At 50.3% G+C, this 115343-nt stretch carries 110 protein-coding genes, 1 tRNA gene, 1 pseudogene and 1 CRISPR repeat array (2 of these 113 running past the window's edge); of the genes and pseudogenes, 14 read left to right on the top strand and 98 right to left on the bottom strand.

From position 1 onward, the window contains the following. The 9 genes from feoB to NE473_RS03565 all read right to left on the bottom strand — a co-directional run. Position 1, bottom strand: partial view of a ferrous iron transport protein B gene (feoB, locus tag NE473_RS03605; RefSeq protein ID WP_055650036.1) — a 1-nt sliver only. Its footprint begins 2156 nt before the window's first position; only 1 of the gene's 2157 nt is visible here; only part of the start codon is in view: it crosses the left edge, with 1 base visible at position 1; its stop codon lies beyond the left edge, outside the window. Between the two features lie 76 nt (positions 2-77). Next, complete coding sequence (locus NE473_RS03600; protein WP_022032276.1) at positions 78-299, bottom strand: FeoA family protein; 222 nt, start codon at positions 297-299, stop codon at positions 78-80. A gap of 15 nt (positions 300-314) precedes the next feature. Continuing rightward, positions 315-527 carry a FeoA family protein gene (locus tag NE473_RS03595; RefSeq protein WP_055650035.1) on the bottom strand — a complete coding sequence of 71 codons (213 nt, stop codon included), beginning with the start codon at positions 525-527 and terminating at the stop codon, positions 315-317. 292 nt (positions 528-819) lie between these two features. Beyond that, positions 820-1473 (bottom strand): potassium channel family protein, encoded by a 654-nt coding sequence (locus NE473_RS03590; RefSeq protein WP_006776557.1) that lies wholly within the window; start codon positions 1471-1473, stop codon positions 820-822. A gap of 99 nt (positions 1474-1572) precedes the next feature. Next, positions 1573-2928 (bottom strand): TrkH family potassium uptake protein, encoded by a 1356-nt coding sequence (locus NE473_RS03585; protein ID WP_006776558.1) that lies wholly within the window; start codon positions 2926-2928, stop codon positions 1573-1575. A 1-nt stretch (position 2929) separates the two neighbouring features. Beyond that, positions 2930-3823 carry a metal ABC transporter permease gene (locus NE473_RS03580; protein ID WP_055650034.1) on the bottom strand — a complete coding sequence of 298 codons (894 nt, stop codon included), beginning with the start codon at positions 3821-3823 and terminating at the stop codon, positions 2930-2932. Beyond that, positions 3823-4530 (bottom strand): metal ABC transporter ATP-binding protein, encoded by a 708-nt coding sequence (locus NE473_RS03575; protein WP_055650033.1) that lies wholly within the window; start codon positions 4528-4530, stop codon positions 3823-3825. The genes NE473_RS03580 and NE473_RS03575 overlap by 1 nt, the downstream gene beginning before the upstream one ends. Then, complete coding sequence (locus NE473_RS03570) at positions 4531-5586, bottom strand: metal ABC transporter substrate-binding protein (protein WP_055650032.1); 1056 nt, start codon at positions 5584-5586, stop codon at positions 4531-4533. A gap of 38 nt (positions 5587-5624) precedes the next feature. Next, positions 5625-6563, bottom strand: coding sequence for a helix-turn-helix transcriptional regulator (locus tag NE473_RS03565; protein ID WP_055650031.1), 939 nt, complete (start codon positions 6561-6563; stop codon positions 5625-5627). A gap of 171 nt (positions 6564-6734) precedes the next feature. Between NE473_RS03565 and NE473_RS03560 the strand changes: the two genes are divergently transcribed. After that, positions 6735-8267: an alpha-amylase family glycosyl hydrolase gene (locus NE473_RS03560; RefSeq protein WP_055650030.1), complete on the top strand. Its 1533-nt coding sequence runs from the start codon at positions 6735-6737 to the stop codon at positions 8265-8267. A 90-nt stretch (positions 8268-8357) separates the two neighbouring features. On the opposite strand, the gene NE473_RS03555 is transcribed toward NE473_RS03560, so the two are convergent. The 6 genes from NE473_RS03555 to NE473_RS03530 form a co-directional block, all read right to left on the bottom strand. Further along, positions 8358-8789, bottom strand: a complete 432-nt coding sequence (locus tag NE473_RS03555; RefSeq protein ID WP_006774084.1) for a flavodoxin — start codon at positions 8787-8789, stop codon at positions 8358-8360. A 3-nt stretch (positions 8790-8792) separates the two neighbouring features. Beyond that, positions 8793-9392 carry a DUF3793 family protein gene (locus tag NE473_RS03550; RefSeq protein ID WP_055650029.1) on the bottom strand — a complete coding sequence of 200 codons (600 nt, stop codon included), beginning with the start codon at positions 9390-9392 and terminating at the stop codon, positions 8793-8795. Positions 9393-9529: 137 nt separating this feature from the next. Then, a complete protein-coding gene (locus tag NE473_RS03545; RefSeq protein ID WP_022032283.1) occupies positions 9530-10561 on the bottom strand; it encodes an LCP family protein in 1032 nt (343 codons plus the stop codon). Positions 10562-10937: 376 nt separating this feature from the next. Then, a complete protein-coding gene (locus NE473_RS03540; RefSeq protein ID WP_055650028.1) occupies positions 10938-11591 on the bottom strand; it encodes an HAD family hydrolase in 654 nt (217 codons plus the stop codon). Next, entirely contained in the window at positions 11569-12561 is a 993-nt protein-coding gene (locus NE473_RS03535; RefSeq protein ID WP_055650027.1) for a Gfo/Idh/MocA family protein, read from the bottom strand. The genes NE473_RS03540 and NE473_RS03535 overlap by 23 nt, the downstream gene beginning before the upstream one ends. Before the next feature lie 100 nt (positions 12562-12661). Next, the gene (locus NE473_RS03530; protein ID WP_055650026.1) at positions 12662-13531 is read right to left on the bottom strand and encodes an aminoglycoside 6-adenylyltransferase; all 870 of its coding nucleotides are present in this window, start codon (positions 13529-13531) and stop codon (positions 12662-12664) included. 136 nt (positions 13532-13667) lie between these two features. On the opposite strand from NE473_RS03530, the gene NE473_RS03525 reads away from it, so the two are divergent. Further along, on the top strand, positions 13668-14426 hold the full coding sequence (locus tag NE473_RS03525; RefSeq protein WP_055650025.1) for a DUF305 domain-containing protein: 759 nt from the start codon (positions 13668-13670) through the stop codon (positions 14424-14426). Positions 14427-14527: 101 nt separating this feature from the next. Here NE473_RS03525 and NE473_RS03520 read toward each other — a convergent pair whose 3' ends face one another. The 8 genes from NE473_RS03520 to NE473_RS03485 form a co-directional block, all read right to left on the bottom strand. Continuing rightward, complete coding sequence (locus NE473_RS03520) at positions 14528-15355, bottom strand: nucleotidyltransferase domain-containing protein (RefSeq protein ID WP_155521587.1); 828 nt, start codon at positions 15353-15355, stop codon at positions 14528-14530. 13 nt (positions 15356-15368) lie between these two features. Beyond that, a complete protein-coding gene (locus NE473_RS03515) occupies positions 15369-16511 on the bottom strand; it encodes a metallophosphoesterase (protein ID WP_055650024.1) in 1143 nt (380 codons plus the stop codon). A 223-nt stretch (positions 16512-16734) separates the two neighbouring features. Further along, positions 16735-18690, bottom strand: a complete 1956-nt coding sequence (locus tag NE473_RS03510) for a PTS fructose transporter subunit IIABC (RefSeq protein WP_055650023.1) — start codon at positions 18688-18690, stop codon at positions 16735-16737. A gap of 1 nt (position 18691) precedes the next feature. After that, complete coding sequence (gene pfkB / locus NE473_RS03505; protein WP_055650022.1) at positions 18692-19609, bottom strand: 1-phosphofructokinase; 918 nt, start codon at positions 19607-19609, stop codon at positions 18692-18694. A gap of 508 nt (positions 19610-20117) precedes the next feature. Beyond that, positions 20118-20975 carry a MurR/RpiR family transcriptional regulator gene (locus NE473_RS03500; RefSeq protein ID WP_022033516.1) on the bottom strand — a complete coding sequence of 286 codons (858 nt, stop codon included), beginning with the start codon at positions 20973-20975 and terminating at the stop codon, positions 20118-20120. An 84-nt stretch (positions 20976-21059) separates the two neighbouring features. Beyond that, a complete protein-coding gene (locus tag NE473_RS03495; protein WP_155560767.1) occupies positions 21060-22610 on the bottom strand; it encodes a metallophosphoesterase in 1551 nt (516 codons plus the stop codon). A gap of 28 nt (positions 22611-22638) precedes the next feature. After that, a complete protein-coding gene (locus NE473_RS03490; protein WP_006774069.1) occupies positions 22639-22899 on the bottom strand; it encodes a thioredoxin family protein in 261 nt (86 codons plus the stop codon). A gap of 330 nt (positions 22900-23229) precedes the next feature. After that, on the bottom strand, positions 23230-24399 hold the full coding sequence (locus NE473_RS03485; RefSeq protein ID WP_055650020.1) for an SAM-dependent methyltransferase: 1170 nt from the start codon (positions 24397-24399) through the stop codon (positions 23230-23232). A gap of 247 nt (positions 24400-24646) precedes the next feature. On the opposite strand from NE473_RS03485, the gene NE473_RS03480 reads away from it, so the two are divergent. From NE473_RS03480 to NE473_RS03465, 4 genes are all read left to right on the top strand, one after another. Next, positions 24647-25501, top strand: a complete 855-nt coding sequence (locus tag NE473_RS03480; RefSeq protein WP_022033519.1) for an AraC family transcriptional regulator — start codon at positions 24647-24649, stop codon at positions 25499-25501. Between the two features lie 3 nt (positions 25502-25504). Further along, on the top strand, positions 25505-26440 hold the full coding sequence (locus NE473_RS03475; RefSeq protein ID WP_006774064.1) for a DMT family transporter: 936 nt from the start codon (positions 25505-25507) through the stop codon (positions 26438-26440). A gap of 61 nt (positions 26441-26501) precedes the next feature. Continuing rightward, complete coding sequence (locus NE473_RS03470; RefSeq protein WP_055650019.1) at positions 26502-27065, top strand: hypothetical protein; 564 nt, start codon at positions 26502-26504, stop codon at positions 27063-27065. Between the two features lie 141 nt (positions 27066-27206). Further along, on the top strand, positions 27207-27437 hold the full coding sequence (locus NE473_RS03465) for an acyl carrier protein (RefSeq protein WP_022033521.1): 231 nt from the start codon (positions 27207-27209) through the stop codon (positions 27435-27437). A gap of 140 nt (positions 27438-27577) precedes the next feature. Here NE473_RS03465 and NE473_RS03460 read toward each other — a convergent pair whose 3' ends face one another. Both NE473_RS03460 and NE473_RS03455 read right to left on the bottom strand, forming a co-directional pair. Next, complete coding sequence (locus NE473_RS03460) at positions 27578-28147, bottom strand: TetR/AcrR family transcriptional regulator (RefSeq protein WP_006774061.1); 570 nt, start codon at positions 28145-28147, stop codon at positions 27578-27580. After that, positions 28144-28740: a 4'-phosphopantetheinyl transferase family protein gene (locus tag NE473_RS03455; protein ID WP_055650018.1), complete on the bottom strand. Its 597-nt coding sequence runs from the start codon at positions 28738-28740 to the stop codon at positions 28144-28146. Before NE473_RS03455 ends, NE473_RS03460 begins: the two co-directional genes overlap by 4 nt. 378 nt (positions 28741-29118) lie before the next feature. Here NE473_RS03455 and NE473_RS03450 point away from each other — a divergent pair, with 378 nt between their 5' ends. Then, positions 29119-29646 (top strand): hypothetical protein, encoded by a 528-nt coding sequence (locus NE473_RS03450; protein WP_070102785.1) that lies wholly within the window; start codon positions 29119-29121, stop codon positions 29644-29646. 132 nt (positions 29647-29778) lie between these two features. Here NE473_RS03450 and eno read toward each other — a convergent pair whose 3' ends face one another. The 35 genes from eno to lgt all read right to left on the bottom strand — a co-directional run bounded on the left by eno (position 29779) and on the right by lgt (position 68830). After that, positions 29779-31074: a phosphopyruvate hydratase gene (gene eno, locus NE473_RS03445; RefSeq protein WP_006774057.1), complete on the bottom strand. Its 1296-nt coding sequence runs from the start codon at positions 31072-31074 to the stop codon at positions 29779-29781. 30 nt (positions 31075-31104) lie between these two features. Continuing rightward, complete coding sequence (locus NE473_RS03440; protein WP_022033526.1) at positions 31105-32796, bottom strand: FAD-dependent oxidoreductase; 1692 nt, start codon at positions 32794-32796, stop codon at positions 31105-31107. Position 32797: 1 nt separating this feature from the next. Continuing rightward, positions 32798-33361, bottom strand: coding sequence for an alkyl hydroperoxide reductase subunit C (ahpC, locus tag NE473_RS03435; RefSeq protein WP_022033527.1), 564 nt, complete (start codon positions 33359-33361; stop codon positions 32798-32800). 216 nt (positions 33362-33577) lie between these two features. Next, a complete protein-coding gene (locus NE473_RS03430) occupies positions 33578-34444 on the bottom strand; it encodes a DMT family transporter (protein WP_006774053.1) in 867 nt (288 codons plus the stop codon). Positions 34445-34456: 12 nt separating this feature from the next. Next, complete coding sequence (locus tag NE473_RS03425; protein ID WP_022033528.1) at positions 34457-34708, bottom strand: RDAC family protein; 252 nt, start codon at positions 34706-34708, stop codon at positions 34457-34459. 87 nt (positions 34709-34795) lie between these two features. Then, entirely contained in the window at positions 34796-35890 is a 1095-nt protein-coding gene (trpS, locus tag NE473_RS03420; protein ID WP_006774051.1) for a tryptophan--tRNA ligase, read from the bottom strand. A 91-nt stretch (positions 35891-35981) separates the two neighbouring features. Next, positions 35982-36725: a response regulator transcription factor gene (locus tag NE473_RS03415; RefSeq protein WP_256265163.1), complete on the bottom strand. Its 744-nt coding sequence runs from the start codon at positions 36723-36725 to the stop codon at positions 35982-35984. Then, the gene (locus NE473_RS03410; protein ID WP_256265162.1) at positions 36700-38433 is read right to left on the bottom strand and encodes a sensor histidine kinase; all 1734 of its coding nucleotides are present in this window, start codon (positions 38431-38433) and stop codon (positions 36700-36702) included. Before NE473_RS03410 ends, NE473_RS03415 begins: the two co-directional genes overlap by 26 nt. A gap of 67 nt (positions 38434-38500) precedes the next feature. Then, complete coding sequence (locus NE473_RS03405; RefSeq protein ID WP_055650016.1) at positions 38501-40444, bottom strand: DUF4838 domain-containing protein; 1944 nt, start codon at positions 40442-40444, stop codon at positions 38501-38503. Positions 40445-40448: 4 nt separating this feature from the next. Then, the gene (locus tag NE473_RS03400) at positions 40449-41267 is read right to left on the bottom strand and encodes a carbohydrate ABC transporter permease (RefSeq protein WP_055650015.1); all 819 of its coding nucleotides are present in this window, start codon (positions 41265-41267) and stop codon (positions 40449-40451) included. Further along, positions 41264-42145, bottom strand: coding sequence for a carbohydrate ABC transporter permease (locus NE473_RS03395; protein ID WP_006774045.1), 882 nt, complete (start codon positions 42143-42145; stop codon positions 41264-41266). Before NE473_RS03395 ends, NE473_RS03400 begins: the two co-directional genes overlap by 4 nt. Before the next feature lie 62 nt (positions 42146-42207). Beyond that, positions 42208-43602 carry an ABC transporter substrate-binding protein gene (locus NE473_RS03390; RefSeq protein ID WP_055650014.1) on the bottom strand — a complete coding sequence of 465 codons (1395 nt, stop codon included), beginning with the start codon at positions 43600-43602 and terminating at the stop codon, positions 42208-42210. Between the two features lie 226 nt (positions 43603-43828). Continuing rightward, entirely contained in the window at positions 43829-44266 is a 438-nt protein-coding gene (locus tag NE473_RS03385; RefSeq protein ID WP_070102784.1) for a hypothetical protein, read from the bottom strand. Positions 44267-44378: 112 nt separating this feature from the next. Continuing rightward, the gene (locus tag NE473_RS03380) at positions 44379-45056 is read right to left on the bottom strand and encodes an alpha/beta fold hydrolase (protein ID WP_055650012.1); all 678 of its coding nucleotides are present in this window, start codon (positions 45054-45056) and stop codon (positions 44379-44381) included. Positions 45057-45297: 241 nt separating this feature from the next. Then, a CRISPR array of direct repeats spans positions 45298-45734; the repeat unit is 33 nt; unit sequence ATTTCAATCCACTCCACTATCGCTAGCAGAGAC. A gap of 347 nt (positions 45735-46081) precedes the next feature. Beyond that, the gene (locus tag NE473_RS33060; protein ID WP_455437339.1) at positions 46082-46186 is read right to left on the bottom strand and encodes an AAA family ATPase; all 105 of its coding nucleotides are present in this window, start codon (positions 46184-46186) and stop codon (positions 46082-46084) included. A 448-nt stretch (positions 46187-46634) separates the two neighbouring features. Further along, entirely contained in the window at positions 46635-49064 is a 2430-nt protein-coding gene (locus tag NE473_RS03375) for a homocysteine S-methyltransferase family protein (RefSeq protein ID WP_256265161.1), read from the bottom strand. A 5-nt stretch (positions 49065-49069) separates the two neighbouring features. Next, positions 49070-49714 (bottom strand): vitamin B12 dependent-methionine synthase activation domain-containing protein, encoded by a 645-nt coding sequence (locus tag NE473_RS03370; protein WP_055650010.1) that lies wholly within the window; start codon positions 49712-49714, stop codon positions 49070-49072. 53 nt (positions 49715-49767) lie between these two features. Next, complete coding sequence (gene metF / locus NE473_RS03365) at positions 49768-50628, bottom strand: methylenetetrahydrofolate reductase [NAD(P)H] (protein WP_055650009.1); 861 nt, start codon at positions 50626-50628, stop codon at positions 49768-49770. 34 nt (positions 50629-50662) lie between these two features. Beyond that, positions 50663-51535, bottom strand: coding sequence for a protease modulator HflC (gene hflC / locus NE473_RS03360; protein ID WP_022033209.1), 873 nt, complete (start codon positions 51533-51535; stop codon positions 50663-50665). Further along, positions 51532-52533: an FtsH protease activity modulator HflK gene (hflK, locus tag NE473_RS03355; protein ID WP_022033210.1), complete on the bottom strand. Its 1002-nt coding sequence runs from the start codon at positions 52531-52533 to the stop codon at positions 51532-51534. Before hflK ends, hflC begins: the two co-directional genes overlap by 4 nt. A gap of 370 nt (positions 52534-52903) precedes the next feature. Continuing rightward, positions 52904-54103, bottom strand: a complete 1200-nt coding sequence (locus NE473_RS03350) for a hypothetical protein (protein ID WP_055650008.1) — start codon at positions 54101-54103, stop codon at positions 52904-52906. Positions 54104-54150: 47 nt separating this feature from the next. Beyond that, on the bottom strand, positions 54151-54492 hold the full coding sequence (locus NE473_RS03345; protein WP_006775872.1) for a hypothetical protein: 342 nt from the start codon (positions 54490-54492) through the stop codon (positions 54151-54153). A gap of 85 nt (positions 54493-54577) precedes the next feature. After that, entirely contained in the window at positions 54578-55867 is a 1290-nt protein-coding gene (gene ftsZ / locus NE473_RS03340) for a cell division protein FtsZ (protein WP_006775871.1), read from the bottom strand. A gap of 119 nt (positions 55868-55986) precedes the next feature. After that, positions 55987-56715, bottom strand: coding sequence for a cell division protein FtsQ/DivIB (locus tag NE473_RS03335; RefSeq protein WP_055650007.1), 729 nt, complete (start codon positions 56713-56715; stop codon positions 55987-55989). Then, complete coding sequence (murA, locus tag NE473_RS03330; protein WP_055650006.1) at positions 56712-57962, bottom strand: UDP-N-acetylglucosamine 1-carboxyvinyltransferase; 1251 nt, start codon at positions 57960-57962, stop codon at positions 56712-56714. Before murA ends, NE473_RS03335 begins: the two co-directional genes overlap by 4 nt. Before the next feature lie 91 nt (positions 57963-58053). Beyond that, a complete protein-coding gene (locus NE473_RS03325) occupies positions 58054-59205 on the bottom strand; it encodes an FtsW/RodA/SpoVE family cell cycle protein (protein WP_006775867.1) in 1152 nt (383 codons plus the stop codon). 46 nt (positions 59206-59251) lie between these two features. Next, complete coding sequence (gene murD / locus NE473_RS03320) at positions 59252-60598, bottom strand: UDP-N-acetylmuramoyl-L-alanine--D-glutamate ligase (RefSeq protein ID WP_022033215.1); 1347 nt, start codon at positions 60596-60598, stop codon at positions 59252-59254. A 16-nt stretch (positions 60599-60614) separates the two neighbouring features. Continuing rightward, the gene (gene mraY / locus NE473_RS03315; RefSeq protein ID WP_022033216.1) at positions 60615-61583 is read right to left on the bottom strand and encodes a phospho-N-acetylmuramoyl-pentapeptide-transferase; all 969 of its coding nucleotides are present in this window, start codon (positions 61581-61583) and stop codon (positions 60615-60617) included. 111 nt (positions 61584-61694) lie between these two features. Then, positions 61695-63452, bottom strand: coding sequence for a peptidoglycan D,D-transpeptidase FtsI family protein (locus tag NE473_RS03310; RefSeq protein ID WP_055650092.1), 1758 nt, complete (start codon positions 63450-63452; stop codon positions 61695-61697). Positions 63453-63501: 49 nt separating this feature from the next. Continuing rightward, a complete protein-coding gene (locus tag NE473_RS03305; protein WP_055650005.1) occupies positions 63502-65757 on the bottom strand; it encodes a peptidoglycan D,D-transpeptidase FtsI family protein in 2256 nt (751 codons plus the stop codon). Continuing rightward, positions 65735-66220 carry a septum formation initiator family protein gene (locus tag NE473_RS03300; protein ID WP_006775860.1) on the bottom strand — a complete coding sequence of 162 codons (486 nt, stop codon included), beginning with the start codon at positions 66218-66220 and terminating at the stop codon, positions 65735-65737. Before NE473_RS03300 ends, NE473_RS03305 begins: the two co-directional genes overlap by 23 nt. Before the next feature lie 17 nt (positions 66221-66237). Then, positions 66238-67176, bottom strand: a complete 939-nt coding sequence (rsmH, locus tag NE473_RS03295; protein WP_022033219.1) for a 16S rRNA (cytosine(1402)-N(4))-methyltransferase RsmH — start codon at positions 67174-67176, stop codon at positions 66238-66240. Beyond that, positions 67173-67598 (bottom strand): division/cell wall cluster transcriptional repressor MraZ, encoded by a 426-nt coding sequence (mraZ, locus tag NE473_RS03290; protein WP_002603390.1) that lies wholly within the window; start codon positions 67596-67598, stop codon positions 67173-67175. Before mraZ ends, rsmH begins: the two co-directional genes overlap by 4 nt. A gap of 199 nt (positions 67599-67797) precedes the next feature. After that, complete coding sequence (locus tag NE473_RS03285) at positions 67798-67950, bottom strand: aspartyl-phosphate phosphatase Spo0E family protein (RefSeq protein ID WP_006775856.1); 153 nt, start codon at positions 67948-67950, stop codon at positions 67798-67800. Position 67951: 1 nt separating this feature from the next. After that, entirely contained in the window at positions 67952-68830 is an 879-nt protein-coding gene (lgt, locus tag NE473_RS03280) for a prolipoprotein diacylglyceryl transferase (RefSeq protein WP_006775855.1), read from the bottom strand. Between the two features lie 263 nt (positions 68831-69093). Here lgt and ychF point away from each other — a divergent pair, with 263 nt between their 5' ends. Beyond that, positions 69094-70191 carry a redox-regulated ATPase YchF gene (gene ychF, locus NE473_RS03275; RefSeq protein WP_006773707.1) on the top strand — a complete coding sequence of 366 codons (1098 nt, stop codon included), beginning with the start codon at positions 69094-69096 and terminating at the stop codon, positions 70189-70191. A gap of 122 nt (positions 70192-70313) precedes the next feature. Here the strand turns inward: ychF and NE473_RS03270 are convergent, their stop codons facing one another. The 17 genes from NE473_RS03270 to NE473_RS03190 form a co-directional block, all read right to left on the bottom strand. Further along, positions 70314-71801: a glutamate synthase subunit beta gene (locus NE473_RS03270; protein ID WP_055650004.1), complete on the bottom strand. Its 1488-nt coding sequence runs from the start codon at positions 71799-71801 to the stop codon at positions 70314-70316. Between the two features lie 11 nt (positions 71802-71812). Continuing rightward, positions 71813-76372 (bottom strand): glutamate synthase large subunit, encoded by a 4560-nt coding sequence (gene gltB, locus NE473_RS03265; RefSeq protein ID WP_055650003.1) that lies wholly within the window; start codon positions 76370-76372, stop codon positions 71813-71815. 442 nt (positions 76373-76814) lie between these two features. Beyond that, positions 76815-77354 carry an AAA family ATPase gene (locus NE473_RS03260; protein ID WP_055650002.1) on the bottom strand — a complete coding sequence of 180 codons (540 nt, stop codon included), beginning with the start codon at positions 77352-77354 and terminating at the stop codon, positions 76815-76817. 149 nt (positions 77355-77503) lie between these two features. After that, on the bottom strand, positions 77504-77770 hold the full coding sequence (locus NE473_RS03255) for an HPr family phosphocarrier protein (RefSeq protein ID WP_002603381.1): 267 nt from the start codon (positions 77768-77770) through the stop codon (positions 77504-77506). Between the two features lie 85 nt (positions 77771-77855). Next, positions 77856-78473 (bottom strand): epoxyqueuosine reductase QueH, encoded by a 618-nt coding sequence (locus NE473_RS03250; protein ID WP_055650001.1) that lies wholly within the window; start codon positions 78471-78473, stop codon positions 77856-77858. Positions 78474-78640: 167 nt separating this feature from the next. Continuing rightward, on the bottom strand, positions 78641-79786 hold the full coding sequence (gene rpoD, locus NE473_RS03245) for an RNA polymerase sigma factor RpoD (protein ID WP_006777301.1): 1146 nt from the start codon (positions 79784-79786) through the stop codon (positions 78641-78643). Between the two features lie 106 nt (positions 79787-79892). Next, positions 79893-80795, bottom strand: a complete 903-nt coding sequence (locus NE473_RS03240; protein ID WP_022033224.1) for a diacylglycerol/lipid kinase family protein — start codon at positions 80793-80795, stop codon at positions 79893-79895. 101 nt (positions 80796-80896) lie between these two features. Next, positions 80897-81991, bottom strand: coding sequence for an A/G-specific adenine glycosylase (gene mutY / locus NE473_RS03235; protein ID WP_055650000.1), 1095 nt, complete (start codon positions 81989-81991; stop codon positions 80897-80899). Between the two features lie 2 nt (positions 81992-81993). Then, complete coding sequence (locus tag NE473_RS03230) at positions 81994-82971, bottom strand: biotin--[acetyl-CoA-carboxylase] ligase (RefSeq protein WP_039892881.1); 978 nt, start codon at positions 82969-82971, stop codon at positions 81994-81996. Between the two features lie 5 nt (positions 82972-82976). Continuing rightward, a complete protein-coding gene (locus NE473_RS03225) occupies positions 82977-83285 on the bottom strand; it encodes a DUF6637 family protein (RefSeq protein WP_022033226.1) in 309 nt (102 codons plus the stop codon). A gap of 3 nt (positions 83286-83288) precedes the next feature. Further along, positions 83289-84224, bottom strand: a complete 936-nt coding sequence (gene argF, locus NE473_RS03220) for an ornithine carbamoyltransferase (RefSeq protein ID WP_022033227.1) — start codon at positions 84222-84224, stop codon at positions 83289-83291. Positions 84225-84351: 127 nt separating this feature from the next. Beyond that, the gene (locus tag NE473_RS03215) at positions 84352-85506 is read right to left on the bottom strand and encodes a patatin-like phospholipase family protein (RefSeq protein WP_055649999.1); all 1155 of its coding nucleotides are present in this window, start codon (positions 85504-85506) and stop codon (positions 84352-84354) included. 91 nt (positions 85507-85597) lie between these two features. After that, a complete protein-coding gene (locus NE473_RS03210) occupies positions 85598-86527 on the bottom strand; it encodes an SPFH domain-containing protein (RefSeq protein ID WP_022033228.1) in 930 nt (309 codons plus the stop codon). Position 86528: 1 nt separating this feature from the next. Then, on the bottom strand, positions 86529-86969 hold the full coding sequence (locus tag NE473_RS03205; RefSeq protein WP_055650091.1) for an NfeD family protein: 441 nt from the start codon (positions 86967-86969) through the stop codon (positions 86529-86531). A gap of 142 nt (positions 86970-87111) precedes the next feature. Continuing rightward, on the bottom strand, positions 87112-87891 hold the full coding sequence (locus tag NE473_RS03200) for a TrmH family RNA methyltransferase (protein ID WP_006776071.1): 780 nt from the start codon (positions 87889-87891) through the stop codon (positions 87112-87114). Then, complete coding sequence (locus NE473_RS03195) at positions 87888-89801, bottom strand: NAD(+) synthase (protein ID WP_055649998.1); 1914 nt, start codon at positions 89799-89801, stop codon at positions 87888-87890. The genes NE473_RS03200 and NE473_RS03195 overlap by 4 nt, the downstream gene beginning before the upstream one ends. Before the next feature lie 5 nt (positions 89802-89806). Further along, the gene (locus NE473_RS03190) at positions 89807-91159 is read right to left on the bottom strand and encodes an MATE family efflux transporter (RefSeq protein ID WP_242866116.1); all 1353 of its coding nucleotides are present in this window, start codon (positions 91157-91159) and stop codon (positions 89807-89809) included. Between the two features lie 168 nt (positions 91160-91327). Between NE473_RS03190 and NE473_RS03185 the strand changes: the two genes are divergently transcribed. The 4 genes and pseudogenes from NE473_RS03185 (at position 91328) to NE473_RS03170 (ending at position 94576) form a co-directional block, all read left to right on the top strand. Further along, complete coding sequence (locus tag NE473_RS03185; RefSeq protein WP_022033232.1) at positions 91328-91498, top strand: DUF1540 domain-containing protein; 171 nt, start codon at positions 91328-91330, stop codon at positions 91496-91498. Between the two features lie 518 nt (positions 91499-92016). Beyond that, positions 92017-92274, top strand: a pseudogene (locus NE473_RS03180) (MATE family efflux transporter); the annotation flags it as partial. 48 nt (positions 92275-92322) lie between these two features. Next, positions 92323-93948 (top strand): ABC-F family ATP-binding cassette domain-containing protein, encoded by a 1626-nt coding sequence (locus NE473_RS03175; protein ID WP_055650089.1) that lies wholly within the window; start codon positions 92323-92325, stop codon positions 93946-93948. 1 nt (position 93949) lies between these two features. Further along, on the top strand, positions 93950-94576 hold the full coding sequence (locus NE473_RS03170) for a CatB-related O-acetyltransferase (protein ID WP_055649996.1): 627 nt from the start codon (positions 93950-93952) through the stop codon (positions 94574-94576). A 123-nt stretch (positions 94577-94699) separates the two neighbouring features. Here the strand turns inward: NE473_RS03170 and NE473_RS03165 are convergent, their stop codons facing one another. From NE473_RS03165 to NE473_RS03125, 9 genes are all read right to left on the bottom strand, one after another. Continuing rightward, positions 94700-95884 (bottom strand): ABC transporter substrate-binding protein, encoded by a 1185-nt coding sequence (locus NE473_RS03165; RefSeq protein WP_055650088.1) that lies wholly within the window; start codon positions 95882-95884, stop codon positions 94700-94702. 71 nt (positions 95885-95955) lie between these two features. Beyond that, a complete protein-coding gene (locus tag NE473_RS03160; RefSeq protein ID WP_055649995.1) occupies positions 95956-96717 on the bottom strand; it encodes a Rossmann-like domain-containing protein in 762 nt (253 codons plus the stop codon). Next, on the bottom strand, positions 96718-97500 hold the full coding sequence (locus tag NE473_RS03155) for an ABC transporter ATP-binding protein (RefSeq protein ID WP_055649994.1): 783 nt from the start codon (positions 97498-97500) through the stop codon (positions 96718-96720). It lies immediately after the preceding gene. Positions 97501-97513: 13 nt separating this feature from the next. Further along, on the bottom strand, positions 97514-98527 hold the full coding sequence (locus NE473_RS03150) for a FecCD family ABC transporter permease (RefSeq protein ID WP_172682252.1): 1014 nt from the start codon (positions 98525-98527) through the stop codon (positions 97514-97516). Continuing rightward, positions 98527-99168: a nucleoside-triphosphatase gene (locus NE473_RS03145; protein WP_055649993.1), complete on the bottom strand. Its 642-nt coding sequence runs from the start codon at positions 99166-99168 to the stop codon at positions 98527-98529. Before NE473_RS03145 ends, NE473_RS03150 begins: the two co-directional genes overlap by 1 nt. Continuing rightward, complete coding sequence (locus tag NE473_RS03140) at positions 99165-100190, bottom strand: XdhC family protein (RefSeq protein ID WP_171038676.1); 1026 nt, start codon at positions 100188-100190, stop codon at positions 99165-99167. The genes NE473_RS03145 and NE473_RS03140 overlap by 4 nt, the downstream gene beginning before the upstream one ends. A gap of 5 nt (positions 100191-100195) precedes the next feature. Then, the gene (locus tag NE473_RS03135; protein ID WP_055649992.1) at positions 100196-101128 is read right to left on the bottom strand and encodes an NTP transferase domain-containing protein; all 933 of its coding nucleotides are present in this window, start codon (positions 101126-101128) and stop codon (positions 100196-100198) included. 296 nt (positions 101129-101424) lie between these two features. Next, positions 101425-102774 (bottom strand): magnesium transporter, encoded by a 1350-nt coding sequence (mgtE, locus tag NE473_RS03130; protein WP_022032995.1) that lies wholly within the window; start codon positions 102772-102774, stop codon positions 101425-101427. Positions 102775-103138: 364 nt separating this feature from the next. Next, a complete protein-coding gene (locus NE473_RS03125) occupies positions 103139-105688 on the bottom strand; it encodes a transglycosylase domain-containing protein (protein ID WP_022032996.1) in 2550 nt (849 codons plus the stop codon). A 169-nt stretch (positions 105689-105857) separates the two neighbouring features. Between NE473_RS03125 and NE473_RS03120 the strand changes: the two genes are divergently transcribed. Continuing rightward, positions 105858-105930: transfer RNA gene (locus tag NE473_RS03120), tRNA-Thr, on the top strand. 95 nt (positions 105931-106025) lie between these two features. On the opposite strand, the gene NE473_RS03115 is transcribed toward NE473_RS03120, so the two are convergent. Next, complete coding sequence (locus tag NE473_RS03115; RefSeq protein ID WP_006775685.1) at positions 106026-106373, bottom strand: hypothetical protein; 348 nt, start codon at positions 106371-106373, stop codon at positions 106026-106028. Positions 106374-106507: 134 nt separating this feature from the next. Here NE473_RS03115 and NE473_RS03110 point away from each other — a divergent pair, with 134 nt between their 5' ends. Then, positions 106508-106780: a helix-turn-helix domain-containing protein gene (locus tag NE473_RS03110; RefSeq protein ID WP_006775684.1), complete on the top strand. Its 273-nt coding sequence runs from the start codon at positions 106508-106510 to the stop codon at positions 106778-106780. A gap of 76 nt (positions 106781-106856) precedes the next feature. On the opposite strand, the gene NE473_RS03105 is transcribed toward NE473_RS03110, so the two are convergent. The 11 genes from NE473_RS03105 to cysS all read right to left on the bottom strand — a co-directional run. Continuing rightward, positions 106857-107819 (bottom strand): L-lactate dehydrogenase, encoded by a 963-nt coding sequence (locus NE473_RS03105; protein WP_022032997.1) that lies wholly within the window; start codon positions 107817-107819, stop codon positions 106857-106859. 68 nt (positions 107820-107887) lie between these two features. After that, positions 107888-108955 (bottom strand): type IV pilus twitching motility protein PilT, encoded by a 1068-nt coding sequence (locus tag NE473_RS03100; RefSeq protein ID WP_006775681.1) that lies wholly within the window; start codon positions 108953-108955, stop codon positions 107888-107890. A gap of 48 nt (positions 108956-109003) precedes the next feature. Beyond that, complete coding sequence (locus NE473_RS03095; RefSeq protein ID WP_055650278.1) at positions 109004-109483, bottom strand: hypothetical protein; 480 nt, start codon at positions 109481-109483, stop codon at positions 109004-109006. A gap of 25 nt (positions 109484-109508) precedes the next feature. After that, positions 109509-109973: a hypothetical protein gene (locus tag NE473_RS03090; RefSeq protein WP_006775679.1), complete on the bottom strand. Its 465-nt coding sequence runs from the start codon at positions 109971-109973 to the stop codon at positions 109509-109511. 4 nt (positions 109974-109977) lie between these two features. Continuing rightward, complete coding sequence (locus NE473_RS03085; protein WP_256265160.1) at positions 109978-110457, bottom strand: DUF4860 domain-containing protein; 480 nt, start codon at positions 110455-110457, stop codon at positions 109978-109980. Positions 110458-110472: 15 nt separating this feature from the next. Next, complete coding sequence (locus tag NE473_RS03080; protein WP_006775677.1) at positions 110473-110796, bottom strand: hypothetical protein; 324 nt, start codon at positions 110794-110796, stop codon at positions 110473-110475. An 11-nt stretch (positions 110797-110807) separates the two neighbouring features. Further along, on the bottom strand, positions 110808-111860 hold the full coding sequence (locus NE473_RS03075; protein WP_022032999.1) for a type II secretion system F family protein: 1053 nt from the start codon (positions 111858-111860) through the stop codon (positions 110808-110810). A gap of 27 nt (positions 111861-111887) precedes the next feature. Next, positions 111888-112985: a transglutaminase-like domain-containing protein gene (locus NE473_RS03070; RefSeq protein WP_256265159.1), complete on the bottom strand. Its 1098-nt coding sequence runs from the start codon at positions 112983-112985 to the stop codon at positions 111888-111890. 80 nt (positions 112986-113065) lie between these two features. Next, positions 113066-113818 (bottom strand): 23S rRNA (guanosine(2251)-2'-O)-methyltransferase RlmB, encoded by a 753-nt coding sequence (gene rlmB, locus NE473_RS03065; protein ID WP_006775674.1) that lies wholly within the window; start codon positions 113816-113818, stop codon positions 113066-113068. Continuing rightward, entirely contained in the window at positions 113815-114267 is a 453-nt protein-coding gene (locus NE473_RS03060; protein ID WP_006775673.1) for a Mini-ribonuclease 3, read from the bottom strand. The genes rlmB and NE473_RS03060 overlap by 4 nt, the downstream gene beginning before the upstream one ends. Continuing rightward, positions 114252-115343, bottom strand: partial view of a cysteine--tRNA ligase gene (gene cysS, locus NE473_RS03055; protein ID WP_022033002.1) — the 3' portion only. Its footprint extends 312 nt past the window's final position; 1092 of the gene's 1404 nt are visible here — the last part of the coding sequence; its start codon lies beyond the right edge, outside the window — the gene reads right to left on this strand; its stop codon occupies positions 114252-114254. Before cysS ends, NE473_RS03060 begins: the two co-directional genes overlap by 16 nt.

Below are 115343 nucleotides of genomic sequence, written 5' to 3'. Positions count from 1 at the left end.
TACTCTTGTTCCTCCTTTAGTTAGCCATATCTAACTCTCATTCTTAAAATATAGGGCGTCCGCCCTTCCCTGATCTTTTACTCTACCACAATCAGTTCCGCATCCTGTTTTCTCAAAGAAAGCTCATACCCTCGCACCATTACTTCCACCGGATCCCCGAGCGGCGCAACCTTCCTGACAAATACAGAACAGCCTTTTGTGATTCCCATATCCATAATCCGGCGTTTAACTGCGCCCTCTCCGTTTAACTTCTTCACGGTTACGGTCGTGCCGCATGGAATTTCCTTCAAGGTCTGCATCCTCTTTTCCTCCTACTAAACCATAATTTTTTTTGCCATATCCTGATTCACTGCGATTCTGGAATCCTTTACATTGACGATCATATTGCCGCTGATCGCCGACACTACGGTGACCGCTGCACCTGCTACAAAACCAAGATTCTCCAGAAATCTTTTTGTCTCTTCATTTCCGCCGATCTTCCGTATAATCTGTGCTTCGCCGGTTCTTGCCATGGTTAAAGGCATCATATTCACCACCTCTGCTTATTTTTGAAAACTATTCTCAATTTCATTTTCTTATCAGTAGTTAGTATATGCTAATTCAAATAAAAAATCAAGTACTTTTTTGAAAATAATTCTCAATAAGGGAAATACTGGCATATTTTTCGGGAGGAGATGCGCAGAACAGGAAAAAAATACGGACGGAAGACGCTCATATTCCGTCTTCCGCCCGCATGATTTTGCGTAACTGTCGTATATTCACTTAACCCGGATGGGACCGGTACCGCTGATCATGCCTGATTCTGAATCAACTCCATCCTCACTTCATCTTTTCAAGTATATTATCAATATCCACCTTCTTGCCAATCACCATCAGATGCTCCTGTGCCTGAATTACATAATCGGCCGGAGGCATGAGCTGGGCTTTTCCCTCACGTTTGATCCCCAGGACGCTGATGTGGTAACGGTTGCGGATGTCCGCCTCGCGGATGGTCTTATGGATCCATTCCGGCAGGGGCGGAATCTCGTAGATCGAGTATTCCTGTGTCAGTTCAATGTAGTCGAAGACGTGATTGGCGCTGTAGCGCATCGCCATCTTTTCAGCGATATCACGATCCGGATAGATCACCTCATCCGCGCCGTTTCTTAAGAGGAACTTGGCATGGATATCACGGTTCGCCTTACTGATGACACGGCGGCCGCCCAGCTCCTTTACGAGACTGGTGATCTCCAGACTGCTCTGGAAATTCGTTCCGATGCAGACGAAACAGATATCGAAGTTGGCGATCCCCAGGCTTCGTAAGACCGCCTCGTTGGTACAGTCTCCAATCTTGGCGCTGGTCACGATGGGAAGCAGGTCCTCCAGAACCTCCTCCTTCTGATCCACAACCATGACATCATTGCCCAGAGCGGCAAGATTCTGGCAGAGATGGTGGCCGAACCGCCCCATTCCTATGATTAAAATCGATTTCATATGATATTCTCCTTTGCTTCTGCAGCTTTAGATTCACATTGCATTCTCTCATTGCGTTTTATCCTGCACTGCGCCGCACAGTACCGGCGCTTCGGCCGGTTATCCGATGTTGATCGCCTCCGCAGGCTGCTGGACATGGGGCTTTCTCTTTGACTGGACAAAAGCCAGGGCAAAGGAAAGGCTTCCGATTCTTCCGCAGTACATCAGAAGAATGATGATTAATCGCGATACCGGGTGCAGCGCTCTCGTGATTCCTGTCGTCATTCCCACCGTTCCGATGGCGGAAAACGTCTCAAACAGGATATCGGAAAATCCCAGCGGCTGTATCGCCATAATGGCCAGCGACGCCGTAAGCGCCAACAGCAGATTGATCGTCAGTATGGTTCCGGCGCGCTTGACCGCATCGTTTTCCAGTCTCCGGCCGAAAATATTGATCCCGTACGTCTGCTTGATGTTGGAATGCACGCACAAGAGGAGAACCACCAGAGTCGTCGTCTTGATACCGCCGGCTGTCGATCCCGGGCTTCCTCCGACAAACATCAGAATGATGGTCAGCAGCTTGCTTCCATCCGTCAGCGCCGCCGTATCTGTCGTGTTAAAACCGGCCGTTCTGGCCGTCACTGAGCTGAATAAGGAGGTCAGTATCTTTCCGCTGGTATTCATCCCCACCAGAAGATTATTCCTCTCCATCAGATAAAACAGCAGGCCGCCGCCAAAGACCAGTATGGCAGTGGTTACCAGCACAATCTTAGTCTGAAGCATATATTTTCTGAAATGAAGCTTATTCCGGCTTAAATCATCCCAGACAATGAAACCGATACCGCCGATCACAATCAGAGACATAATCACCAGATTAACCAGCCAGTCGTCATAATAGGCCACAAAAGAACTGTATGGCGCCTGTCCTCCCATCAGGTCGAAGCCGGCGTTGCAGAAAGCCGATATGGAGTGGAAAATGCCGTAAAACAGCCCGCGCAGAAAGCCAAACTGGGGAATGAAGCGGATTGCCAGAAGCACCGCGCCTGTCCCCTCGAAGATACACGTTCCGATGATAATCTTCTTCGCCAGACGCACCACCCCGCCGATCTGCAGGGTATTGACGCTCTCCATCATAAGGCCCCGCTCCTTCAGTCCGATCTTTCGCCGCAGGATAATAGAGATAAAGACGCCCACCGTAATAAAGCCAAGACCGCCAATCTGAATCATGGTCAGAATGACGAGCTGGCCGAATAAGGACCACTGGCTCCAGGTATCCGCCACCACAAGGCCCGTCACACAGGACGCGCTCGTAGCCGTAAACAGACAGTTTAAAAATGGCTCCGACTGCCCGTCCCTGCTGGCAAAGGGGAGCATCAGCAAGAGTGTCCCCGTTATAATGACGCAGAAAAATCCATATGCAATAAACTGTGTCTGGCTCACATGGCGCCTGGCATGGATTAATTTTTTCTCATTCATGTTACTGCTGCTGCCTTTCTGCTTCTGTATTTTTACTTACCCCTGCGGGAGGCTTAAGCTCCTCTTTCTTTCCGCCGGTCCGTAAATGAAGGGCCCACTGAACCACCGTAAAGAGCAGGAATGCCGCCAGATTGACGACAACCACGCTGGCGCCCGCCGGTGTGGAAAGCCGGTAGGACATCACCATACCGATGCAGAAGCACACGACGCCCAGCACTCCGGAGGACAGTACGACTCCGCGGAAGCTCTTAAAGATTCTCATGGAGGTAAGGGCCGGGAAAATAATCAGGCTGGAAATCAGCATCGCTCCCATCATCCTCATTCCAAGGACGATCGTGATCGCCGTCAGAATCGCTATGAGCACATTGTACCACGAGACGTTGACTCCCGTGGCTCTGGCAAAATTCTCATCAAAGGTCACTGCAAAAATCTTATTGTAACAGATCAGAAACAGCCCTAAAACCACAATGCTTAAGACCACGCTGAGTCTGACATCCGTCTTGCTCATGGCCAGAATACTTCCGAACATATAGCTGCTTACATCTGTCGTCATACCGGTTGTCATGGAGGTAACGATAATTCCGATCGCCAGGGCCGCCGCCGATATCATGGCGATAGCCGCGTCGCTCTTGATCTTTCCATGTTCTGTGATTCTTAACAGGAAAAACGCCGCCAGAACCACAACAGGGATCGAGATCTTTAAGGGGGACCATCCGGCCGCCACCGCGATGGAAAGCGCTCCAAACGATACATGGGACAACCCGTCTCCGATCATGGAGTACCGCTTCAGCACAAGGCTTACGCCCAGAAGGGACGCGCAGAGCGAGACGAGTATTCCGCCCACCAGAGCCCTGACGAGGAACGGGTATGAAAGCATCTCTGTCACCATCTCCATCACAACTCACCTCCCAGATACAGGTGGCCGGCGCTGCTCTCCAAATATTCCTTTGTCGTTCCGTAAAAGAGCACTTCCCTCTTTAAATGGAGAATCTTTCCCGCCTGCTTTACCACGTTGGCAATATCGTGGGATACCATTAAGATCGCCACACCTTCTTTTCGATTCAGCTTTCTGATAATCTCATAAAACTCCAGAATCGCCGACGGGTCCAGCCCCGTAATCGGTTCATCCAGGATCAGCAGTCTGTCTGTCGCACACAGAGCCCGGGCAATCAGCGTCCTCTGCTGCTGTCCGCCTGATAAGTCCCGGTAACACTGGCTTCCCAGTTCTGCGATTCCCAGCCGTTCCATATTCTTTTCCGCCAGCTTCTTTTCCTTTCCGGAATAGAAAGGCCTGTTTCCCCGCCTGCTTAAACAGCCGGACAGTACGACCTCGCCGACGGTAGCCGGAAAATCCTTCTGAGCCGCAGTCTGCTGCGGCAAGTAGCCAATCCCGCTTTTTTTCAGTTCATCCGACACGGATATGGTACCCTTTGTCGGCTTTAATAGTCCCAGAAGTCCCTTCATCAGAGTACTCTTTCCGGAACCGTTCTCTCCAACGATGCAGATGTAGTCACCTGGATTCACTTCCATCGTGACATCCACCACGGCATCCTGGTTTTCATATCCGAAATCCGCATGGCTGCATTGTATCAATGAATTCATCTATTCAAGTCCTTTTTTCAAATTAGTCACATTCTGTTCCATCAGCTCTAAGTAGGTCACTCCGCTGTCAAACTCCCGTCTCGTCACGTTATGGCAGGAATGCAGCAGAAGCGGCCTGGCGCCGGTCTCCTCCGCAATGATCTCCGCCACCCGGTGGCTGGTCAGCTCCGGATAATAGATGACCGGAATCTGCTCTGATTTCATCTTATCGATGAGATAGGCAATGGTCCTGGCGCTGGGCTCCGTATCCGTACTGCAGCCGGAAAATGCCGCCCTGTAGCGCAAACCGTACTCATCTGCAAGATAACGGTAAGGGAACTTGTCCCCCACAATAATCATATTCCGCTTTTCATGGGCGATCACATCGCGAAACTCCTGATCCAGCTGCTTAAGCTTTAACAGATAGCTTTCCGCGTTCGCTTCATACTCTGCACGGCTGCCGGGATCGGCGGCTGACAGGGTTTCTTCGATGCCCTTTACCAGCTTCATGGCGTTCACCGGTGAGGTCCAGATATGTTCATCGTACTCAATCTCCTCCCCATGGCCGTCATCGTCAGCCAGATCATGGCTGTACATGTCCTTATGACCGGGTTCGGGTTCGTCTCCATGCCCATGGCCGTGGTCGTGATCATGAGTCTCCTCTTCCATGCCTTCCACGATCTCCTCCTGCACGGTATCCACATAATCCATGCCTGTCATAATAACCATATGGGGTGATTCAACCGCCGAGAGGACCCGCTCCAGCCAGTGCTCCATGGCTCCGCCGTTGCAGATCAGCACATCGGCGTTCTGTATCGTAATCATGTCAGCCGGGGTCGGCTCAAAGGAATGGCTGTCCATGCCGGCCGGAACCACCATGGTCAGCTCAATATGATCGCCGGCAATCTGCCGCGTAAAATCGTAGTAAGGAAACAGCGTTGTCACCACATTCAGCTTCCCGCCCTCTGTTTTCGTCTCCGCAGGAGGGCTCTGCCGCCTGACACAGCCGGTCAGAATCATAGCCAGAATCACGGTTCCGATGCAGCACAGCCGCGGGATTCTCTTCTTTTTATTCATTCATTCCGTCTCCTATCTGATTCCATCTGCATAGTATATCACATTTTACAGGGCAGGGAAAGGTTTTCCCGGCTGTTTTTCCGGTAGCTCCCAGGCGACACCCCGAAACGTTCCTTAAATACTTTATTAAAATACGAGATATTCCGAAAGCCGTTTTCCATCGCGATATCCATCACCTGCCGCTCCGTCTCCACCAGATCGGCCGCCGCTCTGGTGATCCGGTAATGGTTAATATACTCCATACACGTCATGCCCGCATACCGTTTGAAGAAATTCATAAAGTGAGTCTGGCTGAAATGGCAAACCGATGACAGCTCCTCTATCGTTAACGTTTCCCTGTAATTTGACTGAATATACGACAGAACCTCTTTTAACTTCTCCTCAGCGCCAAATTCCCCATGAGTCCCCTCATGCTTTGCCACACAGCCGTACTGGTACAGCAGGCGGAACAGGCGCATAAGCAGCTCCTTCGTATACAGCTCATATCCATACTGCTTCCCGTTAAAACACTCCAGCAGACTGACAAAGCACTCCTTCATCTCCTCATATCCGGCCGCCCCCGGCTTTACAACAGGAAGAAAGCGCAGTTTTCCGGACTGAACCGGATTTAAAAACTTTATTGTACAGGCATCCGGAACCTGATAGCCCAGAAAGTCAAGATGGAACACAAGGCTGTCCGATACCATACTCTTTCCCGGCATCTCATGGGCGGAATGCAGAATATGCGGAGAAATCAGAAGCAAATCCCCCTTCTCCACCGAAAAAGTCTCAAAATCAATGTCATAGTAGATGGTCCCCGACTTAATCAGAGTGATCTCCATCTCCTCATGCCAGTGCAGCGATAAATTTCTGTAGGAATTCGGCACGGAGCAGTGGTAATAGCGGACCGGCATCAGCGCATCCCCGTGATTCGTCTTTTCTTTGTAGTCCGGCATCCGGCCGCCTGTGTTCCCCGTCTGAAGCCCAATTTTCTCCATTCCTCTTCTTCCTCCGTAACATCATAGGATTGTGTTACTATCCGGTATTATTTTGCAAGATTTTCTTTTATCTCTATAGTATATTATCAATATAGAAGATGTCAACCGCAATGCTGTGATATCTTTTCGGATCCCAATGACAATGTATGGATTAAACAGGAGGAAACAGTCATGCCGCAATGGTTAAAAGATGCAGTATTTTATGAAATTTATCCCCAGTCATTTAAAGATACCAACGGGGATGGAATCGGAGATTTTCAGGGAATCATCGAAAAACTGGACTACATAAGGGACTTGGGCTGCAATGCCCTGTGGATCAACCCCTGCTTCGACTCTCCGTTTAAGGATGCGGGCTACGATGTCCGTGACTATAAGAAGGCAGCATCCCGCTACGGAACCAACGAAGATTTATGCCGTCTGTTTGCGGAAGCCCACAAAAAAGGGATCCGCGTCCTTCTGGACCTCGTTCCCGGACACACTTCCGAGGAACATCCCTGGTTTACCATGAGTCAGAAGGCGGAAACCAACGAATACTCCAACCGCTATATCTGGACCAGCCACTGCTTCGAAGGCGCTAAGGGATTTCCATATATCGGCGGAGAGAGCGAACGCAGCGGCGTCTATGTACTCAACTTTTTCAAATGCCAGCCAGCCTTAAATTATGGATTTTTAAATCCAAAGGAGCCGTGGCAGCTTCCTGTCGATCATCCGGACTGCATCGCCACCAGAGAGGCCATGAAGGATGTCATGCGATACTGGCTTGATCAGGGCTGTGACGGTTTCCGCGTGGACATGGCCGCCTCCCTCGTAAAGAATGACGATGAGGAAAAGACAGGCACCTGCGCCATCTGGAGTAATGTCAGGGAAATGCTGGACAGCGACTATCCGGAAGCCGCTATGGTCTCCGAATGGGGCAATCCCCAGCTTGCGCTTAAGGCAGGTTTCCACATGGACTTCTTTTTAAACGGACGCGGCAACGGCTACAGCACCCTGATGCGGGATTATGAGAACCAGGAAGACCACAGCTTCTTTAAAAAGGATGGCCATGGCGATATCACAAGATTTTTGGAGGATTACCTCCCCAGATACGAAGCTTCCAGGGATAACGGCTACTTCTGTCTCCTGACCTGCAATCACGACACGCTCCGCCCCCGCTATAATCTGGACGAGACCGAGTTAAAGCTGGCCTTTGCATTCATTTTCACCATGCCGGGCGTCCCCTATCTCTATTACGGAGATGAGATCGGAATGCGATACTTAGAACTCCCCACGAAGGAAGGCGGCTATTTCAGAACCGGTTCCCGTACTCCGATGCAGTGGAACCATGAAAAGAACGCCGGATTCTCCGAAGCAGAAAAAGACAGCCTCTATCTCCCGGTTGACGAGGCAGACGACGCGCCCACGGTTGCCGCACAGGAATCGAATCCCGGTTCCCTGCTTCACACCGTAAAATCCCTGCTGGCTCTGCGCCACGCAAACGCCGATTTACAGGCCGACGCGGTCTTTGAACCGGTCTATGCGGAAAAGGGAGCGGCGGCCTTCGTATACCGGCGTGGAGCTCTGACTGTTGCTGTCAATCCATCCGGCGGTACGGTCACGGTTCCTTCCGTTGGTCAGAAATCCGTCATCTATTCCATCGGAAACGGCAGATGGGAGGAGGACCGCATCATTCTGGAACCACAGTCTTTCCTTGTTCTGGAATAGAGAGAATGAGTATAGAATGGCCTGCAGGAATGTTCGATCGCGATTCCTGCAGGCCTCTTTGATTTCTGACTTTTTCGTTTTTCGCCCGGATTATCCTAATTCCGCCAGCTCTTCGCCCAGGCTCTTAAGCTGCTTCTCTGCGTCTCCATCCGGGGACTCCAGCGCGATTACACCTTCGCCGCCGACGATCCTGGCGCCGCGCTCCGCCATGCGCTTTTCCCACTCGCGCATCCAGTCGCCGCCGCCCCAGCCGTAAGAGCCGAACAGGCCGACGTGCTTGCCCTCCAGAGAACCGGATATCTCCTCAATCAGAGTCTCCATGCTCTCATCCAGCTCCTCTGCACCGCAGGCAGGACAGCCGAGCGCAAAGGCGGAAGCCTCCTTTAAGCGGTCCGGATCCACACTTCCGATCTCGGTCAGCACAGGACTGCCTCCCTTTCTTTCAATTCCGTCGGCCACATGCTTCGCCATCTCCTCTGTATTTCCTGTTGAACTAAAATATACTACGTAAATATCACTCATGTTTTATTCTCCCTTTCTTACCGCCACTTCATGCAGGCGGCATCCATTTATGATCTGCTGCATGGCGGCTTCTCTCGCCCGGTCGTACCGGGTGAATTTCGCCCTTGCCTGAGCAGGATTATGATATACTTTCCAGTAACCGGTAAACAGAAACTTATCCCCGTTATAACGGATAAAATCCCTGACATCCTCGACCGGATATTCGAGAAGAACGCCCAGTTCGTGCGGGAATTCTCCGCTGCCGGCCAGATATGCGGTATATTTGCGTTTTAATCCCATCAGAATCGACGCCAGATCAAACTGCACGTAACCGCAGGATTTTAAAAACTCTCTGATTTCCTTATTTGCCAGAATTGCTTTCAGCATGGGAAAGCGGTACAGAAGCAGAACCTCCGTCCTGTCACCGGCTGCCAGCATAACCGCCGTAATTTCCGTACCTGCCAGCGCATTTCTTACCGTTTGCAGCGACCCCTTTGCCATCGTCACAAGATTCGATGCCTTGATTCCCTTTAAGACGGGGGCGCACTGGATGGAAACCTGAAACTCCAGCCTTCCTGCGCGGCTGCACTCTGAAATATATGACATAATTGCGTCTGTTGACATCCGTTTCACTCCTTCCTCTTTCTCATTATCCCCGGAGTAAACTTATTTTATCGATCCAGATTTTTGAAAGCCTTAAGTTAGTCATTGCTAACCTCATATAGATTAGCATATGCTAACTGTTTTTTCAAGTATTTTTTTTACTTTTTTTTGCTTTTTGCAGTACGAAGCTCAATCTGCCGGCTGATTTCGTCCACCTGCTTCGAAGGTACATACTCCTCCTCGTCAAATAAAAACTGGTGCAGGCGGATCACATTGTCCCGCAGAGTGACCGGTATGACGCAGTCCTTCTTTCCAACCAGAGCGTCCTTCAGCTCAAACGGGAAGCCCTCGGTCTCCGTCAGATGGAATTTCGACACCGTACCTGCCAGAGAGAGTATATCCTTCATCCCCACACTGGAGGAGACCTGGGGAAGTATGGAAAATGCCAGTTGGCGCACCGTACCTAAATCGGCCTCTTTCAGTTTTTCCAGCACCAGCTCCGCCACCAGCCGCTGGCGCTTCGTCCTCATAAAGTCCGTGTCCATCTTCCGAAGCCTTGCGTAGGCCACGGCCTGCACCCCGTCCAGATGATTCACTCCCGCCTTCTTTAAATGGTGAGAGCCGACTCCCGTGGATTCCACAGTCTCCGTAATAAAACCGTTGATCACCTTAAATTCCTCCGGACTGATCTCCACATCGATTCCTCCCAATAAGTTAATGGCGTCAGCCACGGCCTTCCAGCTGAAGGAAACGTAATCGTCGATGTTCAAATCCATATTTTCGCTCAGGGCCCATATGGCCTGGGCCGGACCACCCTCGAAATACGCCTGGTTAATCTTGTCGTATTTATTTTTTTCATCAATCTTTACGTAGGTGTCCCGGTAAACCGACACCATTCGGATCTCTCCAGTCTTCAGATTGATATTTAACACCATCTCCATATCGGACCTCGTACCTTTTCCAAGCTTTCCCTCCCTGGAATCCACCCCAAACACAGCTACAGTCCAGAACCGGTCCATCGTCTCCTGGGCGACCTCGCTGATATTGGTATTCTGAACCTGTTCCATCGGCACCTTCAGCATCGGCTCAGCCTGATGCGTCACATTCCAGGCATATCCCAGCATCGTTCCGAAAAGTGCGGCCCATACCGCGGCCAGTATCACAAATCCCCATTTCCAACGCTTTGCCATGTCTCCTCCTTGGACTATCCGTTATCCCGTAAAATGTCCCTCCTTTTTTCTGAAAACAAAAAAGAGAGAATCCTCTGTCCGCTCATGTTTTTTCTCGGCTTTGGGTGCGGGGACGCGCAGGGAGATTTCATATCCCAGTGTACCGCCGTCTGGATACGAACCATAAAAATGGCCGGGAATGGCGAACACATGCATTTTGTGTCCGACAATCCCGGCCATTTTTGTGGTGAGTAGGAAGCGGGGCGGACACGGGATATGAAATCTCCCTGCGCGTCCCCGCACCCAAAGCCGAGAAAGAACCTCTGTCCAGAGTATCTCTCTTTAGTTTCCTGTCTTTTTTTATTTTTATTCATTCTTTTAATCTGCACAAATCCGGTTACCGGAACAGGGACTTAATTTCATCCGGATGGCTGATGATATACTTTGGCTTAAACGCCTCCAGTTCCGCTCTGTCCCGGAATCCCCACAGAACCCCTGCTGTATCCATGCCGGCGTTAATTCCTGTTCTCATATCGGTATTGGTATCTCCAAAATAGAGGCATTCCGACGGTTTTACATGAAATTCCTCCGCCGTTTTAAGGGCGCCCTCGGGATCCGGCTTACACTTTATACCGTTTCCCTCGCCGGTTATCTTATCAAAAAAGCCGGGGCCGTAGACTGTCTCCACACACTCGACGGCACGGTCATGGGCCTTGTTCGTCACCACCGCAATCCGGATTCCCTTTTCCTTCAGCATCGTCAAAAATTCCGGCATACCGGCATACGGTTCCACCTGATACAAACAGTACTTTTTAAACATCTCATCATAGACCTCCAGCGCCGCCTCATAATGAGTAAGCTCTGTGTCCCCGCAGTATTTAAGCGTCCGTTCCATCAGCTTTTTATATCCGTCTCCCACAAAATACTTAACGCGGTACTCATCCATGGGGCCATAGCCAAACTGTTTTATCGTCTCATTCACCGTTTTCCTTAAAGAATGCAGTGTATTGATAATCGTTCCATCCAAATCAAATATGCAGCACTGGTACATCCTTCTGTCCTCCCTGTTCTTCCCACCGCTTCTGTACACTGCTTAAAAGCCACATGACATCCCGGGAAAGGGCCATGCTCTCTGACACAAGATGTTCCGACACAGCCTTTTCCATATCTTCCACCTCGTATTCCAAAGCCTTTTTGCTGTCGCCGCAGGCAATCTCCTCCCTCCCTCCGTCTGCAGTATAGACAATGGCGGCCCGGTCTGCTCTCGGATATTCAGAGACCTCGATATAGCCCAGTTCACCGGCTACGACGCCGCGCTTCGGCTGTTTGGCTCTCATGGAGAGTGCGATAACCGCCATCTGTCCGTTTTCTCCCATAAGGACGATCCCGGACTCTTCATCTACCCCCGTCTCAAACCGTTTCACTGCTGACAGCACCGTATCCGGTCTCTCATCAAGAAAATACCTGGCAAAGGATACGGCGTACGTCCCGATATCAAGAAGCGCGCCTCCGGCCAGTTCTTTACGAAAGAACCGGCTGGTCACATCGTAAGGCTTACAGCTTCCGAAATTGACGGAAATCATCTTTACCGGGCCGATTGCTCCCGAATCCACGATCTCCTTAAGCTTTTTATAGAGCGGCATATGAAAAATCGTCATGGCCTCCATCACCACCACGCCCTTTTCCTCCGCCAGCGCAGCCGCTTCCTCCAGCTCCGCGGACGAAACCGTTATGGCCTTCTCACAAAGAACGTGTTTTCCAGCCAGAACCGCCTGTCTGATGTAATCGAAATGCATGTTATGAGGCGTGGCAATGTATACAATATCCACATTCTCATCTGCAAGCAGTGCAGCCCCATCCGCAAACGCGTGAAGAACTCCATTCTCCGCCGCAAAGCGCTCCGCCTTCTCTCTGCTCGTCCCACAGACACCATAGACGGTGCCGCGGCAGGCAGTCAGGGCTGCCGCCATCTCCCGCGCAATGGATCCGGTTCCTATGATTCCCCAGTTATATGTTTTCATCATTTTGCCTCCTTTATGACAAGTTCAAGTTCCATGCAGCACCGGTCGATCTGCTTTTTCCACTCACGGAACCACTGTTTTACCAATTCAGGTTCTCCCCTCACAGTTCTTTTGCATCTTCAGGCAGCCCTCTTACATGGCGGAAAAAATGGAGACTCGCCTCCGCTTCTCTCTTATCGTACTGAAATCCCAGCTGCTCCGCCACAGCCAGAGCAGTCTCGTGAAACAGCACGCACATAGTGTCTGCCGCTTCCCACATCTCGTCCGCGCTGCCGCCCGCATACGTTTTCATCAGACGGGACCACTCCTCCTGCGATAAATAACGGTACAGATACTTTCCGGATTTTCCCGGACTGCACGTGAAATCCGTGTCGATTCCTGCCTTCCAGGACAGAAGCCTTATCAGCTGGGGACGCACATGGAAATTAACCATATCCTGTGCGTACGGTATCTCTTTTCTCCACAGCCCCTTCGCCACATTGTTCAGGCACCACCAGAATTCATTGCAGACAGAGAGAAACCGGCTCTCCTCCGGCCGTTTCACCCGGTAAAACTCCGCCGCCGGCTCCGGCGCTTCCGCCAGGCAGCCATCCTTATCATACAGAATCCGGAACATCCGGTCCTCCTCCATCGCACGTAAGGCCCAGGAAAGCGTCTGCACATGCAGGTCCAGACGGTTACCATCGGCAAACTGGATAAGCCATCCGTAGCAGTTGGTCACATCCGAAGGATACTCGCTGTTCTCCTCCGGATACTGCATATAGAGGCGCTCCCCAAACCGGTCGATCCATGTTCTGTCCTCCCGGAAGGATTCCGTCTCTGTCACAACATAAGCAATATCATAATCCTGAAAAATATCGTGTTTCGCCTCCGGATTAACCCGGGATCCATTCATATATACGGCGCGGATTCGGCCGTCCGCCTTTGCCGCATCGAGAATCATTGAAAACATTTCCTGTTCTGTCCGCATAAAAAGCTCCTCCTTTTTTATCCTCATTTTACCAGAATCGGAAATCCTGTACAAGATTAGAATTTTCCATGGTGCATAAACGTACCCTCTCCACCTCATACTAAAAATACCGATTAGAAATGGAGGAAATGGGATTATGAATAAAAATATGAAATACTGGGCGGCCGGAATCATAGCCGCCGTCGTCATCATCGCGGTCGCCGTCTTTGCCGCGGCCGGAAGCCGTAAGAAAGCCCCGCTTTCACCTGCACCTGCGGAGACGGAAAGCAGCAGCCAGTCCACCGAACAGTCATCCGGGGCCGCGGAAAGCCAGAATCATATGGATCACAGCGCCCATGGAACCAGCAGCGCAGCCGCTGACGACGACACAAACCGTTACCTGCAGCGCCAGGACGAAATCATGAGGAACATGATGCGCGACATGGAGAACATTCCCAAGACGGGAAACGCTTCCATCGACTTTTTAAACGGCATGATTCCTCATCACGAGTCCGCGGTCGAGATGGCTGACAGTTATCTCGAATACGGCGGAAACAATGAAACGCTGAAAAAGCTGGCCGAAACCATCAAAACCACCCAGACGGAAGAGATCCGGCAGATGAGGGATCTGATCAGAAAGTATGAGGCGGAAGGCCATAACGATGCAGACCAGGAAAGCGCCTATTTAGAGGAATACGACAAGATGCTGGATCACGATCATTCCATGAACAAGGCAGGCACCGACAGCCTCGATCACGCATTTGCCGAAGGCATGATCATGCACCACCAGATGGCTGTCGACATGGCCAAATCGATTCTCGAGTACACCAATTACGAGGAAATCAGGACTCTCGCCCAGAGCATCATCGATGCGCAGGAAAAAGAGATCGAGGAGATGAAGCAATTTACCTCTTAAACTCCGGTTCTTTCATACAGCATATCGCAAAGCTCCGCGATATGCTGTTACTGTTTCTCCGCCGCTCCCATTGGCAGCTGTCCAGCCGTAAATTCTCCCGGTCACACTTTCAGCAGCGCCCGGTCCAGTTCCGCCACCATACGTGCAATCACGTCGTTAACTTCCCCATCCGGATTGTACATCACGGTAAATAAACGCTCCAGATTTTCCTCAAACCGGTCCGGCAGATTTTCACAGCTCTCCTTACACAGCGTCACGAGACGCTTCTCCCCCGGATGGGTCCGTCCGTTCATGGCAAAAATAATATCAAAATAGCTGGCCAGAAATTCCGTTGTCCTGTGATTAACGCTGACAAGATCTCTCCTGGCCCAGGCCTTCCGTATCTGTGCATCGTAAGACGGAAGCACACCACTTAAGAGCACCCTGTTTTTCCGGATAATTTCGTCCCTCAGTTTCTCCGGACAGGGGACATCAAACCGCTTTTTCATCGCTTCCAGTTCTCCGTCTCTGTCATACACAATCCTGCACGTGGCCAGATTGTGCCACATACAGGTGGTATATCCGCAGGAGGCCCGAAACTGCTCCACAACCGCGGCTATTTCCCGCTCAAATTCCTTCCTGTTCCGATAAATAAGATCGATATCCACGCCGTCCTTCAGCGTACAGTTGTCCTCCGCCTCCCAGTAGTGATTCCCGATTTCCATAGTGCTGCAGTACTTTTCCAGGATGCTTCTGCGCTTCTCTTCCGGAATTTCCTTTTCTACATATACATAGATATCGTAATCTGACTTCTCATCGGCTCTTCCTGTGGCTCTGGAGCCCCCCACAGCCACAGCCGAGGTCTCCGGGCATAAAGAGAGCTCTTCCAGAAGCAGGGCAGCTTCCTTTTGGATCATCGGCAGACCGGTTTCTTCCTTCTTTTTACTCATATCATTTTCTCCTCTATTCTATACCGGCCAGCTCCAGCCTTCCATGGTACCAGCTGCTGACTCCGTTCTTCTTAATCAGGCTTCCCAGGGCGTTTACCTCCACCAGTTCCACTCGCTCTCCCGGCTTCACTTCCATATGGTAGTCACAGAAATCGTCACAGCGCAGCGTTCCATCCCGCTCATACAGATAGTCTTTTGGCACTGAAAACACAGTATCTGTGGTCAGATGGCGAAGGCGTACCAGACCCGGCCCCGCACTCTGTCCCGCCAGAAGCTCCACGCGGTTATCCGTATACTGAATGGATATCCTGGTTTTTTGCTCTTTCTGGCCGTCAACCGCCGTCATCTCCGGAAATCCTCCATAGGATGTCCAGCTGACTTCCTCTATGGTTCCCCTGGGATCCTCGATCATCAGGCAGTTAAGCTGACCATCCCGCTTCAGGCCGCAGCCTCCGTCTATACTTATAATATTTTTCTCCCTGTCAATCAACGGGTTAAATTCCGCCACCTCATGACGGTAGAGGCAAACGGGCCAGTGGCCTGCCACGACGCAGCGGTCGAAACTTCCGCCTCTGTTCCGAAAATCATCGAACTTTAAAACCGGAGTGGCCTCCTGTCCTTCCATCTCTTCCCAGCCATTTGGAAGCCCGCCGTGTACAAAGATAAAATTTCCCGCTTCCACGATGGAAGGCAGTCCTGACAGGAATTCCAGCTCCGCCCGCCCATAGGCCTGAACCCGTTTCTTTGCGGCAGCTGTCTCCTCTTCTGTCCGTGGATGCTCTATCCCCATTTCATCACAAAAATCCAGAAAAAGGCTGCCTCCCCACCGTTCCTTTGCCGTTTGTATAAATTCAGCCAGTGCCCTCGTCATCTCCGGTTCCCTGCTCCCGATCAGTTCCAGCTGCCAGCAGTCCACATTTCCCGAAATCACATGGACGTTAGGGAGTTTTCCAAGCTCCATCACATACCGGAGCGTCTCTAATGAATACGGTCCCTTCTCAATGATGTCACCATCGATAATCAGTTCGTCAGCTTCACAGAACCCGGCCCTTTCCAGCACCTTTTTCAAAAAGTGAACGTGTCCGTGTATATCGCTGACCGCCAGAATCCGGCGTCCCTGCGGGATATCCAGACTCTCTCGTCTTATTGTTAGCATTCTCTCGTTTCCTTTCGCTGCCTCTCATTTTCTGTCAATTATACCATCCTGCTGGGAAAATGGCACGGGAAACATTTGAGAGCTGCGGGGAAATTGCGGCTGAACGATGGTGACTGTTCGAAATGATGATACCAGAAATGAAGAGGCTGACATTGCAGAAAAAGGGAAAGATCAGTGTTTGATCCAACTGATCTTCCCCTTTTCTCTTTCCTTAACAGGACGATTACGCTTCAGTTTTATTCTTTTTCAGTGCTGCCAGAATCACACAGCCGACCACCGATCCGATCACAATCGCTGCAAGATAGCCAAATGGATTGCCAATCGTCGGAAGCACGAAGATTCCACCGTGAGGAGCACGCAGCGTACAGTTTAACGCCATGGAAAGCCCGCCTGCCACGGCTGATCCGATGATACAGGACGGAATCACGCGCAGCGGATCCGATGCTGCAAACGGTATGGCTCCTTCGGAAATAAAGGACAGACCCATGATATAGTTTACCAGACCGGACTGGCGCTCTTTCTCTGTGAATTTCTTTTTAAAAAATGTAGTGCACAGCGCGATTGCGATCGGCGGAACCATACCGCCTGCCATCACGGCTGCCATAATATCGAAATTTCCTTCCGCCAGCTGCGCCGTACCGAACACGTATGCCGCCTTATTTACCGGGCCGCCCATATCCACGGACATCATGCCGCCGACAACGGCTCCGAGAATCACCTTGCTGGTACCGCCCATGCCGTTTAAGAGATGGGTCAGACCGTCATTGATCGCCCCGACGAAGGGGTTGATAAAGGTGGTGACAACCGCAACCAGGAAAATACCCAGCAGCGGATATAAGAGAACAGGCTTGATCCCTTCCAGGGATTTCGGAAGCTTCTTAAATACTTTCTTTAACAGGACAACGATATAACCGCCGATAAAACCAGCCAGTAAGGCGCCGAGAAAGCCTGAGTTCACATCTCCGCCTGCCGGATTCATGAAAGTGGCTCCCATCTTTGCCACCATGCCGCCTACGAAACCGACTGCCAGGCCGGGACGGTCTGCAATGCTCATGGCGATGTAACCGGCCAAAACCGGAAGCATCATGCCAAACGCCTGTTCTCCGATGGTCTTTAGGTAGGCTGCAACCGGTGTATTCTTTCCGAAATTCGCCGGATTGATGGAATAATCATCGAACAGGAATGCCAGTGCGATTAAAAGTCCGCCGCCGATTACGAACGGAAGCATATGGGAGACGCCGTTCATCAGGTGCTTATAGATCGTATGGCCAAGGCCTTCGTTTTCTCCGCCTTCCTCTGATGCAGCGGCACCTGTATGGTGATAGACCGGAGCCTCACCGCTCACAGCCCGTTTAATCAGCTCCTCGCCCTTCTGAATTCCATCGGAAACAGAAGCCTTCACCACGTGTTTTCCGTCAAAACGGGCCATGTCTACATTCTTGTCTGCCGCGATGATGATTCCGTCGGCAGCGGCAATCTCTTCCTTCGTCAAAACATTGGCCGCGCCCTCGGCTCCGTTGGTCTCGGATTTCACCGGGATTCCCATCTTCTTTCCCAGCTGTTCCAGGTTCTCAGCCGCCATAAAGGTATGGGCGATACCTGTAGGGCAAGCGGTCACAGCGAGAACACGGTAACCGGCAGCGCCGGATTTCGCAGTCTCATGGACTGCCGGTGCCGCATCACTCGCCTTCGTTTCCTCTTTGCGCGCCTTTTTCTCATAACGCTCGGATTCCTTGTCATCGATCAGCTGTAAAAATTCCTCTTTTGACTCCGCATGGATTAAATCGTTTTTAAAATCAGGGTCCATGAGAAGCGTTGACAGACGGGACAGCGCTTCCAGATGAACATCCGCTCCCCCCTCCGGGGCCGCGATCATAAAGATCAGGTTCGCCAGAGAACCATCAAATGCTTCATAATCCACACCGTCAGGCACTACCATGGCCGCCAGTCCCGGCTCCTTCACCGCCGCCACCTTGGCATGGGGAATGGCGATCCCCTCACCTACCGCCGTGCTTCCCAGCGCCTCGCGGGCCAGAATTCCTTCTTTGTACCCGGCCCTGTCATTCAGCCTTCCTCCGGCCGCCATTAAGCCGATCAGCGTATCAATGGCCTCTTCCTTTGAAGAAACCTTCACACCGAGCTCGATGCTTTCTTTTTTCAATAATTCCGTTATTCTCATCTCAGAACCCCTCCTGTCGTAATTCCTCATAAAGTTTTAAAATATCTTCCCTGCAGGCCAGCCCTTCAGAAAAAGCACTGGCGCTTCCGCAGGCGCTTCCAAGCCTTAATGCGTGCTCATAATTTCCATTCTCCAGGTAGCCGGCAATGAATCCCGCCACCATGGAATCACCGGCGCCCACAGAATTCTTCACCGTTCCTTTCGGGACTCCCATGGAACATACTGCCCCGTTCTCTGCGATTAAGACAGCGCCGTCCCCCGCCATGGAGACCAGAACGTTTGCCGCTCCCTTTTCCTGCAGCTGTCTGGCGTAATATATGATTTCTTCCTCATCCTTTAATACAGTGCCGAACATCTCACCCAGCTCATGGTTATTCGGTTTAATCATGAATGGATGATAAGGAAGGACGTTCATCAGAAGATCCTTCGTCGCATCCACCACAATGCGGGTGCCCTTTCCGTCTAACCGTTCCATGATCCGCTCGTAGATCCCGTCGTCGATGGAACTGGGTATGCTTCCCGACAGGACCAAAACGTCGTCTGCCTTCAGCTTCTCAAGCCGCTTAAACAGCTTTTCCACATCCCCTTCGGTAATCTCCGGTCCCATCCCGTTGATCTCCGATTCCTCTTCTGATTTAAGCTTTACATTGATTCTGGACAAGCCGTTCTCCACCCGGATAAAATCGGACTGGAATCCCAGATTTTTCACTCCCCGTTCAATCTCGTCTCCTGTAAATCCGGCTATAAACCCCAGCGCAGTGCTCTGGAAGCCCAGAGTCTTAAGTACCGCCGATACATTGATGCCCTTACCGCCATAATAAATATCTTCCTGCACGGTTCTGTTGACCATTCCCAGCGTGAAGTGATTTACTTTTACTACATAATCCAGTGCCGGATTAAATGTCACTGTGTAAATCATATGTCACCTCTCCTCATTTTATAAAATTTTATTTCTTCCCTCTGCTATACTATATTATGATTTATCATTTTCGTCAATGTGTTTTTGCAAGAAATTTTGTTTCTTATAGATTTTCGTCACTTTCCATAAATATCCTGTGCATTTTTTCTGTTTCATCGCGTGTTTTTTGTACTTTTTTACTATGTATTTTTCCAATTATTGCTGATTTCATGCATGATTATTTTTCATTTCTCCAAAACACAGCAGAGAGTCCGGGAAACCGGACTCTCGCTCCGAAGCAAAGTTACTTTATCAGATTTTTATTTCCCTGGATGAACTTTCCTGTAAAGTCACAATTCCCGCCGCAGGCAGCGGAAAATCAAAAAGCACCCTGTACGTTTCATACAAAGTGCTTCATGTCCGTTTTCTGTCACAGAATCTTATTTCTTTTGTTTCAATCCACGCTCGGTAAATTCATCTCACCACCTTAGACGATGGGAGAATCCTTGCTAATATTTGTTGAATTTCCTCAATTATTCTTATCCTCAGAGATCGCAATCTCATGGCGTCTGATATGTTCATAAGAGTCCTTCTTGCTCACTGCCAGAAACAGATAAAGTATCTCTACCGCCATCGTAGCCGATACCCGTGAGAAGCAGAATTCGCCTAAGAGCAGCTTCTCCCTCGTTGCTGTTGTAATATGGTAATCACAGGCCTGCCCCAGCGGCGAAGCTGCATTGTTGGTAATCGCAATCATCCTGCACTGATTTTCCCTGGCCACCGCGGTGAGCGTCATCAGACGTTTGGAGAAACCGGAATTGGATATGATGATCACCACATCCTCCGGTCCCAGATTGCAGGTAAACGCCATCTGTGCCTCCCAGATCGTCCCCGACACCGCATTGATCCCCAGTTGATTCAACTTAAAGGCACCGTCTAAGGCAACCGGTATCGTATTCCCAACGGCCACCAGCTGCACCGTACGGGCATGTTCAATCAGGTCCAGAATCTTTCCGAGCTGAACCGGGTCCATCATGGACACTGTCTGTGTCAGCTCCGCCACCTTGTTGGCCAGGATGTTCTGAAGGGACTGTGCGATATTTTCGCGGCTGATATCGTTGGATACCTCCACGGAATTCCCGCGTTCCTCCGCCACCTCCTTCGCCAGAGTAATCTTTAAATGATGAAAACCGTTAAATCCGCACCGTCTGCAAAAACGCGATACCGTCGCGTCACTGGTACCGCTTGCCAATGCCAGCTCTGCGACAGTCATATCGATGATTTCACTCTTATGCTCCAGAATATAATCTGCAATCTTCTTTTCCGCCTCAAAAAAGGTATCGTAAGAAGAACAGAGGACTCCTGAAACGTTAATATGATCCTGCATGGCTCCTCTTCCTCCGTTTCTGTCACGCATGTAATTTTATTTCATCATTATAGCACGATAAGAAATAATTTGTAAAGGAAGTTTTTACCACTCTCCCGGTAACTCCCACGTATTGTGATCCTTTCCGGTGTCGCGCAGAATATCATCGATCTCCTCAAACATCCGGCTGTCCGGAAGATTCCTCTCCCATAAGCGGAATGCTTCCTCAGACTTTATCTCTTTCACATCAATGGGTGTTCCTGCGCAGTAATCCCGGTTCAGCTGGCCGTACAGCTCCGCCATCTTGCGCATGTGTTCCTCCGGCAGGCTGCTCATCTTCTGATAGATCTGCTGACTGATCACTCCCACCAGGAAATCCGTTCCGTATTCCTTAAAGTTTAACAGGTTTTCATCTGTCAGGCCGTGCTCCGCCGCATAACGCTCCATATCTGCTTCCTTCGTCGCATAGCGGAGTTCCCCGCCGTCTCCCCATGACAGGATTCCGTACTGACAGGGCGGAATGGCAAAGGAGTCCGCCACGATCTCACTGATATGATAGACGTCCTCCGGTTCTCCCGGCTCGGGCTTGTATTTCTTCGTCCGCTGCAGATGCAGATGGCCGCTGATAAAGACCGGTACACGGTATCGTTCCAGCAGCCGGATCACTTCCCCGCTGTTTTCCAGAGTACAGTCCACCGGATACAGAATACTTTCCTTCAGGAGATTGTGATGCGCAATAGGGATTACCGTAATCCCCAGTTCCTTCGCTGCCTCCAGCTGTTCCTCCATCCATTTGACCGTAGTGCTTCGTATCCTTCCTCCCACCAGGTTTACGGGGTCATACTGAGCGGAATCCAGCATCATCAGCCAGTTCTTCTCATCCAGCCGGCAGATATAGCTCAAGGAAGTCTCATCTCTGCTGATCGCCTGATCATATCCGAACTCATGGTAAATATCCAGAAATCCCTCTGCATTGACCGTCTCGGCAGCCGTCCTCTCCTCTCCGAAATAGGAGGCGGCATGGGGATTATTGATGTCGTGGTTTCCCGGAATTACGAGAACCCGCACCCCCTGGTCTGCAAGTACCTTCAGCTTCCCGGCAAGCGCCTCATGGGCCTCCTTCTCGCCGTTTAGCGTCAAATCACCGCTCAGAACCACCGCGTCGGGCATAAGCTCCGTCATCTCTTCCTTAAACACATCCATCAGCTGAGAAATATAGGGAATCAGCTTTCCGTCGTCCCGTTTCACCAGCTCGTCAAACGCCTCGCCGTAATCGGTCATGGACGATGGAAAATAATGGATGTCAGAAACTGTTACAATGGTTGGCGGCCGGTATTCTTCCACCGGCAGTTCTTCTTCCGTCTCCATCCGTCCTGTCCCTGTACGGCCGCTGTACCAGTTCCCGCGTTCCCCCTGCTGCCTGCCTTCCTCCTGCGTTTCCGCCTCGGATGGCGTCGCCTTCACACTCTCCGTCTCCCCCTCTTTACGTTCCTCCTGCGTCTCTTCGGTCTGCGGTCCTGTCGTCCAGGTTCCGCTCTCTCTGTCAGGTTCCGTCGGCGAGGAGAGTTTTCCCACAAACCACACGATGCCAAGACACATCGCAATCAATCCCGCATAAATCAGGATTATCAGCCAGTTTTTCTTCCCGTTACTCATATGATGTCACAATTTATGTACCTTTCTGTCAGTTAAGCGCTTTCTCATAAACCTTCCGCACCTTTTCCATAGTAGGCACACCCTCGTGCACCTTTACCCCGTCCACAAAATAGGTCGGTACATACCAGTAGTCCAGGGAATCTGCAAGCGCCTTCTCCCTGTTCTCATCCACAATTTTCACCTCAACCGCCTTATACTCCGGCCGCTCCTCCTTCAGCTCATCCATCATGCGCAGCGCCTGACGGCAGTAAGGACATGATTCCTGAATCATCATAAGTACCTTTTTCATCTGTATTCCAACCTTTCCGGTTCATCCTGCTGGAAAACCTGTCATTCTTTCATTTCTGCTCTTCTCATACTGCTTTTCTCATACTGTTTTACCATTCTATCATTATTTCCTCTGTATAGCAATACACATGAAAAACCGCCTCTGTCATGCGGTAACAGGGACGGTTCTCATAGGAGTCATGATTCCTTCACGGGTCAATGAAGGAAAACCCAGAGGGTTCATATATTGTATAGAATATTCACATGTAGTTAGTGTTTGCTAACTGAATATATATTAGCATATACTAACTAAAAATGCAACCACTTTTTTGAGATAATTCCTCATTTCCAGTTAATACCATCTCGTCATGGGCAGATCGTTGTTCACGCCTTTCGAGGCCAGGATCTGATGCAGGTCAATAATCCCGTTGTGAAAGGTAGCCGCACAGGAGCTCAAATAGAGTTCCCACATTCTCGCAAACTCGGTTCCCATGTTTGCCTCCACCTCCTGCCTGTGGCCGCTGAAATTACGTTCCCAGCAGCGCAGAGTCTTATAGTAGTGGCGTCTTAAGCTTTCCACATCCAGAGTATAGAACCGGTACTCTCCGAATAAATGAATCATTTCCCGAAGGCTCGGCACCATACCGCCCGGAAAGATGTATTTTCTGATCCACGGGTCCCCCGGATACTCTTTCAGCGCACTGATATAATGAAGCAGGAGAAGTCCGCCCGGCTTCAGCACAGAGTTTACATTTCTTACGAACAGTTCGTAATTGGTCCGTCCCACGTGCTCCAGCATCCCGACACTGACCACCCGGTCAAACTGTCTGCCGCTCTTCTCCAGTTCGCGGTAATCCATCCGCGCCACCTCAATCTGTCCCGTCAATCCCTCTTTTTCGATCCGCTCTTCAAATTCCTTCTGCTGTTCATGGCTTAAGGTAATTCCCAGTCCCTTTACCCCGTACTCCTTTGCGGCCCGGATCAGCAAATATCCCCAGCCGCATCCGATATCCAGCAGCGTCATGTCCTTCTTTAAACAGAGTTTTTCCAGGATTCTCTCCACTTTATTGCACTGTGCCTCATACAGGGTGTCGGTCTCATGTTTAAAGTAACCGCAGGAATAGCTCATGGTCTCATCCAGCCACAGACTGTAAAAATCATTGCCGATATCATAATGGGAGGTGACCTCCTTCTCCTGATTCTTCTTAGACTGGGAGGTAAACATCAGCTTCTTTAATTTGGACCGGTCGGTGGAAAAACGGTCCATCTGTCCCAGAAACGAATCCAGGGCCTCGAATAAGTCCCCTTCCACCTCCAGGTTCCCCTTCATGTAGGCTTCCCCCAGTGCCAGGGAAGTACTCGTCAGCAGTTCTTTCCCCTCAATGTCCTCTTTTAAATCAACCACAAAAGCCGGATTTCCGCTGCCAATGTGATGGGTTTTTCCATGGATCTTCACATCAAAGGGATGCTCATCAAAACGCTGTAAAAAAGAAATCATAAAATTATCTGTCATATTCTTCATATGCGGTTCCTCCATATTGCCGTTTACTCTCAGTGAAGTCCTCAATCACGGTCTTCCTAAAAAATTCTTTCCAGTTTTCGGTATTTTATAAGCAAAAGCGCAAACTTCCCGTTACTGCTCACGGCCAGTACGGCGTGTCACAGCCCTTTTTGGCTCTGACGCTCTTTCCGGGCCTTCATTTGCCATATCATACAAGACTTTTTCACTTAATTGTGATAAAATCAAAAAAGTTTGAAAGGAGTATGCCATGACTACATCTCAGGAACAACGCCATATATTCTACGACAGCTGTCTCGGTATCGAAGCTTATCAGTTAAGCGGCATCGTACAGAAATTTCCCAATCATTTTCATGAATGCTACGTCGTCGGCTTCATAGAAGGCGGCTGCCGCCATCTGTGGTGCCGCGGATCCGAGTACGATCTGTCGAAAGGAGATTTGATTCTCTTTAACCCGAAAGACAACCACTTCTGTTCTCCCATGAACGGGGAACTGCTGGACTACCGGGCGTTAAACATTCCCGTTCCGGTCATGAAAAGGGCTGCCGCCGACATTACCGGACGGGAATTTATCCCGCAGTTCACCGTCAATGTCGTCTATCACAGCGATATCACCACGTCACTGGCCGATGTCTACAATGCCATCGTAACCGGCGCGTCTCCTTTTGAAAAAGAGGAAGCGTTCTTTTTCCTTCTGGAACAGATTTTAAAAGAGCACAGCGCTCCTTACGAAGAGCATAACGGAGTCTTTTTGGACAGTGCCATCGCCGATACCTGTGATTATTTAAAAGAGCACTATTCCGAAAATATCACGCTGGAGGAGCTGACCGATCAGATTCACTTAAGCAAATCGTGGCTGCTCCACACCTTTACAAAGCAGACGGGAGTATCCCCGTACCGCTATCTCCAGTCTATTCGCTTGGAAGAGGCAAAGAAGCTGCTGGAGCAGGCGGTACCTCCCATCGATGCGGCCGCCAGAGCCGGTTTTACCGATCAGAGTCATTTCACCCGTTTCTTTAAGGATTTCACAGGACTGACTCCGAAACAGTATCAGAAAATATTTACAGAATCCGGCAGGGATACAGCCGCCGGTACGGAGGAATAAAACATGTCAGAAAAGCCAAACATGGCGGGCCATCTCGCGGCCGCCGTCACCATCTTCATCTGGGGAACCACCTTCATTTCAACCAAGGTTCTGCTCGTATCCTTTACACCGCTGGAAATCCTGTTTTTCCGCTTTTTTATCGGATACGCGGCGCTGTGGATCGCCGCCCCGCGCCTCCTCCACACGAAGGATATAAAAAAAGAACTGCTCTTCGCGGCAGCCGGCCTCTGCGGCGTCACGCTCTATTTCCTGATGGAAAATTTCGCGCTGACTCTGACCCAGGCAGCCAACGTAAGCATTATCATCTCCGTGGCCCCGTTCTTCACCAGCCTGTTCGACTGGCTGTTCATGAAGGGGGAAAAGCCGGGCCGCCGTTTCTTAACCGGCTTCACGGCGGCCATGCTGGGAATCTCCCTCTTAAGCTTTCAGAAGGGTACCGGCGTCCAGTTGAGTCCCAAAGGAGATTTGCTGGCGCTTGCGGCGGCAATCACCTGGGCGGCCTACTCCATTCTTACGAAAAAAATCGGAAGCTATGGGTACGGAACCATTGAAAGCACCCGCAGAACCTTTTTTTACGGTCTTATCTTTATGGTACCGGCGCTGTTTTTCCTGCCCTTCCAGATTGCACCGGCGCGTTTTATGGTAATGCAGAACGCACTCAACATCCTCTTCCTGGGATTCGGCGCTTCCGCTCTCTGCTTCGTAACCTGGAATTTTGCAGTCAGAGCCCTGGGCTCCGTAAAGACAAGCGTCTACATCTATGCCGTTCCCGTCATCACGGTAATTACTTCCTTAATCTTTCTGCACGAGGTTATTACCTGGCAGTCCGCATGCGGAATTGTACTGACTCTGGCCGGGCTGATACTCTCAGAGAGCCGGATCACGTTAAAACAGACAGCCAGAAAACCTTCGGTTGACATCGGTATGGACAGACCTTAAAATGGGAGTAACCGATCAGCCAGTCTGATCGAATCTGTCATTACAAAGGAGAACTGCTGTCATGATAAAAAAATGTTTGCTGGCCGCCGCAGTTACAGCCGCGGCCCTGCTGTGCCTGACCGGCTGTCAGCCCAAAGAAGACCCGCTCCAGCTCGGGAGTACTGCCGTTGTGCTGGAGACTGACGAAGCTCAAAACGGGCTTAACGGAACGGAGGCAGACCTCTCCCTCCAGGCGGAAGCCGTCCCCGAAGTAACCGCAGGCAGGGCCGCCTCCCTGGAAGAATCAGACTATAAAGGCTTTGCCGGGCAGATCCAGAAGGTTTTCTCAGAGCGTGATATCGAAGCGCTGTCCAGGCTTTGCGCCTATCCCGTTTACGTTACGACAGAAGCCAACACGGAGGGACAGGATGTTGCGGACGCCGCAGCACTGATATCGCAGAAGGACGATATCTTTACAGACGCCATGCTTCAGGCCGTCGCCGGAGTGGATCCGGAAGAGCTGACGCCGTCACAGGCCGGCATCTTCATCGGCAGCGAATCCGGATCGCCCGGTCTCTTCTTTTCTTTAACCGAGGATGGACAGCTGAATATTATGGGCATTAATTCAGAGGTAATCGACCAATAAAAACAACACTTTTCAATATCTGTTGCTTAAGCAACAACTTTTCCGATCTGTTGCTTGATCTTTGATGGAAATCTGCTTAAACTTGGACTCAAATTCAAACCACCGGACAGTTACCGGAGGAGAATCAAGGGAGGAATGAATATGTATAAGCAGTTAAAGGAACTCGTCACCCAGTACGTGGATGTCAGCCCGGAATCCATCACCAGAGATTCCCGCTTCGTTGAAGACTTAGGATTTGACTCTCTGGATTTTATCGCAATGATCGGAGATATTGAAGAACACTTTCAGATTGAGACGGACATCAGCGATCTGCTTGAAATCAAAACCGTGGACGACATGTTCCGTTATATCGAACGTGTTGCCGTATCATAAAGGCAGCTCGCTGAACATTGTTTGCAATTGCAGATATGCGAAAGAAGCGGTTTGAGGAATCATACTCCCCAAACCGCTTCTTTCTAAATTTTTGGCCGCCTCTGCCATAATGCTTCAGCCAGAACGTACCTCATCAGTTATCACAAAATATCCTTCATTCCATTCAAAAATACATTGCTGATAAAACCGGCTACCATCTCGGGCGGGCTTTCAAACCCCTCTTTCATCCATTTATGCAGGACACCCACCACACCTCCGATAGAATAGGCTACTGCATATTCGCGGCTCAGCTTGTCCCCGTCATTCTCCTTCCCGGATAATCCCGCCATGTACTCTGAGATCATTTTCAGCAGCTTTTTGATAAACCGGCTCTCCTGGCCATTGGTCAGCACACAGTACACAGTCCTGTTCTCATAAATGTACTGGCAGAAGCATTCAAAATACCGGCGGCTGACATCCTCTTCCCGGTTGGGATGAAACCCCCGCATCATCTCCAGCACGTGTTCCATGACTCCATCCTCGATCTGCTCCAGAAGATCGTAGATATCCTGGTAATGGTGGTAGAACGTACAGCGGTTTATCCCCGCCCGTTCCGTCAAATCCCTGATCGTAATCCGGTCGACTGATTTTACCTTCAGAAGCTCCAAAAACGCCTCCTGCAAAAGCCTGTCCGTTCTGCTGTAACGCAAATCCTTTTTCTCACCACTCAAGGCTGTTCCTCCTGTTCTGCCAGACGAATTTCCCCTTCCCCCGCTACACAGGCCGATACAATATACTTCTCTGCCAGCTTCCACTGCCGGAAACTCCAGCCGGTCTTTTCACACGCGATTTCCCCATTTTTACCAATCTGAAAGGATATATCCTGTAAGGGCACGGTAATCCCGCATCCTACCGCCTTCACATAGCTTTCCTTCAGAGTCCAGAACCGGAAAAACAACTCCTCCCGCTCCGATTCTCCCGCCTCCTTCATCTGCCGGAGCTCGGCATCAGAAAGTACTCTTTTTAAGAGCGGCTCCCGGTACGGCCGCACGCACTCCGCGTCAATCCCCACGGTGCAATCCCCGATGGCAAGCACGGCAAGCCCCATGCAGTGGCTGATATTAAAGTGAATCAGCGGATACTCTTTTAAGTATGGCTTTCCATGCGCTCCCTCAGCCAGTTCCGGCGTCCGTCCTTCCCCGCATCCTATCCCATACCGTTCTCTCAGAGCTCTCCGCAGAAGCCAAAGCCCTTGTTCGTGCTCGGTCTCCCTCTTGTTTCCGCCTGTCCCCGGTTCAAAAAAAGCGTGATAAATCCAGACCATAGTGTCTCCAACTCCTGATTTCAACCAATTTTCCTTTCATTCTACCATAGCCTGCGGCAAATGTCACTTCACTATTTCTGCCGGAATTTTCTATTACTCAATAAAAAAACCTTGTCCCGTCCGGCCTGCCCATGTTATACTGCTATTACAAAACCGATGATAGCCTTTATAGGAAGCTATCGCAACAGGAATCCGGCTTCTGTCCGCATTCCGTTCTGCCAGTTTCATCAGGCATTCTCTGTCCGTTCGGACGAAAGAATTCCCACATCACCAGAATTTCATGTAAATAATACCAGAAAAATAAGCAGGGCTATTGTCTGTTTTACAGAAAAATATTATAATGGAGATAGGTTCTTATATAGCTGGAATGGAGGCTGTATGAGCAATACGAACAATGCAGACGGCTCGAAAGACATCCCGGACAACTTTCCGGCGGAAGATTTGGTCTTAAAGAGCTCCATGCAGTTTTTCGGGGAAGAACTGAACCGTTCTGATCTTGTTCCCCTTCTGCTCACCACACTGATGTCAGGTACCATGGATCAGAAGGACCGGATTCTTACGGCAAACCGCCTGATTACCGAATCCGGCACCCTCCCTTGGCCGGACCTGGTAAAAATGCAGGCGGTACTGTACACATTCGCAAACAAGTTTCTGTCAAACGACGATTTAGACAAGGTAAAGGAGGTCATGTTCATGACACGATTAGGCCAGATGCTGGTGAATGATGGAATTGAAATAGGCATTGAAAAAGGAATTGAAAAGGGTGCCCTTGCACTGATTTCCGTTTGCCGGGAAATCGGACTTTCCTACGATGATACCCGCAGAAAACTGATTGAAAAACTGGAGTTGGATGCTCCGGCTGCCAAAAGATATATGGAAGAATTCTGGACCCGGTCCTCTCTGTAACCGTCAAAACGATCAAATTACAAAAACAGCGGCAGAAAGAGCTGCCAAGTCTCTCTCTGCCGCCAAAATCAACTTTTTTCATTCGTTCGAATTTCCTACGATCAACGCTGCCATTTTCTTCTAAAATGTGTTTTACCGTTTAACACAGAATGCATTTCTTCCTGGATAAACAGCTGTCTCCCCCAGTTCCTCTTCGATCCTCAGAAGCTGGTTATACTTCGCCACGCGCTCGCTTCGGCTCGGAGCCCCCGTCTTAATCTGGCACGTATTAAGAGCCACCGCAAGGTCTGCAATGGTGGTGTCCTCCGTCTCTCCTGAACGGTGGGAAGCGATGGCCGTATAGCCTGCCTTATGGGCCATTTTGATGGCCTCCAGCGTCTCGGACACGGAACCGATCTGATTTAACTTAATCAGGATAGAATTGCCGCATCCGGAATCGATTCCCTTCTTCAGTCTCTCCGTATTGGTTACGAAGAGGTCGTCGCCGACCAGCTGCACTTTGCTGCCAAGAGAAGCCGTCAGCTTCTTCCAGCCTTCCCAGTCCTCCTCGTCGAGAGCATCCTCGATAGACCAGATCGGATACTTCTCACAGAGCTGTTTCCAGTGCCCGATCAGTTCTTCAGAGGTAAAATGCTTTTTGCACTTCGGAAGCACGTATTCTCCCTTCTTTCCGCCCTTCCACTCGCTGGAAGCCGCGTCCATGGCGAGGACGAAATCGTGTCCCGGTTCGTATCCGGCGCGCTTTACCGCCTCTAAGATCAGTTCAATGGCTTCCTCATCACTGCCTAAATCCGGAGCGAATCCGCCCTCATCACCGACAGAGGTCGCCAGGCCTTTTTCCTTTAAAATAGACGCAAGGCAGTGGAAAACCTCGGTACACCACCGGAGTCCCTCGCGGAATGTCGGAGCGCCAACCGGCATAATCATGAATTCCTGTACGTCAACAGTGTTGGCCGCATGTGCGCCGCCGTTTAAGATATTCATCATCGGTACCGGAAGTCTGTTTCCGGAGATTCCCCCCAGGAAACGGTACAGCGGGATTCCCATGGAAATGGAGGCGGCCCGTGCGCAGGCGATGGACACCGCAAGAATACTGTTTGCTCCCAGCTTTGATTTGTCCTTCGTTCCGTCCGCCTGAATCATGGCATGATCGACTGCGTAAATATCCGACGCATCCATACCTGTCAATACACCGGAAATGACCGTATTGATATTTTCAACAGCCTTCCTGACGCCTTTTCCGCCAAACCGCTTCTTATCGTTATCTCTCAGCTCCAGAGCCTCAAATTCACCGGTAGATGCACCGCTGGGCGCCGCTCCTCTTCCGATGGTTCCGTCGGCGAGCCATACCTCTGCTTCCACAGTAGGATTTCCTCTTGAGTCAATGATTTCCCGTCCGATAACCTTTTCTATTTCCAGATAGTTCATATTCGTTCTCCTTTCATCTGCCTGTTCCTTTCAGGATTCCTCCAGAACCGCCAGCAGATCATCCACTGTTTTTCTGCCGAATACCACCGTCCTGTCATTGATGATCGTACACGGCACACTCATAATCTGATACTTTTCTTTCATTTCCGGATAATGGGCCAGATCGAAGGCCCATGCTTCCACACCGTCACGTTCCGCGGCGATTCTGCCCGCCGCCATAACCGTGGCCGGACACATGGTACAGGACAGGGATACGGCAATCTTTATGTTCACCGGTCCCTTCAGCTTCCCGATCCGCTCCCTCTCTTCATCCGTAATCGGCTGTCCCGGACCGCCCGCATTATAGATTGCAAGTACAAAGGAATTGAATTCATGGCCTCCCGGAACCGCATAGAACCGGATCCCGGTCTCATTCCCGTTCTCCGTTAAAATACGCAGCACCGGATACTCTTCATCCTCTTTGATCTTATCCGATTCACGGCGGTATCTGCATTCCACCATATCCGAACTGTCACCGAGTTCATCAAGAAAATGTTCCATCTCCGCCGCCATAGGACTGCCGTCGAGCACACCCTCAACCACTATTCTATTCTGAAGCCTGGAAAATAAGTCCGCAAGCTGAGATTTCATTTCCCCGGTTATAAACACCCCCTCCGTTCCTCCGTCGGAAGCTTCCAGGGTGCCGGAATTCTCTGCGGCCCCGGTGTGCTTCGAAGCGCCGGAGTTTTCTACAGCCTTCGTCCGTTCCTCTTCCATCTGCGCTTTCCATTGGGCCAGCTCCGGTTTCTCATATGTTTCCGAAACGTACCGCTCCAGGGAAGTGGCAGCCACGGCTCCGTCTGAGACAGCAGTCACCACCTGGCGCAGGTTCTTTACGCAGACATCTCCGGCCGCATAGATGCCGTCCACACTCGTCTTCTGGTTCCGGTCCGTAATGATGTATCCCTGTCCGTCCAGCTCCACGAAACCTTCCAGCCATTTCGTATCCGGCACGTATCCGGCAAATACAAAAATCCCGAAGGAGGTTCCTTCCGGTGCTTCGTAGGTCCACTCCCCGCCGGATGCATTGTCTTTAAAACGCGCGCGCCGAAGCAGTCCGTCTCCAGCTGCCTCCACAATCTCCGTCTCGTAGTGTACCTCGATCTTCTCATGGTTTTTCGCCTTGTCTGCCACCGCCTTCGCGCAGGTAAAGTCTTCCTCCCTGACGATGATCGTAACTTTTTTGGCGTACTTTGTCAGAAATACAGCCTCTTCCGCCGCCGCAAATCCGCCGCCGATGACGAAGACATCCATTCCCGTGAAAAATTCCCCGTCACAGGTGGCACAGTAGGCGACACCGCGTCCCTGGTATTCCTGTTCTCCCACAAAGCCCAGCTTTCTGGGATTGGCACCCACTGCCAGAACAATGCCCGGAGCACGGTACTCTCCTTTGTCAGTTTTCACCGTCCTGATATCTCCGTCCAGATCAATTCCCGTAACCTCAGCCATGGCAAATTCCGCGCCAAAGGCTTCCGCCTGTCTTCTCATCTGTTCCGTCAGCTCAGTGCCGTCCGTCTTCTCCACGCCGGGATAGTTGACAATCTCCGATGTAATGGTGATCTGCCCTCCCATTTTCTCCTTTTCCAGGACGAGGACCCGGTATTTTGCCCTCGCCGCGTAGAGGGCGGCCGATAATCCGGCCGGCCCCGCTCCCACGACGATGACGTCGTACTGCCCTCTCATATTACAAAAGTCCTACCAGGTTCAGGCTTGGCTTTAACGTCTCTTCACCTGGTTTCCACTTTGCCGGGCAAACCTCGTCGCCGTGTTCCGCCACGAACTGGGAAGCCTGTACTCTTCGGAAAAGCTCCTCAGCATTTCTGCCCACATTTCCGGCGATGACTTCATAAGCCACGATCTTCCCCTCCGGATTGACAATAAAGGAACCTCGCTCTGCCAGGCCATCCGCCTCAATCATGACGTCGAAGTCCCGGGCCAGTGCTCCGGTCGGATCCGCCAGCATCGGATACTGAATCTTCTGAATGGTCTTTGACACATCATGCCATGCTTTATGCACGAAATGCGTATCGCAGGAGACACTGTAAATCTCGCAGCCAATCTTCTTAAAATCCTCATACTTGTCCGCGAGATCCTCAAGCTCCGTCGGGCACACAAAGGTAAAGTCCGCAGGATAGAAGAAAAATACTGCCCACTTTCCCAGAACATCCTCCTTCGTTACTTCTTTAAATTCATTATTTACAAAACTCTGTACTTTAAACTCACCGATTTCTTTTCCAATTAATGACATAGTCTTTCTATCTCCTTTCAGTTGTTTATCCTTAAATAATATGGTTCATTTACAGGAAAATTATAAGTTAGTCTTATCTAACTTATGGTTATATTATAACACCTGAAAGTCGAAAAAGTCAATAAACAGTATTGATTATTATTATCATTTTTTCAGTATTGAAATTTGGATATAGTTTCTATTGTAAGAAGTTATGATAGTCCTGCTTCCATTCCCTCACTCGTTCTGTGTCCCTCTGTTATTATAAAGAAACATCACCACCGCCATCGCGCAGATGATCACATACCCCAGCACACTGAACCGGTCCGGCACCTGGCCGAAGATAACAAAGCCCAGTACAGCGGAAAAGATAATCTGAGAGTAATCGTAGACGGAGATCTCTCTGGCCGGAGCATGGCAGTAAGCCGCAGTAATCGCAAACTGTCCGCCGGCGGCCGCAAGGCCCGCCAACAGCAGATACCCCAGCTGCTCCAGCGTCATCCCATGGAAACGCACCAGAAGATATGGAAGCGTCGCCAGGCAGGAGAATCCGGAGAAAAAGCAGACGATAAACGGACCCTTCTCTCCGCGGATTCCCAGTGACCGCACAAAGGTATAGGCGGCTCCCGCGCTCATACCTCCCAACAGACCGATCACAGCCGGAACCAGTTCCATATTGAGGGGAGACGGCTTGATGATAAAGAGGCTCCCTGCAAATGCACCTGCCACAATAACCGCCTGAACCGGCTTTACCTTCTCCTTTAAGATCAGGAAACTGAACAGAATGGCAAAAAACGGCGACATCTTGTTCAGCATGGACGCATCCGCCAGCACCAGATGATCCACTGCGTAAAAATTACAGAGAATTCCGACAGTGCCGAACGCAGAGCGCAGAAACAGCGGCCATAGATTCTCTTTCTTTCCCGAAAAGCCCACATGATCCCGTTTCATCAAAATGAGTGCAAAGAAAAATGCCACCAGGTTCCGGAAAAAGCTTTTCTGGACAGACGGTAAATCTCCTGACAGCCTGACAAACAGATTCATCAGAGCAAAACAGAACGCCGAACAGACGATAAACACAATTCCCTTATAACGTGATTTCATGGCCCGCCGCTCCTATTCGCCGGACAGCCAGAAGTTCAGCTTATCATCGCTGTACTCCAGTTTGTACCGCAGCTTTCCAAAGAACTCCTCCAAAGCCGCATACAGCTCCTCATACTGTCCGTCGCAACCGCACTCGCCAAGCGGCTCGATCCAGCAGGACTGCTTTCCGCAGGCGTCCCGCAGATGGATCCGGAAGTTTAAGCCCCTCTCCTTCAAAAACGCGTCACAGTCCACGATCTCACGAAGTGATATCACATCTTTCATTGTCTTACTTCCTTTCTCTCCTAAAATAATTCAACCGCCTTATAAAAACGCTGCCGCATTTTATAAAACGGTTGAACTCTGTCCCAATTAAGACTCCTGATTCTTATACTTCTCTGCCTGTGCGGCAATCAGTTCCATATCATCAAAATAGTTGATCTTCATGGCTGCCTTCACGCCTGCCAGCGTATCCGCCGCCACGCGTTCCGCCTTCTCACTGCCTTCCTTCAGAATCTGATATACGTAAGGAATATTGGCCTCATACTCTTTTCTTCTGGCACGGATGGGAGCCAGTTCCTCCTGAAGAACGCTGTTTAAGAACTTCTTCACCTTCACGTCGCCCAGTCCGCCGCGTCTGTAGTGATCCTTCAGCTCATCCAGATTCTTATAATCCGGAAGATACTTTTCAAACGCATCCTCCCTGCAGAAGGCATCCAGATACGTAAATACCGTATTGCCCTCAATCTGACCAGGGTCGGAAACCTGGATATGGTTCGGATCGGTGTACATGCTCATAACCTTCTTCTTCACATCTGCCTCGGAATCCGACAGATAGATACAGTTGCCAAGAGACTTGCTCATCTTCGCCTTTCCGTCAGTACCCGGAAGCCTTAAGCAGGCCTTATTGTCGGGAAGCAGAATATCAGGCTCCACCAGTGCCTCTCCATATACCGAATTAAACTTTCTGACAATCTCTCTCGTCTGTTCGATCATCGGCTCCTGATCCTCGCCTACCGGCACGGTAGTCGCCTTAAACGCCGTGATGTCCGCTGCCTGACTGATCGGATACGTAAAGAAACCAACCGGAATGCTGGCTTCAAAATTCCTCATGGCGATCTCAGACTTCACAGTTGGATTTCTCTGAAGCCTGGCAACGGTGACCAGATTCATATAATAAAAGGACAGCTCCGTCAGTTCCGGAATCTGTGACTGGATAAACAGGGTCGATTTTGCCGGGTCAAGGCCGCAGGACAGATAATCCAGAGCCACTTCAATAATATTCTGACGCACCTTCTCCGGGTTGTCCGCATTATCGGTCAAAGCCTGCGCGTCAGCGATCATGATAAATATCTCATCAAACTCACCGGAATTCTGCAGCTCCACCCTGCGCTTTAAGGAGCCCACGTAATGGCCGATATGAAGTTTACCCGTTGGCCGGTCTCCCGTCAAAATAATCTTTTTCATGTTGTAGTACCTCCAATGTATTAGGCTTTCCCCATTATAGCACAACATGTCTGTCTGTTGCAAGGTCAAATGGCCCCTGTGGCGGGCCAGGCTATAGATTTATCCTCTTCCTGTATTCCGCCGGCGATTCGCCGTAATACTTCTTATAGCTTTTGCTGAAATAGTCGTAATCGCTGTACCCTAAGTTCTCGCAGATTTCGGCTGCCGGGCTTCCCTCCGCCAAAAGCTCCTTTGCCCGCTTCATCCTGCAGTCCAGCAGGTAATCCTTAAAGTTATGGCCCGTCTTATCCTTAAAGAGGATGCTGATATAGGATGGGGACACGCCCCAGCTCTCCGACAGCGCCTTTAAAGACACACCGCCCGGGTTATCCCTCATCTGGCTTAAGATATCTCCCAGCAGCGCATCTGTTTGATTTTCGTGGAAACACGATATCTCCTGCTGCCGGTCGAACTGCTCTTCCTTTCTGATCTGTATCATCACGCGGTTAATCAGTTCCAGCAGCTCATCCTGGGCGACCGGCTTCGTCACATACCCGCTGGCTCCAAGGGATATGGCCTTTTTCGCATAGGCAAAATCTTCATATCCGCTGATAAATATGATCTTGGAGGCAGCGGAATGCTCCCGGATCTTACCGCTCAGTTCCAGTCCATCCATACCGGGCATGCGGATATCTGTCAGAACGATATCCGGAAACCGCCTCGAATCCGTTATCACGCTCCAGGCCTCCTCCCCGTCGCAGGCCGTGTCGATTTCCGTAATACCCGGAACCTCGGATAAGAGGTATAAAATACCGTCACGAATAAATTTTTCATCCGCTACAATCATCAGATACATCGTCCAAACCTTCCAATCCGATCAGTGGAATGACGACACTGGAAATCACGCCGCCTTCCTTTCTCTCTTCCACGGTCACATGGTACTTCTTTCCGTAAAGCATGGTGAGCCGTTCATTGATATTCTGTATCCCATATCCGCCGTGATGATAGCGGGCGCCTTCTCTCTGCTTTGCACACAGCCCCACGCCGTCGTCTTCCACAGTGATCACGATGTCGTTTTCCCTGCGGACAAAGGAAATGAGGATCGTTCCCGGCCCCCGTTTCGGCTCAATTCCGTGAAGGATGGCGTTTTCCACCAGCGGCTGTACGATCAGCTTCGGGCAGACGCACGGCTTTAATTCCTCCTCCACATGAATCTCAAAATCAATTTCCGCCTTCTTATACTGTTCAATGGTGACATAGCTCTGTATATGGCGCACCTCGTCGCCCACTGTGTAAAGCTCCTTCCCATGGTTTAAGCTCAGCTTAAAAAAGTCGGAAAGAGACTTCACGATCTTACAGATATCCTGATTGGATGAGCGGTATGACATCCAGTTGATCATATCGAGGGTATTGTACAGGAAATGGGGATTGATCTGCGCCTCGAGGGCTCTTAAGCCCGCCTCCTTCTCCTTGATGCGGGCCTCATATACCTCGTGGGTCAGACGCTCGATGTTATTGCTCATGGAATTAAACTCATCTCCCAGCATCCCGATCTCATCTGCTGCGTCGTCCGTCACCCGGACGCTTAAGTTTCCCTGGCTGAAGATCTTCATGCTCTCCGCGATATTCTGCACCGGTTCCGCCACGGTCCTGGTAATCAAAAGCGACAGATAGAGAATAATGCCGATACTCACCAGACAGATAACGGCAGCCAGTATCCCAATTCCGGCAAATGACCGTACCAGTTCATGGTAATCCTTAAAAATGGCGATCTCCCATCCGGTACCGGCCATATTCTGGAAAAGCACCTGATACCGGCCCGATTCCAGCTTCCAGTCCGCCTTCCACATATCCTCAGAATCCCGGTAGCCGGCCTCATTTAAATCTTCATCCGCAATATCGGCAATATTCCCATTTCCTGTTCCGGAACAGATCAGGCCGCCCTCCTCATCGTAAACAGCAATAACCGCATCGGTCTGCACCGTCTTCATCTCTTCCTTCAGCTCATCCGTCCCCACATAGAGAAGCACCCATCCCGTAGTCCTTCCATTAAAATAATTAATAATCTGCCTGGAGAAAACGATAATCTCTTCCCCCTCCTGATCCGTTCCGTGCCACAGATGCAGCCGGTCCGGACTCTCCGCCGCCCGGGCTCTCGCCTCGCCGGAGAGCGCTGTATAGCGGTCGTCGAAAATCCCCGTGACGTACGCTCCGTTCCGGTCCAGGATTTCCGCACGCACGCCGCCCTTAATCTGGCTTAATTCCGCTAACAGCTTGCCCTGTAGGTCTCTCGTCAGTGCAGTCCGGTCGAGAAGGCTGATATCCATATTAAGCTTTCGCACGCTCTTGACCACATCGGCGTCGGAGGCAAACGCATTGATTCTCTCCTCCTTGGCTCCGGTCACGATTCCGATCCGGTACTGGATGGTCCCCAGCGCCTGTATGGACTGCTCCTCGTAATTGTCCATAATCGTATGGTAAAGCCTGACGCCCATAATAACCCCCAGCACCGCCATCGGCAGAAGCGAAACGATCACAAAGCCAATAAACAGCCTTCTCTTCAAACCAATTCTCCTGAGAAGCGCGGGAATTCGCTTTCTCCTGTCCCCCAAGCACGATCCCTCCCTTTTCTTACGTATCAGAGGGCAGGAACTTTTTGTCTCTGTCCTTTATAAACCAGTAGACGTCAAAACCTTCCTGCCATTCTTCCTCCGTCCTGCCCAGATACTCTTTCAACTTCCGGTACTCCTCCGAAACCCGATCCTCTGATCCCTGTCTCCTGTATTTTAACATACTTATGTACATTTCGGCAGCCCTGCCGGAATATAACAGATATTTCCAGGCCGTATGATCCTGTATCTTCTCATCCCCAAAATTCTTCTCAAAAAGAGGCCGGTATGTTCTGATTAAATCTGCCGCCGCTTTCAGCTTTTTTGCAGCACCCGCGCACACTCCCGGATCATCGTTCTCCGGCTGTTCCATGTACGACAGTGCAGAGAGTTCCTTACAGTAGGAAAGCACCGTCTCCGCCTGATTACCGTAGACCATCTGGAAATACTCCCGCTCCAGCGTTTCAAAAGTACGGCTCCTGTTCCAGAGCGTTTCAGCCATTACGTACATTCCAAAGCCCGCAGGCGCAAATACTCTGGTCTGCTGACAGCTTACATACCCGTCAAAGCCCGCCTCTTCCAGGTTCACCAGGTCTTTCCACAGAATTTCTGCCGATCCGTAATCGCCCCAGTCCCGGAACTGATTCCACATGTAGTGATAATCATACAGAAAGCTGTCCCCCGGAAAAAACTGTTTCCAGGCGCTGCAGTAATGCATATTTTCCCCCGCATTTACCGGAAATCTGCATTGATTCCGCTTATACGGAGGAATGAGCGCCGTCTCTTCCACCGGAAGCGGCGTCCGGTAAGACCGGGTAATCGGCGCAAACATGAACACAAATCGCTCCGGATTCAAAAGCTTCGCGCTGACAGGCGGCCACAACAGATCAAAATACGCCAGAAATACTACCTTAACCGGACTGCCTTCCTTTGAAAGTGCCTCATCCACCTGATTTAATATCTCAATATACCAGTCAGAAGGCCGTTTCGCGGCGCATGCCCCGCATTCACAGCTGTTGTTTCCGTCATCGGCAAGCCACACATGAACCATGTCCAGCTGCGGGTTTGCATGAATGTAATCCAGGATCTCACGAACCAGCAATTCTCTCACCAGCGGGTTGGAACAGCACAGGCTGGTGTTTAAAGGAACACCGTGAAACAGTCCCCTCTTCCCGTCAATCATCGCCAGATACTCCCTGCGCTCCTCCGGCACCTTTTCCTCCGCCAGAGGATCCCATCCCGTACCGGGCAGTCCTGCCACTCCCGTCGTAAAGCCATGGCCGCCCGCCTGCCAGATCAGCCCCAGTTTCTTCATATGGGGGACGAGAATTTCTTTTACAAACGCGTCCACCTCCTCTTCCGAGGGCACCGGCTCCTTTCCGTGATACGGATTATTGGTATGGAGGTACCACGTCTTAAAAAACTCATAGGGAATCTTAAACTGTGTAAAATACGTATTAAAGCCAGCCTTCGGAAGCCAGGTCACAAAGCGCATAATATTTTCAAACGACACGGCGCCTTCTATACAGATTCCGCGGTACCGGCTGGAAGCCTCTTCTCTGATCTTTACCGTGTGGGGCCCCACCGCTGCCGGGATCCGTTCCCCCTCCCGGTCCGGCCTCAGAAATGCAAAGCCCAGCTCTTTTAAATACCGGTAGGCCCCCAGCAGCACACTGCGGTTATTGGAGCCCCTGATGGTTCCCCCAAGATCTGTTACGGTAATGGCGTAGGCGTCTGCATTCTGCCAGACAGAGTGAGAGGGACGCTCCAGACACTGCCCTTCCTTTACCCGAAACTCCTCCGGTGCCACCGCCAGCTCCAGCGTCTTCATATACTGGCTGTGCGCCTCCCCCACCGAGGTCCAGACTGACAGGCCAGCCAGGCTTAAGTAACGTTTCAGTTCCTCCGCCGCATAGAGGATCGTTTCCCGGTCATTGCGGCACAAAATCAGTACACTTTCTCTCATCTGCTCATCCTTTCACGGAACCTGAAGTCAATCCGCCTACCAAATACTTCTGTGCAAATATAATCATGACGAATGCCGGAAGAACCGCGATGGTTGCCGCCGCGCTCATGGAAGCCCAGTCTGTCGTATTCTGCATCATAAACTGCCGGATACCCACAGACAGCGTCCGCAGATTTTTATCCTGGATAAAAATACTGGCGATCGTATATTCATTCCAAACATTCATCAGAGTAAACACTCCCACCGATGCCACTCCAGGCAGGGAAAAAGGAAGAATGATCCTCCAATATGCCTGAAAGCGGCTGCATCCGTCGATCATGGCCGCCTCGTCCAGTTCCGTCGGAATATCGTCGAAAAACCCTTTCAGGGTCCAGATACCGAACGGCAGATTGATGGCCGTATAGATAAGTATAAGGCTGAAGTGGGTATCCACCAGATGAAACCGGCTGAGCGTCACATACAGCGGAATCATAATCAGCATGGCCGGCAGCATTTGAAGGATAATGAGGAACATCGTATATCCGTCAAAAAGGATACCGCGGCACCGTGACAGTCCGAAACCGGCCATCGTGGAAAATGCCACACACAGCACCGTCACGATCAGCGCCACGAAGATCATATTGACGAGAGACTGTGCAAAAGAGGTCCTGGTAAGCACATGAATAAAATTATCCAGCGTGGGATGCAGCGTGAACAGCGAAACGGTTGACAGCGTCTCAGACCTCGGTTTTAACGCAGTTCCAATCATGGACAGAACCGGTAAATTGGCAGCCGCGCAGAAAAAGATCAGAAGTGCATAAACGATCCCCTTTTTATTTTTCATACGTCATCCTTTCCCTTCTGCATTTTCATGTATACTGCGCAGAAGAACAGAAGAATCACAAGAGTCATCATGGAAATAGCGGATGCATACCCCATCTGCCCCCGGTAAAACGCGGTATTGTATGTGTAGATCGGAAGCGTAAAAGTCGCCTCCAACGGTCCCCCCTGAGTCAGAAGATAGATAATATCGAAATTGTTAAAGCCCCAGATAAACATCAGGGTCACGACCACCATGCTCACGTTCCGGATCATCGGCAGTGTGATATAGAAAAACGTCTTAATTCCTGTGGCCCCGTCCATCCTGGCCGATTCGTAGACATCCTCCGGAACGCCCTGGAGACCTGCCAGCAGCGACATACACATAAACGGATACGATTTCCACGTTCCCACCACGATGCATGTAATCCGCGCCATCCTCTGATCTGCAAAGAACAGAATCGGGCCATCCGTCAGATGCAGCCTCTGCAGAACCACGTTCACGATTCCCGACTGGTCATTTAAAATCCACAGCCAGTTCGCCGTAGCCACTACGGTCGGTATCGCCCATGGAATCAGAATCAGGCCGCGAAACAGCGCTCTTCCCTTGATCTTCTGATTCAGCAGAACAGCCAGAAAGAGTCCCAGTACGTAGCTGGCGGCCACACAGATAAACGCATACTCCAGGGAATACACCAGGGACGGCCCCATAGTCCTGTCCGAAAACAGCTTGATAAAATTGGCAGCGCCCGTAAACCGGACCGTCTGTCCCTTCTTTAAGATATTCGTATTGGTAACACTTAAATAAATACTGTTAAACAGCGGATAAAAGCTGACCAGCAGCAGAATGATCGTCGGCATGACCAGCATTTTAAGACCAAACCTTCTCCGGTTTTTCTCCATCAGCAGTCCCTCCTTTTTTAATGAAGGTCCGGCCTTTTATAAAAGCCGGACCTCTCTGGTCACTACTCTTCTGTTGCGATGTCGATTGCCTCCTGGATCTTTTCTGCCTGGATTCTGGCGATCTCGCCGGTATCCACCTTACCGTTAAGCGCCTCCTGCGCGCTGTAATTCATCGTCTGCTCACCATTTACCTGAGAGAATCCCGGGAAAATGTTCTCGATCGGCCAGGTACACGGTACTGCGGTCGGCACGATCTTATTTAACACGCCCTGGGCAACCTTGTTGTTAAAGGTCTCGCCGCTGAAGAAGGATTTCTTCGCCGGATACGCCCAGCATCCGCCTTCGGTATATAAAGCGCTGCTGTTCTCTGCCCACCATTTTACAAACTTCTTCGCTTCCTCCGGGTACTTTGTCTGTGAGAATGCCATCAGAGCATCGCTGAAGCTGGAGGTTCTGACCGCAGTTCCGTCCGGCCCCTTAAATGCACTGTAAACCTCGGTATTTTCCAGAATCTCCGGATAATCGAAGATGGAAGCCGGGAAGCTGGTAAACCAGAACACGGACTTACCGCTGTAATACAGCTTCTCCGCATCCGCTGATTTATGTCCCAGGACACCGTCAGCCACATAGCCCTTTTCCTTGAACGTCTTAAATAAATCGATGGCCGCCTTATATCTGTCATCCGTACTTCCCGGCGTGCCGTCCTCCTTCACGATTCCCGCGTCATTGCTCATGGCGAAGCACATAAAATAGTGCCACAGCCCCATGTCTGCTCCCGCGAAATCCAGAGGAGTCAGATCCGGGCGGACCTCTTTGATCTTCTCACACGCCGCCAGCAGTTCATCCCAGGTTTCCGGAACCTTTTCGATTCCGCACTCCTTCAAATAATCGCTGCGGTAAAAGATCCCTCTGTATCCCACCATATAAGGAACAGCGATCTGATCGCCCTCGTAAGTAAACGATTTCATTGTGGCTTCCCCATAGTCATCAATGGTTCCATCCTGTTTCCATTCCGCCACTACATCGTTAAGTTCCAGGGCCTCTCCCATTCTGGCGTACATGTCCGGAAGATCCAGAGCCACACTGGCCACGTCCGGTGCTGCATTGGAGCTGACCGCGGTTAAAAACAACTGGTAATAATTATCCCATGGCTGTACCGTAACCTCGATATTCACGCCCGGGTTCTCGCTCTCATACTGTGCGATCAGTTTTTCACACGTCTCTAAGTAGGCGTCGTCGCTTCCGTAATTCATTTCCCAGAACTGCAGCGTAATCTCGCCCTTCTGCTCCTCTTTGGCCGTCTGCGCCACGGTCTCCGCTTTCGCTGTAGTCGTCTCCGTCTCCGTTTTCGCTCCGGTGGTGTCCCCCGCCCCGGAAGTGCCGCTGTTTCCCCCACAGCCGCAGAGCCCCGCCATAACGGCCGCCGTTAGTGTCAGAGTAATCCATCTCTTCTTCATTGTAAAACCTCCCTCTCGTTTGTCCTCTTGATCTGTTGCCTGTCCCCTGGTGCATGTTTGAAAATAGCGTTCATTACTTCCTTATGTCTAAACTTCTTACTGCCTGTTAAGTCTATTATAAGTAAGAGGAGGGACAATCTTCAACGGAGATAATTTTATAAAACCTGTAATTTTTTTACTTTCGCCCGGCCGACTTCACCTTTCCTGCTAATTTCTCCGGCACGGCTTATATCTCCAACCGGTCTTCCAGTAAAGTCTTTGAGACCTTCATTGCAAGGATTATCTTTTCGTACCGCCGAAACTGCGCCGTCCCTTTTTCGTATTTTGACTGTGCCTTCTCACATTTACTGATTATAGAAACAATAGGAGGAACCGCTGATTTTAGTTCCTCCATGAAAGAGCCGTCTCCCAGTATTACGCAACTGTCTGGTGTTTCGCATTTCCCCGCCTCTTCACAACTCGCCGCAGACAATTGACCTCCCATGCGCAGAAGTTCTGCTTCAACCAGTTCCTTTGAGAGATAAAGCGCCCTTATTCTGTTTTTCAAAAGCGTATGCTGGGAGGTGCCTTCTCTGAATTTGGTCTGTGCATTCTCGCACCTCTCCACAATCGAGGCGATCACAAAAAGCGCCTCTTCCAGCGCCTCTTTGTTGATATTAATCATCCTGTTTGTCTCCTTATTTCTGCTGTCTTCCACTGTTTGAACACCTTACCGCCGTCCTGTCATCGCATATTCAGCCTGACTTTTTATGCTCCCGGATGTCGGTATACCGTTGTCAATCATCACCTGCATGTTGATCATAGACCACGGCTTCTGTAAGGTTCCCATCCTGCTTTTCTTCGTAAAACGCCTCAAGGCTTTCAGCCAGTTTTTCCGGAGCCTCCACATTCACTTCGTGCCCACAGCCTTCCAGTATCTTTATATTCGCCCCAGGAATCTTCTCTGCCATCATTTCCGCGGCTCTTCTGTTTGCCCGGTCCTTCTCCCCACACACGATCAGTGTCCTGCAATCCACTTTTTCCAAATCTTCCTTGAAATCCAGCGCCATCATAGATTTTGTCAACTGAATCAGTTCTCTCTTACCTAACCCCATTTTCTTAAAAATCCCATTCGGCATCACCCGAAATATCATATTCTGCAGTCTTAAAAGCCCCTTCGGCATCACGTACTGTCCCCCAATCAAAACCAGCGACGTTACCTTTCCCGGATGCTCCACCACATAATTTAATGCAATCACAGCGCCCAAAGAAAGACCACAAAGCCCAAACTCCGTTTTTACAGACTCACAGTACGCCGAAAAATCCTCATATACTCTGCTATACGAAATCTCTTCCCCATCGTTTAAAGCAAATACGTTCAGGCATTGAATCTCTTCCTGTTCTCTCATGCAGGAAACCGTTTTATTCCAACTATCCGGCCCCTGTCCAAGTCCATGTATAAAAATGTATTTCAATCCTTGTCTCCTCTGTCTTTTTATTTTTAACGTCTGTGAATTATTTTTTCATAAATTTAATATAAGCTTCTAATGCTGGCAGAGACTCCCTCAACGGTTTATTTTTGTAATAATCGATTACACTCTGCTATCGCTAGCGGAGACAGAGGGGGTGCAAAGGAAAGTATCTTTTCCCAACTATTTCAATCCGCTATCGCTAGCAGAGACTCCTTGCGGCGCTGACTGGAAAAAGGAGTTTCATATTTCAATCCACTCCGCTATCGCTAGCAGAGACACAATGGCGACAGAATTTGTCCGGAAGGATTCATATTTCAATCCACTCCACTATCGCTAGCAGAGACTCGCCAGCTTCTTATACTGCTTCATGACCTTGGTATTTCAATCCACTCCACTATCGCTAGCAGAGACGGCAACCATATCCGGAATAAAACTGGATTTCAAATATTTCAATCCACTCCACTATCGCTAGCAGAGACGCGCGGTCCTGTATATCAACGCGGTATCACAGGACATTTCAATCCACTCCACTATCGCTAGCAGAGACTCCCGGTTTATGGCATGGTATTTGAAATCGGGACATTTCAATCCACTCCACTATCGCTAGCAGAGACGTAAGGTGATGTGCTGCAATACACCGTTACGGTCATTTCAATCCACTCCACTATCGCTAGCAGAGACTGCAAATTCACACATATTATACCATATAACCAGTAATAATCATGGGTATTTTGCATATATTTCATTAACTCAATTCATCCAATTCTCCTATCTTCCCTCCATAACCGCGAAATTCTCGGTGCGAACCTCCCAGGGGTTTTATGATCACTTCTGGTTCGCACCATAATTCACAGGCTAGAAAATGAGAGGTTTTTCTACATTTACCCTTCATAGGCACCAAAATGTTCCACCTTCGTATCATGTTTGTTGACCAGATAATATAACCTCAAACTAATCAGTAAAATTAATATAGATTACATTATGGCAATTTAAATGTTCTATATTTGTGTGAAATTCTTTAATTAAGATTATTGAATAAAGAGTCCGCAGTCCCCCTCTTTTATATAATAAGAAGCCAGCATTTCCAACGCCATAGTTTTCCCAAATCTTCGGGATCTGCTTACGTAATAAATTTTTCTTTTGTTGAAATCTTTTTGTTTATTTCTTCAATCAATAAAGACTTATCCACAAAAAAGGACCGTTTTTGCCTCCCTGAAACCATTAGTGATATCGGATCGGTTTAAAAAACGATAGTATCCTTGCATAAATTACCTCCATTTCAGTTAACTCAGCAATAAGCGTCCGTGATTTTTCACAATATAAGTTTACTATATTTTATTTTACAAGTCAATTTATACAATTCAAAACCAATCATAATAAATATCTATTCCACTTCAGCAAGTAGATGTTAAGGTTCTTGGAAGAATACTCCCCTTCATATAAAGCTATTTTTCCACATATAAAGATAAAAGAAAAAAGACAACAGCCTCCTTTTAAGAGGCTAGTTGTCTATAGTTCAAATCGTTGTTATCAATAACCTTTGTTTTTTACCTCTAACACTCTCCCCCCGCCACCATCCAATCATTCCACCGAAAACACTCTCTCCGCATAATTCACCGAAGCCATCGCATCCCTGCAATACCTGTCTGCTCCAATGGTCTTTGCATAATCCTCCGTCAGCACGGCGCCTCCCACCATTACCTTTGTTCCGGGCGCCGCTTTCTGCAGCTGCCGGATGGTCTCTTCCATACTGGGAACCGTTGTTGTCATCAGTGCGCTGAGTCCCACCAGCTTCACCGCCTGCTCTACAGCAGTCTCCACCACCAGCTCCGGAGGTACATCCTTCCCTAAATCAATGACATCATATCCATAATTCTCCAGAAGCACCTTAACGATATTCTTCCCTATATCATGGATATCCCCCTTCACCGTCGCCAGAATGATCTTCCCCTTCTTCTCCTCTTCCCTGCCTGACTTCGCCAGCTGCTCCTTGATGACTTCAAAAGCCGCCTTGACCGCTTCCGCACTCATCAAAAGCTGCGGAAGGAACACAGTGCCCTTCTCAAAGCCTTTTCCAACGCGGTCTAAAGCCGGGATCATCTCCTCATTAATGATGACAAGGGGCTCCAGCGTCTTCAGCAGCTCCGTAACCGCCTGATGTGCACTCTCCTTCAATCCTCTCTCAATACTCTCAGCAAGAGAAGCAGAGATCGCAGATCCACTTCCATCCGCTTTACCGGAGCCGCCCCCCTGGCGCACCGTCTGTCCCAGTGTCGCCACCTGGCCGCTGTAAACGCTGATATACTCACTGCATTGCGGATCCAGATCCGCCAGCACCCGAAAACTGTAATACGAGCGCATCATGGCCTCGGAATTCGGATTAATAATCGCTGCATTCAGCCCATTCTGCAGCGCCATGGTGAAAAACGCCGCGTTGACGATCTCACGCTGGGGAAGCCCGAAGGAAATATTGGACACACCCAGAATTGTCTTTCCGCACAGTTCATCCCTCACTCTTCTGACCGTTTCCAGTGTGGTAATTGCGCCCCTGCTGTCAGAGCTGACCGTCATACAGAGTGCATCGATCACAATATCTTTTCTCTCAATACCATATTCCGATGCCTTCGCATAAATCTTTTCAGCCACCTTCAGACGCCCGTCTGCCGTCTCCGGGATTCCGTCCTCGTCAAGCGCCAGGGCGACAACAACGCCGCCATACCGCTTAACCAGAGGAAATACCGCCTCCATCACTTCCTGCTTTCCATTGACGGAGTTAATCAAAGGCTTACCGTTGTAAACACGCAGAGCCCGTTCCATGGCCTGAATATTAGAGGTGTCTATCTGGAGGGGCAGATCGATGATACTCTGCAGTTCCATCACCACCTCCTCCATCATGGCCGCCTCGTCGATCTCAGGCAGGCCCACATTCACATCCAGCACGTGCGCTCCGTTATCCTGCTGTGCCACACCTTCCCGCAGGATATATTCCAGATTATGGTCCCGAAGCGCCTGTTTAAACTTAGATTTTCCAGTCGGATTGATGCGTTCGCCGATCAGGACAGGATTTTTATCAATCTCAACTGCCTGTGCATAGGAAGAAATTACAGTACGGTTCTTTTTCTCCGGCATTCGCGCCGGCTGGTCCTTACAGAGTGCAATGGTTTTCCGGATATGCTCCGGAGTCGTTCCGCAGCAGCCCCCTACGACACAGGCTCCCATTTCCACGATCTCTCTCATGGTCCCGGCAAACTCGTCCGCATCAATATCATAGACGGTCCGGCCTCCCTCGCTTCTTGGAAGTCCCGCATTTGGATTTACGATAACCGGAACCGAGGCCGCCTTCATGATATCAGCCAGTATCCCCTTCATCTGGACCGGCCCCAGACCACAGTTAATTCCCAGAGCATCTACGCCCAGTCCCTCCAGCAGCGCGACTGTAGATTCCACAGTTCCTCCCGTCAAAAGCTTGCCCTTACTGTCAAATATCATTGTGGCAAAGACCGGAAGCTTACAGTTTTCCTTTGCAGCCAGAACGGCCGCCTTCACCTCGTAGCTGTCGCTCATGGTTTCTATCAGTACCAGATCAGCACCCTCACGCGCACCAACTGCAACAACATCGGAGAACAGACGGTAGGCCTCCTCGAATCCTAAGTCCCCCAGCGGCTTTAACAGTTTTCCTGTGGGGCCTATATCGAGAGCAATATACCCCTTATCTCCTGCTTTCGAGACGGCTTTCTTCGCATTTTCCATGGCCGCCGTCACAATCTCATCCAGCCCGTATTCACTGGCATCGTTAAACTTCAGCCCGTTTGCGCCAAAAGTATTCGTCTTGATAATGTCGGCTCCCGCTTCCAGATAATCGTAATGCAGCTTTGTCACAATCTCCGGATGAAGGATATTCCACGTCTCCGGCAGTTCTCCCGGCTTCAGTCCATTTGCCTGCAGGAGACTTCCCGTGCCGCCGTCGAAAAATACGATTCTCTTCCTGATTTCTTCCATTAATTCTGTCATATCCCTTATCCTCTCCTGTACGCGCAGTCTGTTTTCGAACATAATTCACAGCCTCTCACCTCACATCGGTGAGGCTTCCGGCTCACCCCCATCACCGCCGTCACGGATTTGGAGGGAGTCATCAAAAGGCTGTCTGTAAGCATAATACCGATCCTTTTAGCCGTCTCTAATACAGCGGTAATATCCCTCTGGCATTCCAATGGAAAATCGCCGTATCCGGGACTGAACCTGGGCCGCAGATAGAGTCCCTTTTTCTCAAATGTCTCCTTCAGCTCTGTGTTTATCTCATCACAGTATGATTCGATCATGGCAGTGGCCGCCGCCTGCATGGTCACCGCCTTGCTCATCTGAAGCTTCGAGTACTTACGGATCAGGGAATCCGCCTCCGTGCCAAGGGTGGCGGCAAATAAAATCACCTGTTCGCAGTCCTTCAAATTACGGCTGAGGCTCCGGCTCTCTGTCCGAAACACGGTAAAATCCAGTTCTTCCTCCGTCAAAAATGAAAAAGGATATACCCTGTATATACTTTTTGGAGATACCGCGGCCTCCAGCTCCTCCACACATTCTTCTATCAGCTTTGAAACCTTCTCATCCGCTTCCTGTCTGCCATACCCCAGATACCTCCGAATCTCTCTCCGGCTGATTTCCATACACATCACTCCACTTCTTTACCGGAACTTCCTGCAGCTTTCCCTCAATACATTCATGAAAGAATTTCCGATAAATTCTCTTTAATCTTTGCCGCTACATCCGGCTTATTCATGGAATACACGTGAATCGCGTCCACTCCATTGGCTATGAGATCGATAATCTGCTCCGTGGCATAGGCGATCCCCGCCTGCTTCATGGCCGCCGGATTATCGCCGAACCGGTCCACGATCGCTTTAAACCGGGACGGCAGATATGTTCCTGACAACTGACAGCTGCGGATAATCTGCTTCACATTCGTCACCGGCATGATTCCCGCCACAACTGGTACGGTAATCCCTTTCTCCCGGATCCGGTACAGATAATTATATAAAATATTATTGTCAAAGAACATCTGGGTCGTCACGAAGTCACATCCGGCTTCCACCTTCTGCTTCAAATAGTCCATATCGATGGTCTTGCTGACCGACTCCACATGACCTTCCGGATAACAGGCCGCTCCGATGCAGAAATCACCGTACGCCCTGATCTCCCGGATCAGCTCCGATGCAAAGCGGTAATCCGATGCCACAGGTCCATCCTTCGGAACATCGCCGCGCAGTGCCAGAATATTCTCGATTCCCGCAGCCTTTAATTCCTCCAACACCTCGTGCACCTTCTCTCTTGTGGAAGAGACGCAGGTAACGTGCGCCAGCGCCGTTACCTGGTACTCATGATGCAGGGTGGAGGCGATGTCCACCGTGTACCGGCTTGTACCGCCTCCTGCTCCGTATGTCACGCTCATAAAGGCCGGCTTCAGCTTCGCGATCTCTGCCGCCGCCCTCTCAACCGATTCATACTTATCTTCCGTCTTTGGAGGAAACACCTCAAAGGATAGCGTAGGCTTTCCCTGTCCCAGTATGTCTTTGATCTTCATGTCATCATTCTCCTGTCTTTCGTAATATCCGACTTTACTGCCCCATAAAAATCCGGGCAATCGGTGAATCCGCGGGAAGAATCAGCGTATTGCCGTCTCCCTTTAACGATGCCCGCGCAGCCTCCAGCGACCTGGTGTAGGAATAGAACTCGGCCTTCTGCGGATCGCGGTACGCCTCCGCCATAATTCTCATATATTCGGCCTCACCGTCCGCCGTAATCGCCGCCGCCTGCGCTTTCGCATCAGAAATGCTGATGGCAATTTCGCGGTCCGTTGTATTTCTGATCTTCTGTGCCTCGGCCTGCCCCTCCGCTGTATAGGTGGCCGCGATCTTATCCCGCTCCGAAATCATGCGCTCATAAACCGCCGCCTTATTATCGGCAGGCAGATCCAGCCGCTTCGTCTCCACGGCCAGCAGTGTAATTCCATATTCAGCCATGCTGTCTCCAACATTTGTCATAATAGCCTGGGACAGTTCCCCATCCCGGCCGCTGATGACCTCATTCTGGCTCATGCTGCTGATCACATTTTTAACGGAGTTATAAACCACCGTGTCAATTCTTCCCTCCGCATTCGCTACGGAAGAGTTCAGCGTCTGGGCAAACTTCAGAGGATCTGTAATGCGCCACAGCACATAGCTGTCACTCAGCATGGTCTTCTTATCCATGGTGATCACATCAGATGCCGCCAGATCATACAAAAGGATCTGCTTCGGCAGGGTATCCGCCGTCTGAATAAACGGAAGCTTCAGTGTAACTCCTGCCGTATCCACAACCCGTTCCACACGGCCAAACTGCCGGATCAGCTTATATTCATTTTCATTTGTTACTACAACTGAACCTAATAATACTATAACGACGGCCAGTCCTGCAATAGTTCCCGTCACTTTTTTCAATGTTTTTTTCATTCTGCAGCCTCCTCTGTTCCATAATCTGCTTCTTCAGCCGTACTCTGCGCGCCGGAACCGGTAAAGCTGTCTAAAGGCAGAATCGTTTCCGTCTTGCCGGTGCCGTCGATGATCACCTTCATTCCCGGCAGTACATCCTCCATGGCCTCGTAGAACATACGCTTCCTCGTCACTTCCGGATTCCTGCTGTATTCCACGTACATGGCGTTAAATTTTGCAACCTCCGCATTGGCCTCGTTGACACGCTGCACCTTTGAAGACTCTGCCTCCTGCAGTATCTTATCTGTCTGCGCCGTGGCTTCCGGAAGCTTTTCATTGCGGTACTTGTTCGCATTGTTAATCGCGGTTTCCTTCCCCTGTTTGGCTGTTTCCACTGCCTTAAAGGCCTCCATAACCTCTACAGTCGGGGGCTCGGAATCCTGGATTGTGACGTTGACAACGGAAAGCCCCACATCGTGCTGCTCCAGCTTATTCATAATCATTTCTTTCACCTTGGACTGTATCTCATTTTTTCCATTGGTCAGCACCGAGTCCACATCATAGCTCCCTATTACGGTACGGATGCAGCTCCTGCTGATATTCTGCAAAATGGTAAACGGATCCTGCGATGCATAGACGGCCTTCACCGGATCCACTACCTTGTACTCCACGAAGAAATCCACGTTTACAAAATTATAATCACTGGTAATCATCAAAGAATCTGCTTCCTCCGACTGGTTATCCGACGGGTCGTATCCGATCGCCACTCCCTGAATGGTGGTATTTACCTTCTGCACCCTCTGAATAAACGGGATTTTAAAATGCAGACCGGGCTCCGCTACCGCCTTCGCCGTTCCCAGCGTCGTAAGCACCGCCTGCTCCTGTTCCTGAATATTATAAACAGAGCTAAGACCTATCACGGGAATCGCTATCACCAGCACTGCGGCTACTCCTGATTTCTTAAGCAGACCTGACACTTTCTTTAACTTTGGTTTCTTTTCGGGATCAAATGTTTCCATAATTTCTCCGCCTTTCTTTCTGTAGGTTTCTGGTATCTCTCGTAAGGACTTCTGAAAACGCGGCCGCGTTTCCTTTCTGTAAACCGGGGAGTTCTTTTCCATGATATCAAAAAAGACTTTTATTGACAGCCAAACGGTTATCAATAAAAGTCTTGCACATTTCATAAGTATGCGGATAAATGTTACTTTATCGTTCTGACGCAATCTTATCCAGTCCCGGGACTGGAAGCTACTCCCTCTTACGATTGAGAATACTATATCATAATTCAACTGGATTGTCAAGAAAATATCACATGGTTCACGGCCCTTTCGATACCGCTCACGGCCTGCACTTCGTAACAGTTCAGACGGCTCATCTTCTGGACTGTTACTACAATTCCGATCCTGCTTCCGGATCATTATAGGATACATAGACATACATGGCATCCTCTCCCTCATATCTGTAAATTTCAATGGCGAACATCCCTTCATAGATATAGCTGCTCTGCCCCTGCTTCGCTATATCCCGGGCTTCCTCCATAATTTCGCCTGTTTTCCTGTCTTCCAAGGCGATTCCGCTGCTCTCTTCCGTTGCAGTCAAAAAACGTTCCAGAAATTCAAGAGAGGCTTCGCCGCTGTTAAGCCGGGAAATATAATCATGAAGTTCCCCGGTAGCAGTATCATAATTCACATCCACATACTGGTAACTATATTCGCCCTCCGCCGTCTCAGCCCCGGAATCCGTCAGATAAAAGCTTCTGATGCTTTCATAATACGAGGTGTCCTCGTAGAGATAATTGTCCGTATAAAATTCATCAGAATCAAGACTGTATCCAAAACCGGAACTCTCCGCGGCCTTCAGCATCTGCTCACTCACATATGCACCATCCGCCGGAAAATGGTAGAATCCCAGACACCGCTCACCGGCCTCCATTACCTCCTCATCGCTCAGCTCTGTAAAGTCTGATTCATAATTGTAGCTATATGCCTCTGTCGTTTCCACGGATCCCCTGATGGAATCGCGCAGAAGGCCCCCTACATTTACAAACGCTATCACGGCAACTGCAGCAAGGCCAGTCACCGCCGTAATCAGTACGGTTTTACCCGTGTGATTCTTCGTGCCCTCCGGCTTCACACTTCCGGTACCTGCCGGGCTCCTGTAGGATCCATTCAGTCCGCCGCTTCGCTGTGGCGCCTGTCCCGGCTGCCTTATCTGGCCCATCTGTGCCGGCCGTCCTGTCTGGACCGCCGTTCCCTGCGTCCGGCTTCCATGAAAGGTTCCTGCGCCTGATGACGGATTCTGCCCCGGCCTGCCCGGAACCGTTCCGCCTGGAGTATTTCCGCCTGGAGTATTTCTGCCCGGAGTATCTTTTCCCGGAACCGACCCGGCAGGACGGCTGCTTTCCCCGTGATGATCCGCCTCCAGATACGGATTATGGAAGTCACACTCCGCTTCATGCACCGGATGTCTCTCATTCAGGTAATAATCTACATTCTGCGTATATGGCTTCCTGATAACCCTTCTGCAGCGCGGACAGTAATTTCCTGCATTTACAGGCAGATCACAAACCGGACACATCTTTTTTATCATCGCTCGTACCCCCTCTTTCTCCGTCGTATCGAAAAGCGCCTGATGCCTTATCCCAGAACAAGATGAGCCACTGCGATCTCATCATCCTCCCGGAAGCCCTGAGCACAGACCAGAATATTATACACATACTGGCTGTCAAGTCCGGTCGTCTCCGTGATTCTCTCGATGTTGTATCCCTGCAGAGACAGCTCCATAACACGGTGTACATCCTCCGCCGTCTTCTTTAGCAGTTCATCGTGATTGGGCTGAAGCATCGCTCCATCCGCCTGTAAATCCTCTTCGGTGATAAAATCCTCCAGGGATAATTCTTTCTCCCCTTCCTCGCGCTTATAATACGCTTCCGACAGCTCCCAGTCGTCCTCACGGGTTTTCTTTTCTTCTGACATCATTTCCCTCCGTTTAAAACAGGGAGTGCTGCAGATAGTCCCAGCGCTTTGCTAAGGCCATCTGCAGCACCCCCCATTATGTAGCATCTTATCTCTTATTCTTTAAGAAATCCGGAATATTGATCTGAACTTCTCTGTTTACGGTTGGTCTGTATGGCTGTCCGGCACCCTGGGAAGCACCTGGTGCACCGGCCTGTCCGCCATAATTCGGCTTGTTATAGTTTGGATTGTATCCCTGGTTTCCATAGTTCGGGCTGCCGTAATTCGGGTTATAATTCGGATTGTAAGCAGGTGCGGTTGCCGCTGCCTCCTGATTCGGGTTAGGATTCTGGTTCTGAGCAGGCTGAGCCGCCGGTTTCTGCGGTCTCGTATAGCCGGATGCACTGCCGCCGAAGCTTGTCATAACCTTGCCGACAGGGGTTTCACTTCCCATATCAAGGCCGGTGGCAATCACGGTAATGCTGGCTTCGTCCTGAGCTGTCTCGTCATACATGGCGCCGAAGATGATGTTCGCGTCATCTCCCGCCATCTCCTGAACGTAGCTGGCCGCTTCATTGGCCTCGATCAGGCTGATATCGCCGGAGATATTGATGATAACGTGAGAGGCGCCTTCGATGGTGGTCTCTAACAGCGGGCTGGATACGGCCTGCTTCACGGCATCGAGAGCCTTCTCGTCGCCCTTCGCCTTACCGATACCGATATGTGCGATGCCCTTGTCCGTCATGACGGTCTGAACATCGGCGAAATCCAGGTTGATGAGACCCGGAACATTGATTAAGTCTGTAATGCCCTGCACTGCCTGCTGAAGGACTTCATCCGCCTTCTTCAGCGCATCCGGCATGGTGGTACGCCTGTCCACAATCTCAAGCAGACGGTCATTGGGAATCACAATTAAGGTATCCACGCTCTCTTTTAAGCGCTCGATACCTGCAATCGCATTCGACATACGCGTCTTTGCCTCAAAGCGGAACGGCTTTGTGACAACGCCTACTGTCAGAATCCCCATATCTTTTGCAATCTTGGCAACAACGGGAGCCGCACCGGTTCCTGTGCCGCCGCCCATACCGCAGGTGACGAACACCATGTCCGCCCCTTTCATGGCCTGAGCCAGCTCTTCTGAACTCTCCTCAGCGGCTTTCTCACCGATCTCAGGCTTCGCGCCTGCGCCAAGCCCCTTTGTCAGTTTTTCTCCGATCTGCATGGCTGTCGGGGCCTTGCAGAACTGAAGAGCCTGCTTGTCTGTATTAATTCCGATGAATTCCACACCGGCGATACTCTCATCAATCATACGGTTTACGGCGTTATTTCCGGCACCGCCCACACCGATTACCAGAATTCTTGCCGCATTATCCGCCTCATTTATCTTAATCTCTAACAAGATTATATCCTCCTTTAACCATAAACAGCTTACTCTATAGACCTATCTAATATAATATTTGATTTTACCGAAAATATCAACCACTTTTTCAACAAAATTATAAGTTATGATTGGAAATTTTATTTATTTTTTACAAACCGGTACGATGTGGCCGTCTCAGCCTCGTCATAGGTGTCCAGATACAGAGTCCCCGAAAGGCCGGCCAGCACGGGGAGCTGATCCTTCAGTTCGGAAATCTTTCCGCTCATCTGGTCGTTGCTGCCGAGATAGACGGTAATGTCACCCAGGATCAGGCTTGCATTGCCATGAGTGTCATACTGGATCCTGTCCACCGTGATCTCATGAGTCGACAGCAGCTGAGTCAGATTCAGGATTTCATCGAAAATCTTATTATTTTCCACGGGGAGGGGCTGGTGCAGGGCGATATGGCCGTACTTCAGTCCTGTTATCCATGGGATTCCCGGAAGCTTATTGCTGGAGCTCTCCACGATAATACCGTCCTTATCGAAATACATATAGCTTCCCATATAGGAAACGTATCCGACAACACTCTTTTCGTAAACGATGACTTCCACTTTTGTCGGGCTCTGGAATACGATTTTATAATCTTCTACGAACGGAATCTGCTCATGTTCCTTAAAATGATCTTTGTAAAAGCAGTAAATCGTATTCCGGTCCCACTTATCCTTAAACAGCAGACCGCGCAGTTCATCGGCGGTCACCTGTTTATTACCCGTTACTGTAATCTCTGTAATCCGGATGGACATTAAGATTACCGCCAGTAGGACGATAACCGCCGCCGCAATCCCGATTACGATTTTTCGTTTGCTTTTTTCTGGTCTTATCATTCCATTCCTCTAATCACAGCACCAAGGCTCCTTAAGTCCCGGCAGATATCTTCATACCCCCGCTCGATATGACTGCAGTCTGTAATCCGCGTCACACCCCGCGAGGCCAGGCCCGCAACCACCAGTGCGGCGCCGCCGCGCAAATCCCTGGCAGCCACCTCCGCCCCTGTTAAGGGGTACAGCCCGTGGATATCGGCCCTGTTATCCTCTATTATAATATCTGCGCCGAGTTTCTGCAATTCTTTTACAGTGCCAAATCTTCCCTCAAATACAGTTTCTTCCAACCGGCCTTCCCCTTCAGCGACGGACATCACCGCCATCATCGGAGACTGTAAATCCGTTGGAAAGCCGGGATACGGGCTGGTCACTACATGATACCCCGACGGACGGCCCACCATGGCTGCAGAAATCCGGTCATCGTATCTCTTGACCTCTGCCCCCATCTCCTCTGCACAGCGCAGCACCGCTTCCATGTGAGCCGGCCGGATTCCCGTCAGAGTCACATTTCCCTCTGCGGCCATGACCGCAAGAAGATAAGTACCGGCCACAATCCTGTCGCCGGTTACGGTAAATATGGAGTCATGGAGGCCGGCCCCCCCTTCAATGACCAGGTTCGAACTTCCCACTCCATGAATCCGGGCACCCATACCAATTAAAAACAGGCAGAGTTCTTCAATCTCAGGTTCCCGTGCGGCACCGTGGATCACGGTAACGCCCTCCGCCAGCACGGCGGCCATCAGCGCGTTCTCTGTTGCTCCCACACTCGGAAACGGAAAATGGATATCGGCTCCCGTCAGCTGTCCCGTAACAGCCTTTAATTCCTCTCCGTCCTTTTCGATTATAGCTCCCATCGCGTCAAGCGCCGCCAGATGTAAGTCAATCGGCCGTTCCCCGATGGAGCAGCCCCCGGGAAAGCTGGTAACGGCTCTCTTCATCCGTCCTAACAGCGGCCCTGAAACAATGATCGAGGAGCGCATACTCTTCACAAACTTTTTCGGTATTTCCGTCTCTGTAACTACGGATGCATCAATCTTCAGCCGGTTTCCTTCCAAACGGCATTTACAGCCGATACTGTCAAGTATCCCCAGCATACAGAACACATCCTGTATCCTGGGGACATTTTCTATTACTGTCGTGCCTTTATGAAGAATAGCCGCCGCCATCATGGGCAGAACGGCATTCTTGGAACCCTGGATCTTTATCTCACCTTCTAAGGGCGTAAGCCCCTGGACTTCTATGACCGACAATCCGATACCTCCCGTGGCTTCTTATATACTATCCTATGTAAAAAGCGGGAAAAAGGTTATCACATTCCGCCGAATAAAATGAGGGGGACTTTCACCTTTCCAGACGTATCTGATTGGAAACGCTCAAAACCATCCCCATTTCCATCATCAGGAACAAAACCGACGTGCCTCCGTAACTGATGAAGGGAAGCGTGATTCCCGTGTTGGGAATGGTATTGGTCACAACGGCGATATTTAAGATAACCTGAATCGCAATGTGGCCCATGACACCTACGACCAGCAGAGCACCGAATAAATCCGGCGCGTTGTCTGCAATCAGCATGAACCGGTAGATCATGAACAGGAAGATCAGAATCACCGACACGGCTCCGAAGAGTCCCAGTTCCTCACAGATGATGGAGAATATCATATCGTTCTGCGCCTCAGGTACGAATCCCATCTTCTGGATGCTCTCCCCTAAGCCTCTCCCCACCAGTCCGCCGGAACCGATGGCATATAATCCCTGAAGCACCTGATAACCGCCGGTGGAAGGGTATTTCTCCGGCTCCAGCCAGACGAAGATACGGCTAAGCTGGTATTCCTTCAAAAGACCGATCTTTTCCAGGGCCGTCGCAATGGGGCCGGCAAATGCCAGCACCCCCACGCCTGCAAACCCGCAGGCAAAAAACGGCCATTTTTTCTTACATGCCACAAACAGCATGACAAACGCGATTCCTGCAATGATAATACCGGAACTTAAGTTGTTGGCCGCTACAATTCCGGCGATGGGCAGCGTGGTGACGATTACCAGCACCACGCCCCTCTTTTCGTTGATGTTCTTGCCCATCTGTACAATCATGGATGCCAGCATGACGATCAGGGCGATCTTTACAAACTCGGTCGGCTGGATTGAGGCACCGCCCACTCCGAGCCACCGTTTCTTACCGTTTCTCTCGATACCGAACAGTGCCGTGGCAATCATCAGCACATAGGAAAGAACATAGGCCAGAACGGCAAATCTTGCATACCAGTGGTAATCCATCTTGGAGATAATCAGCATGATGACAAAGCCGGCCAGGGCGATCTTTGCCTGTCTCATCATAAAATAGGCCGCATCATCATACTTTATCTGGGCAGCGTAGGAGCTGGAACTGTATATCATAACCAGACCGAACACGGTCAAAAATATCACCGTAAACAGCAGGCTGTAATCATAAAAACGGCGCGGTTTGTTTTTCTTCTTATTAGGCCTGTTTTCCGCCATCTCATTCCTCCTCGCCAAAACTTTAATGAGCGATCACCGCATCCTGCTACAGATTACGCACACACTCCTTGAAAATGTCGCCCCGCTCTTCATAATCTTTAAACATGCCCCAGCTGGCGCAGGCGGGTGACAACAGCACGTATTCTCCGGCATTCGCATAGGATGCACAAACTCTGACCGCCTCCTGCATGTCTTCCGCATACATGACATTGGTAAAGCCATGTCTGGCGGCGCACTCGGCGATTTTCTCTCTCGTCTGGCCTAAGAGGACCATGTATCTCACCTTTTTGCCGAACGATCTGATCCATTCGTCATACTCGGAATTCTTATCGTAGCCTCCCGCAATCAAAATCGTGGGACCCGGCATGGCATTTACCGCCTGGATCGCCGCGTCTGGATTCGTTCCCTTGGAGTCATTATAGTACTTTACGCCCGCCTTCTCCGCTACGAACTCGATCCGGTGTTCCACTGCCTTAAAATCCCGGATCACGCTCTGTATGGTCTCCAGCGGAACGCCCAGTTCCATGGCTATAGCGGCTGCGGCCATGACGTTCTCGTGGTTGTGGCGGCCCAGCAGGTTCATATCATGGATATTGATAATCTCCATGCGCACGCCGTCGTGGTTACGTATGATCATGTCGCCATCCAGACAGATTCCCTCAGGAAGCAGTTCCCTGCTGCTGAAATAGATGACTCTCGGTGCAATGGTCTCCCCGAACCGGCGCAGGACCGGATCATCGTAATTGAGGATGCAGGCATCCTCCTTTGTCTGATTCTCTGCAATGCGTTCTTTTACGTTTATGTAACAGTCCATCGTCTTGTGGCGGTTTAAATGATCCGGCGTAATATTCAGGATCGCGCTCACATCCGGTCTGAAATCCGTGATGGTTTCCAGCTGAAAGCTGCTGATCTCCGCTACCGTATAAGACTGGTCCGTGGTGCGGAGTGCAGTGGAGGTGTACGGCGTTCCGATATTTCCTACTACAAACACCTCTTTATAGTATGCACTCAGGATCTCTCCCACCAGAGATGTCGTGGTCGTCTTTCCGTTTGTCCCCGTTATGGCAGCCAGCTTTCCCTTTGCATCGTGGTAAGCGAGCTGAATCTCGCTCCATACCGGTATCTCACACGCCTTAAGCACTTCGACAAACGGTGCGTCAAGCGGGATTCCGGGACTGATGACACAGAGGCCCACGTCCTTTAATGACTCTTTTTTCAGTTCCCCAAGGAGCACTTCTATTGCCTCGTCCTCTTTAAACTGCCCCCGGACCGCCTCCGCATCAAGCGCCTCATTGCTGTCGTAGAGAATCACTTCGTGTTCTGTATCGAGCGCCATTTTCGAAGCGGCAATACCGCTCTTTCCGCTCCCTGCAACTAATATTTTCTGACTCATAGGTTACTCTCCTTCTTTACAGTCCAAGGTATGCCAGCAGGCAGAGAATCGCCGTCACAATCGAAAAAACAGCTACAACTCTGGTCTCAGACCAGCCGCACATCTCAAAATGATGATGGATCGGCGCCATCTTAAAAAATCTCTTTCCGCCTGTTTTTCTGAAATACGTAATTTGTATAATATCTGACAGAACCTCCACCAGATAGATAAATCCAATGATCGCGATAAAAATCGGCATCTGCATCATATACGCGCTGGATGCCACAAACCCGCCGAGCGCCAGGGAACCGGTATCTCCCATAAACACTCTGGCCGGATAGACGTTAAACAGCAGAAATCCCAGTAAGCTTCCTACGACCGCGCCTGTAATCGGGCTGATCCCGGCCTTCTCTCCCAAAGCCACCACCGTTAAGAAGGTCGCCACCAGAATCGTCACGCTGGTACAGAGTCCGTCGAGTCCGTCTGTAAAGTTCACGCCGTTGTCGGTTCCCAGCACAATAAAGAACAGGACCGGCACAAAGAAGATCCCGAGGTCCAGATAGAGACCGTGTTCAAAACCGCCGGTAAACGGTATCAGCATACTCGTTCCCACTGCCTTCGAGTTCAGAAGATAGTATGCAAAGACGCCTGTGATGATAAACTGGCCGATTATCTTCTGCAAAGGCTTAAGCCCTTCGGAGCGTTTCATAACGATCTTGATATAATCATCCAGAAAACCCACAATACCAAAACCAACGGTCATGAACAGAATCGGAATGATCTTCGGATAATCCTTCACGTAGAACAGAGAAGTAATGATGATGCTGGTCAGGATAATCAGGCCGCCCATCGTGGGAGTACCCTGCTTTTTCAAATGGCTTTCCGGTCCCTCTTCCCGGACCTGCTGGCCAAATTTTAATCTGTGAAGAAATGGTATTACTATGGGGCACAGTATCGCGCTTATGGCAAACGCTATGATAATCGCCAGTATCGTCTCGTTAATCATGTCACACCTCAATATTTTATGTATTCGTACTTTTAAAACAGCAGTCAGTCCCCTCGCTTCGTTCAGCAAAATGGGGCACAGTTAGTAGTATACGTCTTTTTTCCTGAATAATCAACTATAGAATCGAAACGAGGAAACAGTTTTTTCCTCTGTTGCTTCAATTCCCAGATAAGGCAGAATATTCTTAAAAATGTCGGCAATGACAGGCGCCGCAATGGTTCCGCCGTAGTAGATTCCCTGTGGTTCATCGATGGTAATCAGAGCGATTACGGACGGATTATCCGCCGGTGCAAAACCAATAAAAGAAGAAATGTATTTCTTTAGGCTTCTCGGAAGTTTTTCCGATGTAGCCGTTTTTCCGCCTATGCGGTACCCCTCCAGATACGCCTTTTTTCCGCTTCCCTCAGAGACGACCTTTTCCAGAATATAACGCATGGTTTCGCTCGTCTCCGCCGAAACGATTCCCTCCTTCACCGGATAGGTAAAGTTGTGAATCACCTCGCCGTCCGCGCTGACCGCCTGGACGCCAAAATGAGGCGTAACCCGGGTGCCTCCGTTTACGATGGCCGAGGCCGTGGTAATCAGCTGCATGGGAGTAATCTGAAACGACTGGCCGAAGGAAACCGTGGCAAGCTCCACCAGCCCCATGTTCTCCTTCTTGTGCATGATCGTTGCGGCCTCACCGGGCAGATCGATTCCCGTCTTTCCCTTCAGGCCGAACTGTTCAAAATACTTATAGTAATTGTCCACGCCCAGCCGCTGCCCCACATCGATTAAAACCGGGTTGCAGGAATTCATCATCCCCTGCAGAAAGGTCTCGGAACCGTGGCCCCCCACTTTGTGACACCGGATCTTTCTGTCTTCCACAATCCGGAACCCCGGACAGGAGAAATGGTCTTCCAGATTCACCACTCCCGCTTCCAGGCCCGCTGCAGCCGTCACGATCTTAAACGTGGATCCCGGCTCGTAAGTATCGTTGATGCAGGGGTTTCTCCACATCTGGTTTAACAGCTCCTGTTTCTCCTTGGCACTCACATTTCCCGGGTCCTCCGGAAGCGTAAACGGATCATTTAAGTTAAATTCCGGAGTGCTCACCATAGCCATGATCTCCCCGTTCTGCGGATTCATGACGATGACGGAGACCCGCTTTGCGCCCTTTTTCTCCATCACCTGGTACGCCGCCTGCTCGCAGTACTTCTGGATGTTCACATCAAGACTTACGTGTAAATCCTGTCCGGCGATGGGTTCGATCCGGTCCTCTGCTGCGTTTTCAATCTCGATGCCTGCCGCGTCGGACATGGTTAAGATCTTCCCGTTCATCCCCTTTAAATAATCCTCGTACTTAACCTCCAGCCCGATGATCCCCTGGTTATCTCCTCCCGTGAACCCCAGCACCTTGGAGGCCAGGCTGTCGTATGGATAGTACCGTTTGTAATCCTCATCCACCTTCACCCCCGCCAAGTGGTACGTTCTGATCTGATCGCCCAGGGCTTTGTCCACATTGGTCTTAATAATCTCCCTGGAACTGTACTTTTCCACCTTTTTTCTGACAGCATCTTCCTCGATTCCCAGTTCTTTGCTTAAAACCGACACCACCTGATCCGGCTCTTCGATCTGATTGTGGATGACCGAAATGGTGCAGACTGTCCTGTTGGTGGCGATGACGGTTCCATTGGCATCAATGATGTTGCCTCTGGCCGCTTTGATCGTTCTCTCTCTTTCATGCAAGTCCTCCGCCATGGCGCTGTAATGGGCGGACTGAAATATCATAAGAAAAAACAGCCGCCCCATTAGACCTGTCATGGCAAGAAATAACAGGAAAAACAGGATGGCTATCTTCTCTCTGTGATGTGTTTTATTAGAATTCATACGCTGCTCCACCGTCATCATTGTTACAGTATATGAAATTCCTGCACTTTTATTCTCCCTTTGTCTCCGTTTCGGAAGCTTCTGCGGACGAGGAGCTGGTCTGAGGCAGCCGCACCGGATTCGTCTGTCCCGGCAGCGCGCCCGGAAGGCCGTAGCCTGCCTCTTCGCTTGGACCGATTACCGCTTCCTCGGAAGGATCGAGAGCCTCCGGCGGAATCGTCTCTCCATTTTCCAGTGTTCCCGCTTCTGTGCTCTCCTCCGTGGATTCTTCTGAAGAGCCTTCTGTGGAGCTGGTGATTCCCTCTTCGGATGGCAGTTCTGCCTGCCCGCCCTCCGGAAGTGACGGCGTAATATCCGTATCCGGGAATATATTTAAATAAGGAAGAATCTCTGTCATAATCTTCTGAAAGATTCCGCTGGCATACGTACTGTGAGCCTGTTCCTCCACATGCGGCTCATCCACGACCACATATACAAGGACCTGGGGATTATCGGCAGGTGCATAGCCGCAGAAGGATACGACATAGTTTGTCTTGTCACGCCCTACCTTCTCAGCAGTTCCTGTTTTACCTGCGATTTTATAACCTTCCACTCTGGCGGCAGAGCCGGTACCGCCCTGGGCGTTTACCGTCTTATAGAGAGCCTCGTTAATAAACTTTGTGGTGGATTCCGAAACAGTCTCACGAACCAGTACCGGATCCATCTTTTTCACAATCGATCCCTGTTCATTTAAAATCTGTTTCACCACATGGGGTTCATAATACGATCCGCCGTTGATGACCGAACAGTAGGCTGCCGCCATCTGAATCATGGAGCAGTTAAAGTTCTGCCCGAAGGCGTTGGTTGCAAGAGATGCCGGATCAGCGGTCTCCGCAGTATACATAAGAGCCTTGTTGTCCGCCTCGCCTGGAAGATCGATACCGGTCTTGGAGCCGAAGCCAAACTGCTGCTGGTATTTGTAGAATTTCTGCTTTCCCACCTTCTGGGCGATCTGCATCATAACGACATTACACGACTTCATCAGACCCTGCTCCACTGTTAAATCGCCGTGACCGTACCGGTTCACACAGCTGATGGGCCAGCCTCCGATCTCCAGCTTACCGTTACACGTATACGTCTCATTGCCGGTGATAGCGCCTTCCTCCAGCGCCGCCGCCACCGTAAAGATCTTGGCAGTGGACCCCGGCTCAAACCCGTCGCTGATACAGAAATTACGCCACGTCTGATTCCACGCCACCTGCTTTCCGAGGGACATGATCTCATCGTTGGAGTAGTGGGCGTAAACGTTGTCCTCTGTCAGAGGTTCCGCGTCCTTATTTTTTCTGCGGTAATCGTCGATAGCCTCCTGAATGCCCAGCTGCTTCACCACATCGTCCGTGTACTCCGGACGGAGCTGTCTGGGATTGTTTAAATCGAAAGACTTATCGTTGGCCATAGCCAGGACCTCACCATTATTGGGATCCATGACGATAACCCCCACCCGTTTGCTTCCGACTTCCTGTTCCCATTCCGTAATATACTTCTCAACAATCTTCTGAACGTTGGTATCAATCGTGGATACGACCGTATTGCCGTTGGACGCCGGTTTGATGACCCGCTCCAGATTGGAATCGTCATTTAAATAGCCGTACTCCCTGCCGTTGGTTCCCATCAGCGTGGAGTTGTAGTACTGCTCGATCCCGCCGCTTCCGTCCATGCCGTCGTCTCTGGCAAAACCGATCACATTGCAGCCCACAGAATTGTAGGGATAGATTCTCTTATATTCATCTTCAAACCAGATTCCGCGAATGCCCTTTCCGTCTCCGGCCTTCTTGAACTCATCTCTCTTCTGGTCCTTATACTTCTCAAAATTTTCTTTCTGATCGTAAGTCAGCTGTTTGGCATAGCGGATATAGTATTTGTCCTTTTTCTCATTGATCAGATTCATCATCTCCGTCCGGTCGTAACCGAAGCAGTCCACCAGGGCGCTTACCGATGCCTCTAAGTAGGCATCCGGGTCCGACATAATCTGCTTGGGATCCAGAATCAGATTATACACCTTCTCACTCGTCGCCAGATACGTTCCGTTGCGGTCCAGAATATCGCCCCGCCGGAACGGAATGGTACGGCTGTCATACTCCTGCTGTGACAGAACGATCTGGTTAAAATCATCCTTTTTGTTGGTCATCAAATCGTATAAGACCATAACCAATGCAAACAAAGCCAGCGTAACTACCAAGACGGTAATCGCCAGCTTTTCCTGCATGTATCTTGGAAATATCTTCGTTTTTCTATTTTTATGCTTAGTGTTTCGGGATGTCTTCATTCTGCCTTACATACTCACTTTCCGTCTTATCATACTGAAGAATCTGATTTTTATTGGCGTAGACCATGCCAAGTTCCTCTGTGGCAACTTTGTATACATGGTCCAAATCAACGGAAGTATTAATGTTCGTCTGCAGGGCATCGTTCTCAGTCTTTAACATCTCCAGCTCCGCTTCCAGGTTCTCGATCGTATGAATCCGCGTCGTGATGGAAGACTGAAGATGCAGATAATTCACACACAAATAGAGCGTACAGACTGCTGCGATGGTCAGCATAATTACATAAGGCAAATCCATCTGTAAGGCTTTTTCACGGTTCCGTCTGACTTTATGGTTTACAGCCGGACGGCGTACTTCATCTGGTGAACGTCTTACCGGTACGCGCTCAGGTTCCAGCTTACGGACAGCATTTCCCTGTACGTAGGCAGCACTACGGTAAGAATGCACATTCTTTCTAGCAGCCATGCTCTTTTCCTCCCTTTTTAAATCCGCTCAAATACTCGAAGCTTCGAACTCTTCGATCTCTTGTTCCCGTTAATCTCTTCTTCTGACGGTACAACAGGTTTTCTGGTGATTACCCGGCCTTTGCTGACTTTGCCGCAGACACATACTGGAAAATCCGGCGGACAGGTACAGGGATTCTCATTATTACGGAAGCGAATCTTTACGATTCTGTCTTCCAGCGAATGGAAGGTGATAACAGCCAGCCTTCCACCCGGGTTCAATAAGTCGATCATCGTATCAATAGAATTATTTAAAACCTCCAGTTCCTGATTCAGTTCGATCCGGATCGCCTGGAACGTCTTCTTTGAAGGATGACCGCCCACCGCACGAACCTTTGCGGGAACCGCTTCCTTAATAATCTCTGTTAATTCTCCTGTAGTCTCAATCCGTTTTGTCTCTCTGGCCCTCACGATATGTTTTGCGATATTCTTAGCAAACTTGTCCTCTCCGTAGTCACGGATTATTCTGTATAAATCAAATTCACTGTACGTATTCACGATATCGGCGGCCGTCCGTGTATTTCTCTGATCCATCCTCATATCCAGCGGAGCGTCCTCCTCCCGGTACGTAAATCCCCGTTCCGGTGTGTCCAGCTGGTAGGAGGAAACTCCAAGATCCAGATAAATGCCGTCTGCCTTTTCGATCCCTAAATCCTTTAGTACCGATTGTATCTCTTCGTAATTGCTTCTCACGATCGTAACTCTGTCTTCATAGTCACGAAGCCGCTCTGATGCCGCCGCGATGGCGTCCGCATCCTGGTCAATTCCGATTAATCTTCCGTATTCCCCGAGGCGTCTGCATACTTCCAGAGCATGTCCTCCGCCCCCAAGCGTTCCATCCACATAAATTCCATCTGGTTTTACATTCAGGCTGTCAATGGTTTCGTAAAGCAGCACTGACTTGTGTTCAAACATCATATTCCAAGTCCTTCCATATTCTCAGCGATTTCTTCCATATCATCATATGTATTGGCTGCTGTCCACGCATCCTTGCTCCAGATTTCAATGCGGCTTCCTACACCCACAAGCACTGCATCCTTTTCGATACCCGCGAACTCACGGAGCACAGCCGGAAGGAGAATCCTTCCCTGCTTGTCCACTTCACAGGAAGATGCACCGGCCAGAAAGAATCTGTTAAACTTTCTGGCGTTTGTGTTGGTCAGCGGCAGGCTTTTTAATTTTTCTTCAAGGGCTTTCCACTCTTCGTTGTCATACACAAATAAACAGCCATCCAAGCCCTTCGTCACGACGAACTCTTCACCAAGCTGTTCTCTGAACTTCGATGGGACGATCAGACGCCCTTTTGCATCGACTGTATGATTGTATTCGCCCATGAACATACTAATCACCTGCTTGTACATCGGAGAGAGAGTTTACACCACTCTTCCTCCATTCTCTACCACTTTGTACCACTTTCCACCACTTGTAGATTAATTTTAGTACATTTGTAAGGAAATAGCAAGGTAATTTTCTAAAAAACACAAAAAAAATAAGACGATAACGTATGATTACGTTACCGCCTTAAAACAAACCCTATTTTTAATAACCGGCTACTATATATTGTTCTATCAGTTGATCCAGCTCCACACTTCTTTTATAGACAGTGCCGCTGTCCTGCTCGGTGTCAATACTTCTGTTTAATTTATCTCTTGCCTCTTCGATCTTGCAGATCAGCTCTTCTTTTGATATCATATCAGTCTTCTCCTTTGCTCTTTAATCGTATCTGTCTGTGTTTCCAGATGAGCACCAAAGCTGATATCACTACTAATACCAATGACAATGCCTGGGATACAGCAATTCCCGTGTTAAAGAATATAAGCTGGTCCGTTCTGAGCCCTTCGATCCAGACTCTCCCCAGACCATATCCCAGCAGGTAAATAAGAAGCATTTCCCCATTAAACTTCTTACGTTTGCGATACCACAGCATGAATGCCAATACCCCCAGGTTCCAGACTGATTCATATAGAAAGGTCGGATGTACCTGTATATATTCGACACCGTCCTTCACAATCAGATGGTTTAACAGATCCTGGGATATCATGCTTTCGTTGACCAGCGCTCTTCTGATTCTCATGGCAAAAAGGCTGTCCGTATATCCGCCAAACGCCTCACAGTTAAAGAAGTTTCCCCATCTTCCTATAATCTGTCCGGTTATCAGTCCAAGGCAGCCGCTGTCAGCCATTGAAAAGAAAGAAAGCTTTTTCTTTCTGGTATAGACAGTCAGCGTAATGACCGCGGCAATTACCCCACCGTATATAGCCAGTCCGCCTGCCCTTAAGTTAAAGATCTGAATCAGGTTGTCCCTGTAATTCTCCCAGTCAAAAATGACGTAATAGATACGAGCTCCTATAATAGAAAAGATAATTCCATACAGGGCAAAATCCAGATATATATCAGGGTCCTGTCCCCTCCTTTTCGCGTCGCTCGTCGCAACCCAGAGACCAGCCAGTATTCCAATCCCAATGATAATCCCGTAAAACGCTATGCGGAATCCAAATATCGAGATACTGTTCTGCAAATGGTCGATGGTAATCCCCAAATGCACAAAACTAATATCTGCCGTATTTGCCATTGTTTTCTCCTTTCATGTTTTCTTTATTTTACCCCGTGATATGCCAAAAATCAAACAGATTCGCCCGACATATTCGACCATAATTCGACAAAATCAGGAGCAAGTTCAGTTTGACTCTTTTATTTTTATGGATAATATGCTATTCTATATTAGTTACAGAAAAAAATCAACCTAAAAAACATAGTTATTATGTCATTTTGAGTCCGATCTCTGAAATGTGGATGGAATCAATAGATAATAAAATTACAGGAAGGTAATGAATTATGAAATTAGGAATTATTGGACTGCCGAATGTAGGTAAAAGCACACTCTTCAACTCTCTTACAAAGGCCGGCGCGGAATCGGCCAACTATCCGTTCTGTACGATTGATCCAAACGTAGGCGTAGTTCCCGTGCCGGATGAGCGCCTGGGAAAGCTGGCCGCTCTCTATGACTCAGCAAAAATCACTCCCGCGGTCATCGAATTTGTGGACATCGCGGGACTCGTAAAAGGCGCTTCCAAGGGCGAAGGTCTGGGAAACCAGTTTCTTTCCAACATCAGAGAAGTGGACGCCATTGTACACGTTGTCCGCTGCTTCGAGGATGGCAACGTCATCCACGTGGATGGCAGTGTGGATCCGTTAAGAGATATTGATACCATCGATTTAGAGCTGATCTTCTCCGATCTGGAGATTCTGGAGAGACGAATCTCCAAGACGGCAAAGAGCGCTTTTAACGATAAATCTCTGGCAAAAGAGCTGGAGATCTTAAAGGCGGTGAAGGCTCACTTAGAAGATGGCAAGCTGGCCCGCAGCATGGAATTTGATGATGACGATGCACAGGAATTCGTTGCCTCCTTAAATCTTCTCACTTACAAGCCGGTCATCTTCGCCGCCAACGTAAGCGAAGACGACCTGGCCGACGACGGTGCATCCAATGAATACGTAAAGCAGGTCCGCGGCTTCGCGGCGGGGAACGGCAGTGAAGTGTTCGTTATCTGTGCCCAGATTGAGCAGGAAATCGCCGAACTGGAGGAGGACGAGCGCAAGATGTTCTTAGAGGACTTAGGCCTTACCGAATCCGGCCTCGAAAAACTGATCGCCGCCAGCTATCATCTCCTGGGCCTCATCAGCTATTTAACGGCAGGCCCAACAGAGACGAGAGCATGGACCATCAAAGTGGGAACCAAGGCCCCCCAGGCCGCCGGCAAGATCCACTCCGATTTCGAGCGCGGCTTCATCAAAGCCGAGGTAGTCAACTACCAGGATCTCCTCGACTGCGGCACTTATACAGCGGCTAAGGAAAAGGGCCTTGTCCGAATGGAAGGAAAAGAGTATGTGGTAAAAGACGGGGATGTTGTACTCTTCCGATTCAACGTATAACCAGCCACTGCATTCATAGCAATTACCGTGAAATAAAAGCCGGAAATCCTGCAGCTAAAGATTTCCGGCTTTTATTTTTTCTCCCAGTCTCCTGTGTTCTCCCCCGTCCAACTTCATCACATTTACTCCAGCAGCGTATACCCCATCAGGTTCTCATCGACCTCCTTCGCCGCCTCTCTTCCTTCCCGGATCGCCCAGACCACCAGCGACTGCCCTCTCCGCATATCCCCTGCGGTAAACACCCGCTCCACATTCGTCTTATATCTTCCTGCCTCTGTCTCCACATTCGTTCCTGCATTCAGCTTCACGCCGAAGGCATCCGCCACATAACTCTGGCACCCTGAAAATCCCGCGGCAATCAGTACCAGATCAGCAGCTGCCTCCTTCTCGCTTCCGGCCACCGGTTCCATCGTGATCCGGCCCGTCTTCTCATCCTTTTTCGGTTCCAGCGAAAGAAGCACGGCTTTTGCCACTTTTCCGTTTTTATCCTTTACAAACTCCTTCACCGTCGTCTGATACAGCCTGGGATCGGAGCCAAACACGGCGATGGCTTCCTCCTGACCGTAATCCGTCTTCGTCACCCGCGGCCATTCCGGCCAGCTGTTGTCAGGCGTCCTCTTCTCAGGAAGCTTCGGCATCATTTCCAGCTGAAGAACCGACGCACAGCCGTGGCGGATGACGGTCCCCACACAGTCATTCCCCGTATCACCGCCTCCGATGACAATCACATGCTTTCCCTTCGCCGGCAGATACGACTTATCCTGCATATTGGAATTCAGAAGACTCTTCGTCGTGGATTTGAGAAAATCCACCGCAAAATAAATTCCCTCCGAGTCTCTTCCCGGCACCTTAATATCGCGGGGATTGGACGCACCGCAGGCCAGGATCACGCGGTCAAAATCCTTTAAGATATCCTTTGTCTTGTGGTTCTTTCCCACATCGGCTCCTGTGACAAACGAGATTCCCTCCTCCTTCATCACCTCCACCTTCCGGTCAATCACCCATTTTTCCAGCTTCATATTGGGGATTCCATACATCAGCAGACCACCGATGCGGTCTTCCCGCTCGAACACCGTCACACTGTGGCCCCGCTTATTTAACTGGTCCGCCGCAGCCAGACCGGCCGGTCCGGAGCCGATGACGGCCACCGTTTTCCCGGTCCTGATCTTCGGCGGCTTCGGGCCGGCGATACCCGTCTCATAAGCACGCCGTATAATGGCTCCCTCATTCTCCTTAATCGCCACCGGAGTTCCGTTTAACCCGCAGGTGCAGGCCGCTTCACAAGGAGCGGGACACACCCGGGAGGTAAACTCCGGAAAGCTGTTGGTCTTTTTTAAACGGTTATACGCCTGGTCCCACGTCCCCGTATAGACCAGATCGTTCCATTCCGGGATCAGATTGTTCAGGGGACAGCCGGAAACCATTCCCTTTATCATCACTCCCGACTGGCAGAACGGCACGCCGCAGTCCATGCAGCGGGCTCCCTGGCATCTCTGCTCCTTCTCCGAAAGTGGAAGGTGGAATTCATCGTAATTCTTAATCCGGCTTTTGGGGTCTGCCGCCCTTCCTGTCATTCTGTCATATTCTAAAAATCCTGTTGGCTTTCCCATGTTTTTCCTCCTCACTTCTTCGTATTTGCATAAAATGCCTCGATCTGCGCCTGCTCACTGCTTAAGCCCTTCTCCTCCATCTGGACGATGGTATTCATCATCCGGCGGTAATCGTGAGGCATAATCTTCTTAAATTTCGGAAGATACTCTCCAAAGCTGTCGAGAATCTCTTTTCCTCTTGCAGAATTGGTGTAAGCCACATGCTCTTTTATCATTTCCTTCAGCTCCAGAACATCGTACTTATTGGTAACCTCCTCAAAGGAAACCATCTCCTTGTTCAGCCGCTTATACAAATCCCTTTTTTCATCCAGAACATAGGCAATTCCGCCGCTCATACCGGCCGCAAAATTCTTGCCTGTCGATCCCAGCACAACGACACGGCCGCCTGTCATATACTCGCATCCGTGGTCTCCCACGCCTTCCACCACCGCGGTGGCGCCGGAATTGCGTACACAGAACCGCTCGCCTGCCACTCCGCAGATAAACGCCTTTCCGCTGGTTGCCCCGTATAGAGCCACGTTGCCGATAATGATGTTTTCCTCCGCCCGAAAGGTCACACCCTTAGGCGGATAGACGATCAGTTTTCCTCCGGATAAGCCCTTGCCGAAGTAATCATTGCTGTCTCCCACCAGCTCCAGTGTCAGCCCCTTCGGAATAAACGCACCAAAGCTCTGGCCGCCGCTTCCCGTACAGTTCACGGTATACGTATCTTCCGGAAGTCCTTCGGGATACAGCCTCGTAATCTCAGATCCGAACATGGTTCCCAATGCACGGTCCGTGTTGGAAACGTCGATCTGAATGCTCTTCTTCTGCCCGTTGATCAGTGCCGGTCTCAGCTTCTTCAAAAGGATTTTTTCATCAATCGTCTTCTCCAGTTCAAAGCTGTAGACTGATTTGTGGTTGTAACCGGCCAGTTTTTGGCCCGCGTACGGATTTCCCAGTATAGCGGACAGATCTACCTTATCCGCCCGTTTGGAGGAAATATGCTCCTTCTTCTTCAGCAGATCGGTGCGTCCCACCAGTTCATCCACCGTACGGATTCCCAGCTTAGCCATATACTCCCGCAGTTCCTGGGCAATGAAATACATAAAATTGACCACGTATTCCGGTTTTCCCTTAAAACGCTTCCGAAGCTCCGGATTCTGCGTTGCAATGCCCACCGGACATGTGTCCAGGTTGCAGACACGCATCATCACGCATCCCATGGTTACGAGCGGTGCTGTCGCAAACCCAAACTCCTCGGCGCCCAGCATGCAGGCAATCGCCACATCGCGGCCTGTCATCAGCTTGCCGTCGGTCTCCAGAATCACTTTATCGCGCAGACCATTCATGATCAGAGTCTGATGCGCTTCCGCCACTCCCAGCTCCCATGGAAGTCCTGCATTGTAAATGGAGTTTCTCGGAGCCGCTCCCGTGCCTCCGTCAAAAGAGGAAATCAGGATCACCTGTGCCCCCGCTTTGGCGACACCCGCCGCCACGGTTCCAACCCCCGCTTCCGATACCAGCTTCACCGAGATTCTGGCCTCGGTGTTGGAATTCTTTAAATCGTAGATCAGCTGCGCCAGATCCTCGATGGAGTAGATATCGTGATGCGGCGGCGGAGAGATCAGTCCCACTCCCGTTGTGGAATGTCTCGTCTTTGCCACCCACGGATACACCTTGCCGCCCGGAAGCTGGCCGCCCTCGCCGGGCTTCGCCCCCTGGGCCATCTTGATCTGGATCTCTTTTGCGCTGACTAAATAGCGGGAGGTCACACCGAACCGTCCGGAAGCCACCTGTTTGATTGCAGAACACCGGTTCAGCCCGTCGGCGCCCACCGTCAGACGCTCCAGGCTCTCTCCGCCTTCGCCGCTGTTGGATTTCCCATGAATCCTGTTCATGGCGATGGCCAGGGTCTCATGGGCTTCTCCGGAGATGGAGCCGTAGGACATGGCGCCGGTTTTAAACCGCTTCACAATGGATTCCACGCTTTCCACCTCATCGATGGGAACGGCCTTCTGCTTCGTATAATCGAAGTCGATCAGGCTCCTTAGATTCACCGTCTGGCCTTCTTCATTCAGTGCGTGCGTGTACTGTTTAAACGTCTCGTAGCTTCCCGTTCTGGCCGCCTCCTGAAGCAAATGAATGGTAAGCGGATTGTAGAGATGTTCCTCCTGACCTGCCCTCGCCTTATGGCTTCCGACGCTCTCCAGCGTCAGATCCACATCAAGCCCCAGAGGATCAAAAGCCATGGAATGGAGTGTATCCACATCATTGGCGATATCGTCCAGCGTAATGCCGCCAACGCGGCTCACTGTATCAGTAAAATACTTTTCCACCACACTCTTTGAAATGCCGATGGCCTCAAAGATCTGCGCCCCCTGATACGACTGGATCGTGGAAATGCCCATTTTCGACGCAATCTTAACAATTCCATGGAGTACTGCGTTATTATAATCTTCCACCGCGGCGTAATAGTCCTTTTCCAGCATTCCGCTTTCAATCAGAGCCCGGATCGATTCCTGCGCCAGATACGGATTGACCGCGCAGGCCCCGTATCCTAAAAGGGCGGCGAAATGGTGTACCTCTCTGGGCTCTCCGCTCTCCAGAATCAGCGCCACAGAGGTACGTTTCTTCGTCTTCACCAGATGCTGCTGCAGGGCGGATACCGCCAGAAGCGACGGAATCGGCACGTGATTCTCATCGATATCCCGATCGGAGAGAATGATAATATTCGCCCCATCCCGGTGTGCCCGGTCGACCTCCAGGAACAGTCTGTCAATCGCTTTTTCCAGGGATGTGTTCTTATAATAGGTGATCGGAATGACTTCCGTCTGGAAACCCGGCCGCTTCATGTATTTGATCTTCATTAAGTCCGTGCATGTCAAAATCGGGTTGCTGACCTTCAGAATCTTACAGTTTTCCGCCGTTTCCTCCAGAATATTCCCCTCTTCGCCAACGTATACCGCAGTCGACGTCACAATCTCTTCCCGGATAGAGTCAATCGGCGGATTCGTCACCTGCGCAAACATCTGCTTAAAGTAGTTAAACAGCGGCTGATGCTTTCTGCTCAGCACTGCCAGCGGACTGTCGGCTCCCATGGCAGATACCGCCTCTGCTCCGTTTAAGGCCATGGGAAGAATCATGGTCTTGTATTCCTCGTAGGTATAGCCATAGGCTTTCTGAAGTCTGGAGCGCCGTTCCGCACTCATATCCGGAACCCCCTTGTTGGGGATCGGCAGATCCTTCAGCTCGATTAAATTGGAATCCAGCCATTCGCCGTAAGGCTGCCTCGACGCATACGTCTCCTTCAGCTCGCTGTCGGACACCAGACAGCCCTTAACGGTGTCGATCAGAAGCATTTTTCCGGGACGGAGGCGCTCCTTTCTGACCACATGGTTCTGTTCAATGTCGATGGCACCCACCTCTGAGGCCAGGATCATCTGATCATCATCTGTAATGTAGTATCTGGACGGCCGAAGCCCGTTTCTGTCCAGAACCGCACCGACGAGATCACCGTCGGAAAATACGATGGAGGCCGGTCCGTCCCACGGTTCCATCATGGTTGCGTAGTAGCTGTAAAAATCCTTGATCTCCTGAGGCATGGATTTATCGTGGGCCCAGGGGGCCGGGATCGTCACCATAACGGCCAGGGGAAGCTCCATGCCGCTCATCACCATGAATTCCAGGGCGTTATCCAGCATGGCGGAATCAGAGCCCTCCTGATTGATGATCGGGAGCACCTTGTGCATATCGTACTTAAAGTACTTCGATTCCATGGTTTCTTCCCGCGCCATCATCTTATCCACATTGCCGCGGATGGTGTTGATTTCACCGTTGTGGACGATGAGGCGGTTGGGATGCGCCCTCATCCAGCTTGGATTCGTGTTGGTGCTGAACCGGGAGTGAACCACGGCAATGGCTGACTCATAATCCTTATCCTGTAAATCAGGGAAAAACCTGCGCAGCTCCTTTACCAGAAACATTCCCTTGTATACAATCGTACGGCTGCTCAGCGATACCACGTATGTATTGTCGTTGCTCTGTTCAAATACACGCCGTGATACGTAAAGCTTCCGGTCAAAGTCCAGTCCTTTCTCCGTGTCGGCCGGTTTCTTTACAAAGCCCTGGGCAATATACGGCATGCAGTCCACTGCTCTTTTGCCGATCAGCTCCGGATGCGTCTCCACATCTCTCCAGCCTGAAAACTCCAGACCTTCCTTGCTTACAATAATCTCAAACATCTTCTTTGCCTGGTTTCTGGCAAGCTCATCCTGGGGAAAGAAAAACATGCCGACTCCGTACTCTCTCTCGCCTCCGATTTCGATGCCGAGAGATTTCGTGACCTTCTTAAAAAATTTGTGCGAAATCTGAAGCATGATGCCGACTCCGTCGCCCGTCTTTCCCTCCGCGTCCTTCCCTGCACGGTGCTCTAAATTCTCGACGATATGAAGGGCCTGCTCCACCGTTTTGTGACTCTTTATGCCTTTCATGTTGGCAACCGCACCGATTCCGCAGTTGTCATGCTCAAAGCGGGAATCGTATAAATCCGGCACTTTTTTTTCTGTGGGAGATTTTGAATTCTTAACCATAATTTCATCCTTTCTGGCTGTACTTTTTAACAGGGGTACCAAGCAGCGGCAGATTTTTTGTCGAAGCACAAGGCGGCCCGCCGCAGGGCGGTCCTGCTCGGATGGCTTTTTGATACCACAGGAGTAATTTCCTGTGATATCAAAAAAACACAGACCCGCGGCTTACTATGCTCGTCGTCGGGCCTGTGTTCCATATTTTCTTATTATGACATCTTCGGCTTCTGCCGCTCTCTGCCTTTGCTTTAACTTTTTTAGATAATACTACATCCGGTTCCATTTGTAAACCCCTTTTTTTGCATAAGATGTCAGATTATTTGACATTTCATGGTTATATCCCTTATATTCATCTATTTTTTATATTAATCTAATAATTTCCAACAATTTAGGCGGATTTTTTACCTGCGATTAACCTTTTTCCAGTATTTCTCAATGATCTTCTTAACTACACACTCAGAGAATAAAAATTTATTTGCTTCAAGATAAGATTTATGTTTTCTTCCACAGGCTTTGTCCCGTCAATTCTTATGACAGGACACCTTAAGCCCTGCACCCATTCTTCAACCGTATCCTCTGATCTGGATTTAACAAAATCAAAAAACCGTTCCTCCTGCCCATATAAATCTCCGCCTGGCAGCATTCTGCTGCCGAATTTCTGAAAAGAACGGTTTTTAACCCGCTGCAGCCGAATATCCTTTGGAACAGAAATCAATACCGCATACTGAAAAAAGGGACAGACAGCTTCCCCATAATCTCCTTTCACAGAAGCAAACACAAAATTCTCATGTGCCTTCATCTCGCGGAAAAGAAGAGTTTCAGCTTCTTCGCGGGTACGCGGAGCGGCATAGACGCAGGAAAGCTCTGTCCCGGAAAAATAGAGATTTTCATTATCTATGAAATAAAAATGCAGCTTCTCAGCAAGGGCTTTTCCTAATGTACTTTTTCCAGTACCATTTAAGCCGCATATCATAATTCCTGTACCCATAATTTTCTCCCGTCAGTATATGAACATTCTCATCGGCGGCAGGCTGTACGCCAGATATCCCGCTGTATTTCGGCAAAAAAATTGGCGGAAAAGAATCATTTCCTCTCCGCCAAGCTTCTACCTGTCATTCGCTTTTTAAAACTTGTCCATTACATCTCGCCGAGTCCGCTTTCGATCGCTTCGCTCATGCTCTTCATAGCTTCTTCTTCATCCTCGCCGTCACAGATTAAGTTGATCTCTGTACCGCACTTGATGCCTGCTGCCATAACGTTTAATACGCTCTTTGCAACGATTCTCTTCTCGCCGCACTCGATGATGATGTCGCATTTAAACTTCATGGCTGTCTGGGAAAGAACTCCCGCTGGTCTTAAATGAAGTCCGGATGGATTTACAACAGTAAGTGTTTTTGTTAACATAATATTATCTCCTTTATCCTCTAATCTATATACTCCTTAGTGTCAATTTTATTACAATTCCCATTTGGTGTCAAGTTGTTTCAGCCTATTTCCCCGCCTCCCTGGAATATATGCATCCGCAGTAATCCTGGCGGTACAGACCGTATTCTTCCGACAGCTGCACAGACCGCTTATATCCGTCTTTTTTCTTAAAATCGGAGGGAAGGAACGCCACGCGGTACTCCTTCGCCAGCTTCTCTCCGATCTCATTTAGCTTGTCCGCGTTTTTTAACGGGCTGATGGTAAGCGTTGTCGTAAAATAATCATAACGGCCGGCCGATGCGACCTTTGCAGCCTCCCGGAGCCGCAAATCGAAACATTTAAAACAGCGTTCTCCGCCTTCCGGAACCTTCTCGAGCCCTTTAGCAATCCGGAAAAATTCATCCGGCTCATAGGGTCCTGTCCGGAAGAGCACAGGATGCACAAACTTCATCTCGGAGATCAGCTTCTCCTGCTCCTTTACCCGCTTCATATACTCCTGAATCGGGTAGATATTCGGGTTATAATAGTACAGCGTAATCTCAAAGTATTTCGATAAGTATTCCAGAACGTAGCTGCTGCAGGGAGCACAGCAGCTGTGAAGCAGCAGTCTCGGCACCTTCCCCTGTTTCTCAAAGTCTTCCAGTATGGTGTCCAGCTCTTTCTGATAATTTCTGTGGTTCATCCTCTTATATCCTCCTCTGATTCACAGGCAAAGAATGGTGCTCCTTATGGAACCCGCCGCCGTCTATAAGTTTCGTATGGAATAACGCCCTGCATGTTCATGGAAGCGTTTTCCATGGGACCCAAAAAAGGCGTGTGCACTCTCATGCCACGCCTCCTTTCTGCTTCCTACAGGAAGTCTCTGATTCGTTTGCTGCGCACCGGATTTCTGAGCTTTCTAAGTGCCTTCGCCTCAATCTGCCGGATACGTTCACGTGTTACATTAAATTCTTTGCCTACCTCTTCCAGTGTACGCGGATGTCCATCCTCCAGGCCGAAGCGCAGTACGATAACCTGGCGCTCTCTCTCCTTTAAATCACCGAGCAATGCGTCGATATGCTCCCGGAGCATCACAGACTCCACATTTCCCTCAGGAGTCACCACATTGTTGTCAGCGACAAAATCGCCTAAGTTGGAATCATCTTCTTCACCGATCGGGGTCTCCAGAGAGGCTGGTTCTCTGGCAATCTGCATGATCTCCATAACCTTGTCCTCAGACATATCGAGTGCGTCTGCGAGCTCGGTAACGGATGGCTCATAGCCCAGTTCCAGCGTCAGCTTTCTCTGCATTTTTGACATTTTATTGATGGTTTCGACCATATGCACCGGAACACGGATTGTCCTCGCCTGATCGGCAAGTGCCCTTGTTACGGACTGACGGATCCACCACGTAGCATATGTACTTAACTTATAACCTTTTGTATAATCGAACTTCTCAACGCCCTTAATAAGACCTAAATTTCCTTCCTGAACAAGGTCTAAAAAGCTCATACCGCGGCCGGTATACCGTTTGGCGATGCTGACAACCAGTCTTAAGTTCGCTTCTATCAAGCGTTCCTTCGCATCTTCATCCCCATCGGCCTTTCTCTTTGCAAGACGCAGTTCCTCGTCCGCACTCAGAAGCGGAACGGTACCGATCTCTTTTAAATACATGCGGACAGGATCTTCTGTACCTATTCCCTCCAGCAAGTCAATGGCATCGAGGTCAATATCCTCCTCGTCTGCCCCTTTTATAAAGCTGTCATCCAGATCATCGTCGAGCAGCAGAGCATCATCTGACAGGAGCACATCATCAGCCAGTATCGAGTCATCAATTACCGGGATCACGTCAACGCCGCGATTCTCCAGGTACGAATAGATCTGATCCATCTGCTCCGGGGTCAGTGAGTCCCCCATAAAGAAGTTGTTAATCTCCGTTACGTCCAAAGCATTATGCTTTGTTTTTCCCAGTTCCACGAGCTTCCCCAGCTTCTCTAAAAAATTATCTTTTTCCACTTAATAACGTCCTTTCGCTAAGAAGTATACATAAAAGCCCACACAACTTTTCATTATATACTACCGGATTACATATTTCAACATATTTCTGCGTTAAATTGCAGATTTATTGTTTTTTGGAAGGATTTCTCATAATCCGGATCTGTTTTTGCAGATTTATGATCTGAGTCTCCATGCGTGTACCTCCAAATTCCCCATCCAGAACCCAGTCTACCGGTTCTTCCGGAATCACCGTGAGCGCCTTTGTCCTGAACTTATGAACGTATTCGTTAGGCTCTTCCTTCAGGAACATGTAGTTGACAATGTTGCTTAAATCCAGCGGCGTTCTCGGAGTCCTGATTAAGAGCACCTCGAACTCGCCGTCATTCAAAGCCACATTCTGCGTGACAAGTCCCTTAAAGCCTCCCACGCTGATGGTATTCGTCACCATTCCAAAGATAAATTCCCCTTCCAGCGTAATCTCTTCACTCTCCACACGCATGCGGTAGGATTTGATGGAAGTCAGGCTCTTCACACTCTCCAGCATGTAGGCCTGATGGCCCAGCACATTCTTCTTGTCCTGGGGTGTTAAGTAGGAAACTTCCGTAAATGCGCCAAAGGCTGCAATATAAACGAAATTCCTGTCCCCGCAGAAGCTGCCGATATCGACAGGATACGCTTCCCCCTCCACCGCTAAATGCGCCGCGGCAATCATATTTTTCGGAATTTTTAAGCTGGAGGCAAAATCGTTGGTGGAACCGGCGGGAATATATCCCAGATCCGGAATCCGGTCCAGCGTCATCATGCCGCTGATGGTCTCGTTCAGAGTCCCGTCACCGCCGCTGCAGACGATGATGTCCGCGTCTTTTCCTCTCGCCGCGGCAACCTCCATGGCATCCTTCGGCCGCTGGGTCACATGAACCGATACTTCATACCCGGCTTTCGTGAAGATATCCAGAATATCCATCAACCGGTTTCTGATCTGTGCCTTTCCGGAACGTGGATTAAAGATAAACAGCATTTTTCTCATTATTCTCACCTTATCATCATAGTATACCATTCGCACTAAGTTCGTAAACTACCTCACTAAGTGCTCAGGTATGACTCACACTAGATTCGTAAACTACCTCATCAAGTGCTCATAGTATACACCTTAAACGCCCCGGGCAGTGAGTACGTCTCCCTGATCTCTTCCGGAGTCACCCACAGGTAATCTCCTGCCGGTTTTTCCTGCAGTTCAACGGCGAATCCCCTCATGTGCCACTCTACATGGCTGAAAATATGCTTTGCCTCCGGCAGACACCGGACCGCCGTCAGCGGTACACGGTACGTTTCAGCAAGCGCCTCCTCCTCCAGCCACCCATCCTCGTTGGGAAACTCATAGAGGGACGCCAAAAGGCCGCTGTCCTCCCGCTTCCGGATCGCCGTGCGCCCTTTCCAGTCCAGAACAAGTATCGTCTTCTTCTCAATCCTTCTGGCTTTCTTCGGCGTTTTTACAGGAATCTCCTTTGTGAGTCCGTCACGTCTCGCAACACATACGGACGCCATGGGGCATTCCCTGCAAAGCGGCTCCCCGTTAGGAACACAGACGATGGCTCCGATCTCAATCATCGCCTGATTATAGTTTCCTGCCCCCTCCCGGGGCATGACGCCGAGAAGCAGGTCCTCCATCTGTTTCTTAACCGACTGCTTTAAGATATCTTCCCTGCTCCCCGTCACGCGGGATATGACACGCAGAACGTTGCCGTCCACGGCGGGCACGGGAATCCCATAGGCAATGGAAGCGATGGCTCCGGCCGTATAGGAACCGATCCCCGGAAGTTTTTTCAGTTCTTCCCAGGAAGCGGGAAGCACGCCCCCATACTGCTCCATCACTACGCCTGCCGCTTTTTTTAAGTTTCTTGCCCGATTGTAATAGCCAAGCCCTTCCCACAGCTTAAAGAGCCTGTCCTCAGACACAGCGGCCAGCGCCGCCGTATCGGGAAGCGCCTCCATAAACCGCTCAAAATACGGTTTTACGGCTTCCACCCTTGTCTGCTGCAGCATGATCTCCGAAATCCACACACGGTATGGCTCCGGATTTTCCCGCCACGGAAGAATTCTCGCATGGCCTTTGTACCAGGATAGCAGCGGCTTCTCCATGGCCCTCAGACGCTCTTCCTTCGAAAATTCATCCTTCTTCGGTTCCAGCGTCTGCAGTTGATCATAAAAAGAATAATTATTCATATTTATACATATCCATAAATTCCCCGGACAGAAACCTCTCCGGAGACCACACGGATTACCTTTCCATCGGCTTTCTCGACGATAAGCTCGCCTTTCTCATCGATTCCCAGCGCTTTGCCTGTATAGGTGCCCGCGGGATCCAGAACCTTCACTTCTCTTCCGAGATTCGCCATATGTTCATTATATACATCCATGAGGCTGGCTAAACTGCCGCATTCCCTGAATTTTTTATAGTAACCCTCATACGCCTTCATCACAGAGGCAATCAGCCTGCTACGCCGCACCGGGCTTCCGGTCAGGATACGCAGGGAGGAAGCCACCTCCCCTGCTTCCTCCGGAAACTCCGTCATATTGGCATTGATGCCAATGCCGGTGACCACGTAATGGATTCCTTCCAGCTCAGCGCTCATCTCCGTCAGAATACCACAAAGCTTTCTGCCGTCTCCCACGATATCATTCGGCCATTTGATAACGGTGTCAAGCCCGGTCGTCTCTTTAATACCGTCATGGACGGCCAGCGCTGCCACCAGGGTCAGCATGGAGGCCGACGAGGGAAGAATATCCGGCCTTAAGATCAGGCTCATAAAGACACCCGTTCCGGAAGGGGATACCCACATCCGCCCCCTTCTGCCCCGGCCTGCATTCTGAAAATCCGTGACCACCAGGGTTCCATCCGGAGCACCTTCCTCCGCCAGCTTTCTTGCGCGTATATTGGTAGAATCGGTCTCTTCATAATAGACAATCTTCCTGACCAGTCCGCCTTCCATGCAGCTCATAAGCTCAGCTTCCGTAATCACGTCATCGCTGCTTAAGAGACGGTACCCTTTGTTGCGTACCGCCTCAATCTGAAACCCTTCTTCCTTCAGCTGGCCAATGGCCTTCCACACGGCCGTTCTGGACACGCCAAACCGGTCGCACAGCTCCTGTCCGGATACAAATCCGGACTCTTCTTTTAGTAGTTTCAAAATCTCTGTCTTCACCGCGCTCACCCCCACCAGATGCTGACTGCACTGATCACTGCAAGGGCCAGCAGTACAATTCCAAACAGGAGAACCAGAATGCCCGAGGCCTTTTTCTTCTTTTCGCGGCCGCTCATACGGATCTTAAAGACCGCATTCATGATATTGAGTGACGCCGCGAGGAGGAAAATGACCGGAAACAGCAGCATATGGTCCTCCGGGTTCAAAAATGAGATGACCGCCAGCACGACGATCAGGATTCCTATAATAATATGGGCCGCATCCAGCATCATGGATAAGTTTCTCGGGTTTCTGCTTCGTTCCTGTATATACATGCTCTATTCTCCTAATGTCGCCACCATCACTGCCTTGATGGTATGCATTCTGTTCTCTGCTTCATCGAATACCACGGAGGCCTTTGATTCGAACACATCTTCCGTTACTTCATTGCCCTTCACTGCCGGGAGACAGTGCATGAAGATGGTGGTATCCTTTTCCGTCTTCTCCATCAGCGCTGCATTCACCTGGTAAGGCTTTAAAAGCGCCACACGCTCGGCTGCCTTGTCTTCCTCTCCCATGGAGCACCATACGTCGGTATAGATCGTATCAGCCCCCTTTACGTCATCCACGTTCTCAGTCAGGGTGACACTGCTTCCGCTCTCACCGGCATATCCGCGGCACAGGGTAACCAGCTCGTCCTTCGGCCATAAGCACTTCGGAGCCAGGATCGTAAAGTTGACGCCCATCTTGCTCATACCGATCATCAGGCTGTTGGCCATGTTATTGCGTCCGTCGCCTGCGTAGACAAAGTTCAGCCCCTTTAAGTAACCGAAATGTTCCTTCATGGTAAGTAAGTCCGCCAGGATCTGGGTCGGGTGGTAATCGTCCGTCAAACCGTTCCACACCGGCACGCCAGCGTATTTCGCCAGATCTTCCACCGTTTTATGCTTGAATCCGCGGAATTCGATACCGTCAAAGATTCTTCCCAGCACGCGCGCCGTGTCTTCCACACTCTCCTTGTGCCCCAGCTGAATGTCATCCTTGCCCAGATACTCAGGATGAGCCCCTTCATCCACCGCTGCCACGACGAAAGAACACCTGGTACGTGTCGATGGCTTTTCAAAGATCAGGGCGATATTCTTTCCTTTCAGGGAGCTTCCGGTTACTCCGCTTTTTTTCTTAGCCTTTAAATCCGCGGCAAGATCCAGCAGGTAATTGATCTCCTCCGGTGTATAGTCTTTTAATGTAATGAAACTTCTTCCTTTCAGATTCATCATGCATCCTCCACTTTTCTTTTTGTATTTTTATACACCATTATAGTATATTATGCATAAACATGCAATCTTTTTTTCATGAATCCGATATTTAACGTTTGAAACGTCTTTTCTTCCTATTACATTACTATAATGGAATCCGGCTGTCAAGAGAGTGCAGCTTCATCATTATTTTTCCGATCAGGCGGTCCACCGTATAAATCTGAAACCGGTTGATCTTAAGCCGCTTCGCTAAATCCTCCAGAATCGCTATATATAAATCCCGGTAGTTCCAGTCCTCTTTCAGCTTAAACTCTTCGGCCATACGAGGAAACAGGGTCTCTGTAAACATCCGGTAACCGTTTAAGCTCTCCCTGGTCTCCTGATCCAGGTCTTCTTCGACATAAATCTTTAAAAGCTCCAGTTCCGACATCATCTTATCAAAGTAGTAAGGCTCGGAACCTGGTGCATCAATATAATATATACGCCCTGCAAGTCCATATAAGAACCTTTTCGCGTCATAATACCCCAAAGTCATGTTTTTTCTGCTCTGCTTTTTGTCGAATTCCAGTATGCCGCCCAGATCCTGGCGGGGAGCAATATGATACACATTGACGCCCTCCGGAATCTTCGTCACCTTTTCGCTGTCAAAGCCCCAGCCATAGATGCGGATCACGATAATATCCTCATAGCCCTTATCCAGCAGAACCCCCAGAGGAACGTTGTTTAAGCCGCCGCCATCCCGGTAACGCTTGCCGCCCAGCTTTTCATTCTTAAACGCCATAAAATAAGCGCTGGCCAGCAGCATATCCTTGACCGAACCCTCTTCCCCTTTTCTCACATCCACAGCCAGCTCCCTGTGCTCGGACACGGAATACGTCACGGCAAAGAGTTCACGGTCCGATTCCCTGATACGCGATTCATCGCCCACCACCTCAGCGATCAGATTCTTAAGAGGCGTCACATCGAAGCCGCCATCCTTGATAAACTGAACTCCGCTGTTTAAGATTTCCTGCATATTAAGCGCCTTGAAGTCTTTCCGCTTTAATGCCTTTATGGTCTCGTCACTGACATCCATCACCCTGGAATACTCGATGTTTTTCCAGATTCCTTCCGCCTTTTCTAAATCGTCCATACAGATCAGCGCGCCGTTCAGCGAACCGACAGAGGCGCCTGCGATCCCTTTGATGCGGATCCCGGCCTCCCGAAGCGCCTTCCAGGCGCCGATCTGATAGGCTCCCTTGGCTCCTCCGCCCTCTAAAACGATACCGTATTCTCTGGTCAAATCCAGCTTTAACTCCATTCACGCCTCCTTACGGGATACCTGCATTGAAAAATCGCAGCATGAGAGCCGGTGCCCCCTGCTGCGAATTCTCTAATTACCTTTCACGTTCCTATTTGGGATCCTTCGGGATCTCAGTGATGGAGGATACAAGTCCTGCCAGTCCCTGAATCTCGGACGGGATAATAATCTTTGTTGCTTTGCCGTCGGCCACTGTCTTAAGGGCCTCTAAGCTCTTGATCGTCAGAACTGCCTGATCGGCTCCCGCTTCCTTAATCATTCGGATACCATCTGCGTTTGCCTTCTGAACCTTTAAGATAGCCTCAGCCTGACCTTCCGCCTCACGGATTCTCTTCTCCTTCTCAGCCTCAGCGTGAAGAATCGCTGCCTGCTTCTCAGCCTCGGCATCCAGAATGGCGGATTCCTTCTTACCTTCTGCAACCAGAATGGTAGATTTCTTCTCACCTTCTGCACGAAGGATGGACTCACGGCGCTCACGCTCTGCCTTCATCTGCTTCTCCATGGCATCCTGAATCGCTGCCGGAGGCATGATATTCTTCAGTTCCACACGGTTAACCTTGATGCCCCACGGGTCGGTGGCGATATCGAGGGATTCTCTCATCTTTGCATTAATCGTCTCTCTGGAGGTCAGTGTCTGGTCGAGTTCCAGATCACCGATGATGTTACGAAGAGTGGTTGCCGTTAAGTTCTCGATCGCCATCAGCGGATTCTCCACACCGTAAGCATAAAGCTTCGGATCTGTAATCTGGAAGAAGACGACCGTGTCGATTCTCATGGTAACGTTATCCTTTGTGATAACCGGCTGCGGCGGGAAATCAGCCACCTGCTCCTTTAAGTTCACACGCTTTGCCACGCGGTCGAGAATCGGCATCTTGATATGAACACCTACGGACCATGTTCCCAGATAAGCTCCCAAACGTTCCACAACCAGAGCCTGTGCCTGCGGTACAATCCTGATACATGACGCAAGCAGTGCCAGAATAATAATCAGTACTATAATTACTGCAAAAAAAGCTCCCATACTACATTTCCTCCTGAGTCTCGCTCACAATTAGTTTTACTCCTCTGATGTCCTTTACTTCCACGAGCGTACCGACGGAATAAATTTTTCCGTCATCCTCGGCTCTTGCCGTCCACTCCTGCCCGTTCAAAACAGCTGCACCCGTTCCTTCCATGTTGTTCACCTCGGCTGTAACCTTCGCATGTTTTCCAATCAGACTTTCCGAATTGGTTTTCACGGTATTCCGGTTAACATACTTTAAGGCAAACGGTCTTGTGAAGAACAGCAGTGCAAATGAAACAATTACAAACACCGCCAGCTGAACTTCCACACCTGCACCCAAAAGTGCCAGTATGAACGCCGCCAGCGCGCCCCCTGCAAACCAAATGGTTGTCAGAGCCATAGTTGCGGCCTCAATGCCAAGTAATACTACGAAGCCTATAAGCCAATAGATAGCTGCCATCTTATCAATCCCCTTCCTGAGCCAGTCATAGGCAAAGCTGCCAAGCATATCTTTCATTTGCACTAATCATACTATATTTTCAGACATTTCTCAACAATTACCGTCTAAAAATGCCTTACAATTTTCTGACGGGCTGCATTTTCTAATTTCTTCGCTGCCTCGCCGCCTCAAACATCAGCACGGAAGCCGCTACCGCCGCGTTTAAGGATTCTACCTTTCCCATCATGGGAATCTTCACATACGCGTCTGCCATAGACGCTGTTTCGCTGCTTAAGCCATTGGCCTCATTGCCAATTAAAAACCCTGTATCAACAGTATAATCTTCTTTCTCATAATTATTCCTGCCTTCTAAATGAGCCGCGTATAGGCGGACACCGCGTTTTTTTATGTTTGCGAGAGTCTGCGGTAAAGCAGCGGTATAAACAAAGGGTACACGGCAGACGGACCCCATGGTGGAGCGGATTACTTTGGGATTATAGATATCCGCGGTGGTGTCGTTCATAATCACTCCCGTAATGCCTGCGCCTTCTCCGGCACGCAGGATGGTTCCCAGGTTTCCGGGATCCTGAATCGTATCCAGAATCATGAGAAGCGCCGGCCCCGGACGGTCCAGAATATCGTCGATCGTATACGCATACTGCTTCACCAGCGCCAGCACACCCTGGGGCGTGGTGGTGTCAGACATTGTCTTAAACACGTCATCCGCCACCGCCTCAAAGGCAAGCGGGCCGATCAGTTTCCTTCCCTCCGGATTCTTTAAGAAGCTTTCTGACACGAACAGACTGTCGATCCTGTCCCTGGGAATCTCTTTGAACATGCGGAGACCTTCCGCCACAAACAGACCTGTCTCTTTCCTGGCCTTCGCCTTCTTCGCCAGATTCATCACCTGCTTCACTTTTCCGTTGGCACTGCTCGTAATCATGACAATCCCTCCAGTTCTTCCAGCCACAGACGGCTGCTGGCATCGCTCGGCATGCGTAAGTCGCCCCTCGGTGATACTGCGACGGAGCCTACCTTCGGGCCATCCGGCAGACAGGAGCGCTTAAACTGCTGACTGAAAAATCTCCGGTAAAATACCTTCAGCCACTTTAAAACAGTCTCTCCGTCATACTGGCCGTCAAAAGCCGCTTTTGCCAGACGGAAAACCTTGGCCGGCCGGTAACCGTACCGCAGGACCTGATACAGGAAGAAATCGTGAAGCTCATAGGGGCCTACCAGATCTTCCGTCTTCTGGGCGATCTCGCCCTCCTTCGGCGGAAGAAGCTCCGGACTCACCGGGGTATCCAGCACGTCTAAAAGCACTGCTTTCAGTTCTTCCTCCCCGCACGTGTCGGCGTAATAGCGGACCAGATGGCGAACCAGCGTCTTCGGAACCGACGCATTGACCCCGTACATGGACATGTGGTCTCCGTTGTAGGTGGCCCATCCAAGCGCCAGCTCTGACATATCGCCAGTACCCACCACCATGCCGCCCCACCGGTTTGCCAGATCCATAAGTACCTGCGTCCGCTCTCTGGCCTGGGAATTTTCATAGGTTACATCGTGAAGGCTGATATCATGGCCGATGTCACGAAAATGAACCGTAACGGCTTCCCTGATATCGATCTCAGTCAGCTCCGCCCCCACCTTCTTCGTCATCAGACAGGCATTCTGATACGTCCGGTCCGTGGTTCCAAAGCACGGCATGGTCACAGCATGAATCTGATGTCTCGGTATGTTCAGCATATCAAACGCCCGCACCGTCACCAGCAGAGCCAGCGTGGAATCCAGCCCTCCGGAAATGCCGATAACGGCGTGGCTGCAGCCGGTATGGGCAAGACGTTTCTTCAGCCCCATGGCCTGAATGGACAGAATCTCCTCACAGCGCCTGTTTCTCTGACCTTCATCCGTCGGAACGAACGGCATGGGATCGATGGGACGTTCCAGATCATACTCCTCTTCTGTTATATGAAATCCAACCGTAACATATGAGCCGGTATTCAGGACCGGATATGTGGAAAGGCGTCTTCTCTCATTATTTAAACGCTCCATATCCATATCCGCAAAAATCGTTTCGTTGGCAAACCGTTTCGACTCCGCCAGACACGTTCCATTTTCTGTAATCAGATTCTGCCCTCCGAACACCAGGTCCTGGGTGGACTCGCCGTCTCCCGCATTGGCATACACATAACCGCAGACAAGGCTGGCGGAATGGCCGGTGATCAGGCTCCTGCGGTAGATATCCTTTCCCGTGGTCTCATCACTGGCAGAACAATTGACGATCACGGTCGCACCGGCCGCTGTATGGCGGATCGACGGCGGACACGGTACCCAGGCATCCTCGCAGATTTCCACGGCCACAACAAACCCAGGCATCTCCTCACAGGCAAACAGGATATTTGTCCCCATAGGGAAATTCTGTCCTTCCCAACTGACCATCACAGGGATCTCATTGCCCGGTTCGAAATAACGGCGCTCGTAAAATTCAGAGTAGTTGGGAATGTTTGACTTGGGAACAATGCCCAGGATTCTCCCGTTCTGAACCGCCACGGCCGTGTTGTAAAGCTTTCCGCTCCTCTCCCACGGCATTCCGATAAACGCCAGAAGATCGGAACCTTCCGTCTCCTTTAAAATCTCTTTCAGTTCTCTCCTCGCCCCGTACAGCAGGGCATCCTGCCCGAATAAATCACCGCAGGTGTACGCAGTAAGCGACAGCTCCGGAAATACCATAAGCTTCGCTTTTCTCTCTATTCCCGCCCGGATCAGAGCGCAGATTTCTGTCCTGTTAAACTGGGGATCAGCCACTTTTACATCGGGAGTTGCTGCCGCCACCCGGATAAATCCGTGTTTCATATCGTCTATTCTCCTTTCGGAATCCATTTTGCCTTTGTGCTGTAAACGCAGTCCATCAGCATCGTTGTCATCCAGGTAATTGGATAGCACCACATAACAGCTTCAAAACTCGGAAAAAATGGAACCAGTAAATTAATATATATCATGCGCAGGATACACATGTTTCCAACGCCGATCAACATGGTAACCATGGTTCTTCCGCTTCCGCGGATACTTCCCATCAGGATCTGGTGGATCGCAATGGACCAGTAAAACGGAAGCAGGATGGCCATGGTGGTGTGCCCGAAGGCGATAACCGTATCATCCGGTGAGAAGATGCGGAGAATCTTGTCCGCATTCAAATAAAGGACAGCAGAAATAAAGGCCGTATAAATCAGGCTGATGGCAATCCCCTGAAACATCCCATCCTTGACACGTCTTGCCTTTTTCGCCCCGATATTCTGTCCTGTAAAGGTGGTCGAAGCCATACAGAAGCTCTGAAGCGGGAGCATGGCGAAGCCATCCACCTTGCTGTAGGCGCCGTAGCCCGCCATGGCGGCCGCACCGTAGCCGTTGATATTCGCCTGTACGATGACATTGGACAGGGAAATGATGCTCTGCTGAATCCCGCTCGGGATGCCCAGCTTTAAAATTCGCTTCATCATGCGCCGGTCGATTCTGATCCTGGATGGGACGAGCCGGTAGCTGTCCTCCGTCTTCATCAGCGCCCGCACCGTAAGCACGGAAGAAACCGCCTGGGCAATTACGGTGGCATAGCCGACTCCGGCAGTGCCCATGCGGAAAACAACGACAAAAACCATGTCCAGAATGATGTTTACCACAGAGGAAACACAGAGATAATAGAGAGGACGCCTCGAATCTCCCACCGCTCTCAGCACTCCGGCCCCCATGTTATATACCAGGTTAAACAGGGAACCGCAGAAAAAGATGCGCAGGTACGCCACGGAATTCGGCATAACCTCCTCGGGTGTCCCCATCCAGCGGAGAATCAGAGGCGACAGAAGAACGCCCAGCACGATCAAAAGCGCTCCTCCAATCAGACTCAGCGCCATACAGGTGTGCACCGCCCAGTGAAGCTTCTGCTCATCCTTCGCCCCGTAATACTGGGATATAATTACTCCCGCCCCGGTGGCAATGCCCATAAACATTCCGATGATCAGATTGATCAGAGAGTTGCTGGAACCTACCGCTGCCAGCGCTTCACTGCCAATAAAATTTCCGACCACAATGGAATCCACGGTATTATACAGCTGCTGAAACAGATTGCCTACCAAAAGAGGCATGGAAAATGCCAAAAGCTGCTTCCAGATTACGCCTTCCGTCATGATTACCTGTTTTGTCTTCTGTTTCTGTCCCACCCCAACAACCTCCCCAAAAACCTTTCCATCGATTTTTTTCAATGAAAACAGTATACACCCAAACATACAATCTAACAAGTCCCCAACACGTTCCGGCATCCCTTCCGTATATTTTCTTCAATTCTGCAGATAATATTACTGATTAAACAATTAAGGAGGTATGAAACCATGTTAGTTAACGGAAAGAACGAATGTATTCATTGTACCATCAACAACTGCGCTTACCATGCAGAGAGCGAAAACTACTGTACTCTTGAGGCCATCAAGGTAGGTACCCACGAGGCTAATCCGACCCAGAAGGAATGTACAGACTGTGAGTCTTTTGTAAACAAGGCTTAAGCATCCACCCCATCTTTAGCAGCTGATAAAGGAAAAAACCGCTGTATTGCCGCGTTTTACGGGCTATACAGCGGTTTTTTCCTAAAAGTACAGCTTACGCTTGACAGCCTCCCCCGGACTCTCTATAATGTTTTATAATACAGGAAGAAAGGGTAAGTGCAATGTTATCTGGAAAGCTTTGCATTGATTACAGCTCCGGACAATTTGATATTACAAAACATTGTGCGGAGCCTGAAAATACGAAAACAATAGTCAGCGGCTATTTGATTCCAAAGCAGTAGTTTTGGGATTTCGTTTTCGTGTTTTCCAATAGACATTTATTTGTTTTTTGGGCGGCAGACAGTGTTTTGTCTGCCGCCTTTTGTTGACAGCGGTGAAGCGTGCGTCCGTCGTGCGCTCCATCGCCGTGAATTAAGTATCTTTACCACAGAGCAGAGGGCGCACTATATTTGTGCTGCCCTCTGCTTTTTTTGTATCACAGGCAGATGCTCCTGTGATGCGGGATAAGGAGATTGAATATGAACGAAGAACAGAATCTAACAACAGGCAGTGTGCCCGGGAAATTGATTGTTTTTGCACTGCCCCTGCTGTTTGCCAACTTGCTGCAGTCCTTTTACAGCATCGTTGATATGCTGGTCGTTGGCAGAATTGTAGGAAATACCGGGCTTGCCGCAATAAGCAACGCCTCTATGGCAGGCTTTATTATCAACTCAGTCTGTATCGGCCTTACGATGGGAGGCACCGTAGCAGCAGCCCAATACAAAGGGGCAGGCGATGGGAAAACAACTGTCTGATTCAGCAAAACAGGGAGGTTTCATATGACTATGAAAGGCAGTAAAATGAATTTAAGTTTCGGGTCGGAAATCATTTACGAGGACGCGGAATTTTTAATAAACGATCACGACAAAGCAGGTATCGTTGGTGTAAACGGCGCCGGGAAAACGACGCTGTTCCATGTTCTGATGCATGAACTGGAATTAGACAGCGGAACCATTTCCACCGGCAATTCACGAATCGCCTGTCTGCCGCAGGAGATTGTGATTCACGACGAAACCTGTACAGTTCTCGATTATCTGCAGGAGGGACGACCGATACGCAGACTGGAAGCAGATCTCAGCCGGATCTATCAGAGGCTGGAACATGCGGCTGTCACGGAGCATGCCTCTCTGCTGAAGCAGATGGATAAACTCCAGACCCGTTTAGAATTTTTCGACTGTTATAAGGCAGACAGCATTTTGCTGGATATCATTGAACGCATGCAGATTGACATTGATTTGCTGGATATGCCGATTAACCGGCTGTCCGGCGGTCAGAAATCAAAAATAGCCTTTGCCCGCGTTCTATACTCAAAAGCTGACATTCTGCTGCTGGACGAACCGACAAACCATTTAGATGCGGCTGCAAAAGAGTTCGTGACTGAGTTTTTAAAAAATTACAGAGGAATGGTGCTGATTATCAGCCACGATACCGCCTTCCTCAATCAGATTATTCACAAGATCCTGTTCATCAATAAAGCTGCGCACAAAATTTCTGTCTACGACGGCAATTACGATACTTATAAAAAGAAGTATGCAGAGGAGCAGCGTCTGCGTCAACGGATTCTCATCCAGGAGGAAAAAGAGATAAAGGAACTGGAAGCATTTGTACAGCGGGCTAACCAGGCCAGCAGGACCAATCATGCGCTGAAACGCATGGGGCAGGAACGGGCGTTAAGACTGGAGAAAAAAAGAAGCGGGCTCCATCCTTGTGACAGAATCTGCAAACGGGTTAAAATGGATATCCGTCCCAGACGGGAAGGCGCAGATCTCCCGTTAGAAGTTTGTAACCTGTCCTTCCATTATCCGGACCAGCCATGGCTCTACAAAGACTTATCGTTTCACGTAAATGGAAAAGAACGCTTTTTAGTCGTCGGTGAAAACGGAGTAGGAAAATCCACGCTGCTTAAGCTGATCATGGGAATCCTTCTTCCGGATGCAGGAAAGATCCGTTTTCATTCTAAAACGGATGTTGCTTACTATGCGCAGGAACTGGAACAGCTTGATCTGCAAAAAACAGTGTTAGAAAATGTTCAGACTGATGGCTATACCATCAAACAGCTGCGTTCGGTACTAAGTAATTTTCTGTTTTACGAGGACGATATCTGTAAAAAAGCCGAGGTTCTCTCTCCCGGTGAAAAAGCCCGTGTATGCCTGTGCAGGGTTTTACTGCAAAAGGCCAACTTTCTGGTCCTGGATGAGCCTACCAATCACCTGGATCCTGAAACGCAGAGTATCATTGGCAGAAACTTTCAACTCTTTGAAGGAACGATTATGGTTGTCAGCCACAATCCCTGGTTTGTTGAACAGATTGGCATTAACCGGGTGTTACTGCTGCCAGGCGGCAGAGTCGTGGATTATTCCCGCGAATTATTAGAATACTATTATGGATTAAACAATAAGGAGGATTTGTAAAATGCCGGATTTAAAAAAATTATATCCCAGAACCGGAGATACCCAGACAGTTTACTTAAAAAATACGATTACCGACCCCAGTATTCAGGTGGGCGATTACACCATTTATAACGATTTTGTCAACGCCCCGGCGGATTTCGAAAAAAATAACGTTTTATACCATTATCCAGTCAACCAGGATCGTCTTATCATAGGCAAATTCTGCTCGATCGCCTGTGGAGCAAAATTTCTCTTTAACAGCGCGAACCATACATTATCCTCGCTGTCTTCCTACCCGTTCCCTCTTTTCTTTGAAGAATGGGGACTGGATAAGCAGAATGTGACGGCTTCGTGGGATAACAAGGGAGATATCATCATCGGCAACGATGTCTGGATCGGCTACGAGGCCGTCCTTATGGCAGGAGTTACGATCGGCGACGGCGCAGTCATCGGAGCCCGCGCGGTTGTGACAAAGGATATCCCGCCCTATACAATTGCAGGCGGGATCCCTGCCAGGCCAATCAAAAGACGGTATTCAGAAGAAACCATTGCCGCTCTGTCATCATTAAAATGGTGGGACTGGCCGGAGGAACGGATTGCACAGAATCTTGATGCGATACAAAGCGGACATCTGGACTGGCTCAAATAAGCCGGCGTATGCGCCAGCCGCAAAACCGGCTGTTGCTTAAAGAGTCTGCAGAATTCACCAAAAATACGCGAAGCCCTTCCCCGGCTCCGCGTATTTTTCATACTTTTTCTGCCAAACGGCTGACTAATTGCTGACAGCATCCTTCAGTATGGTATCCAGTTGTTCGTCAGTTACATCGATATGATAGAAAAGCTGATAGAAATTCTTCACCTCTTCCCGGATATTCGATGAATAGAGATCCGGGTAGACAAGATTTCCCAGCCATTCGATTCCAATCATACGGTTTACAGAGGGCGGGCTGCTCATATAGCTGTAGGGCGCAGTCGGAATCTTGAAAATTTTGCCATTCTTTACAGCATCCAGCTCCTGCCACATGGAATCCGATGTAAGCGTGTCGTAAAGTTTCTGGGAATCCACAATGATCAGATCCGGATTCCAGAGCAGCACCTGTTCAAAGGACACTTCACTTCCGCCTCCGCTGGACACCGCTTCCACATCGGCTGCATTGACCGCGCCGATCCGTTCGATGACATCGGCATGGATGGAACCTTTGGCGTTGGTGTGGAGGCCGTCGTCGCCCAGGCCGAAATACACGCTCTTTTTGTCGCTGTCATCAATCGCCGCGGCATTCTTATCCGCCTTTGCGATTTCTGCCCTGCAGTAATCCGCCAGCTTCCCGGCCTGCTCCTTCTCACCGGTAATATCTCCCAGCATTTCGTAGGCATCCGCCATAGTGGGAAGTGTCGCTTCCACAAAGATAACCGGTATATTCAGCTGTTCCTGCAGAGCGTCCATATCCTCTTTTACCGTCTTTTTCGCCTCTCCGATATCAATGATGACATCCGGTGCTTCCGCAATCAGGGCTTCCATATTAAGACTTGCATTTTTTCCGTAGAACTGCCCGAATTTCGGAAGGCCCCAGTACTTTTCGTCAATATACTGCTTCGCCTCATCGGAGAAATCAGCGGCCAGACCGGCCAGCTTATCCGGGCTCACCGTGTAAAGAACAATCTGTGCCAGTGGACCGGAGGGCGCGATCTTCGTGATCTCCGAAGGGATCTCCACCTCTCTTCCGGCTGAGTCCGTAACAATTCTCGTCCCTTCCTCCCGCACACCGTTGTCTCCGGCTGCGGAACTGTCTGTTTCCTCCTGCAGCGCCGCCTCTGACGTGTCGGAAACAGTGGTTTCTGCCACCGTGGCCTGCTGCGTATCTCCGGCGTTTCCAGTGCCTTTTGCACAGCCGTTTAATCCCATCATCATGGCTGCGGCAAGAGACAGCCCCAGCCATATTTGTTTCCTTTTTCTCATGTTATTACCTCCCTGAATTTTCTTTATTCTCTCAATAACCCGCGGCCACTGCCGGCCGCCTCTGCCTTCCGTCACTCTTCATACCCGGCTCTTACAGGTATCCCTGAACGGACAACTGCCCGGTGGCTGCCGAATCGAACAAGCCTTTCCGTCTTCTCCGTATCCGTAATCAGAGTTCCGGCCAGCTCCCTCACGCCAAATTCAAACAGCACCGGCGCCATCGGGACGCTCGGCCCCACCAGAACCACCCGGGCGTTTTTCCCCAGCTCCAGAAGTCTTGGAAGTGTCTTATTCACCAGCGTAAAACCCGTGATGTAGATATAATCCATATCCGGCAAAATATATTCGCAGGCAGTATCCGGATAATCCCCCTCCCGGGGTTCCCGCTCCAGAACGAAGAGTTCCCCCGCCGTTTTCAAATAGCGTTCCGCATAATGGAAATGGCCGATGGTCGCCACCTTTTTTCCGGCGAGTCCATCCCCCGGTGCGGCAAACGTGTCGCAGCTCTCCAGGATCTTCACGCCCTCATATGCAGCAATTCCGTTCATCAGCACGTCTTTCCTGTTATAGTAGGCATTGATGGCCGCCGCACCGATACCCGCCTCCAAGAAATTCCAGGAATTAATCAGAGACGCCGCCTGTCTCCATGTCAGCTCCTGTTCCCATTCTCCTTCTCCCAGTATGCGGGGCCGGCTCTCTAACCTCTGGTTGGCGGCGGCCCCCGCTGCGCCTCCGGCTCTCACCATCGTACAGCTGGTTCCCACGAGAATTTCGTCCACCGGAACATCGTCCGGGATCGGCTCAATCAGCCTTTCATACAGTTCCCACATCATTTATTCCCCCTTCACCCGTTCGGGCATACACAGCTTTCTGCCCGTGTCTCCCGCATCAAATAACCGAACCGGTATGCCATACATGGCCTCCAGCAGTGCTTCTGTCAGCACCTCCTCCGGCTTTCCGAAAGCCCTGATCACCCCGTCCGAAAGAACCGCCGCCTGATCGGCGTAGAGAAACGCCTGATCCGGGCTGTGAGTAGACTGTACAATGAGGTACCCCTCCCTGGAAAGCCGTTTTAACTCCTCCATCACTCTGGCCTGATTGCCGTAATCGAGATTTGCACAGGGCTCGTCCATGATGAGGATTCCCGCCTGCTGCGCAATCGCCCTCGCAATCAGGACCAGCTGCTGTTCTCCTCCGCTCAGATGTGCGTAAGAGCGTTCCGCCATCGCTTCGATCCTCATGGTCTTAAGTGCGTCAAAAGCCGCCTCCCGCTGCTCCTTGCCCGGATTCTGAAAGCCCTGCAGCGACGATGTGGTTCCCATCATTACCATGTCCAGAACCGAAAAAGCAAACGCCTGGTCATGATTTTGAGGAATATAGGCGATCTTTCTGGCCATGTCCTTCTCTTTCAGTGTTCTTAAGTCCACGCCATCGACTGTGATTTTCCCCTGGTATCCTTTTAAGAGGCCCAGTATACAGCGGAACAGCGTACTCTTTCCGGCTCCGTTCTTTCCGAGCATGCAGACGAGATTTCCTGCTTCCACAGAAAAATCCACGCCTTTAAGGACGGGAAAACACCGGTAACTGAAGGTCAGATTTTCTACAACCAGCCCCATATTCGATCACCTCTCAAAGTTTATTTCCTTCCCTCAGGATCAGCCAGAGGAAAAACGGCGCTCCCACAAACGCGGTAAGGATACCAATGGGGATTTCGCTGGTGGCCAGAAGTCGGGCAAAGTTATCGACCACCACCAAAAAACTTGCGCCCAAAAGCAGGGAAGCCGGAAGCATCTTCCGGTAATCGCTTCCCACCAGCATGCGGGCAAAATGGGGGATCACCAGCCCCACCCATCCGATCAGTCCGCTGACCGATACGGCCGCCGATGTAATCAGAGTTGCACAGAGCACTACGGCCAGACGGACGGCACCGGTATTGACGCCGATACAGCGTGCCTCTTCCTCTCCAAGCGTCAGTACATTGATTTTCCAGCGCATCAGACAGATCGGAATGATCCCTCCGATGATCCAGGGAGCCGCAAACGCCAGATCCTTCGGCCGGATCGAGGCCAGACTCCCCATGAGCCAGTAGGTGATCACCGGAAGCGTATTATTGGGATCCGCCACCAGTTTTAAGAAGGACACCGCAGCCGTAAACAGGGAGCTTACCATCATTCCAGCCAGTACCAGTCCCAGAGTCTGGTTGTATTTCACACGGCCGCTGATCAGGCAGACGACGGCCACGGCAGACAGTCCCGAAATAAACGCCAAAAAGGATACCCCCTGATAGGAAAATGAGAAAAACAGCCCCAGGGCGGCGCCAAAACCGGCTCCGGAGGACGCTCCCAGCACATCCGGAGAGACCATGGGATTTTTAAAGATTCCCTGATAGGCCGCTCCGGCAGCTGACAGACCGGCTCCAATCAGCGCAGCCATCAGCACCCGCGGAAGGCGCACATTAAAAAGAACCGTCTCTACCTGTGAGGGCCAGTCCGGTGTGACCGGAATGACTCTGGAGGCCAGCACGCGAATCAGCGTCCACGGCTCAATCGGATATCTTCCAAGCATAAATGATCCGAAAAAACAGATGACAAACAACACAGTCATCGCAGTAAGCCGCATACGTACCCGGCGTTTTTCCACCATTACCCCTCACACTCCTTCTCTGCGGTTCCGGTAAGCCGCTGTTGTATCATCCGCCTGATTTCCATCTTCTCATCTTCAGCCCCTGCAAAAGACAGAATCCGGCAATGAAAGCGCTGTTCCATCTTCGATTCCAGCCGGTTCCTGTCCGGAGCCGCATTGGCGGAAAGCGATACTCTCGTACCCATGGCTGCCAGATTATCTGAATGTTTCAAAACACCGATACAGAAGAGCGGACCGTCAAGCAGCCGCTCCAGCCGCTCCATAAACGGCTTTACCTTCAGTTCTACTCCTCCGGCCTCATCGATATAACAAAAACGGTACCGCTCCGGCCGGTCCAGCAGGCGATCCAGAATCTCCGCCCCCATTGTCTCAAACACCTCCGGATACTTTCTCCATCCTTCCGGTGTTTTCTCAATAAAAATGCCCTCTATTCCAGGCTCATAAAGTCTCGTCACGGGAGGCGGTTCCGTCATATTCTCCACCGGCAGGAGGCAGAATCCCACAGTCTCACCGGTACCGTCCATAAGACGCTGGGTCAAAAAACCTCCCGCTTCCTTCCAGTAAGGCTTCAGGCAGGACAAAAGCCACGTCGTCTTCCCTGTCCCGGACCGTCCCTTCAAAAAGAGATGGCGTTCTGTCATTTTGTCCGGCCCTCTCTCCTCGCTCTGACCATGATCAGTTCGCCGGCCACACTGATGGCGATCTCCGCTGGAGTCTCCGCCAGAATTGCCAGTCCGATCGGGCTGTAAAACCGTTCGATATCCTGATCGGTGAAGCCCTCCGCTTTCAGCTTTCCGGCAAGCGTCATCAGTTTCTGGCGGCTCCCCATCACGCCGATATAGTGAGCCGGCGTTCTGAGAACCTGTTTCTGAACGTCATAATCGCACTGATGGCCTCTCGTCATAATCACAACGTAATCCTGTTCACGAATCGTTACCTTATCAAAAATACTGGTAAAATCACCGACAATGGTATCCACCGCATCCGGGAACAGGCTGCTGCACGCAAATTCAGGGCGGTCATCATAAACGACGCATTTGAATCCCACATGGGCAATCACCGGAACCAGCTCCTGTGCCACATGGCCGCCGCCGAACACGTATACCGTTCCGGCTCTCATCAGGGGCTCGCTGTAATACCGTCTGCCGTTTACGGTGGTCTGCACTGCCTTTGTCTGTGTCAGAGGTTCTATATCGCCCTCCACGGTAATCCCGGCAAAGCCATGGCTTTCTGAATAGATTCCTACGGCCCATGCTGTCTCATCCGTAATATCCGTGATAATCCAGCTGTCCTCATCCCTTTCGCACGCCTGGATTCCTTCCTCACAGATGGCAAGGAATTCCCGGTTATCCGGATTTACATACTGGAAATAGACCACTACGTCTCCGCCGCAGATCATACCCAGATCTGCCACCTGGCCCTTTACCAGCTTAAATCCCTTACTGAAGGAGTTTTTGCTCTTCAGCACATCGAGCGCCATGCGGCCTGCCTCATATTCCACCGCGCCTCCGCCAATGGTTCCCATGGTTGTCCCGTCTTTTCTGACAATCATCCTGGCTCCTGCGCCTCTCGGTGTGGAACCGGAACCGGCAATCACCGTCACCAGAACCAGGTCGTCCCCCTGCTCCAGAAGCTGTTTCATTTCTTCAAATAACTGTTTCATCCCCATTACCTCTCATCTCCAAAATATTTTTCAAACAGACGGGCGGCTTGACTGTTCATCTCCTGCTCCATCTGCAAAAAACGGTTTAAAAAGTCCTTCGTCTTCGGGGTCAGCTGGGAATAGCCTCCCTCTGCGCCGCCGGACTGGGTGATTAACAGCGGATAGCCAAGCTCCCGTTCCGCAGTCTTCATAATCTTCCATCCCTTACTGTAGGACATATGCATCTGTTTACAGGCGGTCTGCATGGACCCGGTATGGTCGATCAGCGACAGAAACTGTGCGATCCCCGGTCCAAAAAAGACCTCGTCGCACTCAAGATAGAGCGACATGCGGCTGTGAAGCGGCAGCTTTCCATGCCTTCCGTTCATCGCCATGGCACAGTCCTCATCCGTCTCCACGGCCTGAATAATCCCTCTGTCATCCACGGGAATCTCCTCCAGGACCGCATCCGCATCCGGCTCCCTGAGAAAGCTTCGGAGTCCGTACTCCCCCTGATAGTTCAGAATCTTCGGAATCCAGTCCTTCGCAATCATCACCGGATGGCCTCTTCTGCCGTCGTATACGGGACAGCACAGAGGGGCCCTGCTTTCCATAATCTTTTCGATGGTCTCCGACAGCAGCAGCGGGGCCTTTGTCGGCATAACCAGCACTCTGTCACACAGATCTTCAATATAGTTTAATCCCATGCAGATACTGTCGAACAGCTGCGTCCCGGCATACTCCGTATTTCTTAAGCATACCACGCGCATCTTGGAAATATGCTTCTCCAGCTCTTCTCCTCTGTCTCCCGTAATCACCACCACCGGTTCCACACCGGCTCTCTGAAGCGTTATGATAATCCGCCTCACCGCAGTCGTATCTCCGACCGGAAGCATGGGCTGGAAGCTGGTCGTCGAGCTTTTATGGCCGGCAGCAAGGATCACTGCTCCTGTAGTCATTGGTTTCCTCCTTTTTAGAGCGTTATATTTTTGAAAACAGTACGATAAGGAAATTGTAGCATATAATGGGGGAGATGTAAAGGGAATACATGGAAATTAGGGGAAAGGGAGTACGCCCCAGTGACGGAGGAGAGGCGGAGGGAGGGGGAGAAGGGACGGCAGGTTCCTTCTCCCCCTCCCTCCGCCTCTCCTCCATCACTGGGCTGGGTACTGGCTTCAGAAGTAAAAACAAGAGATAACAAACGAGATTCACTTTGAAAACGGTTATTATGTTTATACAGTCAGTTCATAATTTTCTATAAGCCCAGCAGCGTACACGCCAGCTGGAAATAAATAATCAAACTCACCGCATCGACGATCGTCGTAATCAGCGGCGCCGCCATAATGGCCGGATCCATATGGAACACTTTTGCCGCGATCGGGAGCATGCAGCCAATGGTCTTGGCAATAATAACGGTGGCCATCAGGCTCAGCACAACGGTCAGACACAGCATTTCTCTGCCCGGATAAAGAATTACGAGACGAACGTAATTGACAAAGCCCAGAATCACGCCAACGATAACGCCTACCCGCAGTTCTTTCCAGAGCACTTTAAATAAGTCGCCCGGTTCAATCTCACCTACCGCCATACCACGGATAATCATAGTGCTGCTCTGGCTTCCCGCGTTGCCGCCGGTGTCGGTCAGCATGGGAATGAAGGTTACCAGAAGCGGGATCACGGCAAAGGCAGCCTCGTATTTTGCCAGGATTCCGCCGGTTATCATGCTGCTGACCATCAGAATCAGAAGCCAGGCAATTCTGTTTTTGGCCAGCTGAAAGACGCCTGTCTTTAAATACGGTTTCTCGCTGGGAAGCATGGCAGCCATCTTTTCGAAGTCCTCGGTGGCCTCCTGTTCCATGACATCGACCACGTCATCCACCGTTACAATACCGACGAGGCGTTCTTCATGATCTACCACCGGAAGGCTTAAAAGGTCGTATTTCTGGAAGCTGTCCGCCACTTCTTCCTGATCTTCGGTGGTAAATGCCTTGATAACATGGGTATCCATGATATTTCCGATTACTTCCTCGTAGGGGTTCATCAGTAAGTCCTTAACCGTAACTACACCTTCCAGTCTCCTCTTTTCATCCATGACATAGCAGGTGTAAATGGTCTCTTTATCCACACCGTTTTTCCGGATATAGGCAAATGCCTGCTCCACGGTCATGGACTGCTTAAGCCCGACATACTCTGCCGTCATAATACTGCCGGCGCTGTTATCCGGGTAATTTAAAAACTGGTTGATCAATTTTCTCGTATCGGGTCTTGCGTTTTTCAGAACACGCTTTACCACACTGGCCGGGAGTTCCTCCAGCATATCAACCGCATCATCCACGAACAAATCATCTACAATGGTACCCAGCTCATAATCCGTGATGCTGTTGATAATGTGCTCCTGCTTATCTACCTCCAGGCAGGCAAACACGTCCGACGCCAGCTCTTTTGGCAGCATCCGGAAGACCACCACGGTCTTCTCTGAATCCAGTTCTTCAATAAAGGTGGCAATATCCACCTCGTTCATCTCTGTCAAAATATCTTTCAATTTACGGAACTGACGGGTAAACAGCAGATCCATCAGTTCTTCCATGCTAAAATTCTCCTGCATTTTCTTTCTCCTTCCATTTGAACCATATTTTTAAGTGTGGTTTACCGTGGAAGCAGCACGCAAAAATAGCCATCCCTGAGGCGCAGACCCTCAGGAAATGGCTATCATAAGCGCAAAAGACGATTCTTTAACGGCAGTGAAGACAGAGCAGTTCCGAAGTCATCGACTCTGCCCACACTACCACCCGCTTATGATAATTGTCTGCTTCCATCTTCTGACTTCGACCTTCCACTCTGGTTCACTTCCTTTCATCGTTTATTTTTATGATTTTCATAAATCCTCATCTAGCATAACAGCTATCTCAATAAAAAGCAACCCTAAAATGTTCTGTTTTTCGTAACCTTTTTTCGTAACTCCCGGTTCTTTACAGGCCGCCCGGTCCCACTGCTTCGATACCTCCCGGAGCCGCGCCCGGCTGTACGCCCGGAGCCTGACCGGAGGTGATATCCTGTGAAGCTGACGGGGCCTCGCCAGGTCTCGCCTCATGGGTAATTCCCGGCCCGATCTCCTGGGATGGCGGCACGGTCTGTTCCTCATACGGAAGAGATCCCGCCCTGGCTGCCGCCTCATCAAACTGCTGCTTTAACGCCTCGTACTGTTCTGTACCGTCCAGCATCTCCAGCATCGTCCGGCCCTGGCTGATCTTTTCCTGCGTAGTATCATCCTGGTACGCAAGAGCGTTTAATTCACCGATCAGAGCGGTAAGCCCTGCAGCCGCCTGCTCCTGCCCCTGTGCCGCGGCGTCTCTCGAAGCCTGCTCAGCAGCAGCTCTGGCATTTTCCTCCTTCATTTTCTGTTCCTCATCCCACTTCTTCGAGTTGGACCTCGCATTCTGTTCTGCCACAGAAGAAAACAGATCCTGCTTCCCGGTCTCCTGACTGGTCTTCTCACCTCTGGAGTCCACATTATAGTAGGCGACTGTTGACGGCATTACCCAGTCCTCAGCCGGAAGGCCTTCGTTGCACTGTTTCATAAAATCATACCAGATTTTTCCGGCATACGTCTTTCCGTACACGCCCGGCATGGCTTTCGGGGTATCGTATCCAACCCAGACAGCTGTGGTGTAATACTTTGTATAGCCGCAGAACCAGGTATCCTTACTGCTGTTGGTCGTTCCCGTCTTACCTGCTGCCGGTATCGGCAGTCCCAGCCCATAACCGGTACCGTATGGCTGATTTAAGGTTCCTTTTAAGACATCGGTGACCATATATGCCGTGTCTTCCGTAAAAATACGTTCTTCCGGCTGATTCTCCTGATAGAGGTCGCCCTCATACTGACTGTCAATGCCGGTGATACACGTATTATTGCTGTACATTCCTCCATTAGCCAGAACAGAGTAGCCCCTCGCCATGTCCACAACGCGGGCGCCCTCGGTAAATCCGCCGATGCTCATGCTGGTATTCCAGTTATCCAGATAGCTGAGTCCCACAAAATGCATTTTGTCGAGATAGCTCATTCCATAGTCCACGCCGATATCTGCCAGCACCTGCCAGGCGACCGTGTTTAAGCTTCGGTTCAGCGCCTCCCTCACAGAGACCTCACCGTAATATTTATTGCCGCTGTTCTTCGGCCCCTTATCGAACAAATGGTCATTAACCATTCTCGACGGATAGTAATAACCGGTTTCAAAGGCAGGAGCATAGTCGATCAGCGGTTTGATCGTCGATCCGGGCTGACGTCTGCTCAAAAAGCCTCTGTTATATTCATCGTCCGTGCCTCGTCCTCCGGAAATGGCCACAACATAACCCGTCCGGTTGTCGATACAGACAGCAGCCCCCTGAAGCGCGTATTTCCCGTTCTCCGAAACGTCGGTAAACTTCGCCAGCGTTTCATCTATCCCGGCCTGAAGCTGTGTCTGAAGCGTGCTGTCGAGGCTGGTATGAATCTCAAAACCACCGTTGCGTATCAGATCGCTCTTCTCCTGATACGCTTCCTGATAGCGCTCCTTATAGTCATTATAGGCAGCCTCATCGGCAAAGGTGTATTCAAACTCGAAACCGTCGTTCTTCATCAGTTCCTGGGCCGCACAGTGGACTGCATAGCTGGACTGGTATGTCTCCTTCGTTCCTTCCTCTGTCACCTTAGCCACCGTAAGCGGCTGCGCCTTGGCTGTCTCACACTCTTCCTCAGTAAGCATGCCATTTTTCTGCATGTTGTCGATAATTTTATTTCTTTTTTCCAGCGCCGCTTCCGGATGGGCCACCGGATTATAGCGCGACGGATTATTGCTGATTCCTGCAAGGGTAGCCGCCTCCCAGACAGTCAGATCCTTAGCCTCTTTGTCAAAATAAAAGAGGCTGGCCTTGGCCACTCCGTAACAGCGGTTTGCATAAAAATTGGTATTACAGTAAAATTCCAGGATATCGGCCTTGGAATACTTTTCTTCCATCTGCGGCGCCGCAAAGATCTCCGTAATCTTTCTTGTAAATGATTTTTCCTGTGTCAGATACGTATTTTTGATCACCTGCTGCGTGATGGTACTGCCGCCCTGGGTAATCTCCCCCTTATTCTTAACCAGTGCCACGCCCGCCCTCGCAAGGCCGATAATATCTACACCGTGATGCTGATAAAAGCGCTTGTCCTCCTGGGCAATATATGCGTTCTGCAGATTCTCGCTGATCTCCGTAATTGGCACGTACTCATAATGTCCCGTATTGATAATACCGATCACCTGTCCCGAGGAATCGTAGATTCTGGTATCCGACGGCTGTGAAAAATCTTCTCTCTTCGACTGTGCCACAATCTGATCCGCCCGTTCCTTACAGGCCGAAATCTCATCCCCGAACTTCAAATATACGATGCCGCCGGCTCCCAGCCCGAGAATCATCAGAATTAAAAAGATCGAAAATATTACTTTAATGGGTTTGAAAAAAACAGCCCATGCACTTTTTCTTTTTCTGCGTTTCTTCTTCATGAAATACCTCCTGTCGCCACGTGGGAACAGTATACCACGGAAAAAAGCTTCCGTCAAAGATTCTCGATTCAGATAAAAAAGATATAAATTTTTATATTTTTTCTGTTGACAAATATAATTTCTCATGCTACTATATATGAGGTTCGCTTGACGAGCTAAAACATAAGACGCTGATGTGGCACAGGTGGTAGCGCACCTCATTGGTAGTGAGGAGGTCACGGGTCCGAGTCCCGTCATCAGCTGGTTGAAACCCTTGAATATTCAAGGGTTTTTATTTTGCATACCAGATAAGTGAGCGGAATCCCCTCACTGCGCCAACCACCCTGCATGTCTCCGGTCATTTTAAGAATACAATTCCTGCATCTTCTTCCCTGCTGCCATCCTCTCCCTCATAAATCATAATCGCACTGCATTTCCCCTTCTCCACATCGCTTTTCTTTCCATAAATCATAAGAATAACCCGGCTGGAAGGAACATCGTAATTCAGTTTTCTGTGCAGTCTTAAAATAGTTTCTCCCGATGCGTAGAGCGCAGGCCCAACGGTGTGGCTGACGGCAAGAATTGTCGTCTCCCTGCTGCCGGGCGAACTGAAACTGTACTGGGCTAATATCTCATAATGTGGTATCATTCTGTATAGTGTCACCATCACAATAACCGCTGCTGCAAAACAGGACAATCTCTTCATACGGTACTTCCTCTCCTTTTCGAATAGCGCTGTACCTGTATTTTAATACATCTGTTAAAATATATCTATATAAATACATCTTATTTTCGCACATATATTTGAATATAATATCACTATACGGAAGGAGGCGTTATATGGGGCATATTAATATTAAGCTGGCCGACTTAATCTGTGAAAAGGGCGAAAGCAAGAACAAAGTCTGTTACCACTGTGAAATACAGCGGACTCAGCTGAATAATTACTGTAACAACAAGGTCTCCCGCGTCGACCTTGCCCTGATGGCGAGAGTCTGCAAATATCTGGACTGTGATATCAGCGCAATTCTGGAATATGTAAAAGATGAAGACGAAGAAAACGCTGAAGAACGCAAAGAATCTAAGGCCACGGGAGAAAAGAAAAAGGACTAGCCGCTCAACCGGACGGCTGGTCCTTTTTCTGTATTTTCGTTTTTCCGTGTCACCTTCACGAACCGAACGGCTGCCTTTACTGTTCCAATTCGTCGAAACTGGCCCTGAGTGTATCACAGGACTCACCGAGGCGTCGTTTTTCCTCCTCGCTTAAGTCCAGCGGCAGCACGCGGAAAATGCCGTTTTTATTGATAATGCAAGGAACACCGGCATATACGTCATTCTGACCGTACTCACCGCGCAGCATGGCGGATACGGTCAGAACACTGTTTTCATCCCCCAGAATCGCCCTCGTGATTCTGGAAAGCGCCATACCGATACCGTAGTATGTGGCACTCTTTGCCTCGATGATCTGGTATGCCGCTCCACGCACGTCTTCCTCAATCCGCTTTAACTCATCCCCGCAGATCACTTCCATACCGCCCTCTCCCTGTTCCTCACATAATGAAAGGATGGGTTTCGTGGCGATCATCGCCTGGCTCCATGGTACAAACTCGCTGTCCCCGTGTTCCCCCATCACATAGGCGTGAACGTTCCGGGGATCGACGGAAAGAGATTCTCCCAGGAGATAGCGCAGCCTGGCAGTATCCAAAGCGGTCCCGCTTCCCAGCACTCTCCGCGGATTAAATCCGGAAAGCGCATACGTGATCCGCGTCATGATGTCCACCGGATTAGTCGCTACCAGGAATATCCCGTTAAAGCCCGACTCCGTAACAGGGTCCACAATCGATTTAAACACCGCTGCATTACGTTTTAACAGGTTGAGCCTGCTTTCTCCCGGCTTCTGTGCCACACCGGCACAGATCACGGCAATATCCGCGTCTGACGTGTCCTTATACTCCCCCGCGTAAATCTTCATATTGGACGCAGAAAAGGCAAGCCCATGGTTTAAATCCATCGCCTCGCCTTCCGCCCTCTTTTTGTTAATATCAATCAGAACCAGCTCATCACAGATATTCTGATTCAACATGGAATATGCATAGCTCATGCCCACCATACCGGTACCGATGAGCGCTACTTTTCTTTTATCTGTTCTCATAATCAGTTCACCCTCCAGTCTTGTCTTACGGATAGTATAACTGATTATGGGAAAAATATGCTTAATCCCTAACCCTGGCGCTCAATTTTTTTCGCCATCAGTTCGCTGTTGCTGCTGTAGATGACAGCGCTCTCTTTCGTAATCATGCCCTTCTTATACAGGTTTAAAAGGCTGGTATCCATGGAGATCATACCTTCTGCCTGTCCTGTAGCGATCACACTGTCGATCTGATGCGTCTTGGACTCGCGGATCATATTTCGAATCGCATTATTAAAGAACATAATCTCAAAAGCCGGATAAACACCGCCATCCACCGTAGGGATCAGCTGCTGTGACACCACCGCCTGCATAACCATAGAGATCTGCATCCGGATCTGCTGCTGCTGATTGGGCGGAAAATTGTCGATGATACGGTCTATGGTATTGGCCGCCCCAACCGTGTGAAGAGTAGAGATGACGAGATGGCCCGTCTCCGCCGCTGTCATGGCGATCTGGATCGTCTCATAATCACGCATCTCACCGACCAGAATGACATCCGGCGCCTGGCGAAGTGCCGCCCGGAGCCCTGACACGTAGCTGTCCGTATCCGTCACGATCTCTCTCTGCGTTACCACACTCTTCTTATGGCGGTGCAGGTACTCGATCGGGTCCTCCAGAGTAATGACGTGTGCGTTTCTCGTATGATTGATCTTATCAATGATACAGGCCAGCGTCGTACTCTTGCCGCTTCCAGCCGGTCCTGTAACCAGAACGAACCCTTTGGTCATCTGAGCAATATCGATGATATTCTGCGGAATATGCAGCGTCTCATAATCCGGCAGATCGAACGTAACCACCCGGATTACGGCAGCCAGCGATCCCCTCTGACGAAACACACTGGAACGGAATCTCGATACCCCCGGAAGGGCGAAGGAGAAATCATCATCCCCATGCTCTCTCACCTTCTCCATGCTGCGGTTCCCTGCCAGCTCATAAAGCTCTGTAATCAGTGTTTCCATCTGTGCAGGAAACAGTTTTTCCTCGTTCTGGCAGACAATCCTGCTGCCCAGCTTATAAGAGAACGGCATGCCTGGTACCAGAAAGATATCCGATGCATTCTGTTCCACAGCCGAACTCAACAAATCAATTACCTTCATACCTGCAACTCTCCCTGTCTTTCTTTCCTGCCGGAACCCGGAAACAGCCTACTTCTCTTCGGAATTAACCGTTCCGCCCCATACCGGCATGGAATCGTCTATTTCATAATCTTCTGTCTGAATCACATTCCATTTCGCTACACGCACAGAACCGTCACCGTCCAAATCCGGTTCCAGCTCGATGTGAAGCGCCTGTGCACGTGCCATGGATACTTCCGTCACCGCGACTCCGTCTCTGAGGTACTCTCCCAGAGATGTCTTAAGCAGCGCGAGACGCTCCTCCTGTCCTGCGGCGCCGGCACATGCCGCCTTTACTTCCCCTGCCACCATGCGGTAAAATGCCTCGCCTTCCGTATCAGCCCTGTAATATTCCGCAACCGCATCCGCATTCCTGTTCGCAAGGCTTAAATCACTCCTGGCAGAGGTTAAGGACAGCATCCCGAATGTAACGAGACACATGACGATAAAAATCAGTATCAGAGAAGAACTTCCAATATTCGCCTTAAATCCGCTCTCCTGCTTAGCCATCTGTTACCTCCTGTTACCCCTGTTCTCACTCGTGGCGGCTTACAGAGAGCGTGTAGACGCTGTTTTCCTCACGGCTGACGGTTATCTCCGCCGAGCCCTCCGCTTCATCCGCCGAAAGCACTGCTGTATAGACTTTCTCACTCGTTCTTTCATCTCCGCTGCCAGCCGGAGTGTTTTTTGCACTGCTTCCGTTTTTATCAAATTCCATTACATATCTGTTCCGGGCGCCTTCTTCATCTGTTGCGGAGTTACGGTCTGCTGCAGGGCCGTCGGCGTCAAAGCGCTGTTTAAGCCCCTCCGTCCCCTCCGACTTCCATACCTCTGCGACGCTCTGGGCAATCAGTACCGACTGGTTTAAATCCGCGGCATCCCGGCTCATCCGGTCCGCCTTCACAAAGACCAGAATACAGATGCTGGCACAGAGAATGAAAAAGAAGACCACCATGATCATCTCCATCATGAAGATACCCGAATGCTGTTTCCTCCTCATCGTCTCATCCTCCGCTTCTTAAAGACAGCCAGATCCGGCCGCCTCCATCCCCACTGGTCGAGGCTGAAAACAGCCCTCCATCCATGGACATTACCACTTCGTCACACTCCAGAATTTCATAGCCGTCATTTACACCGAGACCGCTCTCCGTATCGGTGAACAGTTCCCAAAGATTTCCATCCCTGTAGTAGATATAAGTGACGTATTCAGAACCGTTGATCTCCTGCTTTAGCTGGAGAACAGTGATCCCCTCCATCTCAGTCAGGCCCACCATTCCATCCGCATCGCCCTGCCTCACCTTGTTGGCTATATAGCTCAGCGCCACATCGCCGCGGTAGGTCGATTCCGTCCTGGCATTGATATTCTCGTAGACCTTTCCTCCGATTAACACCGCAAACAGCGCACAGAGCACAAATACGAGGAACAGAAGCATGGTAAACAATGTATTTACCAGCTGTCCCTTATGATCATTTCTGCGGCCCATCCGCGCACCTCCCAGCTATTGTTCGTGAAGATTGACCGTAATATCCGGCATAAAATTGGATGCAAATCCACTGTAAAAGACATCATACTTATCCCGGTCAATCAAAATCCCGTAATTTTCCTCCAGATAATCCACACTGGGCGGATATCTGCCTTCAATGGCATAGCACTGCACGGAAGCTCTCCGTATGGCATCCCGCAGCGTATCCGCGCCTCTCGCATCGGCCTTCTTTGAAAAAAACAGAATTCCCGTGACAAAAAGCGCCAGCACACACACAAATACCACGACGGACAGGACGTAGCCATACAGTTCCTTCACTGTCTGTTTCCATCTTTTCATAGGCTCACCTCTTATCCAATGGCCGAAAGCACACCGACAAGGGGCAGCATGACAGAGAGGAGAATCAGACCCACAGCGACGGCAAGAACAGCAACCATCGTCGGTTCAAGCCGGTTCACCATGTTGTCCAGTGCCGTATCCGCTTCCTCTTCACAGCTTCTGGAAATCTCCTCCATCACCTGATCAAGCCGGCCGCTTCTGACTCCCACCTTGATCATCTGAACATGAAATCCGCCAAACAGACCGGTATTCTTCATAGCGCTGTAATAATCGGTTCCTGTCTCCAGTTCCTCGCCGCATGCCTTAATCTTTTCTTCCACTGCCGGATTCTCCACCAGTTCTGCCGCCAGTTCCATGCCTTTTTCCAGTTCCAGACCGCTGTGAAGCGTCAGAGCCAGTACAGAAGTAAATCTGCGGTTTGCCACTGCCAGCGCAATCCGGCTCTTTCTCTTAAAACGATCCGCCACGTGCTCGACTGCCCCGATCTTTTTTCCGCCTCTTCCCAACAGCCAGATGATGCCGGCCACAACAGCCAGAAGAACGCCCGCCGCAAGAGCCACGCCGCTGAACATACCGCCCAGTCTCGTCGCCGCCATGGATACCGGACTTAAGCGGGCTCCCAGCTGTTCATAAACGCTTTCAAAGATGGGCATTACCTTTGTAAACAGAACGAACAAAACAACCAGAAGCATAAAAATCATGATAATCGGATACGTCACCGCGTTTTTGATGCTCTTCATCAGTATGTATTCTTTTTCATAGTATTCGGAAAGGGACGCCATCATCTGATCCAGGGTCCCTGTCTCCTCCCCCAGCTTCGCCATCTTGATTACATAGGATGGATAACTTCCCACTTCCTGCAAAACAACCGAAAACGGACTCCCCAGCTCCACTTCTTCAGACATGTGCAGCAGAATCTTTTTCTCTTCTTCATCTGCCGCATCCTCCGCCATAACAGACAATCCCTCGTCAAGAGGGATTGCCGCGCGAAGCAGAAGAGATATCTGAAGACAGAAAGCCGAAAGCTCCCGGGCGGAATAATGTTTTTTCAATTCCTTTGCCATGTATCGCTTCTCCTTTATTATGAAATTTTAATACGAGTATTTTGCCTTATAATTCGAGCTGTTCTTGATATACTCCTCAATCGCCGGATCTCCCTTGCCGGAAGAGGCGAATGTCGGATCCATCAGTTTCCAGTCATGGCCGTCAAAGTAGATGATATTGTCCACCCAGCCCTGGCCCTCGATATAAACATTAATCCATGCGTGATACAGACTGCCGGTATATCCCACCACCAGTTTCGTGGGTATATTCTGGGAGCGAAGCATCGCCGTCATTACCGCGGCGTAATCGAAACAGATTCCTTTCTTCTGAGCCAGGACAGAATCGCAGTTCGGGAGATATCCGGACTGAACGGAATTGGCTTTTGCCGTATCATATGTAATATTGGATACCACGTAATTATAAACAGACGAAACCACATCCAGCGCATCCGCAGCAGAGGCAGCCACCTCCGCGCCTTTCTGTACCACACTGCTGTCCGCAGTAAAATTCACATACTGATTCGGATATAAAAACGGTGCAAACTGATCCGACAGACTTACCGACAGATCCTGACTGAACTTCACCGCATACTGGTTGCCCTGTACCTGCTCCAATACCCGCACCGTATAACTTCCGTTGCCTTCGGACATCGGGAACACCTCATAAGAGGATCTGGCGTTTAAATCATACGTGTATGTCTCTCCGCCGCTCTTGATTACCTGAACCTTGATCTTGGAGGAACCGCCCGTATACTGCACCATCACATACCCCTGAGACAGATTGGACGCATCCAGTGTCACCGAGTTATTACTGTAGGTCGTCGTACCGGAAGCCTGCGGCGTTCTTACATTGCTCCCCTCCGGCTTTGAATACAGCGGAACCGCTTCCGCCTCAACAGTTACAAGCGCCTGGCTCTCCTGTTCGCCGGCAGTCTCTGATTCACCGGCCGCCTCCGGTTCCCTGGCCGTCTCCGCTTCTCCGGTCAGCTCCGGCTCTTCTGTCAGCGATTCTTCTGTCAAAGCTGCTGTACTCTCCGCAGCGATCCCCCGGGAGTCCGCCACAGATGCCTTCTGGCTCTGGCAGCCGTTCACCGACACCATCAGCGCCGCACAGGCGGTCAGAACCACAATTCTATTCTTCTTCATCTTTCCTCATCTCCATCTCACATCAGACCGGACCTGTCTCCCCGGTACCAGAGCCTCAGGCATCGCTGTCTCTGCGGGTACTAGCCCAGACGCTGTCTGACGATCTCATACGCAAGCACACCTGCGGCTACGGAAGCGTTCAGCGAATCAATATCCCCCTTCATGGGGATCGATGCAACCATGTCGCACTTTTCCCTGACGAGTCTTCCAACGCCGTCTCCTTCGCTGCCGATCACCAGACCGATCGGTCCCTTTAAATTTAACCGGTACATCAGTTCGCCATTCATGTCCGCACAGACGAACCACAATCCCTTTTCTTTTAATTCTTCGATCGTGGCAGCCAGGTTTGTCACCTTCGCCACAGGGGTATAATTAAGGGCTCCCGCCGAGGTCTTTGCCACTACCGCCGTAAGACCGGACGCACGCCGTTTCGGAATGATCACGCCGTGGGCTCCCGCCAAGTTGGCTGTACGGATAATCGCACCCAGATTATGGGGATCCTCAATCCCGTCCAACAGGAAAATAAACGGTGGTTCTCCCTTCTCCTCGGCCGCCTTTAAAATGTCCTCTACTTCAGCATATTCATAAGCTGCCGCATGTGCGATCACACCCTGGTGACGCCCTTCCTGCGACATCTGGTTCAATCGTTCTCTCGATACGAAATTCACGATGGTATCCTGTTTTTTTGCTTCTCTGATAATAGACTGGACAGGCCCGTCCTTTATCCCCTCCTGCACATACAGCTTATCGATGGTCTTTCCCGCACGGAACGCCTCCAGCACGGCGTTTCTTCCTTCTATTATAAATTCTTCCGTTGTAAATTCTTCCGTCATTCCAGTTCTCCTATTTTCTCAAATCCATGGCTGATCAGCGTAACCAGACGCTCCAGGCGTCCCATCAGATAGAGGTAGCCGCAGAGCGCCTCAAATCCGGTCGCCGTTCTGTAATCCACGACGGTCGCATGCTTCGCCGTCGTCACTGACTTGGCATTACGCCCCCGCTTATAGACCGCGGTTTCCTCCTCGGTAAGTTCTTCCATCATAAGCCGGATCATCTCCGCCTGGGTACCTGCATTGACCAGCGAGGCACTCTTCTTATGCATCTTGTTCACCTGGATGCTTCCATGGCTGATCACCATGGTACGGACGATCAGTTCGTAGACAGCGTCTCCGATATAGGCAAGCGCCAGCGGAGAATACGTCCCGGGATCCATCTCCTTTAATCTGAGTGCTTCTCTGCATAATGTCTGGAATCCGGAAACATCTCTTATGCCCTCTTCCATTTTACACCTTCCCTGGTGTCTTCCAGAACAATTCCCTTCTCGAGAAGCTTTCCGCGAATCTCATCGGCCAGCGCGAAATTCTTATCCTTTCTCGCCTGCTGCCTCGCTGCAATCATCTCCTCGATCTCAGAATCCAGCATCTCTTCCTTTTTCTCCGTAACGATACCCAGCACGTCGCACAGCTTTTCGATGGTCTCCTTTAAATAAACGACATACGCTTTCGAACTGTCTGCCCCTGCTGTGGAATTGCTCAGTTTAACCAGCTCGAAAACGGCAGAAATGCCATCGGCAGTGTTGAAATCATCATCCATGGCCGCCTCATACTTCGCAACCAGTTCATCCACGGCTTCCCTGCTCTCGCCCTCTGTAAACGAATCGCCCACAGCCCTGCTTTCCAGATCTTTAAGCTTATCAACCGCCGTCAGAATTCTCTCTAATCCGTTCTTGGAAGACTCCATCAGCTCCGCGCTGAAATTCAGCGGACTTCTGTAATGCGCGCTAAGCATGAAGAAACGGAGCACAGACAAATCATACTTCTCACTGATCTCCCTGACAGTGAAGAAATTCCCCAGGGATTTAGACATCTTCCGGTTATCGATATTTAAGAATGCATTATGCATCCAGTATTTTGCAAATTCTTTGCCGTTGGCAGATTCACTCTGGGCAATCTCGTTCTCGTGATGCGGGAACACAAGGTCTTCTCCACCTGCATGAATATCGATCTGGTCTCCCAGATACTTTTTCGACATTACGGAGCACTCGATATGCCAGCCCGGACGCCCCTCGCACCATGGGGACTCCCAGTACGGTTCTCCCTCTTTTTTCGGCTTCCAGAGAACAAAATCCGTCGGGTCCTCTTTCCCTTCCTCTCCCGTCACCTTAATCTCCCTGAATCCTGACTGCAGATCCTCAATGTTCTTATGGGACAGTTTCCCGTAACCGTCAAATGACTTCGTGCGGAAATAAACGGTTCCATCAGCCGCCACATAGGCATGGCCATTCTCAATCAGAGTTCCGATCATATCCAGCATCCCGCAGATTTCCTCGGTAGCGAGCGGATTCTTTGTAGCCGGCTT

Origin of the sequence: Hungatella sp. SL.1.14, assembly GCF_024460495.1 — a bacterium.
Taxonomy (GTDB): domain Bacteria; phylum Bacillota; class Clostridia; order Lachnospirales; family Lachnospiraceae; genus Hungatella; species Hungatella hathewayi.
The sequence above is the reverse complement of the archived record's forward strand: the minus strand, read 5'-3'. Positions and strand labels throughout refer to the sequence as shown.

Coding starts and splice junctions, on each gene's coding strand:
- mutY (WP_055650000.1), bottom strand. CDS start 81,991: ATGAATAATTATTCTTTTTATGATCAACTGCAGACGCTGGAACCGAAG.
- NE473_RS03520 (WP_155521587.1), bottom strand. CDS start 15,355: ATGAGTAAAAAGAAGGAAGAAACCGGTCTGCCGATGATCCAAAAGGAA.
- NE473_RS03090 (WP_006775679.1), bottom strand. CDS start 109,973: ATGAGGAGGAAACAGCATTCGGGTATCTTCATGATGGAGATGATCATG.
- NE473_RS03455 (WP_055650018.1), bottom strand. CDS start 28,740: ATGGTCTGGATTTATCACGCTTTTTTTGAACCGGGGACAGGCGGAAAC.
- trpS (WP_006774051.1), bottom strand. CDS start 35,890: ATGAAAAAGATTATTTTGACGGGAGACCGGCCAACGGGTAAACTTCAT.
- NE473_RS03145 (WP_055649993.1), bottom strand. CDS start 99,168: ATGACAGAACGCCATCTCTTTTTGAAGGGACGGTCCGGGACAGGGAAG.
- NE473_RS03075 (WP_022032999.1), bottom strand. CDS start 111,860: ATGGCAAAGGAATTGAAAAAACATTATTCCGCCCGGGAGCTTTCGGCT.
- NE473_RS03590 (WP_006776557.1), bottom strand. CDS start 1,473: ATGAAATCGATTTTAATCATAGGAATGGGGCGGTTCGGCCACCATCTC.
- NE473_RS03255 (WP_002603381.1), bottom strand. CDS start 77,770: ATGTTAACAAAAACACTTACTGTTGTAAATCCATCCGGACTTCATTTA.
- NE473_RS03300 (WP_006775860.1), bottom strand. CDS start 66,220: ATGGCTGCTAGAAAGAATGTGCATTCTTACCGTAGTGCTGCCTACGTA.
- NE473_RS03475 (WP_006774064.1), top strand. CDS start 25,505: ATGTCAGAAAAGCCAAACATGGCGGGCCATCTCGCGGCCGCCGTCACC.
- pfkB (WP_055650022.1), bottom strand. CDS start 19,609: ATGATTTACACAGTGACATTTAATCCGGCACTGGATTATGTAGTAAAA.
- NE473_RS03600 (WP_022032276.1), bottom strand. CDS start 299: ATGCAGACCTTGAAGGAAATTCCATGCGGCACGACCGTAACCGTGAAG.
- lgt (WP_006775855.1), bottom strand. CDS start 68,830: ATGGCAAATACGGCAGATATTAGTTTTGTGCATTTGGGGATTACCATC.
- NE473_RS03210 (WP_022033228.1), bottom strand. CDS start 86,527: ATGGGAGCTTTTTTTGCAGTAATTATAGTACTGATTATTATTCTGGCA.
- NE473_RS03350 (WP_055650008.1), bottom strand. CDS start 54,103: ATGATAAAAAAGATGTGTCCGGTTTGTGATCTGCCTGTAAATGCAGGA.
- NE473_RS03510 (WP_055650023.1), bottom strand. CDS start 18,690: ATGAGAATAACGGAATTATTGAAAAAAGAAAGCATCGAGCTCGGTGTG.
- NE473_RS03395 (WP_006774045.1), bottom strand. CDS start 42,145: ATGGAGAAAAACCGGAGAAGGTTTGGTCTTAAAATGCTGGTCATGCCG.
- NE473_RS03465 (WP_022033521.1), top strand. CDS start 27,207: ATGTATAAGCAGTTAAAGGAACTCGTCACCCAGTACGTGGATGTCAGC.
- argF (WP_022033227.1), bottom strand. CDS start 84,224: ATGAATCTGAAAGGAAGAAGTTTCATTACATTAAAAGACTATACACCG.
- NE473_RS03125 (WP_022032996.1), bottom strand. CDS start 105,688: ATGAAGAAGAAACGCAGAAAAAGAAAAAGTGCATGGGCTGTTTTTTTC.
- NE473_RS03415 (WP_256265163.1), bottom strand. CDS start 36,725: ATGTATCTGATGATTGTAGCGGATGAAAAATTTATTCGTGACGGTATT.
- NE473_RS03160 (WP_055649995.1), bottom strand. CDS start 96,717: ATGATGTGGGAACTGTATGAAAGGCTGATTGAGCCGATCCCGGACGAT.
- NE473_RS03215 (WP_055649999.1), bottom strand. CDS start 85,506: ATGGAGTTAAAGCTGGATTTGACCAGAGAATACGGTATCGTTTTAGAG.
- NE473_RS03185 (WP_022033232.1), top strand. CDS start 91,328: ATGTTAGTTAACGGAAAGAACGAATGTATTCATTGTACCATCAACAAC.
- NE473_RS03560 (WP_055650030.1), top strand. CDS start 6,735: ATGCCGCAATGGTTAAAAGATGCAGTATTTTATGAAATTTATCCCCAG.
- NE473_RS03535 (WP_055650027.1), bottom strand. CDS start 12,561: ATGAAAACATATAACTGGGGAATCATAGGAACCGGATCCATTGCGCGG.
- hflC (WP_022033209.1), bottom strand. CDS start 51,535: ATGAAAAAAACATTGAAAAAAGTGACGGGAACTATTGCAGGACTGGCC.
- NE473_RS03370 (WP_055650010.1), bottom strand. CDS start 49,714: ATGGAAATCAGCCGGAGAGAGATTCGGAGGTATCTGGGGTATGGCAGA.
- NE473_RS03100 (WP_006775681.1), bottom strand. CDS start 108,955: ATGAAGGTAATTGATTTGTTGAGTTCGGCTGTGGAACAGAATGCATCG.
- NE473_RS03105 (WP_022032997.1), bottom strand. CDS start 107,819: ATGAGAACAGATAAAAGAAAAGTAGCGCTCATCGGTACCGGTATGGTG.
- NE473_RS03060 (WP_006775673.1), bottom strand. CDS start 114,267: ATGGAAGAGGGCATAAGAGATGTTTCCGGATTCCAGACATTATGCAGA.
- NE473_RS03310 (WP_055650092.1), bottom strand. CDS start 63,452: ATGAATTCTAATAAAACACATCACAGAGAGAAGATAGCCATCCTGTTT.
- NE473_RS03335 (WP_055650007.1), bottom strand. CDS start 56,715: ATGATAAGACCAGAAAAAAGCAAACGAAAAATCGTAATCGGGATTGCG.
- NE473_RS03135 (WP_055649992.1), bottom strand. CDS start 101,128: ATGACTACAGGAGCAGTGATCCTTGCTGCCGGCCATAAAAGCTCGACG.
- NE473_RS03530 (WP_055650026.1), bottom strand. CDS start 13,531: ATGCGGACAGAACAGGAAATGTTTTCAATGATTCTCGATGCGGCAAAG.
- NE473_RS03595 (WP_055650035.1), bottom strand. CDS start 527: ATGATGCCTTTAACCATGGCAAGAACCGGCGAAGCACAGATTATACGG.
- NE473_RS03500 (WP_022033516.1), bottom strand. CDS start 20,975: ATGCAGGATCATATTAACGTTTCAGGAGTCCTCTGTTCTTCTTACGAT.
- NE473_RS03580 (WP_055650034.1), bottom strand. CDS start 3,823: ATGGAGATGGTGACAGAGATGCTTTCATACCCGTTCCTCGTCAGGGCT.
- NE473_RS03570 (WP_055650032.1), bottom strand. CDS start 5,586: ATGAATAAAAAGAAGAGAATCCCGCGGCTGTGCTGCATCGGAACCGTG.
- NE473_RS03195 (WP_055649998.1), bottom strand. CDS start 89,801: ATGAAACACGGATTTATCCGGGTGGCGGCAGCAACTCCCGATGTAAAA.
- NE473_RS03585 (WP_006776558.1), bottom strand. CDS start 2,928: ATGAATGAGAAAAAATTAATCCATGCCAGGCGCCATGTGAGCCAGACA.
- NE473_RS03555 (WP_006774084.1), bottom strand. CDS start 8,789: ATGAGTGATATTTACGTAGTATATTTTAGTTCAACAGGAAATACAGAG.
- NE473_RS03480 (WP_022033519.1), top strand. CDS start 24,647: ATGACTACATCTCAGGAACAACGCCATATATTCTACGACAGCTGTCTC.
- NE473_RS03450 (WP_070102785.1), top strand. CDS start 29,119: ATGAGCAATACGAACAATGCAGACGGCTCGAAAGACATCCCGGACAAC.
- rsmH (WP_022033219.1), bottom strand. CDS start 67,176: ATGATGTTTGAACACAAGTCAGTGCTGCTTTACGAAACCATTGACAGC.
- NE473_RS03115 (WP_006775685.1), bottom strand. CDS start 106,373: ATGAAGAGATTGTCCTGTTTTGCAGCAGCGGTTATTGTGATGGTGACA.
- NE473_RS03385 (WP_070102784.1), bottom strand. CDS start 44,266: ATGATTAATATCAACAAAGAGGCGCTGGAAGAGGCGCTTTTTGTGATC.
- gltB (WP_055650003.1), bottom strand. CDS start 76,372: ATGGTTAAGAATTCAAAATCTCCCACAGAAAAAAAAGTGCCGGATTTA.
- NE473_RS03525 (WP_055650025.1), top strand. CDS start 13,668: ATGAATAAAAATATGAAATACTGGGCGGCCGGAATCATAGCCGCCGTC.
- metF (WP_055650009.1), bottom strand. CDS start 50,628: ATGAAGATCAAAGACATACTGGGACAGGGAAAGCCTACGCTATCCTTT.
- NE473_RS03545 (WP_022032283.1), bottom strand. CDS start 10,561: ATGGCAAAGCGTTGGAAATGGGGATTTGTGATACTGGCCGCGGTATGG.
- NE473_RS03250 (WP_055650001.1), bottom strand. CDS start 78,473: ATGAACCACAGAAATTATCAGAAAGAGCTGGACACCATACTGGAAGAC.
- NE473_RS03205 (WP_055650091.1), bottom strand. CDS start 86,969: ATGGCAGCTATCTATTGGCTTATAGGCTTCGTAGTATTACTTGGCATT.
- NE473_RS03225 (WP_022033226.1), bottom strand. CDS start 83,285: ATGTATATACAGGAACGAAGCAGAAACCCGAGAAACTTATCCATGATG.
- NE473_RS03425 (WP_022033528.1), bottom strand. CDS start 34,708: ATGAAAGATGTGATATCACTTCGTGAGATCGTGGACTGTGACGCGTTT.
- NE473_RS03495 (WP_155560767.1), bottom strand. CDS start 22,610: ATGAGTAACGGGAAGAAAAACTGGCTGATAATCCTGATTTATGCGGGA.
- mraY (WP_022033216.1), bottom strand. CDS start 61,583: ATGATTAACGAGACGATACTGGCGATTATCATAGCGTTTGCCATAAGC.
- NE473_RS03150 (WP_172682252.1), bottom strand. CDS start 98,527: ATGGTGGAAAAACGCCGGGTACGTATGCGGCTTACTGCGATGACTGTG.
- NE473_RS03515 (WP_055650024.1), bottom strand. CDS start 16,511: ATGCTAACAATAAGACGAGAGAGTCTGGATATCCCGCAGGGACGCCGG.
- NE473_RS03375 (WP_256265161.1), bottom strand. CDS start 49,064: ATGACAGAATTAATGGAAGAAATCAGGAAGAGAATCGTATTTTTCGAC.
- NE473_RS03490 (WP_006774069.1), bottom strand. CDS start 22,899: ATGAAAAAGGTACTTATGATGATTCAGGAATCATGTCCTTACTGCCGT.
- NE473_RS03175 (WP_055650089.1), top strand. CDS start 92,323: ATGAAAGGCAGTAAAATGAATTTAAGTTTCGGGTCGGAAATCATTTAC.
- NE473_RS03200 (WP_006776071.1), bottom strand. CDS start 87,891: ATGATTACGAGCAGTGCCAACGGAAAAGTGAAGCAGGTGATGAATCTG.
- NE473_RS03485 (WP_055650020.1), bottom strand. CDS start 24,399: ATGAAGAATATGACAGATAATTTTATGATTTCTTTTTTACAGCGTTTT.
- NE473_RS03080 (WP_006775677.1), bottom strand. CDS start 110,796: ATGAAAAGATGGAAACAGACAGTGAAGGAACTGTATGGCTACGTCCTG.
- NE473_RS03305 (WP_055650005.1), bottom strand. CDS start 65,757: ATGAAGACATCCCGAAACACTAAGCATAAAAATAGAAAAACGAAGATA.
- NE473_RS03240 (WP_022033224.1), bottom strand. CDS start 80,795: ATGAGAAAAATGCTGTTTATCTTTAATCCACGTTCCGGAAAGGCACAG.
- NE473_RS03325 (WP_006775867.1), bottom strand. CDS start 59,205: ATGGCGGAAAACAGGCCTAATAAGAAGAAAAACAAACCGCGCCGTTTT.
- rlmB (WP_006775674.1), bottom strand. CDS start 113,818: ATGACGGAAGAATTTACAACGGAAGAATTTATAATAGAAGGAAGAAAC.
- NE473_RS03565 (WP_055650031.1), bottom strand. CDS start 6,563: ATGGAGAAAATTGGGCTTCAGACGGGGAACACAGGCGGCCGGATGCCG.
- NE473_RS03405 (WP_055650016.1), bottom strand. CDS start 40,444: ATGAGAGAAAGTGTACTGATTTTGTGCCGCAATGACCGGGAAACGATC.
- NE473_RS03430 (WP_006774053.1), bottom strand. CDS start 34,444: ATGAAATCACGTTATAAGGGAATTGTGTTTATCGTCTGTTCGGCGTTC.
- NE473_RS03540 (WP_055650028.1), bottom strand. CDS start 11,591: ATGTACCAGTGCTGCATATTTGATTTGGATGGAACGATTATCAATACA.
- NE473_RS03470 (WP_055650019.1), top strand. CDS start 26,502: ATGATAAAAAAATGTTTGCTGGCCGCCGCAGTTACAGCCGCGGCCCTG.
- murD (WP_022033215.1), bottom strand. CDS start 60,598: ATGAGTCAGAAAATATTAGTTGCAGGGAGCGGAAAGAGCGGTATTGCC.
- eno (WP_006774057.1), bottom strand. CDS start 31,074: ATGAACTATCTGGAAATAGAAAAGGTTATCGGACGGGAAATCATTGAC.
- NE473_RS03285 (WP_006775856.1), bottom strand. CDS start 67,950: ATGATATCAAAAGAAGAGCTGATCTGCAAGATCGAAGAGGCAAGAGAT.
- NE473_RS03095 (WP_055650278.1), bottom strand. CDS start 109,483: ATGGCTAAGCAGGAGAGCGGATTTAAGGCGAATATTGGAAGTTCTTCT.
- NE473_RS03170 (WP_055649996.1), top strand. CDS start 93,950: ATGCCGGATTTAAAAAAATTATATCCCAGAACCGGAGATACCCAGACA.
- NE473_RS03165 (WP_055650088.1), bottom strand. CDS start 95,884: ATGAGAAAAAGGAAACAAATATGGCTGGGGCTGTCTCTTGCCGCAGCC.
- NE473_RS03260 (WP_055650002.1), bottom strand. CDS start 77,354: ATGGGTACAGGAATTATGATATGCGGCTTAAATGGTACTGGAAAAAGT.
- NE473_RS03550 (WP_055650029.1), bottom strand. CDS start 9,392: ATGTCAACAGACGCAATTATGTCATATATTTCAGAGTGCAGCCGCGCA.
- NE473_RS03345 (WP_006775872.1), bottom strand. CDS start 54,492: ATGATGTCAGAAGAAAAGAAAACCCGTGAGGACGACTGGGAGCTGTCG.
- NE473_RS03390 (WP_055650014.1), bottom strand. CDS start 43,602: ATGAAGAAGAGATGGATTACTCTGACACTAACGGCGGCCGTTATGGCG.
- NE473_RS03085 (WP_256265160.1), bottom strand. CDS start 110,457: ATGGGCCGCAGAAATGATCATAAGGGACAGCTGGTAAATACATTGTTT.
- ahpC (WP_022033527.1), bottom strand. CDS start 33,361: ATGTCATTAATTGGAAAAGAAATCGGTGAGTTTAAAGTACAGAGTTTT.
- ychF (WP_006773707.1), top strand. CDS start 69,094: ATGAAATTAGGAATTATTGGACTGCCGAATGTAGGTAAAAGCACACTC.
- NE473_RS03270 (WP_055650004.1), bottom strand. CDS start 71,801: ATGGGAAAGCCAACAGGATTTTTAGAATATGACAGAATGACAGGAAGG.
- NE473_RS03140 (WP_171038676.1), bottom strand. CDS start 100,190: ATGAAACAGTTATTTGAAGAAATGAAACAGCTTCTGGAGCAGGGGGAC.
- NE473_RS03575 (WP_055650033.1), bottom strand. CDS start 4,530: ATGAATTCATTGATACAATGCAGCCATGCGGATTTCGGATATGAAAAC.
- NE473_RS03070 (WP_256265159.1), bottom strand. CDS start 112,985: ATGAAGAAGAATAGAATTGTGGTTCTGACCGCCTGTGCGGCGCTGATG.
- NE473_RS03110 (WP_006775684.1), top strand. CDS start 106,508: ATGGGGCATATTAATATTAAGCTGGCCGACTTAATCTGTGAAAAGGGC.
- NE473_RS03155 (WP_055649994.1), bottom strand. CDS start 97,500: ATGGGGCTGGTTGTAGAAAATCTGACCTTCAGTTACCGGTGTTTTCCC.
- NE473_RS03440 (WP_022033526.1), bottom strand. CDS start 32,796: ATGAGAGGGCAGTACGACGTCATCGTCGTGGGAGCGGGGCCGGCCGGA.
- NE473_RS03400 (WP_055650015.1), bottom strand. CDS start 41,267: ATGAAAAATAAAAAGGGGATCGTTTATGCACTTCTGATCTTTTTCTGC.
- mraZ (WP_002603390.1), bottom strand. CDS start 67,598: ATGTTCATGGGCGAATACAATCATACAGTCGATGCAAAAGGGCGTCTG.
- hflK (WP_022033210.1), bottom strand. CDS start 52,533: ATGGAAACATTTGATCCCGAAAAGAAACCAAAGTTAAAGAAAGTGTCA.
- mgtE (WP_022032995.1), bottom strand. CDS start 102,774: ATGCAGGAGAATTTTAGCATGGAAGAACTGATGGATCTGCTGTTTACC.